Origin of the sequence: Vibrio profundum (assembly GCF_050337555.1) — a bacterium.
GTDB lineage: Bacteria > Pseudomonadota > Gammaproteobacteria > Enterobacterales > Vibrionaceae > Vibrio > Vibrio profundum.
On record NZ_JAKJTA010000015.1, the window covers coordinates 1 to 92,902 of the forward strand.

General features: G+C 44.3%; 75 protein-coding genes, 5 tRNA genes and 3 pseudogenes. 39 read left to right on the forward strand and 44 right to left on the reverse strand.

Annotation, left to right across the window (positions count from 1 at the left end; all coding sequences use genetic code 11):
* Window positions 1–295: pseudogene (locus L4C34_RS14710) on the forward strand (transposase); the annotation flags it as partial.
* A 205-nt stretch (window positions 296–500) separates the two neighbouring features.
* On the opposite strand, the gene L4C34_RS14715 reads toward L4C34_RS14710, so the two are convergent.
* Complete coding sequence (locus L4C34_RS14715; RefSeq protein ID WP_428790108.1) at window positions 501–971, reverse strand: MarR family winged helix-turn-helix transcriptional regulator; 471 nt, start codon at window positions 969–971, stop codon at window positions 501–503.
* Window positions 972–1,121: 150 nt separating this feature from the next.
* Here L4C34_RS14715 and L4C34_RS14720 point away from each other — a divergent pair, with 150 nt between their 5' ends.
* Both L4C34_RS14720 and L4C34_RS14725 read left to right on the forward strand, forming a co-directional pair.
* Window positions 1,122–1,574: a hypothetical protein gene (locus L4C34_RS14720; RefSeq protein WP_428790109.1), complete on the forward strand. Its 453-nt coding sequence runs from the start codon at window positions 1,122–1,124 to the stop codon at window positions 1,572–1,574.
* Between the two features lie 179 nt (window positions 1,575–1,753).
* Window positions 1,754–2,170 carry a Tim44 domain-containing protein gene (locus tag L4C34_RS14725; protein ID WP_428790110.1) on the forward strand — a complete coding sequence of 139 codons (417 nt, stop codon included), beginning with the start codon at window positions 1,754–1,756 and terminating at the stop codon, window positions 2,168–2,170.
* A 115-nt stretch (window positions 2,171–2,285) separates the two neighbouring features.
* Here L4C34_RS14725 and L4C34_RS14730 read toward each other — a convergent pair.
* Window positions 2,286–2,980 (reverse strand): IS1 family transposase gene (locus tag L4C34_RS14730; protein WP_428790111.1). Its coding sequence is split into 2 segments (ribosomal slippage): window positions 2,286–2,731 and window positions 2,731–2,980, totalling 696 coding nucleotides; the frame shifts between segments, so codons are not numbered across the junction.
* Between the two features lie 201 nt (window positions 2,981–3,181).
* Window positions 3,182–4,225 carry a GMP reductase gene (locus L4C34_RS14735; RefSeq protein ID WP_428790112.1) on the reverse strand — a complete coding sequence of 348 codons (1,044 nt, stop codon included), beginning with the start codon at window positions 4,223–4,225 and terminating at the stop codon, window positions 3,182–3,184.
* A gap of 331 nt (window positions 4,226–4,556) precedes the next feature.
* Between L4C34_RS14735 and L4C34_RS14740 the strand changes: the two genes are divergently transcribed.
* Window positions 4,557–5,552, forward strand: a complete 996-nt coding sequence (locus L4C34_RS14740; protein WP_428790113.1) for a 2-hydroxyacid dehydrogenase — start codon at window positions 4,557–4,559, stop codon at window positions 5,550–5,552.
* On the opposite strand, the gene L4C34_RS14745 is transcribed toward L4C34_RS14740, so the two are convergent.
* The 4 genes from L4C34_RS14745 to L4C34_RS14760 all read right to left on the reverse strand — a co-directional run bounded on the left by L4C34_RS14745 (window position 5,549) and on the right by L4C34_RS14760 (window position 9,234).
* Window positions 5,549–7,102 (reverse strand): NAD(P)H-hydrate dehydratase, encoded by a 1,554-nt coding sequence (locus L4C34_RS14745; RefSeq protein ID WP_428790114.1) that lies wholly within the window; start codon window positions 7,100–7,102, stop codon window positions 5,549–5,551. The two genes, L4C34_RS14740 and L4C34_RS14745, sit on opposite strands and share 4 nt — an antisense overlap.
* A 49-nt stretch (window positions 7,103–7,151) precedes the next feature.
* Complete coding sequence (locus tag L4C34_RS14750; RefSeq protein ID WP_428790115.1) at window positions 7,152–7,592, reverse strand: PAS domain-containing protein; 441 nt, start codon at window positions 7,590–7,592, stop codon at window positions 7,152–7,154.
* Window positions 7,592–8,596 carry a response regulator gene (locus L4C34_RS14755; RefSeq protein WP_428790116.1) on the reverse strand — a complete coding sequence of 335 codons (1,005 nt, stop codon included), beginning with the start codon at window positions 8,594–8,596 and terminating at the stop codon, window positions 7,592–7,594. Before L4C34_RS14755 ends, L4C34_RS14750 begins: the two co-directional genes overlap by 1 nt.
* A gap of 170 nt (window positions 8,597–8,766) precedes the next feature.
* Window positions 8,767–9,234: a TetR/AcrR family transcriptional regulator gene (locus L4C34_RS14760; RefSeq protein WP_428790117.1), complete on the reverse strand. Its 468-nt coding sequence runs from the start codon at window positions 9,232–9,234 to the stop codon at window positions 8,767–8,769.
* A 240-nt stretch (window positions 9,235–9,474) separates the two neighbouring features.
* Here L4C34_RS14760 and L4C34_RS14765 point away from each other — a divergent pair, with 240 nt between their 5' ends.
* A complete protein-coding gene (locus L4C34_RS14765) occupies window positions 9,475–10,083 on the forward strand; it encodes a hypothetical protein (protein ID WP_428790118.1) in 609 nt (202 codons plus the stop codon).
* Between the two features lie 138 nt (window positions 10,084–10,221).
* Here L4C34_RS14765 and L4C34_RS14770 read toward each other — a convergent pair whose 3' ends face one another.
* Window positions 10,222–11,325, reverse strand: a complete 1,104-nt coding sequence (locus L4C34_RS14770; protein WP_428790119.1) for a 1-acyl-sn-glycerol-3-phosphate acyltransferase — start codon at window positions 11,323–11,325, stop codon at window positions 10,222–10,224.
* Between the two features lie 199 nt (window positions 11,326–11,524).
* On the opposite strand from L4C34_RS14770, the gene L4C34_RS14775 reads away from it, so the two are divergent.
* Window positions 11,525–12,127 (forward strand): AraC family transcriptional regulator, encoded by a 603-nt coding sequence (locus L4C34_RS14775; RefSeq protein WP_428790120.1) that lies wholly within the window; start codon window positions 11,525–11,527, stop codon window positions 12,125–12,127.
* A gap of 276 nt (window positions 12,128–12,403) precedes the next feature.
* Entirely contained in the window at window positions 12,404–12,823 is a 420-nt protein-coding gene (locus tag L4C34_RS14780) for a hypothetical protein (RefSeq protein WP_428790121.1), read from the forward strand.
* Between the two features lie 135 nt (window positions 12,824–12,958).
* Here the strand turns inward: L4C34_RS14780 and L4C34_RS14785 are convergent.
* The 7 genes from L4C34_RS14785 to L4C34_RS14815 form a co-directional block, all read right to left on the reverse strand.
* Window positions 12,959–13,045: transfer RNA gene (locus L4C34_RS14785), tRNA-Leu, on the reverse strand.
* Window positions 13,046–13,150: 105 nt separating this feature from the next.
* A tRNA-Cys gene (locus tag L4C34_RS14790) sits at window positions 13,151–13,224 on the reverse strand.
* Between the two features lie 14 nt (window positions 13,225–13,238).
* Window positions 13,239–13,325 (reverse strand) — tRNA-Leu (locus L4C34_RS14795).
* Between the two features lie 208 nt (window positions 13,326–13,533).
* Window positions 13,534–13,609 (reverse strand) — tRNA-Gly (locus L4C34_RS14800).
* A gap of 18 nt (window positions 13,610–13,627) precedes the next feature.
* Window positions 13,628–13,701 (reverse strand) — tRNA-Cys (locus L4C34_RS14805).
* Window positions 13,702–13,850: 149 nt separating this feature from the next.
* Window positions 13,851–15,296 (reverse strand): ATPase RavA stimulator ViaA, encoded by a 1,446-nt coding sequence (viaA, locus tag L4C34_RS14810; protein ID WP_428790122.1) that lies wholly within the window; start codon window positions 15,294–15,296, stop codon window positions 13,851–13,853.
* An 8-nt stretch (window positions 15,297–15,304) separates the two neighbouring features.
* The gene (locus tag L4C34_RS14815) at window positions 15,305–16,957 is read right to left on the reverse strand and encodes an ATPase RavA domain-containing protein (RefSeq protein ID WP_428790123.1); all 1,653 of its coding nucleotides are present in this window, start codon (window positions 16,955–16,957) and stop codon (window positions 15,305–15,307) included.
* Window positions 16,958–17,196: 239 nt separating this feature from the next.
* Here L4C34_RS14815 and L4C34_RS14820 point away from each other — a divergent pair, with 239 nt between their 5' ends.
* Complete coding sequence (locus L4C34_RS14820; RefSeq protein WP_428790124.1) at window positions 17,197–17,712, forward strand: NUDIX hydrolase; 516 nt, start codon at window positions 17,197–17,199, stop codon at window positions 17,710–17,712.
* Window positions 17,713–17,722: 10 nt separating this feature from the next.
* Window positions 17,723–18,727 carry a low-specificity L-threonine aldolase gene (gene ltaE / locus L4C34_RS14825; protein ID WP_428790125.1) on the forward strand — a complete coding sequence of 335 codons (1,005 nt, stop codon included), beginning with the start codon at window positions 17,723–17,725 and terminating at the stop codon, window positions 18,725–18,727.
* 143 nt (window positions 18,728–18,870) lie between these two features.
* On the opposite strand, the gene fdhD is transcribed toward ltaE, so the two are convergent.
* A complete protein-coding gene (fdhD, locus tag L4C34_RS14830) occupies window positions 18,871–19,734 on the reverse strand; it encodes a formate dehydrogenase accessory sulfurtransferase FdhD (protein ID WP_428790126.1) in 864 nt (287 codons plus the stop codon).
* A gap of 435 nt (window positions 19,735–20,169) precedes the next feature.
* Here fdhD and L4C34_RS14835 point away from each other — a divergent pair, with 435 nt between their 5' ends.
* Window positions 20,170–20,943 carry a BUD32 family EKC/KEOPS complex subunit gene (locus L4C34_RS14835; protein ID WP_428790127.1) on the forward strand — a complete coding sequence of 258 codons (774 nt, stop codon included), beginning with the start codon at window positions 20,170–20,172 and terminating at the stop codon, window positions 20,941–20,943.
* 80 nt (window positions 20,944–21,023) lie between these two features.
* On the opposite strand, the gene L4C34_RS14840 is transcribed toward L4C34_RS14835, so the two are convergent.
* The gene (locus L4C34_RS14840) at window positions 21,024–21,167 is read right to left on the reverse strand and encodes a hypothetical protein (protein ID WP_428790128.1); all 144 of its coding nucleotides are present in this window, start codon (window positions 21,165–21,167) and stop codon (window positions 21,024–21,026) included.
* A gap of 226 nt (window positions 21,168–21,393) precedes the next feature.
* On the opposite strand from L4C34_RS14840, the gene L4C34_RS14845 reads away from it, so the two are divergent.
* A complete protein-coding gene (locus L4C34_RS14845; protein ID WP_428790129.1) occupies window positions 21,394–22,125 on the forward strand; it encodes a dienelactone hydrolase family protein in 732 nt (243 codons plus the stop codon).
* 346 nt (window positions 22,126–22,471) lie between these two features.
* Here the strand turns inward: L4C34_RS14845 and L4C34_RS14850 are convergent, their stop codons facing one another.
* Window positions 22,472–23,350 (reverse strand): LysR substrate-binding domain-containing protein, encoded by an 879-nt coding sequence (locus tag L4C34_RS14850; RefSeq protein WP_428790130.1) that lies wholly within the window; start codon window positions 23,348–23,350, stop codon window positions 22,472–22,474.
* A 134-nt stretch (window positions 23,351–23,484) separates the two neighbouring features.
* Here L4C34_RS14850 and L4C34_RS14855 point away from each other — a divergent pair, with 134 nt between their 5' ends.
* Window positions 23,485–24,474, forward strand: a complete 990-nt coding sequence (locus tag L4C34_RS14855; protein ID WP_428790131.1) for a TDT family transporter — start codon at window positions 23,485–23,487, stop codon at window positions 24,472–24,474.
* A gap of 158 nt (window positions 24,475–24,632) precedes the next feature.
* Here the strand turns inward: L4C34_RS14855 and secF are convergent, their stop codons facing one another.
* The 4 genes from secF to L4C34_RS14875 all read right to left on the reverse strand — a co-directional run bounded on the left by secF (window position 24,633) and on the right by L4C34_RS14875 (window position 28,814).
* A complete protein-coding gene (secF, locus tag L4C34_RS14860) occupies window positions 24,633–25,535 on the reverse strand; it encodes a protein translocase subunit SecF (protein ID WP_428790132.1) in 903 nt (300 codons plus the stop codon).
* A 3-nt stretch (window positions 25,536–25,538) separates the two neighbouring features.
* On the reverse strand, window positions 25,539–27,359 hold the full coding sequence (secD, locus tag L4C34_RS14865) for a protein translocase subunit SecD (RefSeq protein ID WP_428790133.1): 1,821 nt from the start codon (window positions 27,357–27,359) through the stop codon (window positions 25,539–25,541).
* Window positions 27,360–27,547: 188 nt separating this feature from the next.
* Window positions 27,548–27,997, reverse strand: coding sequence for a hypothetical protein (locus L4C34_RS14870; protein ID WP_428790134.1), 450 nt, complete (start codon window positions 27,995–27,997; stop codon window positions 27,548–27,550).
* 148 nt (window positions 27,998–28,145) lie between these two features.
* Window positions 28,146–28,814, reverse strand: coding sequence for an SH3 domain-containing protein (locus L4C34_RS14875; RefSeq protein WP_428790135.1), 669 nt, complete (start codon window positions 28,812–28,814; stop codon window positions 28,146–28,148).
* A gap of 86 nt (window positions 28,815–28,900) precedes the next feature.
* On the opposite strand from L4C34_RS14875, the gene L4C34_RS14880 reads away from it, so the two are divergent.
* Window positions 28,901–29,467, forward strand: a complete 567-nt coding sequence (locus L4C34_RS14880; protein ID WP_428790136.1) for a hypothetical protein — start codon at window positions 28,901–28,903, stop codon at window positions 29,465–29,467.
* Window positions 29,468–29,626: 159 nt separating this feature from the next.
* Here the strand turns inward: L4C34_RS14880 and L4C34_RS14885 are convergent, their stop codons facing one another.
* Window positions 29,627–29,956 carry a 4a-hydroxytetrahydrobiopterin dehydratase gene (locus tag L4C34_RS14885; RefSeq protein WP_428790137.1) on the reverse strand — a complete coding sequence of 110 codons (330 nt, stop codon included), beginning with the start codon at window positions 29,954–29,956 and terminating at the stop codon, window positions 29,627–29,629.
* Window positions 29,946–30,740 (reverse strand): phenylalanine 4-monooxygenase, encoded by a 795-nt coding sequence (gene phhA / locus L4C34_RS14890; protein ID WP_428790138.1) that lies wholly within the window; start codon window positions 30,738–30,740, stop codon window positions 29,946–29,948. The genes L4C34_RS14885 and phhA overlap by 11 nt, the downstream gene beginning before the upstream one ends.
* 219 nt (window positions 30,741–30,959) lie before the next feature.
* Here phhA and L4C34_RS14895 point away from each other — a divergent pair, with 219 nt between their 5' ends.
* The 4 genes from L4C34_RS14895 to L4C34_RS14910 all read left to right on the forward strand — a co-directional run bounded on the left by L4C34_RS14895 (window position 30,960) and on the right by L4C34_RS14910 (window position 34,406).
* Complete coding sequence (locus L4C34_RS14895) at window positions 30,960–32,939, forward strand: acetoacetate--CoA ligase (protein ID WP_428790139.1); 1,980 nt, start codon at window positions 30,960–30,962, stop codon at window positions 32,937–32,939.
* Window positions 32,940–33,211: 272 nt separating this feature from the next.
* Window positions 33,212–33,655: a serine hydrolase gene (locus L4C34_RS14900; protein ID WP_428790140.1), complete on the forward strand. Its 444-nt coding sequence runs from the start codon at window positions 33,212–33,214 to the stop codon at window positions 33,653–33,655.
* A 14-nt stretch (window positions 33,656–33,669) separates the two neighbouring features.
* On the forward strand, window positions 33,670–34,140 hold the full coding sequence (locus L4C34_RS14905) for a serine hydrolase (protein WP_428790141.1): 471 nt from the start codon (window positions 33,670–33,672) through the stop codon (window positions 34,138–34,140).
* A 77-nt stretch (window positions 34,141–34,217) separates the two neighbouring features.
* The gene (locus L4C34_RS14910; RefSeq protein ID WP_428790142.1) at window positions 34,218–34,406 is read left to right on the forward strand and encodes a hypothetical protein; all 189 of its coding nucleotides are present in this window, start codon (window positions 34,218–34,220) and stop codon (window positions 34,404–34,406) included.
* Window positions 34,407–34,537: 131 nt separating this feature from the next.
* Here the strand turns inward: L4C34_RS14910 and L4C34_RS14915 are convergent, their stop codons facing one another.
* On the reverse strand, window positions 34,538–35,131 hold the full coding sequence (locus L4C34_RS14915; protein ID WP_428790180.1) for a class I SAM-dependent DNA methyltransferase: 594 nt from the start codon (window positions 35,129–35,131) through the stop codon (window positions 34,538–34,540).
* A 239-nt stretch (window positions 35,132–35,370) separates the two neighbouring features.
* Between L4C34_RS14915 and L4C34_RS14920 the strand changes: the two genes are divergently transcribed.
* The gene (locus L4C34_RS14920) at window positions 35,371–36,249 is read left to right on the forward strand and encodes a LysR family transcriptional regulator (RefSeq protein ID WP_428790143.1); all 879 of its coding nucleotides are present in this window, start codon (window positions 35,371–35,373) and stop codon (window positions 36,247–36,249) included.
* A 273-nt stretch (window positions 36,250–36,522) separates the two neighbouring features.
* Entirely contained in the window at window positions 36,523–37,416 is an 894-nt protein-coding gene (locus L4C34_RS14925; protein WP_428790144.1) for a cation diffusion facilitator family transporter, read from the forward strand.
* Window positions 37,417–37,542: 126 nt separating this feature from the next.
* Here L4C34_RS14925 and L4C34_RS14930 read toward each other — a convergent pair whose 3' ends face one another.
* Complete coding sequence (locus L4C34_RS14930; protein WP_428790145.1) at window positions 37,543–37,818, reverse strand: hypothetical protein; 276 nt, start codon at window positions 37,816–37,818, stop codon at window positions 37,543–37,545.
* 296 nt (window positions 37,819–38,114) lie between these two features.
* Window positions 38,115–40,475, reverse strand: coding sequence for a Lon protease family protein (locus L4C34_RS14935; RefSeq protein WP_428790146.1), 2,361 nt, complete (start codon window positions 40,473–40,475; stop codon window positions 38,115–38,117).
* Between the two features lie 198 nt (window positions 40,476–40,673).
* Here L4C34_RS14935 and lhgO point away from each other — a divergent pair, with 198 nt between their 5' ends.
* Window positions 40,674–41,879, forward strand: a complete 1,206-nt coding sequence (gene lhgO / locus L4C34_RS14940) for an L-2-hydroxyglutarate oxidase (protein ID WP_428790181.1) — start codon at window positions 40,674–40,676, stop codon at window positions 41,877–41,879.
* A gap of 14 nt (window positions 41,880–41,893) precedes the next feature.
* Here lhgO and L4C34_RS14945 read toward each other — a convergent pair whose 3' ends face one another.
* Window positions 41,894–42,256: a VOC family protein gene (locus tag L4C34_RS14945; protein WP_428790147.1), complete on the reverse strand. Its 363-nt coding sequence runs from the start codon at window positions 42,254–42,256 to the stop codon at window positions 41,894–41,896.
* A 166-nt stretch (window positions 42,257–42,422) separates the two neighbouring features.
* Here L4C34_RS14945 and L4C34_RS14950 point away from each other — a divergent pair, with 166 nt between their 5' ends.
* The 6 genes from L4C34_RS14950 to clcA all read left to right on the forward strand — a co-directional run bounded on the left by L4C34_RS14950 (window position 42,423) and on the right by clcA (window position 54,733).
* Window positions 42,423–45,254 (forward strand): FAD-binding and (Fe-S)-binding domain-containing protein, encoded by a 2,832-nt coding sequence (locus L4C34_RS14950; protein ID WP_428790148.1) that lies wholly within the window; start codon window positions 42,423–42,425, stop codon window positions 45,252–45,254.
* Between the two features lie 212 nt (window positions 45,255–45,466).
* On the forward strand, window positions 45,467–48,361 hold the full coding sequence (locus L4C34_RS14955) for an HD domain-containing phosphohydrolase (RefSeq protein ID WP_428790149.1): 2,895 nt from the start codon (window positions 45,467–45,469) through the stop codon (window positions 48,359–48,361).
* A 715-nt stretch (window positions 48,362–49,076) separates the two neighbouring features.
* Complete coding sequence (gene zwf / locus L4C34_RS14960; protein WP_428790150.1) at window positions 49,077–50,579, forward strand: glucose-6-phosphate dehydrogenase; 1,503 nt, start codon at window positions 49,077–49,079, stop codon at window positions 50,577–50,579.
* Window positions 50,576–51,292 (forward strand): 6-phosphogluconolactonase, encoded by a 717-nt coding sequence (pgl, locus tag L4C34_RS14965; protein WP_428790151.1) that lies wholly within the window; start codon window positions 50,576–50,578, stop codon window positions 51,290–51,292. The genes zwf and pgl overlap by 4 nt, the downstream gene beginning before the upstream one ends.
* Window positions 51,293–51,311: 19 nt before the next feature.
* Window positions 51,312–52,760, forward strand: coding sequence for a decarboxylating NADP(+)-dependent phosphogluconate dehydrogenase (gnd, locus tag L4C34_RS14970; RefSeq protein ID WP_428790152.1), 1,449 nt, complete (start codon window positions 51,312–51,314; stop codon window positions 52,758–52,760).
* 584 nt (window positions 52,761–53,344) lie between these two features.
* Complete coding sequence (clcA, locus tag L4C34_RS14975) at window positions 53,345–54,733, forward strand: H(+)/Cl(-) exchange transporter ClcA (RefSeq protein ID WP_428790153.1); 1,389 nt, start codon at window positions 53,345–53,347, stop codon at window positions 54,731–54,733.
* Between the two features lie 166 nt (window positions 54,734–54,899).
* Here the strand turns inward: clcA and L4C34_RS14980 are convergent, their stop codons facing one another.
* Window positions 54,900–55,991, reverse strand: a complete 1,092-nt coding sequence (locus L4C34_RS14980) for a ketoacyl-ACP synthase III (RefSeq protein WP_428790154.1) — start codon at window positions 55,989–55,991, stop codon at window positions 54,900–54,902.
* Window positions 55,992–56,785: 794 nt separating this feature from the next.
* Here L4C34_RS14980 and adiA point away from each other — a divergent pair.
* From adiA to L4C34_RS14995, 3 genes are all read left to right on the forward strand, one after another.
* Complete coding sequence (gene adiA / locus L4C34_RS14985; RefSeq protein WP_428790155.1) at window positions 56,786–59,077, forward strand: arginine decarboxylase; 2,292 nt, start codon at window positions 56,786–56,788, stop codon at window positions 59,075–59,077.
* A 106-nt stretch (window positions 59,078–59,183) separates the two neighbouring features.
* Entirely contained in the window at window positions 59,184–60,599 is a 1,416-nt protein-coding gene (locus L4C34_RS14990) for an amino acid permease (protein ID WP_428790156.1), read from the forward strand.
* A gap of 113 nt (window positions 60,600–60,712) precedes the next feature.
* A complete protein-coding gene (locus tag L4C34_RS14995) occupies window positions 60,713–62,146 on the forward strand; it encodes an APC family permease (protein ID WP_428790157.1) in 1,434 nt (477 codons plus the stop codon).
* A gap of 116 nt (window positions 62,147–62,262) precedes the next feature.
* On the opposite strand, the gene L4C34_RS15000 is transcribed toward L4C34_RS14995, so the two are convergent.
* Window positions 62,263–62,784, reverse strand: coding sequence for an Hcp family type VI secretion system effector (locus L4C34_RS15000; protein WP_428790158.1), 522 nt, complete (start codon window positions 62,782–62,784; stop codon window positions 62,263–62,265).
* 768 nt (window positions 62,785–63,552) lie between these two features.
* On the opposite strand from L4C34_RS15000, the gene L4C34_RS15005 reads away from it, so the two are divergent.
* A complete protein-coding gene (locus tag L4C34_RS15005; RefSeq protein ID WP_428790159.1) occupies window positions 63,553–64,953 on the forward strand; it encodes an APC family permease in 1,401 nt (466 codons plus the stop codon).
* Between the two features lie 108 nt (window positions 64,954–65,061).
* On the opposite strand, the gene L4C34_RS15010 is transcribed toward L4C34_RS15005, so the two are convergent.
* From L4C34_RS15010 to L4C34_RS15020, 3 genes are all read right to left on the reverse strand, one after another.
* Window positions 65,062–66,432, reverse strand: coding sequence for an MFS transporter (locus L4C34_RS15010; RefSeq protein WP_428790160.1), 1,371 nt, complete (start codon window positions 66,430–66,432; stop codon window positions 65,062–65,064).
* A 163-nt stretch (window positions 66,433–66,595) separates the two neighbouring features.
* Window positions 66,596–68,050, reverse strand: coding sequence for a peptide MFS transporter (locus tag L4C34_RS15015; RefSeq protein ID WP_428790161.1), 1,455 nt, complete (start codon window positions 68,048–68,050; stop codon window positions 66,596–66,598).
* Window positions 68,051–68,494: 444 nt separating this feature from the next.
* A complete protein-coding gene (locus L4C34_RS15020; RefSeq protein WP_428790162.1) occupies window positions 68,495–68,980 on the reverse strand; it encodes a LabA-like NYN domain-containing protein in 486 nt (161 codons plus the stop codon).
* Between the two features lie 314 nt (window positions 68,981–69,294).
* Between L4C34_RS15020 and L4C34_RS15025 the strand changes: the two genes are divergently transcribed.
* On the forward strand, window positions 69,295–71,031 hold the full coding sequence (locus L4C34_RS15025) for a methyl-accepting chemotaxis protein (RefSeq protein ID WP_428790163.1): 1,737 nt from the start codon (window positions 69,295–69,297) through the stop codon (window positions 71,029–71,031).
* Between the two features lie 50 nt (window positions 71,032–71,081).
* Here the strand turns inward: L4C34_RS15025 and L4C34_RS15030 are convergent, their stop codons facing one another.
* From L4C34_RS15030 to L4C34_RS15050, 5 genes and pseudogenes are all read right to left on the reverse strand, one after another.
* A complete protein-coding gene (locus L4C34_RS15030; protein WP_428790164.1) occupies window positions 71,082–71,606 on the reverse strand; it encodes a response regulator in 525 nt (174 codons plus the stop codon).
* A gap of 97 nt (window positions 71,607–71,703) precedes the next feature.
* Window positions 71,704–73,458 (reverse strand): sensor histidine kinase, encoded by a 1,755-nt coding sequence (locus tag L4C34_RS15035; RefSeq protein WP_428790165.1) that lies wholly within the window; start codon window positions 73,456–73,458, stop codon window positions 71,704–71,706.
* A 94-nt stretch (window positions 73,459–73,552) separates the two neighbouring features.
* The gene (locus L4C34_RS15040; RefSeq protein WP_428790166.1) at window positions 73,553–74,794 is read right to left on the reverse strand and encodes an ABC transporter substrate-binding protein; all 1,242 of its coding nucleotides are present in this window, start codon (window positions 74,792–74,794) and stop codon (window positions 73,553–73,555) included.
* Window positions 74,795–75,212: 418 nt separating this feature from the next.
* A complete protein-coding gene (locus L4C34_RS15045; protein ID WP_428790167.1) occupies window positions 75,213–75,404 on the reverse strand; it encodes a hypothetical protein in 192 nt (63 codons plus the stop codon).
* Between the two features lie 37 nt (window positions 75,405–75,441).
* A pseudogene (locus tag L4C34_RS15050) lies at window positions 75,442–75,558 on the reverse strand (IS1 family transposase); the annotation flags it as partial.
* Between the two features lie 627 nt (window positions 75,559–76,185).
* Between L4C34_RS15050 and L4C34_RS15055 the strand changes: the two are divergent.
* Both L4C34_RS15055 and L4C34_RS15060 read left to right on the forward strand, forming a co-directional pair.
* Window positions 76,186–77,097 carry a DUF2231 domain-containing protein gene (locus L4C34_RS15055; protein ID WP_428790168.1) on the forward strand — a complete coding sequence of 304 codons (912 nt, stop codon included), beginning with the start codon at window positions 76,186–76,188 and terminating at the stop codon, window positions 77,095–77,097.
* Window positions 77,098–77,289: 192 nt separating this feature from the next.
* Window positions 77,290–77,697, forward strand: a complete 408-nt coding sequence (locus L4C34_RS15060; RefSeq protein WP_428790169.1) for a hypothetical protein — start codon at window positions 77,290–77,292, stop codon at window positions 77,695–77,697.
* Between the two features lie 112 nt (window positions 77,698–77,809).
* Here the strand turns inward: L4C34_RS15060 and L4C34_RS15065 are convergent, their stop codons facing one another.
* From L4C34_RS15065 to L4C34_RS15080, 4 genes are read right to left on the reverse strand one after another with little or no spacing between them, the layout of a single operon-like run.
* Window positions 77,810–79,318, reverse strand: coding sequence for a CoA-acylating methylmalonate-semialdehyde dehydrogenase (locus tag L4C34_RS15065; protein ID WP_428790170.1), 1,509 nt, complete (start codon window positions 79,316–79,318; stop codon window positions 77,810–77,812).
* A gap of 20 nt (window positions 79,319–79,338) precedes the next feature.
* Window positions 79,339–80,235: a myo-inosose-2 dehydratase gene (gene iolE, locus L4C34_RS15070; protein ID WP_428790171.1), complete on the reverse strand. Its 897-nt coding sequence runs from the start codon at window positions 80,233–80,235 to the stop codon at window positions 79,339–79,341.
* An 11-nt stretch (window positions 80,236–80,246) separates the two neighbouring features.
* The gene (iolD, locus tag L4C34_RS15075) at window positions 80,247–82,097 is read right to left on the reverse strand and encodes a 3D-(3,5/4)-trihydroxycyclohexane-1,2-dione acylhydrolase (decyclizing) (protein ID WP_428790172.1); all 1,851 of its coding nucleotides are present in this window, start codon (window positions 82,095–82,097) and stop codon (window positions 80,247–80,249) included.
* 12 nt (window positions 82,098–82,109) lie between these two features.
* Entirely contained in the window at window positions 82,110–84,017 is a 1,908-nt protein-coding gene (locus L4C34_RS15080) for a bifunctional 5-dehydro-2-deoxygluconokinase/5-dehydro-2-deoxyphosphogluconate aldolase (protein WP_428790173.1), read from the reverse strand.
* Between the two features lie 370 nt (window positions 84,018–84,387).
* Between L4C34_RS15080 and L4C34_RS15085 the strand changes: the two genes are divergently transcribed.
* The 3 genes from L4C34_RS15085 (at window position 84,388) to L4C34_RS15095 (ending at window position 86,421) form a co-directional block, all read left to right on the forward strand.
* On the forward strand, window positions 84,388–85,218 hold the full coding sequence (locus L4C34_RS15085) for a MurR/RpiR family transcriptional regulator (RefSeq protein WP_428790182.1): 831 nt from the start codon (window positions 84,388–84,390) through the stop codon (window positions 85,216–85,218).
* 77 nt (window positions 85,219–85,295) lie between these two features.
* Window positions 85,296–85,730 (forward strand): GNAT family N-acetyltransferase, encoded by a 435-nt coding sequence (locus L4C34_RS15090; RefSeq protein ID WP_428790174.1) that lies wholly within the window; start codon window positions 85,296–85,298, stop codon window positions 85,728–85,730.
* Between the two features lie 76 nt (window positions 85,731–85,806).
* Window positions 85,807–86,421: an FMN-binding negative transcriptional regulator gene (locus tag L4C34_RS15095; protein ID WP_428790175.1), complete on the forward strand. Its 615-nt coding sequence runs from the start codon at window positions 85,807–85,809 to the stop codon at window positions 86,419–86,421.
* Between the two features lie 234 nt (window positions 86,422–86,655).
* Here the strand turns inward: L4C34_RS15095 and L4C34_RS15100 are convergent, their stop codons facing one another.
* Window positions 86,656–88,044, reverse strand: a complete 1,389-nt coding sequence (locus tag L4C34_RS15100) for a class II fumarate hydratase (RefSeq protein ID WP_428790176.1) — start codon at window positions 88,042–88,044, stop codon at window positions 86,656–86,658.
* 679 nt (window positions 88,045–88,723) lie between these two features.
* Between L4C34_RS15100 and L4C34_RS15105 the strand changes: the two genes are divergently transcribed.
* Window positions 88,724–90,025: a GGDEF domain-containing protein gene (locus L4C34_RS15105; protein WP_428790177.1), complete on the forward strand. Its 1,302-nt coding sequence runs from the start codon at window positions 88,724–88,726 to the stop codon at window positions 90,023–90,025.
* A 132-nt stretch (window positions 90,026–90,157) separates the two neighbouring features.
* Here L4C34_RS15105 and L4C34_RS15110 read toward each other — a convergent pair whose 3' ends face one another.
* Entirely contained in the window at window positions 90,158–91,378 is a 1,221-nt protein-coding gene (locus L4C34_RS15110; protein WP_428790178.1) for an MFS transporter, read from the reverse strand.
* Window positions 91,379–91,501: 123 nt separating this feature from the next.
* On the opposite strand from L4C34_RS15110, the gene L4C34_RS15115 reads away from it, so the two are divergent.
* Together L4C34_RS15115 and L4C34_RS15120 are read left to right on the forward strand one after the other, a co-directional pair.
* Entirely contained in the window at window positions 91,502–92,395 is an 894-nt protein-coding gene (locus L4C34_RS15115) for a LysR family transcriptional regulator (RefSeq protein ID WP_428790179.1), read from the forward strand.
* 308 nt (window positions 92,396–92,703) lie between these two features.
* A pseudogene (locus tag L4C34_RS15120) lies at window positions 92,704–92,902 on the forward strand (ISL3 family transposase); the annotation flags it as partial.

Sequence of the window (92,902 nt, forward strand, 5' to 3'; positions counted from 1 at the left end):
ACGTATGCTAAATCGTTCTCCTTCAACGATTTCTAGGGAAGTCGCTCGTAATCGAGGGCGTCGTTATTACAAAGCGGTTGATGCTGACAATCGCGCCAAGCGCATGGCTAAACGCCCAAAGCTTGGGGTCTTAGAACTCAATCGAGAACTTAGAAAAATCATCATATCAAAACTTGAGCTTAAGTGGTCTCCAGAGCAGATATCTGGGTGGCTAAGAGTTGAGTATTCGCGTAGAAAACATATGCGGGTGTCGCACGAAACGATATATAAATCAATTTATGTTCGAGCAAAAAGTATCAAAAATTTGTCCACATTGTGTTCAAAAGTGAGTATATGTAGAGAAAAGAGCGTCTAATTCGACTAGGCCTTGTAGGCTAGATCGTAAAATTGGCACAGGTTATGCTATTACCTAAAAATCCTCACGCAAACACGCCCCGTGAGGTTATGGGGCGCCTGAGAAATCAATACCAGAATATAGGAAATAGCACCATTTATTACCCTTATTCTATTCTTGGTATTATACTACCATTTCTTCCAGATATTATCTTAACCAGCAATTCATTAATCTGCTTTTTTTCAGTCTCGGACAGGACACTTAGGAACTCATCGTTGCATGTTATTGCTGCAGTTGTGGCTTCTTCTTCCAGTGCGTGACCTTTATCTGTCAGGAAGACTTGGTAAGCTCTTCTACTAGTTGGATGTTTTTTTCTTTCAACCAATTCCAATTTTTCAAGAGAATCTATCACCCTTGTAGTAGTGTAATTTTCTGTCTGGCAACGGACTGCCAGATCAGCTTGTGTGAGTCCTTCTTCTTCCCATAGTGCGAATAAGGTAGGCCATAGCCCTAAATTCAGGTTCATCTCCTTAAGTTTTTTGTCAAGAGCACTTGCCATCTGACTCCCTAACACCGCAACCAACCAACCGAAGCTTTCTGGCCGTGATAATTTAACATCTCTTTTTTTTTCAATCATATACATTAACTCGAAAAATAATATCTAAGCTGTTACCAAGCCACATTTTTAACACCAAACCAACGCATTTGCAATAGTTGCATTTGCAACTTTATTGCAAGGGTGATATGTTGACTTCGAGCGTTCATCTACAAAAATTGGAGATATATCATGAGCAAGAAAACTTTCCATATTCATAGAAGCGCCGGAGTAATTTCTTTTCTTATTATTCTGTCGTTTTTTATTAGCACTGTACTTGTTGAGTTACTTGGAGATAGTGAATCGATAGTACTTGTAAAAACATATATAGCTTACGCTGTCTGGATTCTAATTCCTATGATGATAATTACTGGTAAAAGTGGGATTTCCATGTCCCCTAAGAAACCTAAGGGGTTTATTGCTAAAAAGAAAAAACGCCTACCTTTTATTGCATTCAATGGTTTATTTATATTAGTCCCTGCGGCCACCTATTTGAGATATTTAGCGATTGAAGGGAGTTTTGATTTTCTCTTCTACTCTGTTCAGGCAATAGAGCTTATTGCTGGTTTCATTAACTTAACCTTGATGTCATTGAATATCAGAGATGGCATCCTCTCAGTAAGATCCAGACAAAACAATAAATAATTTAACCCATTATTATCCGGATCCATAATAATGTAATGCTCGTGCTTCCTAGTCATGGTCCCAACACGTTAATGTATGGCATGATTTCACAAATAAACGTGTTGGGTTAAGACCGAAGAGAGAAAATTATTTAAGAAGTCTATAATCAATATGGAACTGTAGAAATTAGGGTATATTTCATGCCAATAAACTATAATCCCCACGGGGAATATGAGATCGACACGAGTCTGTTATCATCACAAATTCTTATTATTAGGGCTAAGGGGTCTTGGAACACTCAAACAGCCCAAGAGTGCGTTGATAAGGTTTTACATTATGCCGATGTTTTAAAACCGCATCCATGGGCATTCGTCGAGGATATTCGTGAGTGGGATTTATGTACACCTGAAGTTATGGAAGTGTTTACTCTTGCTATAAAGGTTATGCTTAAAAAAAATTTTAGAGTACGAGCGGTTTTACCTAGGATCAATCTTCACAAAGATGTAATAAAGTTGACCATGGAGAAGAAACAACCTGTAGCGACCGAATTTTTTATTCAACCGGAAGAAGCTATCGTTTGGTGCCGTTCTCAATTAGGAAATATTATTGAGAGTTAAGGTCTTGAAAACAATATAATGGTAAACTTTTTCATAAAGTGTGAGAGTTCTCCACCCATAGGAATACTGGCTCTGAGCACTTGGAAGTGGGTCATGACTCCAATTGGTTGAACCACTAGTAATACTCTCGCTCGATGAAAGTACCAATCACCTTGTCGTGCATGGTTTCTGACTTAGAGAAGCCAATCGTTTTTCTCACTAACCTCTTTAGTCGAGTGCGCAAAGTGAGATTGGTCCGCTCGATTCTCTGTGTGTAGCGTTTGCCCACAATGTGTTTTTCGCGTGGTAAGTTTGCTGAGTAAACACTGAAGTCATCCGTACAAAAGAAATTGACGGTAAAGGGAACAAGCAAGCTCTGGAGGCGCTTGAATGCTTGGCTGTTCCGCTTTCCGAATGCATGGGCGACAATGCGTTTGAACCTTGGCTCCCATGCGTACCACAACCAACGTTGATTCTTTTTATTTCCGAAAAACGACCATTGCTCGTCGACTTCGCAAATCAGTTCAATATTCGCGGCATCAAACGGGATCGTGGTCACTTGCCTTGGTTGGAGTTTTTTAAAGTGCGCAAAACAGTGTTGTAGCCGACTTTCAGCACTCGTCCTGTGTCTCGAAGGCCCGCGCTATTCATGGCCATATCGACAATCTTTTCCTTAACTCCCGGCTTACAGGCTTCATAAGCATAATCGAGGAGGAAGCACCGTTTGCATTCTAAACAACGGTATCGCTGGATACCTCTCGGGTTCCGCCCGTGCTTTTTGACAGGGTCAGTTTGAGAACAAAAACGACATGTCACTTCAACAGTAGCCATCCTTCAATCCATGTAAAAGAGAAGGATTATACACTAACTCAACCACTTGGCGTCATGACCAAAAAAACCATACCTGTAGTAAACCTAACTAAGTATTGTACACTTTGCAATCCATTTCAAGGTATGGTTGTTTCTATTTCAACGTATGATTTTGTAAAATCAACGTATAGTTGTTTTTACAATTTACGATTAATTTTCAGCTTACTCTTTACCGTAAACGTTGTTCTCTTGCTCTTGAACGCGGATAAATGTTGTGCGCTTGGTTAGCTCGCGAAGCTCCGCCGCGCCTACGTATGTGCAGGTTGAGCGCACCCCACCAAGGATGTCAGAAATGGTGTTGTCGACATCACCACGGAACGGCAACATCACGGTTTTTCCTTCCGCCGCACGATAGCCCGCAACCCCGCCAGAATGCTTGCTCATCGCAGACTGGGAAGACATGCCATAGAACTTCATGAATGTTTTACCGTCGCTTTCCACCAGGTCACCGCCAGATTCTGTGTGTGCGGCGAGCATGCCACCTAACATGACAAAATCAGCGCCGCCGCCAAAGGCTTTGGCTACATCGCCTGCGCAAGAGCAGCCGCCATCGCCAATAATGCGGCCACCTAGGCCGTGCGCGGCGTCAGCACATTCAATAATGGCAGAAAGTTGCGGGTAGCCCACGCCTGTTTTTACTCGTGTAGTGCACACAGAGCCCGGCCCGATGCCCACTTTCACGATGTCGGCGCCCGCGAGGATCAGCTCCTCGACCATGTCCCCTGTTACTACGTTACCAGCAGAAATTACTTTGTCAGGAAATTCCGCACGGACTTTTTCAACGTACTCCACTAAGTGTTCGGAGTAACCGTTGGCGATATCAACACAAATGAAAATCAGCTTATCACTCAATGCCATGATGTCTTGAGTCTTCTTAAAATCGGCTTCCGATGTACCTGTAGAAACCATAGATTTATTCAGCGTGTTCTCATCGGCGTTTTCGACGAATTCAGCCCAATCTTCGACGGTGTAATGCTTATGAATCGCCGTCATAACGCCGTGTTTCGCGAGCGCTTGCGCCATTGAAAAGCTACCGACTGAGTCCATATTTGCTGCAATAACAGGCGTTCCTGACCATTGACGGCCACTGTGCTTAAATGTAAACTCGCGCGTTAAATTTACTTGAGATCTACTTTTCAGTGTTGAACGCTTCGGGCGAAATAAAACATCTTTAAAGCCTAACTTAAGTTCTTGTTCGATACGCATTGTGTAATTCCTTGATTATCTAGTGGCTATGTCACTCACAATTCGTTGTTAAAGCGTTGGCAGACGCAATGACTAACTGTCGGACACAAAAAAACCGGAGCGTTGACAGACGCTCCGGTTTTCAACATTATAGGCAGTGATTTAATTCCTGCAAGACTGAAATTTCTCATTATTTTGTGCTACCCTGACGAAGATTTCATATCCAAAATAAGCTTTTCTCATATTTCAAGCCGCGACTCCTGTCCTAGATACTCCTTTATTTGTTCGCTTTCAGCTACACTACATCATCATCGAACCGCCGCACTCACGATAAATCAGTAAGGATCAACTCATGACGAATATCGCCATGTTCAGCGCGAAATCATACGATCAAACATCATTCTCAACTGCGAACCAAAACTATCAATATTCTTTTACTTTTCATGAATTTCAGTTAACGATCAAGACGGCTGGACTCGCCAAAAATCATGATGTTGTGTGCGCCTTTGTTAACGACGATCTCAGTCAACCTGTGCTCGAAGTTCTCAAAGAAGGCGGCACAAAAATAATAGCAATGCGTTGTGCGGGATTTGACCGAGTGGATCTCAAGGTTGCAAAAAAACTGGGCTTACAAGTGGTGCGAGTGCCAGCTTACTCCCCTGAATCTGTCGCAGAGCACGCTGTTGGTCTAATGATGTGTTTAAATCGCAAGATTCACAAAGCCTATCAACGCACTCGCGATGCCAATTTTGAATTAGAAGGCTTAGTTGGATTCAACTTTCACAACAAGACCGTTGGTGTCATTGGTAGCGGTAAAATTGGCGTGGCCGCAATGCGTATTTTAAACGGTTTGGGCATGAACATTCTCTGCTACGACCCGTATGAAAATCCGTTAGCCGTTGAATTGGGAGCTCAATATTGTTCACTCGATGAAGTGTTTGAGCGTAGCGATATTATTACGCTGCATTGCCCTATGACCAAAGAAAATCACCACCTACTCAATGCCGACGCTTTTTCGAAAATGAAAGATGGCGTGATGATTGTCAATACTAGCCGCGGCGAGCTATTAGACTCACTTGCCGCGATTGAAGCATTAAAACAAGGGCGAATTGGTGCGCTTGGGCTTGATGTTTACGATCACGAGAAAGAACTGTTTTTCCAAGATAAATCAAACGATATCATTACCGATGATGTGTTTCGTCGTCTCTCTGCATGCCATAACGTTATCTTCACAGGGCATCAGGCGTTTCTGACTAAAGAAGCGCTGCATAACATTGCCGATACGACACTTGATAGTGTGAAAGCGTTTGTGAATGGGCAAACGTCAGGCAACGAGCTTATCGACTAGCCATTGATCAGCGTTCTCAGAATTGGCAATAAGTCACTCGCCAGCATACCCTTTTGACCGCCCTGCGCCGCGATATCTGCCGCGGCGCTGTGTAAATACACGCCAGCTGCGGCGGCAGTAAGCAAAGGCACGCCTTGGGCAAGTAAACTGGCAATCACACCGGCTAACACATCCCCCATTCCTCCAGACGCCATCCCGGCATTTCCTTGCTGACAAACGTAGATAACTTTTCCATCACACACGAGTGTCCCTGGGCCTTTGAGGATGGCAACACCACCATAACGTTCTTGCAGCTCTTGCACCGCCCGAAATCTATCCGATTCCACTTGAGTAACCTCGACACCGAGTAATCGCGCTGCTTCTCCAGAATGCGGGGTGATAATACGCCTCTCATCGTAGTTAGGCTGAATAGATAAAAGCGTCAACGCATCGGCATCTAACACTTTGTTTTTTTCGAGATCCACTAACGCGTGAAATGCACTCCACGACCAATCGCCGCGCCCCAGTCCCGGTCCAAGCAATAATACATTAGCCCATATTGAACGCTTAACGAGCATATTGGCATCACCTCGCCACTTAGCACACATCACTTCAGGGCAATAAACCTGCAAGGCAACCACTGAATCGGGATGTGTTAACGCACAGATAAGCCCCGCGCCAATACGTGCGGCGGCGGTTGCAGCCAAAGTAATGGCACCAGACATCCCTTCATTTCCACCGATGCACAATAACTTACCATGATGGCCTTTGTGTGCCGTTGGTGAACGAGGCGCCACTTGTTGTAAAAACTTGAGGCCATCAAGGGTCTGGGCGCTAGCGGAATTGTTGTTCTTGAAATGTTTATCTACTCCGAGACCAGCAAAATGTACCTGGCCAGTAAAAGCTCGAGCCTGACCGGTATAGAGCCCTTGCTTACGGCCAATGAAGGTCACGGTATGTTCGGCTTCAATACTTGCGCCGAATGCATTGCCAGTGTCGGCGCATAATCCCGAAGGCAGATCCACAGACACAACAGCTGGCGACGAAGCGTTGATTATTTCGATAAGTTGCTTTTCTGGCTCTCGCACTGAGCCATGCAGGCCAGTCCCCAATATCGCATCAACAATCACATCACAATGCGATAAGCTTTGGCTCGCTTGTCCTTTGTCTACCTTGCTTCCTATCAGGGCGTCATTCGCACTGAGTATTGCTCCGCCCACGGATTGCCATTGTTGCATCGCTTTTTTTGCATCACCGCTTAATCGATTTGGGCTACCTAATTGGTATAAGGTGACTGGGATTCCGAGTTGCTTGGCAAGCCCTGCGACGACATAGCCATCGCCTGCGTTGTTGCCTCCGCCACAACATACGGCAAGCGACGTTAGGTTTGGGTACTCATGACGTATGAGGTCAAAAACAGCCTTGCCCGCGCGCTCCATCAGCTCAAACAACGAAAGTTTGGCCAACGTGGCAGCTTGTTTTTCACCTTGTTTCACTTGTTCTGCGCGATATAAATAGTGGCCAGTTAAGCTATCAACCAACAGCGCACTTTGGTTATCCGATTTAGCCATAAGCTGTGCTACTTAGCTTTCATCTATTGATAACTAATCAATAACTCAGCTATTGAGAATCCAGTAAAACCAATGCTTCTGCCGTCGCATCTTGGATGGAAAGAAACAGGGATTTTATCTGGCCTGTTGGCGTACGCATCGGATTTAAGGTGATATTCTGGTACATGAATTCTGATTGCTGAGTCACAGGGCGAACGTTCCGGCACTTAAATAAATACGGGCGTTGCTGCCAGGTTATAAAGCTTCGGCAGCCGAGATCATACACAGGCTTGGTTTTCAATTTAAACCACTCCGCTGGGATTTCAGGAAAGAGTTCAAAAAGCGTTTTATCCAAGGCATCGTGTGATTGAACCCCACTGTGGTGGGTCATAAAGCCATTCCATACTTGCACTTCGTGGTTTTTATTCAGCACTACTAACCCCATGTCGACATTTTGCACCATATCGACCATCCAGTGAAATTGCTCAAATTCAGCAGGAAGATCTAACATCAGAAGTCCTCCATCAAGTATTCTAACTTGTGATCTAATAGTGGAAGTGATTCATCAACAAACATGAACAACAAATCGCAGCGAATCGTCGTGTCATCGATATTGTAGCTCACCTCATAGGTCATGGTTTTTTGAAACGATCCACTGGTTGAATTAATTATTGAGTCTATCGAAATATGCTGACCAAGCAGCACGGGGGAGCTTTGGAAAAAACGCACTTCGGCTTGCTCGCCAAGACCATTGAGAAAGGCCCCAACTAAAATGTTCGACACATCCATTAATAGCTCTAACTCTTCGAGTTCCTCACTCTCAGCTGGAACTTTCATCAAGCGTTTTAGGTCGCAAACACTTGAATCACTGAGCAGAACCAAGGCTTCACCTGCGATCCCTTCGCCACTGAAACCTTGGCAAACCCCTGAGACTTGATCGCTCTCGGCCAATTCGCGCAGCGCCATATGCAGCTCGCTCACTTCGAAAATATTCACATGTGGGAGTGGCAGGTGGACAAACACATCAAAGTGCCTAGCTAACGCATCCGCGGCACGACCAATCGCCACATTCGCGACTTCCATATAGATGTCACGTCGGCGTAGCACAGGGAGGGTAACAGGCGTCGCCATCATTTGCTGTGGGGCAGCCGAAGGCTCGACCAACTCTTTGAGTACTGCTTTCAGCGCATCTTTATCAATCGGTTTCTGGAGAAACGCCTTAGCCCCGAGCGCCATCACTCTTTCTTTTGCTTTCGGCTGAATATCGCCCGACACGACCACGACTGGTGTTTGCTCGCCTTTGTCTCGCATCGCTTCGAGCGTACCAAAGCCATCAAGCTCCGGCATCGTCAAATCCAAGAACATTAGGTTAAACGAGTGTTGCTCAAGCTGTTCAAGTGCGTCTACCCCATGAACAGCAAAAGTAATTTCGGCATTAAGTGAAGCGGGTAAAGAACGTGCCATCTGCTTTCTGGCTAACGCAGAGTCATCACAGATGAGAACGGGGTAGCTCATGTCATCACCTACAGGTATTGTCCATTCATTCTAATAGAGTGTAACAGATAGGTGAAATCGCGCTGTTTGAATGGCCAAATTAGACGATTTTTTATATAAGCCGTGATAAAAGCCGAATCAAATAAGCTATAAAGGCTGCTCATTAATGCTATCACGGCTTGTAGGGTAGCTTAGTTTTGGCGACTCATTTGGACAATAGACTGGCCAAGCAGCCCGTCTAACTCTTTCGTGCTGCTTTGACCAAAGGTTGCCTTCACTGAATGGTAAAGTCGCGCCACGCCTTTTTCTGCGAAGTCTTTTGCTTGCTGAGCAGAAACAATATGGTGGAATAGCAGCTTCAATATCGCGACGAACTCCATATTGTTGAGCCCTTGAATCCAGCTCGACACAAAATCTTGCAAGCTGTTATCAAAATCGAGGTGTTTGACGAACATTTGATAAATTCGAGCATCCAATGACGATGTGAAATCTGTTTTCTTCGGAAAGTGATGACTTATGCCGGTTCTAGACACGCCGGTCTGTTTACTCAGCGTGGTGTACGACATATTGTCATAACCCAATCGAATCAACTGATCGACTACCGCGTCGGTAATTTTTTGAATAGTAAGCTCGGTTTCTTCCTTCGTACGTTTTGGCATATTTTTCTTCTTTTATTATTCGCTCTTGTTTGGCGTTTCACAACAAACCGCACAATGTGACATTCTGTAACAATGTACACCCAGAAAAGACGAAGCATTAGAGAGTAAATCTCTGCTTTCATTTTTATCGATAAGAAGGAAAAAGAAACGCTAGTGGCCGTAACAGTCTGATAAATAGGGTTGCATATTCACCAGCCGAGATTAATACTCTATGCAGATATCGCGAAGACACTCACTTCTATGTTGAAATTCCTGCCCTTTAGCTTTGTAGCCTTAATTTTCTTCAATATTTTTAGCGTAAACGCTCAAGAATTAGACCAATACCACATCCTGAATTACCTCGATAACTACGGCAACTTAGACTTACGGAACAAGCCCTATACAGCGCTTCCTGAGGGATTAGTGGTGAAAGGCAACCTCTCTATTGCTCGAACCCCCATCAAGGCACTCCCCCACGGTTTAGATATATCTGGCAACCTTGATGCAGAAAATAGTGCCCTGAAGACCGTACCGGCTGGGATAAAGATCAAAGGATATGCCAACCTGTTAGGGAGTCAGATAAAACGCTGGCCAAGAGGAATCAAGGTTGGAGGCTTCCTAAACTTCACTGACACACCGTTAGAAAAACTGCCGGCGAGACTTAAAGTCAACGGCGATCTCAGTGTGATTCGCACACCATTGAGCGATCTACCAGATGGCTTGATTGTGAAAGGAGATTTATATATCGGAGGATCTGCGATTGTGGCATTTCCAAACACACTGACGGTAAACGGCAATATTTATCTAGGCGGGAATAATGTGAAGAAATGGCCAAGTAAGTTAGAACTCGGTGGCGCGGTAGCACGCTAGCTTTCTTTCTCTCTCATTCACTAACTCTCTCACTTACTTTCTCACTCGCTAACTCACTCCTGAGCCCCAAGTGGCATGTAGCATGAGGCTAGCTATATAAATAAAAAGGGAAGCCTAAGCTTCCCTCTCACAGAACGATTATTGCTGATTACGCACAGGGTTGGCGTAACTATCTAATAAATACTTCTGAGCACCTTCTGGTAACGCTGCCAATTTTTCAGCCAACTTTCCTTTTACACCCTCATCAACCTTCTCTTCTGATTCAGCCGCTAAGTGGTTTATTGGGAACAACTTATAATTGTCGTGCACTTGGCGATCAATTTCTTCCGCTAGCGCTTCTGGGGTATCAAAACCTTGCTCAATCACATCACCAAAGGCAACATGGACACGGCCTTTGTAACCGACGATACCTTGAATAATACTTTCAATATCTTCGAACTCGCCTTTCTCGTAGCTGCCGCTCGTCGCTTTCTCGTATAACTCTAACGCTTTAGCGTTATCACAAGGATCGTTTTCATAAGAAATCGCCACAGGGACAAGCTTCAGAGATTTGATATAATCTGGGAAAGCGATTTTTTGCTTACGTCCTTCCACATGAAACATTTTCAAAATCGCTGGATCGGTAAAATCGTTACCGTCTTTTGCGCGACCTTCTTTTTGTGCAATCCAGATAGAGTTGCCTGTTTCCAAAGAATGCTTGATATAAGAAGACAGTACTCCGAGCATTTTCATCATTTCGCGAGGTCCGCGTGCTGAACGCTTAACAATGAAACTCTTGTTCAGGCGCATCAACTCGGTTGCACATGGCTTTTTCAACAGATTATCGCCAATGGCAATGCGTACTGTTTTCATATCAGACACATGCAGACCATAGTTAACCAAAGCTGGATCCATCGCAATATCACGGTGGTTAGAAACGAACAAATAAGCCGTCTCTTTATCCAATTTGTCTAACCCACTATATGTGACACCGTCCGTTGTGGAATTTAACGTCGCCTCAAGGTATTTTTTAATTTCCAGCTGAATGGTTTCGACTGATTGCAGCTTTGCCCACTTAAATTTCAAGTACATTTTTACAAACGGACCCATCAAGCCTTTAAACCACGCAGCGCGATCTGAAAAGCGATGCTGTACAATCGCATCAATAAATTCTTCATCATTGATAAGTCGGCTGATTGCCGCTGGAATTTCGGCGTCATTGTATGGACGTATATCAATATATGGATCAGTATTAGAAGTCATCTTTCTCTACATTAAATAAAAAGCTGGCCCATTCTACGCGGATAGCCAATTGACCTCAAGGAGCGCGCGTCGTAGCAGAGACAAAGCGGCAGTAGGGAGAAGACACGATGGTCAGACCACTACTCTATATATTTTGTGAGAGGCTTGCTCCGTTTTGGGCTCAGCAGCCGTCCTTGTTAACTTCTCTATGAGAGCATTCATGCATTACGCTATTCAACACCAATCTGTTTTTCACCCTCATCTTGCCATGACAGCCCGAAAAAAAATGCTTAAAAGCATTCTGCTGCGTGTTGAACAGGGCTTAGTATTGCTGCGTTTAGGCAAAAAAGAATACGCGCTAGAACCCGGACAGTGCGCTTGGTTGCCATTTGATTGCCTATGCGCCATCACCTACTTACCCAATACCCGCCTGCAATCTATCGAGCTATCGTCTCGTGTGCGTCGACCTATGCCTGAGAGCTCTGGGTATGTGCATCAGTCTGAGTTATGCCAAACCATCATCGACCGCTTAGCAAAAACAGAGACTCAAGATACATTAAAAGACGATTTGCTACAGGTACTTAAGCATGAGATTTCCGATCTAAAACCGACACTGGCCAGCAGTTCTCTATCGCAGAAAATTAGCCAGTGGCAGCCAGGCGAAAACTCAAAGCTAAGCAAAGAGATGCAACTGACTTTGCTGGTGCGCGAAGCGAAAAAACGCCAACTCTCGGGTATACGCAAAGACGCAGTGATCCAAGACTTATTTGCAGGAGATGAAGCGGCCTACACGCAAGCTTTTAGGGCGGTATTCGGCGAATAGTTGCTCTCGATTACCGTCTTCGGGGACTGTTTTCGGTTAATAAGACACTCAGTAAGCGGCTGTTCTAGTCGCTTTTCACACCAGAAAACTATTCCATTAATCCCTTTCTGCTTTCTGCTTTCTGCTTTCTGCTTTCTGCTTAGACATGGAAAGTGACCCTAGTTACAAAATCAACGACTCCTGCCAGAAGATAAATGCTGTGAATTTAGTCAGTTAATCATTTTCGAAAGTTTGATATGGTTTTCCACACATGCCACCTATTCAGCAGGAAAAACGATGAGAGAAACCGTGATCAGCAATATTAAGCTTCGATTTGATTCTATTTCGGATATTGCCACGTCTATTGACCCTAATGTCGCCGATACACATTTGAAAGTGCCGAAAAGTAAATCTGTTTCCGATCATATGTGGTGTATTGTCGGGGCGCGAGAAAGCTATGCCAGAGCATTACATGCGGGGTACTGGGTTGGGTTTGCTTGCTCATTAGACTCTCAAAGCCTAACAGATATAAAGAATAAGCTCATGTCATCAAAGAGAGAAGCTGAGCAGGCATTTGGTCAGATAACAGACTGGTCTGCACAAAGAGACGAACTATTACTGGGGTTGTTAGAGCATGAAACGACTCACGAAGGACAACTGATCCGTCATTTGCTCGCGCTTGAACAAACAATTCCAAAATCAGTAAAATGGGCTTAAAAAATTGAAGTCTTGTTTAGAAAGATTGAAAGGTTGCTTAAAGGGATTAAAGTATGGCTTAGAGGGATTATAGCTAAAGAAGGTTTCAGCTAAGAGAGATATAGTTGTAGCTAAGAGAAATACAGATAGGATAGATGGTGCCCCGGGCCGGACTTGAACCGGCACAGCGCGAACGCCGAGGGATTTTAAATCCCTTGTGTCTACCAATTCCACCACCAGGGCACGCAATTCTTTATTGCGATGCTGTAACGATTAGTTAGACACCATCTTAATGTCGCATTAAGCCACATTACAAAATTTTAAGTAACACATTTCATTCTTAAAGAATGGAGGCGCGTCCCGGAGTTGAACCGAGGTCCACGGATTTGCAATCCGCTGCATAGCCACTCTGCCAACGCGCCTCTGAAAAACAAGATGGTGCCCCGGGCCGGACTTGAACCGGCACAGCGCGAACGCCGAGGGATTTTAAATCCCTTGTGTCTACCAATTCCACCACCAGGGCACGCAATTCTTTATTGCGATGCTGTAACGATTAGGTTAGACACCATCTTAGAACACTGCTTTCGCAATATTCTTAACGTTGAAAACTCAACGCCAAAAACTTGGAGCGATATACGAGGTTCCTGTAATTTCAATATCAGGCGTGACCTCAACCTTAGTTAAGTCACAACTCGCATTCCACCACTGCGCTGATAACTCAACGCTGAATTTGGAGCGACACACGAGGTTCGAACTCGTGACCTCAACCTTGGCAAGGTTGCGCTCTACCAACTGAGCTAGTGTCGCATTCAATTTGAAAGAAAATGGAGGCGCCTCCCGGAGTCGAACCGAGGTCCACGGATTTGCAATCCGCTGCATAGCCACTCTGCCAAGGCGCCTTTTCTTTCAACACGTTAGCCTCTCAGCCCCCGTGTTCGATGCATACTTTAATGATTGACGGCAGAGAGTCAAACAAAAAAATGAAAATTCTGATCGTTTGATGAGAAATAGAACAATATGGCGAATGATTGCGCCATATTCTCTGTGTTTACCAAGTTTTCGCTAGGCGTCCTACCAAATTTGGATGATACGCCCAAAGGTGATCGAACATAGAAATAAGCTCAGGGTTACCATATTTGGACAAAGAAATGGCATGAAAGCGATTACTGTTTTTCTTCAGCGCCAGAACTTGCTCAATAATTTCGTCGGGTTGTTGCGGAGCAATAAAGTCAGACACAACAATAAGGTCAGCATTCTTGTAGGCGCTGCTGTGCATCAGCTCCACTGATTTCACCATCACTGGCTCAAGATCGGTACCACCGTGAAAACTATACGTTAAGAAATCTCCAGCTTCTCGCAGGCCATCTTGACGGGTCAACTGATAAGTGATCATTTCAGTGGAAAACAGCATCACATAGCAATCTCTATCCTCCGCTAACGCTATCTGCATCAGCGCATACGCAATCGCCTTAGCACATTGCTCGGGAAATCCACTCATCGAGCCAGAGGCATCCACACAAACAATAAATGGGCCTTTGTCGACTTCCGCTTTCTTATTGGCTGGCTGCGATGATTTAACTTTGCGAAGGGTACGGTTTTTACCTTGCACTCGGTAATTCAATAAGCGCTTATCCACTAAATGCTTATAGAAGATCACTTCTAGTTCAGGGTATGCCAAAAACATGGTTTCATTTGGCAATAAGCGATTGAGATCATCGCTTGGGTGGATTCCTACGATGTCATCAGTTGCCTGATCGGATTTTTCCTCCACCATCGCCACATCTTCAATCGGCGCGCGACTCAAGTCTGGGTCGTTAGTCTCGTGAGCCATCCTCCCCAACTTCTCAGCAATGTCCTGCAAACCATTATGCTTTTTCAAGAAGTCGGCGAGGCGTTTCATCGTTTTAAGATCGGTTTTGCTCAGCTTGGCTGCGGCCATATCCCATAACCGACCCAAACTAGCTTCGTTACCAGACGTTGTCACCTTATCCATGTTTTTCATGGTTTCCATACGCTGATACAAATCTTTCAGCACTTGCTCTTTGCTTATCTCAAGCTCAGCGACCTGTGCTTGTCGTACTGCGTCCGACAAGGTTTGATACCATTCATCACAAAAGTAATGAGGAAACATAGGATTATGTATATTGTTATTACGCTCTAACAAACGCTTCGCCGGCTTGTAAAACGCTGAGTGCCACTCAAGTTTCTCTACAACGTCATCAATATTTTCAAAAAATGTCTCTTCGTCCCAATGAATGACTTCTTGGTATAAAGCCAACTCTTGTTGATAACGTTCGGTCTCGCAGACTTGAGTTATGCGTGATTTCATACTGCCTCGCCAACGGCGAATGTGGTTTTTCACCGAGGATTTCACGCCTCGGTTTTCCGCCATCATCATCACTTGCGAGCGGCCCATTAAATCGTTGACCGCCGATTCAATGATGCCCGAATCAGCAATCGTAAAAATAAGGTTGATGCCATCTGCCCCTAACATGACGGCCCCTACGCGAAAAACTGTTCGAGGTTTCTAAAGCGCTGGACAATCCGCTCAGAGTCTTCTTGTGTCGACTCCATGGATTGTTGTAACTTTTGTAAGCTACCTTCAATCATGCGCGGGTATTGAGGGTCGATAAAGCTGTGTGGCAGCGCGTCGTTGAAGTCTAAACGTGCTTTTCTTAATTGATATTCCGCTTGCTTGAGTTGCTCCATCGCCTCATCGGCCTGAGTTAGCCATTCGCTAATGTCTTCTTGCGCGATGCCTTGCTGTGTGACCAAAGACACCAGTACAGAACGATTGGCAATATCTTTAATGACTAAACAATTTTCAGCATTTTTTTCCAGTTTCAAACGACAAAGGTGGCTATTCTTATTAACGTAACCATAGACTTCACCGTTGCCTTCTTTAATAACACGCTCCAAATCATGTTTGGCGATGTACACCCAACGGCTATCCCCTTTCTCGCCTTCTGAGACTGACATGTTACTTTGCAGCATCACCAGCTTGAGTAAGTTAACGGCATTACCGACTTGATACGTTTTAGCGCGCGTTAAATCAAAATGGTAACTGATCTTTTTACGCAATCCAGCCGATGATTCGACTGACAGAGCCATGGCGTAATCTTGTTCGAGTATCTGCTGGATACGAGTGAGAGAGTCCTGACAGCGGCGAATGGTCGTTTCAACTTCTTGCTGATTAAACGCTTGCTGACGGCAAAAGTCACTCAATACTGACCCGACACGAGAACGCGATTCGGGTGTATTCCACAGACAATCTTGTAGCAACAGCAGATCCAATGGGTTGATCGAGTCTCTGCCACTGAAAAACGCACTGGCCTTCAACAGTTTGGTGGCTTTTTTCCAGCGTCTATCGGAAATGTAGGTTTCCGCATCCCCTTTGTGAGCATCAGTTTCTTGCTCAAGCATGGTCTTCAACTGATAAAGTTTCTCAAAAATATCGTCGCTAAGCGTGAGATATTCAAGCTCCCTCAGCCACTGGTGATATTCTTCGTCGGTGATCGCAAGCCCTTCAGGAATCACGGCCTCCTGCGTTGTGCCTACCGTGAGCATCGACTTAAAGTTTTGCTTATCTTGAATCCGATTAACAAACACTCGCACCAACATACGGTCGTATAACGCTTCTAACCCGCTATCTTCATCTGGCAATTCGTTCGACGCCGAAACGAGCAGACGCATCGGCACTTTTTCAACCATGCTGCCATTTTTGAAGGTTTTCTCGTTCACTACCGTCAGCAAGGTATTCAGAATTGCGGGACCCGCTTTCCAGATTTCATCTAAGAAGACCACCTGAGACGTTGGCAAATAACCTTCGGTTAAACGTACGTAGCGACCATGATCTTTTAGATCTTGAATGCTTAATGGGCCAAAGACCTCTTCTGGCGTCGAAAATCGAGTCATGAGATATTCAAAATAACTTGCGTTATCAAAAGCTTGAATTAAGCGCTTGGCGATCAAACTTTTTGCAATGCCGGGAGGGCCAAGCAAAAACACGCTTTCTCCAGAAAGCGCCGCCAACAAGCAAAGGCGAATAGTGCTTTCTCTTTCGTATACCCCGTCGGATAGTGCGGTAGTCAGTTTATTGATGCGTTCTGAGAGCAGCGCCTTTTGAGAATGAGAGGCACGGGAATTGGTGATCATCGCTGCGTTCCTAGCTGTGAAATCGAGATTGTAATTTGAGTTAACTTATACATTTGTTACTACCATGTGACAAGAAGGTTTCTTCATGCGTACGGTATAAAGTGTAGCTCCACTATAAAATGGGCGACACTGAAAGGAAAAGGGAGCTATGCCCTAATGCTGCGTCATTTTACATCTTTCTTTCAAAACTAATAGCCGTTAAGGTATGGCTAACCTCACGATTTGAAAATAGCCTTTGCATGAGCAAAATTATCCATACATGGAAACGTATAAAACTTGTCGAAGAAACAGTGACGCTTCCCAACGCCCAATCTTGCCAACATACCAGCATTGTTCATCCCGGCGCTTCTGTTATTTTACCTATTGATCCAAAAGGTAATATTGTATTGATCAATCAATATCGTCCCTCTGTACGAAAGTGGCTGCTTGAGCTGCCCGCTGGGACAATTGAACCACAAGAAAGCCCCCAACAGTGCGCTCAGCGAGAACTTGAAGAAGAAGCGGGCTATCGTGCCAATGAACTGATCTCACTGGGACAAGTTACCCCAATGGCAGGGTTTTGTGACGAAATTCAACATTTGTTCATTGCTAAAGACTTACAAGAAAGCCACAGATACACATGTGATGACGATGAGATCATCGAAGTCGTAACACTATCACTTACTCAAATTGAACAGGCGATTGTCGACAACACCCTCACTGACGCCAAGACAATTGCCTGCATTAGCAAAGCAAAACTGTCAGGATATATTTAAGGAGTACTCAATGGATTTTCGGTCAGATACCGTAACTAAACCAACCCAAGCAATGAGAACGGCAATGGCCAACGCCGAAGTCGGCGATGATGTGTTCGGCGATGACCCGACAATCAATGAACTGGAACAATGGGCGGCAGAGCGCCATGGCTTTGAAGCTGCGCTCTTTACCAGTTCAGGTACGCAAGCAAACCTGCTCGGGTTAATGTCTCACTGTGAACGTGGCGATGAGTATCTATGTGGCCAACAAGCCCATAACTACAAATATGAAGCTGGCGGCGCTGCGGTACTGGGTAGCATCCAACCACAACCTATCGAAAACGAACCCGATGGCACTCTGAGCTTCGCTAAACTAAAAGCAGCAATTAAGCCAGATGATTGCCATTTTGCTCGCACTAAACTGCTTAGCTTAGAAAACACCATCAATGGCAAAATACTGCCAATGGAATATCTTGCTAGCGCACGTCAGTTTGTCGATGAACATAGTCTCGCCCTGCACCTTGACGGCGCAAGAGTGTATAACGCCGCCGTTGCGCTCAATGTCGATATCAAAGAGATCGCGCAATACTTCGACTCAATGACTATTTGTCTATCTAAAGGCCTCGCTGCGCCAGTGGGTTCTTTACTACTTGGCTCAAAAGAGTACATCGCCAAGGCTCGTCGTCTACGTAAAATGGTCGGGGGTGGTATGCGCCAAGCTGGCATTCTCGCGGCTGCTGGGAAACTGGCGTTAACAGAACAAGTACAGCAACTCAGTACCGACCACCAAAACGCTCAGCGTCTTGCGCAAGGTCTTGCAAAGCTTGCTGGGTTTAGCGTTAACCCAACACACGTACACACCAATGTCGTGTTCGCAAAACTTGACGACAGTGTGGATATTCAAGCAATCTCCACACAACTTGCGCAAGAGAACATTGCTATTTTAGCGATGAATCCTGTACGTTTTGTCACCCATAAAGACGTAAGTGCAGAAGATGTCGATCATCTTCTGCAACGCATAGAAAGTCTGCTTTAAATGTAAACATACGGTGCTGCCCGTTCATGGTTAGCACCGGTTTTCATTGGTTAGCACTGATTTCTAATTACTTGTCACAACACCTATTCAGCCGTTGCTAGTCGGTAATTCTTAGTCGATAGTCTCAAATCAGCAGTCAGTATTCACTGGCCACTTGTCAGCTCACCGACCACTCTCTCGGGGTGTGTATAGACGTTCGCTCGGTTTTGCCGACAATAGCCTAGCAATGTCAGATTAAATCGCTCAGCAAGCTCGACAGCCATTTGTGTGGTTGAAGAAACCGCCAGTAATACCTCCACACCAGCAGCCACCGCTTTTTGCACCATTTCAAAGCTCGCACGGCTAGTCACTAAAATCGCCCCCCCAGACAATCGACGGCGGTGAATTCCGCCCACCAATTTGTCGAGTGCAATATGGCGGCCTACATCTTCATATATCGCTTGTATTTGACCGTTTTGATCAACATACGCAGCCGCATGTGCCGATCCCGTGACTTGATTCAAGGTTTGCCTACGAGTTAAACCCTGTAAAGCGCCATGAAGAGTTCCGAGGTCGAAACGAACCTTGGTCGGTAAGCGCGTTAAAGGTTTACGTACTGTCTCTAACTGCTCTTCGCCACATAACCCACAACCTGACACTCCGGCCAATTTTCGACTTTTATTTCTTAGGTTCTCTAGGCAGCGATTCGCAATTTTGAGATCGATCGTGACGCCAACAGGCACTCTCGATATCTCGACATCATGTACGTCTCGATAGTGATTGATAATACCTTCGGACAACGCGAAACCAATGGCGAAGTCTTCAAGATCCGTTGGCGTGCACATCATTACTGCATAAGACACACCGTTGAACGTTAGCGCCGCCGCGACTTCTTCAATAATAAAGTCCTGCTCTGCCTGAGCATCTCTACCCTGTAGATATCGGACAATACCATGGTGCTTATACCCATCGCCATCTCTGTAATCATCTAGCTGGGTGACGACATCTTTGTTCAGAGCTTTTTTCATCTTTTTGCTCTCATTGTTACTTTAATGTTTCATGACTGGGGAAACCCCATCCACGACAATACGATAGCTGAACAATATCTAACTTCGATCGCAACGCCATCATTTAACTGGGATTTATCTATATTTCACCATATAGATGGATGACATTTTCTTGACGAGCATCACTAATTTAGGATAATATTCAGCCACTTTTGAGCTTGCAAGTGAATACATATTGCGAGCGGGCACTCATAGGTGGCCTACTACGGACTGTAGACCGATTTATTGACCCGTTAATGACAGGGGCTTTCAGCCGCATTAACTTTCCCTATCTATGAATTTGATACCTTAGTACGAATAATCTCAAGCTCTTATATAAGCGCTGGCAGCTTGTCGCGCATGACGAATTGATACCGCTTGAGCGTACTCTTTCACAGTGGCATAAAAACAACCATCATGTCTGATACCAATACATTAAAAGAATCAGCGGACGAAATTGCGCTTAACAACACTGCGGGTGTTTACAAGCTAATCAAGGATAATACAACTTACTGGGTAAAAGTGTGTGGCGAAAACAAATCTAACTTTGTTCGTCATATCTCGTCTTTCATTGCAAAGTCGGAAGCGCTGTCTTTCTTAAAGACTAACGCACTACTCAGCCCAGAAGATCGCTTTGAGCACGAGAAATTGATCATTTCTCATCTTAAAGATAAAGGTTTACCTGTACCACAAATCATTGACGAGAACAGCGATTACTTTATCACCCTAGATGCTGGCACCCCCTTTGAACAAGCTGATCCACAGGTGGTTAATGACCTTTTGGTTGAGAAACTGCTCACTATTTTCTCTGTACTGCACGAAAATAATATTGCCCATGGTCGCCCTGCCCTGCGTGATATTTTGGTGAATCAGAACCACGATATCCAGCTGATCGATTTTGAAGAGTCGATACTTGATGCAAACTCTCGCCTGAAAGCGCGCGATATATTTCTACTGCTGATGGACTTACATCGTATTGATTCCATCTCGCAAGATGTACTCATTCACGGCTTACTGCTTTGGAAATCGAAAGTAACCAACCAAGATTGGAAAGCACTTCTCAGCATGGGGAAAAAGCTTCGGAAAATCGCCTTTATTGGCAAGTTGGTGTTGAAATTCAAACCACGTAATAGAACTAGCCAGCAGATCCTTAAGGTGCTTGAGCTACTGAAGGTTGCTGAAAAATATTAAGGTAACGCCTTACCTCAATATTATGAACTGGAGCCCATTTAGATAAGTGGGCTCTTTCAATTTCAGACCGGTCATCTTAGTTACAAGTTTTGACTGTAGCTAGAACCACTGTCTAGATCATGCATCGCTTGATGCTCACCATGTTCCGCTGACGGAACCCGGCATCCCACCAAAGCCACCATTAATGCTGATACCAAAATAATCAGTTTTACATTGTCATTCATACTCAACGCCCTCCCGTGCCCTTGCCGCCACACTCGCCAACTGCTACCAATCGCAAAGAGAAAGTATCATTTTTTTAACAATACTTGTCGAGAACTTGATGATTTTTTTATCTTTATTGCGTTGGTGGTTACCGTTATGCCTACGTAACCTCACGGTCGTGGGAGCAATCATCCGACAGGACAAGTTTTCTGTCCTACACTTTCGGCAAACAAAGGAGAGAAAACGATGAAACGTACCCTTATTTTGCTCACGGCGGTACTCATATCTTATGCCACCAGTGCCGAAACCATAGTATATAGCGTTGATGGCAAATCTTATGAAGGGCATTGGTCGAAAGCGAAAGACGGCGCTCCGCTAGTCATTTTGGTGCACGACTGGGATGGTCTAACAGACTACGAAATAAAACGCGCCGCTATGCTCAATGAGCTAGGATACAACGTGTTTGCCACAGATTTATTTGGCCAAGGGGTACGACCAACCAAACTGGAAGACAAACGTCAGCATACTGGGCAACTGTACAAAGATAGAGAGAAATTACGCCGTTTGATGAATGCGAGCCGAGTCAAAGCCGTGGAATTAGCTGGGCACGATGAAAACATCGTGGTGATGGGTTATTGCTTTGGCGGCGCGGCAGTTTTAGAGTCCGCTCGTGCGGGAATGGCCGCAAATGGTTTTGTGACTTTCCACGGTGGCTTACAAACGCCGCAAGGGCAATCATACACTCAAACCAATGCCCCAATATTGATTTTGCATGGCACCGCAGACAGCGCCATTACCATGGATCAGTTCGCCACACTAGCGACCGAACTAGAACAGGCCAAAGTCCCACACCAAATGGTCACATATAGCGGCGCCCCTCACGCTTTCACCGTGTTTGGCAGTGATCGTTATAGAAAAGATGCTGACACTAAATCTTGGAGTACGTTCCAGAAGTTCCTAGAAGAACATACGCAATAGTTGTTCTACGCAACTCAATTGTGCTCTATCGATTCGGTGTTTTTCAAGCTAGTTGCCATCGTTGTTTCTGACCTTACGCACGGAACAGGGTTAAAGCCGACTAGGCTCTCTGTGAACACGATTTCTCCGATGCTACCCCTGAATTCAACTCCGAACTACAACTTAGAGCCTAGATCTCAACAACAACCTACACACTCGGCCTATTGAAAATAGTTCATTGCAGATAGACTTTTAGCTCAAAAAAACACTCCCTAAGGTGGAGTTTCAATGTTGAGAGTTTCAATGTTGAGAGTTTCAATGTTGAGAGTTTCAATGTTGAGAGTTTCAATGTTGAGAGTTTCAATAGTTAACTTTCTTTACAATAAGACAAGAACTGTTTTAGTAATGGTGTTTGATATTTTTCTTTATGAAGTAATAACCAATAACTGCGGGTTAAGGATTTGGTATAAGGAAGTTTAACAAGGCGACCATCATTAATCGCGCTTTTTACTGCCAGTTGTGAGACACAAGCGAGCCCCATATTCTCTGAACAACAGTTTATGATCGCTTCAGTAGTGTTGAGCTGTAGTGATTCAACCCAATCACTTAAATTTGTTGCAATGTGGTTGAGAAAGTACTCACGGCTGCCAGAACCTTCTTCCCGTAATAACCAAGTCGAGTGCTCTAAATCTTCTAATTTGATGATTTCATTTTTTGCCAACGGGTGCTTAGGAGAGCAAACTATATACATATCATCATATCTCCATTCAATCGTATGCAGTTTAGGGTGTTGGGCTCTACCTTCAATCAATCCTATATCGAGTTGAAAATCTAATAGTCTATTAATAATTTGGCCAGTATTAGAAATAAAGAGTTGCTGAATATCACAGCTGTATTTATGTTTGAACTTGCTTAACAAAGCAGGAGCAATATGGTTTCCGATAGTGTCACTGGCTCCAACATGTAATGAGCCTGATAGTAGCCCGTTTGTTTCAAATTGATGTTCGATCATCTCTGCTCTTTCTAACATTTCATCAGCTAAAGGAAGTAGTTGACGACCTTCACTGTTTAGCACTAATCGCGAGCTAACGCGGTCAAAGAGTTTATAACCAAGGTGTTTTTCTAATTCAGAAAGAGACAAGCTGACCGCTGGCTTTGTTATATATAGCCGTTCAGCTGCTTTTGCCATAGTTTTTTCGTGTGCTATTACTGTAAAAACATAAAGTTGTTTGAGTGAAATTCTCATGCTGCAGCGTCCAGTTCGTTAAAAGCCCTACCGTTAAGTTTAACCTAACGATACGTTAAATTTTTACAAGTTTTATCAAACGGCCATTAAAACTAAAGTAGCTCTATCGTTAACATCGTAAAGAGATGATGGTCATGCTTAATTATACAAAACAAAAACTAGCAGCTGCCCCAACTGCAATGGCAGGTTTGGCTCTTGGTATAGCAAGCTTAGGGTGGTGTTGGGAAAATGAATTGCCATGTCATGGTTATGCACAATGGTTCTCTGCAGGCATTGCATCGATATTGCTTCTATTACTAGCCATAAAGTTTTTATGGAACCCTACAGTGCTTTGGGATGAATTAGCTCACCCTGTCGTCGGCAGCGTAGCTCCAACGTTTGCGATGGGAACCATGGTGATATCTAACACGATTGGTCATTTTCATCGTGTGGCAGGGGATGCGTTATGGGTTGCGGCGATCACTCTTCATATTATTTTCTTAGTTTCTTTTATTTACCATCGTTTAAAAAGTTTTGAACTGCATCATATGGTACCAAGTTGGTTTGTCCCTCCAGTCGGTCTAGTGGTAGCAAGTGTTTCTTTTTCTGGAACGGCGTTATTAGCACCCGTGGCATATTGGATTATTATGTTTGGTTTAGTGAGCTATGCCATCATGTTGCCTATTATGATCTACCGTTTGATCTTCTGCAATGAAGTGCCGGATGCAGCAAAGCCAACAATTGCTATTATGGCTGCTCCTGCAAGTTTATCATTAGCAGGCTATTTAACAGTTGTTGCCTCACCGTCAGCAGTTATTATTTCTATTTTATTTGGCATCGCAATATTGATGACAGGTGTGATTTACTTAGCTTTATTTAAGCTAATGAGATTGCCGTTTAGTCCTAGCTACGCTGCGTTCACTTTCCCACTGGTTATTGGTTCAACATCACTATTTAAAACTGCTAATTGGATGCTAAGTCAAGGTGTGGCAGAAAATTATATTTATCAGATAAGAACACTTGCAGTAACGGAGTTGATTGTAGCTTCTGGTGTAGTGAGTTATGTAGCTATTCGTTATCTAGGCCATTACTATCCAATTATGTCTATGAAAAAAACTTCATTACAAATTATAGCGGACGCTTGATTTCCACAAACTTTGTAACAGTGCCATTGCTCCCTAGATATCAACAACAGTCGATACAATCATGAGCACATCAAATAAAAAAGCCCCTTAGTTTATCACTAAGAGGCTTTTCTGCTAACTAGATAAATCTAATGCCAGTGAATAACGACATCATTAATTTATGGCGCAGTATCCACTTCTACAGGTAGGTAGTGTTTCGGCTCTAACTTAAACCATTCAGGGACCACAGTACCGATAGAAATCGATGACCAAGTACCAGATAGAACGCCGATAAACATTGCCGTTGAGAAGCCTGCTAGTGCTTGACCGCCCATAATCCACAGCGCTGCAATCGTCATTAGGGTAGTTCCTGATGTCACCATAGTTCGAGAGAAAGTCGCAATAACGGCGTCATCATTGATTTTTTTAACGCAATCTTTTTGGCGTGCAACTAATAGCTCACGGATCCGGTCGGAAACGATGATCGAGTCGTTCAGCGAGTAACCCAACATTGCTAATACTGCGGCGAAGGAAGTGAGGTCAAATTCCATTTGAGTGATAGAAAAGAAACCTAGGATCAACACAATATCATGCAGTAGTGCCAGCAAAGACCCTGTTGCCAAACGCCATTCAAAACGGAAACACAAGTAACCCATAATACATAGCAGAGAAGTCAGTAGCGCAAGACCACCTTGGTTCACCATGTCTTTGCCGACCTGCGAACCCACCATACTCGTGCTCACTACGTCAACGTGATGAGATACTTTGCCTAAGATCTGTGGAATGCTAGGAGCTTTGTCTTTATCGCTAGGAATCGCATAACGAATCATCCAGCGACCTTCTTCGCCAGATTTAGTTACGCTAGCCGACTGTCCTAGTGCTGGCTTAATGACTTTCAATAAATCATTGTTGGTCAGGTTTTGATCCACTGACACTTCAGTCAACATACCGCCAGTAAAATCCAGTCCCATGTTCAGTCCACGAATTGCGAATGCCGCAATCGAAATGACAACCAAAGTAACCGATACAATACCCGTGATATGACGTACTTTACGGATGTTTTTCTTTAAGAATTCAATCATGACTTAAACCTTCAGATCACGACGTCCGTCGCGTCCCCAAACCAAATTGATAATTGCTCGAGACGCAAATACCCCAGTAAACATACTTGTTAGTAGACCTAGACCTAGTGTTAGTGCAAAACCTGCCACAGGGCCATTACCGATTGAGAACAAGATGACAGCCGTGATCATAGTTGTCACGTTAGCATCAAGGATAGTGCTAAATGCTGAACCAAAACCTTGGTCAATCGATTGGGCCATAGTCCGGCCTTCGCGCAGCTTGTCGCGAATACGCTCAAAGATTAGTACGTTTGTATCAACCGCCATACCTACGGTAAGAACAAGACCTGCGATACCCGGTAAGGTCAATACAGCACCCGGTAGCAACGCAATCAAACCAATTAGACATACCATGTTGATGAGTAGTGCAAAGTCTGCAACCCAACCCAGACGGCGATACCAAAGTGCCATAAAGGTCAGAGTGAGTCCCATACCTAGTGCTAACGCAGCAAAACCATTATGGATGTTTTCTGCACCAAGTGATGCACCGATAGTTTGTTCAGCAACGATAGTTACTGGAGCGGTTAGAGAGCCGGCACGAAGAAGCAAGGCTAATTGCTGCGCTTGTTCAATCGACCCAGCACCTGTGATGCGGAATTGGCTACCTAGCTTAGATTGAATCGTCGCAATGCTGATGACTCGCTCTTTACGCTCCGTTTTCCCTTTGGCATTGGTTTGGTACTCACGGTATACCGTCGCCATTGGTTTGCCAATATGAGAACCTGAGAACACGCTCATCAGCTTACCGCCAGCATGGTCGAGTGAAATATCCACTTCTGCCATGCCCATTTTGTCGACGTTAGCACGCGCGTTGATGATATGCTCACCCGTCAATACTGGGCGGCGAACTAAGGACACGTTACGGCCGTTATTGTCTTTCAATACAATATCGTCACCAGTCATCGAATCAGAAGCGGAAAGCACTTCGTGAAAAGCTAGACTCGCCGTGGCACCAATGATCTTTTTCGCTTTCGTTGGATCTTGTACGCCCGGTAGGTCAATCAAGATGCCATGTGCACCTTGGCGTTGAACAAGTGCCTCTGTGATACCCAACTGCTCGATACGATCACGCATGATCTTCAAGTTTTGTTGTACGGTTTCTGTCTGGAACTGCTCTCTATTGCGCTGTGTAGGTTGCACCGTCAACTCACCAGAGTGATGCTTAACCTGCCAACCAGAGTAGTTTTTGCTAATGTAGTCTTGAACCGTATTTAATGACTCGTCAGAGTGGCTAGTGATATCCATGCCGCTGTCTGAAGTCTTTTTAAAGCGGACACCGTACACGCTAGACTTGCTTAGCATGTCGCGAATATCGTCAACCATAGTGTCACGTTGCTCTGAGAATGCTTTGTCGACATCAACATTAAGCAAGAACTGAACACCACCGCGTAAATCAAGACCCAGTTTAATTGGTGCAAAGCCTAATTTCGTGAACCACTCAGGTGCGACAGAAACAAAAGAGTAAGTAATAGTGTCTTTCTTGCCTACGAATGGGTCGAGTACTTCACGAGCTAGTGTCTGATCATTTTCATTGCCGAAAATCAATGTGGTCGTTTTCCCTTTATGGGTAATTTTGTCCACATTAATGTGTTTATTCTTCAAAAAGCTGTTCAACTTCACCACTGAATCAATGGTTTCATTTGGGTGAGATAAAGTTAATTGAATCGAAGGCTGTTCACCATACCAAGTTGGTATAGCGCTAAGCCCCAAGATGACCACTGTCACAAGCAAAACCACATACTTCCATGCAGAGTAGCGGTTTATAATGCGTTTATTGTTCTTCATATACGTCCTAATTCCTCAAACGCAAAAGCGCTGAGTGGTTGTAGAATGTTCTAAATTGAAAAGGAATAATGCAGACTGATACACAGGATTATCTGCGTACTAGTCACATGAGGTAGAACCACCCGAACCTGCGGTTCAATACACTTGAATCGCAACTATGGATAGATCAAACATCAACTGAGGTTGGCTCAGGAATATTGGCTATTGAGAGCCACATAATGAGCGTTGGTTTCTTTCCAGCCTGAAAGGCGATGTGCAGAGTTAAACTCTTGATTGATGTTCGCTGAAGATAGATGGTTTTTGTGCTGTGCAGGAACAGCTGGTGTCACTATATCTGGATTGATTGGCGGAGTATGATCAGTTTGAGTTCTCGCAGAAGAACTCCAACGACCGATCCCCACACCTTCGAGAGCCGATGAGTTGTCTTGTACTCGCGTTTTCGTATCGTCGGGCGAGCACTGCGTGGATTCTTTTTGACCACACTGGCCAAACGCTTCATTGGTATTGACCGATGTGCTAGTTTGGATAGTTTGACGAGACGATGAGGTTTCTGTTTGCAGCAAAGACGCCATAGCCTGCGACGGTAAGATAGTCGCAAGAATTGATATAACAATATATCTAAGCAGTCTAATGGGCATGAACAAAGCTAACCTATAAAATTCTACGGTGCATAATAGGGTATTCGTTGGTCAAGCTTCAACTAAAATCTTCTAAAATGGCAGGCATTTTTGCCTAACTAACCGTAAATCATCATGAAATAGTTCGTTTTTCACCCACTCAAAATGTTCATTCAAACGTTTTACCTGTTTTAACGTCTAGGTAAATTTTATTGCTCTGGTCAATTCCGCCGCAATAAACAAAGTACACTTCTCTGTCACGATAACGGATTGAACGCACCCAGCCTCTGAGTTCTTGAAAATCATGTGGTCGGCATTGGCCACTTTTTAATAATTTGTCCGTCTGTTTAAGAAACATCGATTCATGCAGTTTAAAGTCATCGGATTGGCCAATAAATGACATTAGGGCCTTTTGTCGCTCTTCCTTAGAGACGACCGGCGGCGAAACAATCAAAGCGGCCATCGGCACCCAATCTGCTTCTTCATTCCCACCATGTTGATATACGTAGTAACGAGAGATCCGACCCCAGCCATCTTTTTTCTCAAGTATTTTAAGTTTTTCGCCACGGTACATACGGTCATTGATAAACGCATCGTAACTCGGGCCATTGCGAACTCCGACACTTTGTGGACTAACGTAAAACTCCGTTATCTCGGGAGCGGGGGGAACCTTTTCTGGCTCGGCTTTCACCGTTTTCTCTTCTACTTCTGGAGATTTTTTCTTGTTTTTCTTAGCTAGCTCCGCATCTTGCTGAGGTTTGATGAAAAACATGTAGTAGCCTCCACCCGCCAACCCTAATCCCGCCAGAAGCATGACAACCATTATTAGTTTTTTCATTTTTATATTCTCTACTCATTCTAGCGGTAAGAGCGACATTCATTTCCTATACTTACACCTATTCGTAATGTGCTCTGGATCTCACAATGGAATGGCGACACCTTAGTCTTACTATAGTGACAATCACCCTGATTGCTTTGCCCAGTTGGGCAAAGGGTGACCATTGCGTACAAACCAGCTGGAACCAAGTTCTCATTCAACAAGATCAGCTAGACGATTGGTACAATAAACATGCGAGTTCTTTCAACAACTTGTTGTACTTCCACCGCAAAAAGATCTTTCTACACCAACAATTTTCAGAAACTGAGCTAAAGCAGATTTGGTTGGCGGAAGGCACATCAATGCAAGCCAAACTCGAACAACAAATTTACAACTCTACAATGGTTGTCTCGCAGTTAATGGAAGAAGAGAGTGATTTGAAAGCGCAGCGACCAGAAGTGGAGGAGATGCAAGATATTTGGAAAAGCATCTCAACCCACTGCCGTCAAAAAGAACAGATGTCCAACGCCATTGCTAGCGCTGAATACGCCATCAGCAACCAAGAGTTAGAAAAAGAATTAAATCTACTGATCAGGAAGATCAGCTACCTTCGTTCGCTATATCAACAAGAAGTGGAAATGCTGGAAGAAATAAAAGAGTCAGAGACCAACTGAGTGAAATTGTGAGTAACTTATCGTAGGCGAAATAACTAAGCACAGGTGGAAAACCAGAATATAGAAAAGAAAAAGCAGCCTGGCACCCAGGTTGAATTGGGGATTCTGTGCCAGACTGCTTAAATCAAGCTATATAAAATCAGGTTATCTGAAATCAGCTCAACCTAATTGGTCGCATTTGGCGGCACAAATGAAGTCATTTTTGTGTAAGCCTTTAATAGAGTGGCTCCACCATGTCACCGTCACCTTGCCCCATTCCAATACTATAGACGGGTGATGGAACTCTTGCTCTGCTAATTCAGCGACATGATTTGAAAAGGCCCAAGCCAGTTTGAAGTTTTTAAAGGTATACACCTTTTCTAACTGTGGTATCCCTTCCCTTTCAACCATCATCCAGTTGTCTAATTCTAACAACATTGACTGCACTTCCCGACTACTTAATGCTACTGACTCTTTAGTGCAAGCTTCACAGCGTAACTCATCCAACATGGCTTATTTCCTTCGCTTCAAATAATGGGGGGAGTAATTCACTTGTCATGGCGTGTTCAACTTCCGCCATCAAATCTATTTTGCTCATGCTGTATAAATCCCGAAAACCGTCAATAACGTAGTAAATGGGTTGCATGATATCGATCCGGTAAGGCGTTCTTAACACCTTGTTCAAATTAAACACTTCTCTTCGGGGTTGCGGGCTCGACAGGGAGTATTCGGTTTCTCCCGGAGACGACAAAATACCACCACCATAGATCTTAGTGGTTCCGTTTTCCTTCACCAGACCAAACTCTACCGTAAACCAATACAATCTGGCCAAATACACCCGTTGTTTAGGTGTCGCCTTCAGGCCTAACTGGCCATAGGTATGAGTAAACTCAGCGAAATCATGGTTGGTCAGCATGGCACAGTGGCCAAAGACTTCGTGGAAGAAATCCGGCTCCTGCAAATAATCAAACTCATCGCGGTTACGTAAAAAAGTGGCGACCGGAAACTTTCTTTGCGCAAGCAATGCAAAAAATTTATCAAAGCTAATTAGCGCAGGGACAGGCTCGAGACGCCACCCTGTGGTTTTGCTTAAAATTGTATTTATTTCAACTAGCTGAGGAACTCGATCTAGAGGTAAATTTAGCATTTCTAAACCATCTAGATACGCTTGGCAGGCTCGTTGCCTTATCTTCAGTTGCTGGCGTGAAGCCAAATCATGCCATACACGATTCTCTTCTTCACTCCAATTAATAAAGCCTTTTTGGTTCAACGGTTTGGATTGATACTTCGTCATCAACACAGTCCTTTTCCAACGTGACACTATAAGCCTATCGTTCGAGCATCTGCGTGCCAATTTTTCCCCAGACATCAACCACTAACCAAATGTAACAAATCATTTACAATTAACGTATTTTTTCAAAAAAATCAGCAGCATGTAATTTCATCACAAGTTTGACTTTCCTTTTAAATGCATCGACACTTAACTGCAGATCAAAAAGGAATTGAGGATAGCATGTCAAGTTCATCGCCTATTTGGGCCCCTAGCCAAGAGCGAATTGAAAACTCCAACCTTACGCAGTTTATCAAACACATTAATATGCAAGGTTCAGATCTCAACGACTACTCGTCGTTGCATCAGTGGTCTGTCCAAGATAAAAAACGTTTTTGGCTGGAAGTATGGCAATTCTGTGATGTGATTGGTTTCATGGGGGACTGTATACACGGCGAAGGAATCGCAAAATGGCAATCATTTTACCCAAGCCGTGATACCATCTGGTTTCCTCAAGCTCAGCTCAACTACGCAGAAAATTTGCTGTCCTATGCTTTTCAGCAGCCCGAAGAAACGGCTATCTTTTTCAAAAATGAACGCGGACAACGCCGCACACTCACTTGGCAACAACTCAGCGATCAAGTGTCTGTTATGCAACAATGGCTTAAACAGAACGGCGTAGAAAAAGGCGATGTCGTTGCGGGTTATTTGCCTTACATACCAGAAACCGTGGTCGCCATGTTGGCCACAACAAGCCTAGGTGCAATCTGGACTTCAACTTCTCCTGATTTCGGCATAGAGAGTGTTATCGAACGCTTTGGCCAAGTAAAACCTAAAATCCTCTTCTGCAGCAATGGCTATACCTTCAATGGCAAGGTATATGAGATGCATGAGAAAAATACCAAGATAGTTGCAGAGATCCCGAGTATTCAAAACACCTGTCAAATCGAATATTTAGTTGAAGACCATCCGAATCAGCAATCCAACAGTCAATTCTCCGATTGGGAAGCCATTCTCGCCAGTTATATTCCTCGTGGTGTGCGCTATAAACGCGTGGCGTTTAACGACCCTCTATTTGTGCTTTATTCATCGGGAACGACAGGTAAACCCAAGTGCATTGTGCACAGCGTAGGGGGAACCGTTCTCAATCACCTAAAAGAGCACCAACTGCACTGCGATATTCAACCAAGAGATCGAGTGTTTTATTACACCACCTGTGGCTGGATGATGTGGAACTGGCACGTATCGTCACTGGCGAGTGGCGCAACATTAGTGATCTTTGATGGAGCCCCGCTCCATCCTATGCCGAATGTCTTATGGGAATTAGCCGAGGAAGCCAACGTTAGCTTGTTTGGTACCTCAGCCAAATATATTGAAGCACTGCAAAAGCACCATATTAGCCCTAGCCTTCACAACAATTTAAGCAACTTGAAAACGCTATGCTCAACAGGTTCAGTCTTGTATGCCGAGCAATTTGATTTTGTGTACTCCAATATCAAAGCCGATCTGCATCTCGCGTCTATTTCAGGAGGCACAGATATTTGCGGCTGCTTTGTACTCGGCAACCCAATTAGCCCAGTATATAAAGGTGAATGCCAGTCTCCAGCTCTCGGTTTAGACATCGCTGCCTTTGATGAAAATGGCAAGTCCGTCACCGAAGAACGTGGCGAACTAGTCTGTTTAAACAGTTTCCCTAATCAACCGCTCGGATTTTGGCAAGATGATGGAGAAAGGTACCATCAAGCGTATTGGAATAAATACGTCAATACCTGGCACCATGGCGACGATGTTCAACTCACCTCGCACTCTGGCGTTATCTTTTACGGGCGTAGCGACACCACCTTAAATCCTGGTGGGGTTCGCATCGGCACTGGCGAAATATACCGTCAAGTCAACCAAATAAAAGAAGTCGCCGACTCCATCGCTGTTGGGCAAAAATACAATGGAGATGAACGAATTGTCTTGTTTATCAAAACTATGAGCGAACACAATTTGGATGACCATCTAGTTGAAGAGATCAAGTCTAGGTTACGCAATCAATGTTCCCCTCGTCACGTGCCCTCACTGGTGCTAGCAATCAGCGATATACCGAAAACAAAATCAGGAAAAATAGTTGAGCTCGCTGTTAAGCAAGTGGTCAATGGCGAATTGGTAAAAAACATCGCGGCTATTGATAACCCTCAAGTCCTTGATGAAATTAAGCATTCGATAGCGTCTATCTGAATAGACTTATTCATAAATAAGCTCTATTCATAAGTAAGCACCAATATCGCGCTGCGATATTGGTGCTTCTCGTTTACAAATACACATTCATTTAACATAAAAATATACGCAGTAAAAGCGGTGCGACTACAAGATACTCTGACCATGAATCGCTGCCTGATTTGATTTTCCCCTACCCCTCTGACAATCAAAGCAATTTTACAACTTGTAAAAATCACCAATATAAACCCATAAAAGAATTCTACACGCATGCATAAGAACAGGAGTTCAGCGTGAATCACCTAAAGAGACTCGCACTAGCACTAGCCATCGCTAGTATCATCCCCAGCTGGTCATATATGGCATCCGCTCACCTTTGTAAAAAAGAGCAAAGTGTGCTTCACGACATCTCCATCAACGCTAACGGAGAGATTAAACGTACCACATTAGCCAAAGCGATGGACTTCTATAAAGTCCCAGCAATCAGTTTTGCGGTGATAGATAGAAATCAAATTACTTGGGCTGACTCTATTGGTTATATCGATGCCGACCACCGCCACAAAGTAGACAACGACACTTTGTTTCAAGCAGGTTCGATGTCCAAATCTGTTGCTGCAATCACAGCGTTAAGCTTGGTCGAACACGGCTTTTTAACATTAGATGAGAATGCTCTTCCTCTGCTCAAAGGCTGGAACCTTCCTAAACCACTCAATTTAAGAATGAACAAGTTACATTAAGAGAGTTACTAAGCATGTCTTCAGGTTTGAATGTAGGCGGATATTACGGTTACGAACCAACCCAAAGAATCCCAAGCCTCATTCAAACACTAAACGGAGCAAAGCCTTCGAATAACCAACCGGTTCAAATGGTATACAAACCGGGGAGCCAGTACTCATATTCAGGTGGTGGCTATGAGGTTGTTCAACTCCTCTCCGCCTCTCGAATTGGCCTTTCTGCTCAGCAAAGTGGCAATAAATTCGTCTTTAAACCACTAGGTATGCAGCACACTTTTTACGAACAGCCATTAAATAAAACACACGCAAAAAATGCAGCTTATGCAACAAATGAACAAGGAAAAAACTTCCCATTCCGATGGCGCATTTCTCCGGAACGAGCAGCAGCAGGATTATGGAGCACGCCAAGCGATCTCGTTAAATTTGTTCTATCCGTCATGCATACCAAGGAAAAACCGGTCAAGTCATCAGTCATAAACTGGCATTAGAGGCGTTAACCAAACAAGCACATACACCCTACGGGCTGGGGTTTGTTATTGAAGGCAAAGGCAATACATTACATTTCATGAAACTGGGGCAAAATTCAGGCTATCAAGGGTGGTTGGTTGGGCTTCCAAACACAGGACAAGGCATGGTGGTGATGACCAATTCCGACAATGGTCGTGAGCTCGCTCAAGACTTGATTGAAGCTGTCGCTAAAGTGTACCAATGGCCAATTACCGGAAAGCTAAAAGACGCATGGATGGTCAGTTGAACAGCGAAAGTAGCGGCATGTTAGCTAAATCCGAACATGCTCTAAAATATAAGATACCGTGATATCGGTGCCTGTTGAGACAACCAGTGTCGAGTAAAACTATTGCTCGACGCTGGATTTATTAAGCATCATTACATTGAATTAGATTTACGAGCTAATCCCATAATCACTTTTTTTCTACCGCCTTCAATGGCGATCGAGAAAGGTTCACTCACAGAGACAGTCTCAAAACCAACGCTGGTCAAAACTTGTTTAATCTTATTCTCTGCTAGACCGTTTTCTTCATCACCATGTTCGTTTAACCAATCAAAGTGAATAAAGGTGCCGCCGTTATCTAAGATGGCGTAAACGATATCGACCGCTTCGGAAAAACTTTTAAGGAAGCCGCAAACTGAAGATGCGACAACGACATCAAACTGTTTACGAAAAGCAGGGTGCTGAGCGACAAGCCCACGAGTTAGGCTATCAACGACAGGTTCGACATTGGGCAGTTCTTTTTCATCGAGTTGCTCAATCATCGCTTCAGAGCTGTCGAGCGCGACAATATTTTTGGCCAAAGGCGACATTTTCTGACTGAGCAAGCCTGTACCGCAGCCAAAATCGAGAACTTCTTTATTGTTTAAATCCACTAACCCCATCAGCTGCTGGAACGCATTTTCCGCATACAAGCCCGTCGATTCATTCGATTCCCAGCTTTCTGCACAATCATCCCATTCATTCGCCATCATACTCTCCCATGTTATCACTAACTCATTGACGCTTAACCACAAGGTCTGAGCCTATGTTATATCACCTTCAAAGACATTTTAAAGCAAATGTTTGCTATGCTTTCGCCTCCTCGCTTATATTGACGGCTCTATGTACATTGATTTTCTTTTAAAAACAGTGAACTACGATTATGCACCTCATACCTGCTATCATGCTACACTGCTCTTCATTGATGATATTACGTTCAGGAGGCAAGGTGAACTTATCGCAAATTGAGGCCTTTTGTACGATTGCGGAAGTCGGCTCAGTGTCTGAAGCGGCCCGGCAGCTGGGTTGTAATCGAACCAAGCTAAGCATGGCAATTAAAGCCTTGGAAAAAGAGCTATCCATCGAGCTTTTTAGTCGAAGCGGCAATAAACTCACTTTATCGGAAGCTGGGAAAGCGATTCACAAAGATTGCGAAAGCTTATTGATCACGACTAGCCGAATCCATCAAACGTGTTTACAAGTCTCAGGGGAATTTAACGCTGAACTATGGATAGGCCGCGACGACTCGTTGCCCGATGAACTATGGCAAGACTTGGCTCACCGACTCAACGATAAATTTCCTGCAACTTCATTCAACATTATCTTGGCTTCCACGGGTGACCTCGCCAACCTTGTGGCGACTCAGCAAGTCGACTTCGCATTTGGCGTTGACTATGAGCGAAGCGACGACCCAAAAGTGCACTATCAACCACTTGGTAAGATCCGTATGATGTCAGTATGCCAATCGGATCACTCACTCTGCCAACTTCGTCGCGTCTCTGATGATGTACTACGTGACGAAATGCAAGCCGTGATGGTTTACTTAAACGAGAAAGACAATCCAGATCTTCAGCCGTTTTCTCACCGCTATATCGGCTTTTCTAGCTTTGACTATATGCTCAATACTATTCTCACAGAAAACGCTTGGGGCGTGTTACCCGAGCCACTCATTCGTCATTACCTAAGACAGCAAACCCTGGCTGTTATCAAGCATACCTATGGTCTTACCCAAGAAGATTACTGCATGTTTACTGGATCAGGCTTGCCAGAGCACCCTGGGATGACGTGGCTTGCAGATAAACTTAACGAATACCTTTTCGACTTTTAACACTTAAACCAATTCCCGGCGCAATTCAGCATTCCCCATAAATAACAAGATCTTGCGATCATGATCGCGTCTAGTTTGACGCTCCCAAACATCAGGCTCGGTCAAAAATCACTCACAGTCAAAATTTTTGACACCTGCATGTGTTGTAACTACCTGTTTTTTATAAATTATATAATTAATACAATTTCCATTAACCAATTTTCAACAAAACACGTTTGTAAATAAGGTCAATCCAGCGAACAATAATACTGTGTTCCCGACTAGGTATACCCTATGTGTGCAAAAACAAGCTTAAACGAAAAACGAATCCTGACCTTCTCAGCCATTGCTGCTGCGGGCTTTGCCTTAGGGGGACTCATTTTAGGTTTGCTTGTTAGTTCACTAGTTATCGTTTTCGACGGTGCATATTCTCTCATCAGCTTGCTGTTAACTTTATTGTCACTAGCCGCGTCTCGCTACATCCAGTCCCCTTCGAAAAACCATTTCCCACTTGGTAAAGCTGTATTAGAACCTGTTGTGATTGCCATAAAAGGCGCGGCAATTTTAATTGTCGTATTTATATCACTTCACTCTGCAATCAACGCTCTTTTCAGCGGCGGTCGTCAAATTGACACATCCATCGCTTCTATATTTGGTTTAGTCAGCACAATTGCCTGTGGTTACGTGTGGTGGGAAATCAAACAAAAAAGTAAACAGTTTTCTTCTGGGCTTATAGAAGCGGAAGCAAAACAATGGAAAATGGATACATTACTAAGCTTGATGGTAATGCTAGGGTTTATTTTCGCTTGGGCACTATCTAAGACATCTTGGTATCAATATGCCGCTTATGCTGACCCTATCATGATGCTGCTCATGGGGTTCTACTTCATTAAAGTACCGTTTGAAATGCTGCGTGATGCTACGCGCGAGCTACTAATGATGTCACCGAGCAAAGATATCTGCCACACCGTACATCAAGGAATTGCAGCGGTAGATAAAGAAGCCGAGACAAATCTGACGCTGGCGGGGGTTACTAAAGTGGGTCGAGAACTTAGAGTAAACGTCGATATTCATGCCACCGGCAAAAACTTAGCCATTGAAGACGTGAAAAGAACCCGTAATGCGATTAAACGCAAGTTGTCTAAATTACCTCTCGATCTTCAGCTCACTATGAACATTGCGAGTTAATTGATATACCGAGGCAACACGCTGTCGATCTAAGTGAGTTGGTATTTGCTATGAGGCTCAACTAGATGCTGAACTCTAGGCTTTACAGGGCTTGATGATTGTATTCATCGGACGTTATTTGTTCTGTTAACTTTGCGCTTCTGCCAGCTTATTCAGACATTCCTGATACGCTTCATCGTAGTCAAAACTAAAGTTTAAGATACTTTGGTCATTGAGTTTCTTTTCCGCTCCAAACTCTTGCAACTGATTAGAAAATACTATCGCGAAGGAAATGCAATTATGCTCTTGCATCCAGTCAACAATATTATTCATCTCTCCTTCTGAATCAGGAGTAGACAAATCCCATTGTCTATTATCTGATATCGCGACCCAAGGAGTGGAGTCCGCATCGAGTGATTGCATTACATGAACTTTAACTGCATTTAACCAAGCCTTCGCTCCCTCAGCGTTAAACGCCAATCTGTGGGCAAAGCTTTAAGTGAGTATAGGACAGCGATTTGTGATCGTCTTTTGATAACAATGCTGGCGATTGATCTCGTCGAAGCATCCTATTCCTGATTTCAGATAATAGCTGCGACATTGTCTAAATGAATCCGAAGATGAACGGGCAATAGTTCTTTACCTGACTCTTTAAAACACCAAAAGCCCCAGAGTTGGGGCTTTATTTTGTATAGAAGATGAGCTTGCTCTAGACCAGCTTATTTCCGTAGCGCATTTAACTTAGCTTGCGCCATACCAAAGATGGTATCGGTTGGATAACTTCCTTCTAGGCTAGCTTCGCCGGCGGTAATGCCAGTGAAGATTTCTATCGCTTCCGTAACATGGTCAATCGCCCAAATGTGGAACTCTCCTTTCTCCACGGCTTTCACAACATCGGCCCGCAGCATCAGATTGTGAGTGTTAGAGCGTGGGATCACCACCCCTTGTTCTGGGCTACGCCCTTTAATTTTACATACATCGTAAAAACCTTCGATCTTCTCGTTCACACCACCAATAGGCTGAGACTCACCAAACTGATTCATTGAGCCTGTGATCGCAATATCTTGTCGGTTGGGGTGCTTTGCAAATGCCGATACGACAGCACAGAACTCCGCCATACTAGCACTATCACCGTCAACGCCGCCGTAAGACTGCTCGAAAGTAATATGAGTCGTCAGAGGTACTCGGGCCGTTTTCCCAAAGACAGACGAGAGGTACGCACTTAAAATCATGACACCTTTGGAGTGAATGCTGCCACCCAAGTCGACGCTACGCTCAATATCAATTACTTCACCATCACCGTATGATGTGGTCGCCGTGATTCGATTTGGCGCACCAAACATATGCTCACTGGTGCTTAATACAGACAGCGCATTGACTTGACCAATAGCATGCCCATCGGTGTGAATCAAAGTGGTACCATTGATGAAGGACTCCATCACTCCATCTTGTAACCGATTAACACGTAATTCTTGGTTTTCCAATGCTTCTTGAACATGGTTAACCCGAATCATATTCGATTTCGCTTGCCGCGCAACATAGTTGGACTCACGCAATAGATTCGCGATATTTGCAGAATGAAGTGATAACTTGCCTCGATCTCCGGCTATCCTTGAACTGTACTCGATGATACGAGCGAGTGCTTTTTTATCGCAATGCAACATATTGTTGTCATTCACGATACTCGAAATAAAACGCGCATATTGAAGCTCAGAATCCGACGTGCGCTTCATTTCATCTTCAAAGTCCGCCGTGACTTTAAAGAGATCACTAAACTCCGGATCATAATGTTGTAGAAGCTGATAAGTTCTATAATCACCAAATAAGATAATCTTCACGTCCAGTGGGATAGCTTCAGGATCGAGAGACACCGCTCCTGTTAACGTCAGTTCCTTTTCTAAGGACGTAAAACTGAGTTGACGAGAGCGTAGCGCTCGTTTCAAACCGTCCCAAACGTAAGGCTGCTCAAGTACTTTCACCGCGTCCATCAAAAGCACGCCACCGTTGGCTTTGTGCAGACTTCCCGGACGAATAAGTGAGAAGTCGGTAAACACCGTACCCTTGAACGTGGCAGTTTCAATATAACCAAACAAGCTGTGGTAATTTGGGTTCTCTTCAATAACGACCGGAAATTCGCTTTTTTCTCGGCTAACCAGCACGTTTACTTTGTATCGGCGAGGCAGTTTTTTATCCAAAGAAGCCGTCGCAATTTCACCTTGCTCTCCCCCTTCCTCAAGGAAAATATCGGCGTTTTCCACGATATCCGTCTGCAATTCACTCAGATGAGATTTGATGTCTGGATACGATGAGTAATCCGTTTTCAAACGTTTAATAAAGTGCGTAATGACATCCAGTGTGACTTCATTGTTGAGCTTAGTAATCTTTTCGCTATACGCTTCTTCCCACTCAGTCAGCTGACGCACCATGCTACGCAAGGTAATTTCCAACTCATCAATGGTCGTGCCGAAATAATCTTGCTCTTTATCTGATAAAGCGTCGAAGCTTTCTTCGGTATGCTGCTCTTCACCATTCATAGCGATAAACTGATAATCGCCTTGAGAAGTCAGCGTTAAGTTGATGCCTTTTTCCTTAGCATCTTTGCTAATAAGATCCAGCTCTGCTTGCTGCTTACCTGCCAACTCATTTTTAAGCTTATCGGCGCGAGTGAAGTACATTTCGTTGTCAAATGCCAACGGGATAGCGCTCACAAGCTTAGTCATCATTTTTTCGATGTCTTGCTTGAGTTTGGTCCCAACCCCAATCGGCAGTTTCAATACTTTCGGGGTACGTGTGTCGTCAAAGTTCGCCACGTAACACCAATCATATAGCGCCTTGTCATCATGCTGATGGCGGTTCAGATAACGCAAAATCATGGTGCGCTTGCCTAGACCATTCTGGCCAACGGCATAGATGTTATAGCCCTTTTCCTTGATGGACATTGCGAATTCAACCGCTTTCTGCGCCCGCTCTTGACCGACAATCTCATCAATTGGAGCCAGTTCTTTGGTCGATTTACACGGCAGCTTTTCTAGTCCTGCTGCATGATAAAGTTGCTCAAAACTTAGTCTTTGTATCGCCATTTCCCACCTCCACTGCTATCTATAGATGTTCCTTCTCATCCAGTGTATCCATTAACTCGTATTATTTAAGTGACTTACGACGAAATCACGGCCAAGCGAGCAAATAAACAACGATCTTGCTGCATCCGTTTTGAATAACGACTAAATTTGACTCATTCACTAGCAATAAACTGTTCCGGAAAGGGAAAAATCATGGTAATAAGCTGCGATTACCTCATCATTGGCGGCGGGATCGTCGGTATATCCACAGCTTGGCAACTGAAACAGCGCTGTCCCGATGCCCACGTCGTTCTTGTTGAAAAAGAATCGCAAATAGGTTGGCACCAAACTGGGCACAATAGTGGTGTCATTCACGCTGGGGTTTATTACACACCTGGCAGTTTAAAAGCTCAGTTATGTAAACGCGGCAGCCAACAAATGCATAAGTTTTGCCAGCAACACGCCGTTCCCATCAACAACTGCGGAAAACTTATCGTTGCGACCAATCCCCATGAACTGAAACGAATGCAGGCGCTGTATCAGCGCTGCCTAGATAATGGTATTGAAGTTGCGTTGTTAGATGAGAAAGAACTTAAAACACTAGAGCCTAATATCACGGGGCTCGGCGCTATTCATGTGTTTGGAACGAGTATTGTTAACTTCACTCAGGTTGCGCAAGTGATGGCGAAAGAATTTGCCAGACTCGGCGGAATCCTTCATCTAAATACCAAAGTCATTTCCCTTGAAGAAACTGAACTGCACATACAAGTGCAGTGTCAAGGTGAGCAAGAAGAACAATCCTACCATGCTAGGAAATTAATAAGCTGCGCCGGACTGATGGCAGATAGAGTGGCTAAAATGCTATCGCTAAACATCAATTGCCAAATCATTCCTTATAGGGGTGAGTATTATAAGCTAGCCGATGAGAAACGTGATCTAGTGAAACACCTTATTTATCCCGTTCCCGATCCCACGCTACCGTTTTTAGGCGTTCACCTGACTAAGATGATTGATGGTTCTACGACTGTCGGACCGAATGCTGTTCAAGGATGGAAAAGAGAAGGCTATCAAAAAGTGAACATTGATTTGAATGATTGTAGAGAAATGTTCTCTTTTCCCGGATTTTGGAAAGCCAACGCACAATACCTAATCGCTGGTCTCACAGAACTTAAAAACTCACTATGGAAACCTAGCTACTTGGCTCAAGTGCGAAAATATTGTCCATCGATCAAGCTTGAGGATCTACAAGCCTATCCTGCTGGGATTCGAGCGCAGGCAGTGCTTTACGATGGTACCCTAGTCAGCGATTTTTTGTTTGCCGAAAGCCAACGCAGTTTGCATGTCATCAATGCGCCTTCACCAGCCGCCACGTCGTCTATCGCCATTGGAGAGTATATTTGCCAACAAATTTCCGCGACAAAATAACGTCCGCACTACATTTAACTGTGGTCTGATTCAGACCACACAGCAAACTCATTACCACTGGGCTCAGTGAAATGAAATCGGCATCCACCCGGAAACTCAAATATAGGTCGAACAATAACACCACCCGCATTAACCACCTTGGCTAAGGTTGCCTGAATGTCCATGCTATAGAAAACCAACAATGCTGCACCGTTTGAAGTTTGGCTGCACAAGTCGGATTGAAAAAAGCCACCATCGAGACCTTGATTTGAGAAGGCGCTATATTCCGGTCCATAGTCAACGAACTGCCAGTCGAACGCTGAACAAAAAAACGACTTCGTTGCCTCTAGGTTGCGAGCCGGAAACTCAACATAGTTTAGTTTTTCTTCACGCCGCATTCACGCCTCCACTAATCTTCATATAAACAATTGGTTACGGTAAGTTTCACCATATTTCTTTTACCGATCACATCTTCGTCTACCTTATCATGATACTACTAGTCTAGAGCTGATTTGCACTCACTTCCTATCCTATATCCTAATATCAATCCCCTCCGGAGAATAAATGACCAGCCAAGCACTACCAGCCGAGTATCACGCATTACAGCAAGAGCTACTCACTCACATCGACGCAACACGCATTTTCACAGCCCCCGAGCAACGATTAGCTTATGGTACTGATGCGAGTTTCTATCGATTGATCCCGGTACTCGTGTTGCGCTTGAATACTCTTGAGGAAGTCATATTCACTATCCGTTGCTGTAAGAAACACCAACTGCCGTTTACGTTCCGAGCGGCAGGAACCAGCTTATCTGGGCAAGCATTGTCTGATTCCGTTCTCATCACGCTTTCCGATGACTGGCGCCAACATAAGATTATCGACCATGGAGAGAAAATAGCACTTCAACCTGGAGTGATCGGCGCGCATGCTAATCAATACTTAGCACCATATCGACGCAAGATTGGCCCAGACCCTGCTTCCATTGACAGCTGTAAAATAGGCGGGATTACCGCAAACAATTCCAGTGGTATGTGCTGTGGTACAGCGCAAAACAGCTACCACACGGTTGAGAGTATGAAAGTTGTTCTCAACGATGGAACACAGCTAGATACAAACAGCGAAGCCAGCATCGCTAGTTTTCAGTTAGCCAGACCTGATTTAGTTGAAGGAATCTGGCAGCTTCACCAGCAAACCATCGGTAATACTGCGCTCACTCAAAAAATCCAACACAAGTATCGGCTGAAAAACACGACGGGATATGCGCTCAATGCTCTAATCGATTATCAAGACCCGATTAAAATTATTGAGCATTTAATGATTGGCTCGGAGGGCACGCTCGGATTTATCGCCGAAGTGACCTACAATACCGTACCGGATTACACCCATAAAGCATCAGCATTGCTAGTGTTTGCCAATATAGAGCAAGCAAGCTTAGCAGTGACGGCGCTCGCACAAACTAGGGTTACCGCTGTCGAGTTAATGGACGGGCGGTCGCTACAATCGGTTTCGGAAAAAACCGGCATGCCATCATTTATTCGCAACCTTGATATGGAAGCCTGCGCTTTACTGCTAGAAGTACACGCCGAAGACTCAGCGCAACTCGAAGATAAATGCCATAAAATCCTCAACACAATTACACCATTTTCACTCGTGGAATCCGTACCGTTTACCTCTGAACTCTCTGCCAGCGCAAAACTTTGGGGTATCCGAAAAGGCCTATTTCCAGCGGTGGGGGCAATACGTGACGTGGGAACCACTGTCATTATCGAAGACATTGCCTTCCCTGTTGAACACCTTGCTGAAGGCGTTCGTGATTTACAGGCCTTATTTACTCAATTCAATTATCACGAAGCGATTATTTTTGGCCACGCCCTAGAAGGTAATTTGCACTTCGTTTTCACGCAAAGCTTTGAACAAACGAGCGAGGTTGAGCGATATCAACAATTAATGGAAAAGGTCTGTGAGTTAGTCGCGGTTAAATATCAAGGCTCTCTAAAGGCTGAACATGGCACCGGACGAAATATGGCGCCATTCGTTGAGCTTGAATGGGGAAAGGACGCCTACCTATTGATGCAGAAAATCAAAAAATTGTTCGATCCCGATGCCCTGATAAATCCGGGGGTCATCATCAATAGCGATGCCAAAGCCTACATTAAGAATTTGAAGCCTATGCCGGCGGCCGATCCACTCGTTGATCCCTGTATAGAATGTGGCTTCTGTGAACCAGTCTGCCCTTCCCGCACTCTGTCATTAACGCCAAGACAGCGCATTGTCTTATATCGAGAGTTGGAAAGCCTCCGTCGTCAGGGGGCAAGTGAAGAATTACAAGCACTACAAAAAGCCTATGAATATCAAGGTATCAATACCTGCGCAGCGACCGGACTCTGCGCCGATAGATGCCCAGTTGGGATTAATACGGGAAATTTGGTGAAAAAGCTTAGGCAAACCAAATATCAAAAGATGATCCCGATTGCCCAATGGAGTGCAGACCATTTTTCTACCTGTGAAAAAGTAATGAAAGCGGGCTTGAAGATTAATCGAGTTCTCAACCGTTTAATTGGCGACAAAACGATGAGCTGCCTCTCCAAAGGGGCACGCGCTATCACTAAAGGCAGAAGCCCACACTGGTTAGCTGAGCTCCCACAATCAAACTGCCACTCGGCCGCAGCTCCCGTTCGGCATTCAAACTCAAAAAATAAAAAAGTCGTCTACCTGCCATCTTGCGCCAGCAGGGCTATGGGTGCATCTTCCCAAGACACTGATCAACGCTCACTTACCGAGGTGACATTGTCACTACTTGGTAAGGCGGGATTCGAGCCTATCATTCCAGCGACTGTGAGTGAGCTCTGCTGTGGCATGCCGTACGATAGCAAAGGAATGACAAACATAGCAGATAGTAAACTACTGCAACTAGAAACGGCGCTGTGGGAAGCGTCAAAGCAAGGAACCTACCCTGTGTTATTCGACACCAGCCCATGCACTCATCGAGCCCGAAATCAAATAGCCAGTTCAATGCAGGTGTTTGAGCCAAGTGAATTTGTCGACAAGTTTTTGCTCGAACACTTATCCATTACACCCAAACGAGAGACCATCATGTTGCATGTTACTTGCAGCGCAAGAAAAATGGGACTAGAGCAAAGCATGGTGTCACTGGCTAAACGCTGCGCGGAGAAAGTCGTTGTCCCCGAGCATATCCAATGTTGTGGCTGGGCAGGCGACAAAGGCTTTACTACGCCGGAATTAAATCAATCGGCACTTCAATGCCTCAAACAACAAGTCCCTGCAGGTTGTACTAAAGGATTTAGTAATAGCCGCACCTGCGAAATCGGTCTGTCTCACCATAGCGGAATAACTTATCAGTCCATCTTGTATTTGGTCGATCAAACTTGCGAATAAACGACGTTATTCTCAAATGTTTGAACCCAGAATGAGGCTAAATAGCTGGTAAATTATCATTCGAGTTTATCTTCTCCTAACTAATCAGTTTACGCAGGGCTAAGCTCACTGAGTAAACTGATTAGCTTCAATTTTTCCTTTCCTGCAGCAAATTTTGCATCATCGTCAGATTGAACAATACTTAACAGACTTTATTCTCTTGCGGAGAAAGCATGAAAAAAGGTCGATATTCGTTAAGTATCCACATCACTAGCCTTTTTTTAGTGTTGACCACTTTGATCGGTGTGATACTTATCGCCATAAGCTATCGATACTCCCAAGATTTACTTGCCAATAGTGTCAATGAGTTAAGTCACGAAAACAGTCAAAAATTAGAATCAGCATTCCGCCAGAAAGCCGCCGCATTATTCACCACCTTAGATTTCATTGCGCTGAGCCCAGTCATCGAGAACAAGCAACTACCGGCCAAAAACAAACGTTGGTTGGCGACAATCGATCTAGTTTTCAAACGAAACCCGAGTTTATCCGCACTGTTCTATGCCAAACCCAGTGGTGAGATGGTTTTAATGCGACCACTACGCAGCGATGCCGAAAGAAAACACTTTTCCGCTCCCAACAATGCTTCTTTACTACTCACTCGCAGTAAAGTTCCAAAAGGAAAAAAACTTGGGTTAGGCGAACAGTTTTTTTTTGATTCTAACTTCAAGAGAATCGGATACAAAAAATCAAATGATAGCCAATATGACCCTAGAACTCGTCCTTGGTATGCCAATAGTAAACAAGATGGTGAGATTCATTTAACAGAACCCTACCCCTTCTATTACCTCAATACCAACGGCATAACTCTGTCTAAACGTTCCACAAATGGAAAAATTGTCGTCGGCGCTGATTTTACTCTATCGGCACTATCAAAACAGATAGCCATCATCGGCTATTCGCCACGTTCAAAAGTTGCCTTGTTTGATAAATCTTTTCAATTGTTGGCGCACCACCAACTCGCCGTCGATCTGTCACATTCGCCAAGTCAAATTGAGTCATCATTAGAACGGAGTATCTTTAAATCCGTACTAAATAGAAATAGCAGGCAGTCTTTGTATGAACATGTGCGTCGAAATGGAATCGAATGGTCTGTCTCTCTGACACCAGTCAAACTAGGTAACAATGTTCGACTGTTGCTAGCGGAAGCTACGCCGCAAGAGGATCTGCTTACCAACCTGCTGATGATGAGAAACAATCAAGTCACGGTGGCTCTCTCAATTCTGGCGCTCTATTGCATTGTCGTTTGGGTTGTCGCTAATCGTATTGCGGCTCCCCTACAAACTTTGGTGAAATTTACCGACAACATCGCCCGCTTTGATTTTCAAAAGACTCGCTATCCGAGAAGCCGTATCAAAGAAGTCGCGGATCTCACAAGTTCTATTGAATTGATGGAGCACACGCTGCACGATCTCCTTCGCCTGCTCAGAGAAACCGCCAGCAATCAAGATTTCTCGTTATTGGCGAAGACCATCGCTCGTCAGAGCTATTTAGTGACTAAAGCAGAAACCATTATGCTTTACAGCTACGATACCCAAGAGAAACTCTTCTCCGTAGCCGCGAATCATTCTGTAATCCCGTTTAAGATAGACATCAATGAATTGCTTTCTAGCACCGCGTGGAGCACCGCAGAACTTAGCCAAGGTGAAGTCATACACTTTCACAAAACCGATAATGCTCTGTCTCCCTATAGCGACATCTTATACAACTCAGATTTGTACCTGTTCCCATTACTCAACAAACAAGGGCAGCTCGTTGGCGTACTTACACTCGGATATGAGCGCGCGATATCTGATGTTCAGCAAGATAAACACGCCTTTTTAAAAGAACTATTGAGTTTTGCTGAAATCGCCAAAGAAAACATCGATCAGATGCAGCAACAAAAACAAATGCTCAAAGCGTTCATTGAGCTGATTGCTTCGGCCATTGATACAAAATCGCCCTACACGGGCAGCCACTGCCAGCGTATTCCTGAGCTAACCAAGATGCTCACCCAAGCAACGCAAGATGATGACTTGCACTTCCCTCAGTTTGGTATGTCGAGCCAGCAATGGGAAACACTACACCTTGCATCTTGGTTACATGATTGCGGCAAAGTCACTACCCCCGAATACGTGATTGATAAAGCGACCAAACTCGAAACGATTTATGACCGGATTCACGAGATTAGAATGCGTTTTGAGCTGATAAAAATGCAAGAACAGCGCAACTATTGGAAAGCCATTGCGGAAGGAGCAGATAAGGACCAATTAGATGACGAATTAGTTTGCAAATTGCAGCAACTCGATGATGAATTCGTCTTTATCGCCGAATGCAACATGGGCGATAGACCTATGACGGACGAGGACATCAGCAAGCTGGAACAAATAAGCGAACGCACATGGACACGCACTCTCGATGACCAAATAGGTATTTCGTGGATTGAAAAAGCTCGGGCCGGAGAAACAAGCTCACTTCCAAGCCAAGAACGCCTGCTGGATGATAAAACGACACATCAAGTACCGTGGCCTCAAGACATGGCGCCACAAGATATCTGGAACGAGGAGTTTACTCTTAAGCCGGGTGAAGTGAAGTACGACCGCGGCGAACTATATAACCTGTCAATAAGAAGGGGAACACTCAATGCGGAAGAGCGCTTTATCATCAATGATCACATCATCCAAACCATTACGATGCTCAAACTCTTACCCTACCCAGAGCATCTTAAGAATGTCCCAGAAATTGCAGGAAGTCATCACGAGCGAATGGATGGTAAAGGCTACCCACGAGCGTTAACGGGGGAGCAATTATCCATTCCTGCACGAATAATGGCAATCGCTGACGTGTTTGAGGCGCTGACTTCCAATGATCGACCGTATAAAAAAGCCAAATCACTTACTGAATCAATAGAGATCATGACCCATATGGCGACATCTGGCCATATTGACCCCAAACTCTACCTCATCTTCTTAGAACAAGAAGTCGATCAAGACTACGCAGAAATGTTTCTAGATCCAGAGCAAATGTCTGAGATAGACAGAGAAGGTCATATCCATAAAGTTAAGGAATACATTAAGAAAAAATGGAGTTAAGGGGCTAGCTGACGGGCTAATAGCCAAGAATCACATGATAAGTCATATAAAAAGACCCGCTAATAACCATTAGTACGAACATACCCAGCAGGCTGGCCATAATCTTATTTTTCACGATATCATCTCTCATATCAAGGACATACATAAAGACAACAAGTGAATCATTCACCTCAACTGCTGTCTCACAACTTCAAGTGCGCCAAGGATAACGAACAAAGAGAACGCTGTATAGTTTTCTGTCGTCACGGTTTATCCAAAAGCGGTCCTCGTCTATTGCTGGTGTTCTCTGCCAGACGCTGCCTCTTCGTTACTTCCCTGCAGCGTTATATCAAGCTGCCAACCGTTCACTTTTTCTTCTTCACATTGTAAATGACACATCAAACATTTACATTGAGAAAACACCCCAAAATAAGCCTCCAAAATATCAAAATAACTAGAATAAAATCAATGATATTACTTCGACATCAGTATAAAAAATCACAGTCGAAAACAGACATTATTTAATCGATTGCTTCGTTAGCTATTGATGTATGTCAAATTGTCGTAGACAATAACCATTATGTTGGAAGTGATCCGTATCACGATAGTAAACTTTAGTACTAATCGGTTTAAACTCATAGTTTAAACCGATTAGTTTAATAGGCGATTTCCAATACCGAAATTTTTTCGCGCTGATACAGTTAGCGCACCAGTAATCGCACTCAAAGGAAAGATGATGGTAATACCCGAAAACAGCAGCGTCGTAATATTCGGTGCCTCTGGCGATTTGACTTACCGCAAGTTGATCCCTGCCTTGTACCACCTTTACGCCAGTAATCAGCTGCCAAAATCTTTTGCTATTTTAGGCGTAAGCCGCACAGAATATAGTGACGGCTCATACCGAGAGAAGCTCAAACACTCTTTGCAAGAAATGGAAGATACCGAGCCTGCGACGTTAGATGCATTTGTCGAACATCTGCATTATCAAGCTATTAACACTTCTGACGTCGATGACTACAAACGATTAGCGGATCGCCTCGATGAAATCTCTGCTCAATATCAGTTTGAATCACGTAATACCCTCTTCTATCTTGCGACTCCTCCTAGCCTCTATAGCGTTATTCCACAAAGCCTTGCAGCACACGGCCTCAATGATGAGTCTAACGGTTGGAAACGCCTGATCGTTGAAAAACCATTTGGCTACGATCTCGAGTCAGCGCGCTCACTGGATAAATCCATCCATGAGCACTTTGAAGAGCATCAAATTTACCGCATCGACCATTATTTAGGTAAAGAGACGGTACAAAACCTATTGGTATTCCGCTTTTCCAACGCCATGTTCGAACCACTGTGGAATCGCAACTACATCGAATATATCGAGATCACGGGTGCAGAGCACTTAGGTGTTGAAGGACGCGGTGGCTATTACGATGGTTCGGGCGCGGTGCGCGACATGTTCCAAAACCACCTACTACAAGTGTTAGCGATGGTCGGTATGGAGCCACCAGCGCAAATTAACGCTGATTCCATGCGAGATGAAGTAGTAAAAGTTCTTCAATGTCTAAAACCACTAGAAGAAGGTGACCTACGTAATAACCTAGTATTAGGTCAATACACTGGTTCAGATGTACGAGGCAATTTTCTTCCGGGCTATCGTGAAGAGTCAGGGGTTGCTGATGACTCACGTACCGAGACCTATGTTGGTGTAAAAGCCTACATTAATAACTGGCGCTGGAATGGTGTACCATTTTATGTGCGCACTGGTAAACGCTTGCCAACTCGTGTCACAGAGATCGTGATTCACTTCAAGCGAACACCTCATCCAGTGTTTGGTATTGATGCACCTGAAAACAAATTGATCATCCGTATTCAGCCAGACGAAGGCATCCAGATGAGCTTTGGTTTAAAAGAACCAGGTGCTGGCTTCAACGCCAAAGAAGTGAAAATGAACTTCCACTACGATTCACTTAAAGAAACTCAAATGCTTACCGCGTACGAACGTTTATTGCATGATGCGCTAAATGGCGACGCAACCCTATTTGCACGTAGCGATGCCGTTGAAGCTTGTTGGAAATACGTTCAGCCTATCCTTGATTTCAAACAAGACCCACAATCACTGTTTGGCTACGCGTGTGGTACTTGGGGGCCAAAAGAGTCTGACCAACTACTACAACGAGATGGCCGTGAGTGGCGCTTCCCTTGTAAAAACCTAACTGACACGGATTACTGCGAACTATGATCAATCATAAGATTTTTGATACGCCTCAACAGGTCGTCGACACGTTAGCTAATAACTTAAAAGCCCTGAGTGAACTTGGCCAAGCTGTCCACATTTCTTTATCAGGTGGCAGCACGCCAAAAATGTTGTTTAAGCGCCTAGCAGAGCAAGATTTCGCAAACTCTATCCAATGGCAGAATCTTCACTTTTGGTGGGGCGATGAGCGTTGTGTAGCTCCCGATGACAGTGAAAGCAACTATGGTGAAGCCAACACTCTGTTGTTTAGCAAAGTCGCTATCCCTGCAGACAATATTCACCGTATACTAGGTGAAAAAGAGCCAAACGGCGAAGCCGAGCGCTTTGCAAAAGAAATGGCAGACGTTATTCCGTGCGAGCATGGTGTTCCTGTGTTCGATTGGATCTTACTTGGCGTCGGTGCTGACGGCCACACGGCCTCTCTATTCCCAAGTCACACAAACTACGATGATGAACGTTTAGCGATTGTAGCTTCTCATCCAGAGTCAGGACAAGTTCGCGTTTCAAAATCGGCGAAAACTCTGGCGGCAGCAAAACGTATTAGCTACCTCGTTCTCGGTGCTGGTAAAGCGGACATCGTACAAGAAATTCATACTACTCCCGCCGCTGATCTTCCTTACCCAGCAGCAAAAGTTCACTCGACAAACGGTGAAACTGAGTGGTACCTAGATTTACACGCAGCAAGTAAAATTGCCTAGAAATTTAATGGAGAAAACAATGAAAGGTGATATCGGTGTTATTGGCCTAGCGGTAATGGGTCAAAACCTTATCCTAAATATGAATGACCACGGCTTTAAAGTGGTTGCCCATAACCGTACTGCTGCTAAAGTAGACGAGTTTCTAGAGGGACCAGCAAAAGACACCAACATTGTTGGCGCATACTCTCTAGAAGAGCTAGTTGAAAAACTAGAAACACCTCGTAAAGTGATGCTAATGGTTCGCGCTGGCTCTGTTGTTGATGCATTCATCGACAACTTAGTTCCTCTTCTCGACAAAGGCGACATCATCATCGATGGTGGTAACACTAACTACCCAGACACTAACCGTCGTGTTGCTGAACTTAAAGAAAAAGGCATCCACTTCATCGGTACTGGCGTATCTGGTGGTGAAGAAGGCGCACGTTTCGGACCATCAATCATGCCAGGCGGTTCTCCTGAAGCATGGCCTGCTGTAAAGCCAATTTTCCAAGCGATCTCTGCAAAAACTGACGCTGGCGAGCCTTGTTGTGACTGGGTTGGTAACGATGGCGCTGGCCACTTCGTGAAAATGGTTCACAACGGTATTGAATACGGCGACATGCAGCTTATCACTGAAGCTTACCAATTCATGAAAGATGGCTTGGGCATGACAGCAGACGAGATGCAAAAAGTCTTCACTGATTGGAACGAGACTGAGCTAAACAGCTACCTTGTTGAAATTACTGCTGATATTTTGGGCTACAAAGACGAAGATGGCGAACCACTTGTTGAAAAAATCCTAGATACCGCTGGCCAAAAAGGCACAGGTAAATGGACTGGCATCAACGCACTAGATTTGGGTATCCCGCTAACGCTTATCTCTGAATCTGTATTCTCTCGCTGCCTATCTGCACTTAAAGATCAACGTGTTGCGGCTGAGAAACTGTTCGGTAAAACCATCACTCCAGTTGAAGGCGACAAGCAAGAGTGGGTTGATGCACTGCGTCAGGCTCTATTAGCTTCTAAGATCATTTCTTACGCACAAGGCTTTATGCTGATGCGTGAAGCGTCAAACGAAAACGGCTGGGATCTGAACTACGGTAACGTTGCGCTAATGTGGCGTGGTGGCTGTATCATCCGTTCTGCATTCCTAAGCAACATCCGTGATGCATACGAAACAGATCCAGAGCTAGCATTCCTTTGTTCAGATGTGTACTTCAAAGGTATCTTAGACAACTGTCTTGCTGCATGGCGTAAAGTGGCTGCGAAGTCACTTGAGACAGGCATCCCAATGCCATGTACTACATCAGCGCTAACCTTCCTAGATGGTTACACTACTGCTCGTCTACCAGCTAACTTGCTGCAAGCTCAACGCGACTACTTCGGTGCACATACTTACGAACGTATCGACCGTGAGCGTGGTGAGTTCTTCCACACTAACTGGACTGGTACCGGCGGCGATACCGCTTCTACGACTTACGACGTGTAACAATATGCCTCAATAAGTCACGAACGTAAAAAGGGCCAGAGATTACTCTGGCCCTTTTTTTATCCATTTTATTTGACCTATTTTACTTGCGTTCAGAATGACAAAAGGCGTATCAAACGATACGCCTTTTACCTCGTTACTCAATCGTGAGTTCGCGAATCAGCTTATTGTAAAAACAGCTGAACAAAAAACGAGGAACTAAATTTTTATCCGTATGAATCCATCCATGTTATATGCAAGGCGATAGATTCCCTCCCTGCAAGTCGGCTAAATTGCCTTACCCCTTAACTATGGCTCAATTGATAGAAAACTCAAGGTAAGCACCGAATATATACATGAAATTGACACGAGTGGGCTGCCCACCCTGCCCACCATGCGACATCTCTATTCTTCAATTCCGCCTTGAGGAGTTAAGCCTATGATGAATCGAGCGCGAGCCATACTGTGCCTATGTTTTTCCATTAACGAAATAACGACTTACCATAAGTGAAAATCAAATTTCCAACTTTGCCTCTGTCGCAGAAAAAAATCGGCAGTATAATCGTCATCTCCATTTTTATATCTGCTATAAGGCCCCTGCTACAATGACCAAAAGAGAGAAGTTAATGCAATCCCTGCTCGCCCGCGTACCTAAAGACACGGTGAACCAGTTTCTCTCTAAGGAAAAAACGCCGCTGTCCGTCATGTTAATGGCGCTCATAGTGGGTATTATGGCAGGTTTGATCGGCACAGCCTTTGAGTTAGCCGTTCATTTTATCGCAGATACGCGTACCGACTGGTTACGTACCAAACTGCACCACGTTGTCCCTCTATGGCTAGCGGCCTTTGTCATTAGTGCCTTATTAGCACTGGTTGGCTATTATCTTGTCCATAAATTCGCGCCGGAAGCGGCAGGCTCTGGGATCCCTGAAATTGAAGGTGCAATGGACGGCATTCGCCCAATGCGCTGGTGGCGTGTTATTCCCGTTAAATTTTTGGGTGGTTTAGGTACTCTAGGCGCTGGTATGGTACTTGGCCGAGAGGGCCCGACGGTGCAGATGGGTGGCGCAATTGGCAGAATGGTCACCGACCTTTTCAACATTAAGTGTGAAGACACGCGTCACTCATTACTCGCAGCAGGCGCTGCGGGTGGTCTAGCCGCAGCATTTAACGCGCCGTTAGCCGGTATCATGTTTGTGGTTGAAGAGATGCGACCTCAGTTTCGCTATTCTTTAATTTCTATCCGTACCGTCATTATCTCCTCGATGGCAGCAACTATTGTTTATCGAGCGATCAATGGTCAACATGCTGTTATTGATTTACCCCAATACCATGCGCCGGGTCTCAGCTCGTTGTGGTTGTTCCTACTTCTTGGTGCTTTCTTCGGTGCATTTGGTGTCATCTTCAACCGCCTAGTCACCCTGTTTCAAGACATGTTTGCCCGCATCCATAAGAATGGTCGACCACGCTTCCTGTTCGTAGGCGCAATGCTAGGTGGATTTTTTGGCATAACTCTAATGTATGCTCCGCAACTTGCAGGCGACGGTACTGAGCTCATCCGACAGATTACCAGTGGTAGCTTCGCGTCATCGGCTTTATTGCTTATCTTCATTGGTCGCATCGTGACCACTATGTTGTGTTTTGGCTCTGGTGCACCGGGCGGTATCTTTGCTCCTATGCTGGCACTGGGTACCTTGTTTGGCTACGCATTTGGCTTAACCGCGCAGCACATGTTGCCAGGGTTAGATATCTCTCCGGGTATGTTTGCTATTGCGGGCATGGGTGCGTTATTCGCAGCTACTGTTCGAGCACCAATTACCGGTATTTTGCTCGTGATTGAAATGACCAATAACTACTACTTAATTTTGCCACTAGTGACCACTTGTTTAGGCGCGGTCATTTTTGCACAGTGGCTAGGCGGAAAACCTATCTACAGCCAATTGTTGCACCGCACACTAAAGGCGGAAAAGCTACATAAGGAAGAATATTCCTAATTCCGTATCTGCTACCCAGTTTAACTGGGTAGCAAAAGGGCAGGCGACCTCCTGCCCTTTTTCGTTTCTGTAAATACTCGCCTCTTCATTGCCGAAACAACGTCGCCTTCAAGCACCCAATGTTAAATTATGCTGAATTACCTAACGCAAAGAAGAACGATCCAACCTAATCACTCGATTGACGACTTTGACACATTTCCATTGAATGCTTCATCAACTCAAGGGCTGTTTGAGTACATTCTGGCAACTTCGCATCACTTTGGGCTAACGGCGCAACTCTTTCACCCCACTTAATCACCCCAGCCCCCCAAGTTAGACCTGCGCCAAAAGCCGCAGTTAACATGGTGCTATTCGGTTGTACTTTACCCTGCTCTACTGCTTCACACAATGCAATCGGTACCGTTGCCGCTGAGGTATTACCGTAATTCTGAATATTGACGAATGCTTTATCACGATCTATCCCTGCAGTATCACAAAGAGTTTGGATGATGCGAATATTTGCCTGATGTGGAATCACAATATCGATATCGTCCGTTGAAAGCTGAGCATTTGATAACACGTGATGAGCTGCCGCCCCCATGCCTTTCACTGCACGCTTAAAGATTTCTTTGCCGACAAAATCGAATTCCCAAAAACCATTATCGGGAGAGAATCGATCCATCGCTGTGCCTAGATTACTAACGGCCAATATATCTCGCCCTTCGGCATCACACCCAATCTTACACTGCTGCAAACCAACTTGTTGATCCGTTTCAGACAGCACCACTGCCCCCGCTCCATCACCAAAAAGAACGGCGGTATCACGCTTACTCCAATCGATATAGAAAGAGAGGCGCTCAGCACCAATCACCAAAATGTGACGATAACTCCCTGCTTGTATCAAACGAGTCGCGGTTTCTAAGCCGTAAAGAAAACCTGTACAAGCCGCATTGAGATCAAAGGCCGCCGCACTATGAATCGACAAATTCTGGGCAACTTTTGACGCCACATTAGGTAATTGCGAGTCCGCAGAACACGTCGCAACAATAATCATCTCGATATCTTCGGCATTGAGACCCGCACATGCAATTGCATTTTGGGCTGCGACCGTGGCTAGCTCAGAAGTATTAACATGGCTTATCCGCCTTTTCTCAATTCCTGTTCGAGAATGAATCCACTCATGAGTCGTATCGATAACGGAGCTGAGCTCTTGATTTGAAAGTACCGCCGGTGGAAGACACTTACCCCAGCCAGTAATTTCTGCATAACGATTAAACATTAGATTCCTTTCACCCCAATGATTTTCAATAAGTTTAGTATACGACCCTTCGAAGACAGACCACCAAGTTGATGTCATTTTTGAGATTTCAAACGCCGCAACCGAATACGTAAACGATTAAATGAATATAGATCTAACTCTCACAAAGAAATATAAGTACAAAAATCGAACAGCAATAATGATTGAATATTTTTACTTGGAAAAATAACAAATATTTATTTACTCATAATAATTAAATATACAAAAACATTGTCATCTCCTTATTTAAGTAACGAAGTCGTAACTAACAACCCAGATAATAAATAATTCTATTAATTACAACAGCTTACTCATAGAAACTGTGATATCAAACCAAGATTGATCTATATCAAACTTTAGCCACCAATATAGGCGCAAACTATAAGCATGAGTTAAGGAATTGACACAGACACATAAATGGAGGTTATGCGGAATAAGTGAATAAATGCTCACAAGAGTTGAGCAAGATATAAGTAGTGAGATCTATTTTGAAAAGCACATACAAAGCACTTCATCATATAGCACAGCCATTCCCTAGGCCTATCCTACTGAGAAACTTTCACTTTGTTGGTTACTCATTATCTATGACACTAATCGACTACGGCTACCATAAGAGCTCAAAGCTCTTATTCACCAAAGGTGGCCTCCCTTAAGTCTGCATTACCTTCTGTCAGAAATATTGATTTAAATATTTATCAAACAGCAATAAAAACATACAACATCATTCAATGGCTTTATTGCTTTTATACAAGCTTTATAAATTACGAGGCAACACCATGACCAATACTGGTAATAAACATCTAGCCCTAATACTTCATGAATCTACTGAAGAAGGCGTGGTAAAAAACTCACTAAATAGATTAATCAACGAGTTAAAAGAAGAAGGCACAGAAATAATTGTTGCGACTTCCTTCGATGACTGTTATTCAATTTTAAACGCAAATACCGCCGTTGATAGCCTATTACTAACCTCTTCTATGAGCGGCTCTCAAAAAGAAGAAAACCAACGATTTTATACACTAATTAAAAAACTTAAACACCGCCAAGAAAATGTGCCGGTATTCTTGCTCGCTGAAAGAAAGAAAATCACACTCAGCGTCAATAAAGAGCTGATGGAAAATATCGACGAGTTTGCTTGGCTGCTTGAAGATACATCAGACTTTATCGCTGGCCGTATCGTTGCAGCTATGCATCGTTACCGTGAACAGCTTTTGCCTCCATTAGTTAAAGCCATGATGCGCTATGACGATGTGCACGAACACTCATGGGCAGCACCTGGGCACCAAGGCGGTGTTGGCTTCACTAAAACTCCAGCAGGTCGTCGTTTTTACAATCACTACGGTGAAGGTCTACTGCGCAGCGATATGGGTATCGAACGCGGCGCGTTAGGTTCACTGCTTGATCACACTGGCGCGTTTGGCGAAAGTGAGAAATATGCTTCTCGAGTATTTGGTTCTAACTTCTCTTACTCATTAGTAACCGGGACTTCTGGTGCAAACCGCACCATCATGCAAGCGGCGATGAAAGAAGACGACCTCGTAATCTGTGACCGTAACTGCCACAAATCTATCGAACAAGGTTTGATGCTAACGGGTGCTCGTCCAGTGTATATGGTCCCAACGCGCAACCGCTACGGTATTATCGGCCCAATTTACCCAGAACAGATGCAACAAGCGACGTTGCAAAAGACCGCAGCAGAAAGCCCACTGACTAGCTCATATGCAGACCAGCGTCCAGTATATAGTGTGCTGACCAACTGTACTTACGACGGTCTATGTTACAACTCAAAACGCGCTGAAACGATTCTACAAGATAGCTGTGACCGCTTGCACTTTGATGAAGCTTGGTACGGTTACGCGCGCTTTAACCCTATCTATGAAAACCACTATGCTATGCGTGGTGAACCTCAAGATAACTACGATGGCCCAACTGTTTTTGCAACTCACTCAACTCACAAGTTGCTGAATGCATTATCACAAGCATCATGGATGCACGTAAGAAACGGTAAAGGCGCAATTGATCAGCAACGTTTTAGTCAGGCGTACATGATGCATGCCACTACTTCGCCGCTTTACGCTATCAGCGCATCAAACGACATCGCAACTTCTATGATGGACGGCCGAAGTGGTTTGTCACTCACTAATGAAGTTATCCGAGAGGCCGTTGACTTTAGACAGGCAATGGGACGCTTATATAAAGAATGTGATTGGTTCTTCAAACCTTGGAACGCTGAAACCATTACCGATCCTGAAACAGGCGAAGTATACCAATTTGAAGAAGCGCCATCTGAACTACTCGTGAAAAACCAAGACTTCTGGAAAATGCACCCAGAGGACACTTGGCACGGATTTAAAGATATGCCCGCAGACTGGTGTATGCTCGACCCAATCAAGGTAAGCCTTCTTTCTCCAGGTATGGGCGATGACGGCAATATTTTGGACTCAGGTGTACCAGCCTCACTTGTCACTGCATACCTAGGACGCTTTGGTATCGTCCCTACCCGTACCACTGACTTCCAAGTGATGTTCCTGTTCTCTATGGGCATCACTAAAGGTAAGTGGGCGACATTGGTTAACACTTTGCTTAAGTTCAAACAGCATTATGACGCCAACACCCCACTTAGCGATGTGCTACCTAACCTTGTGGAATCGCATCCAGAAGTCTATGCAGAGTTGGGTCTTAAAGACCTTGGCGACAAGATGTTTGCTTATTTGAAAGAACGCGATCCATCTAAACACCTAAACGAAGCATACGAAATGCTGCCAGAAGCGGTAATAACTCCTCGTAAGGCATTCCAAACAATCGTAGATAACAATGTAGAAATGGTGGCATCGACCGAGCTTGTCGGCCGCGTTGCAGCTAACGCTGTCATCCCATATCCACCAGGTATCCCAATGTTAATGTCAGGTGAGAGTTTCGGTGATGAAAACAGCCCGCACATCAAATATCTACAAAGCCTTGAAATTTGGGATAAAGAATTCCCAGGCTTCGAACACGAAACCGAAGGCACCGAAGAAGAAAATGGGGTTTATCACGTGTTGTGTATCAAAGACGTCAACAAAGGTTAATCACTACTTCTGAGTGGAAGACAATGCTTCCACTCTCTCCCACTCAGGTAGAGAGCCCGCATTGCCTTCCACAGAACCAAATTCTTTATTTTTCCGAGGTCAATTTATGACAATTTCCAAAACAGCCAAACAAATCGGCGTGATTGGGGCAACAGGTGTTGTCGCAGGCAATATGATGGGTACGGGCATCGCTCTTCTCCCGTCAAGCCTAGCGAGCATCGGTTCTATTACCATTATCTCATGGATAGTAACGACAATTGGCGCTCTCGCACTGGCTTACGGCTTCTCTGTACTTGGCAGAAAAGATCCGCAAGAAGGTGGTCCAGTTGCCTATTCCAGCGAACTTTCGCCAGCATTAGGTTATCAGTCAGGCCTGCTTTACTTTCATGCTGGTTGGGTCGGTAACCTAGCGATGGCACTCGCTGGTGTTGACTACCTATCCGTTTTTTTCCCAGCATTAACTCAGCCAATTTACGGCGGCATCGCAACAATTGTCGTGATTTGGCTACTATCTATGATGAATTTACTTGGCTCTGCTTGGATGAGTCGCTTAATCACCATCGCCATCGTTGGTATTCTTACCCCAGTGATTCTAACGGGTACTGTCGGCTGGCTAACCTTTAGTCCAGAACTGTTCGTAGCGAACTGGCATACTCAAACTGACGTTTCATCAAGCTCTGCGGTATTATCGGGTGTAATCCTTTGTATATGGGCTTTCTTAGGCGTAGAGAGTGCCTCAGTAAACGCTGGACTAGTTAAAAACCCACGCCGCACGATCCCGCTTGCAACTATGCTAGGTACTGCGATCGCGGCAGTCGTTTACATCGCTTCATCTACTGCTATTTCAGGCATGTTCCCTGCCTCCGTAGTAGCAGCCAGTGGCGCTCCATTCTCATTGGCCCTGTCGCACATTTTTGAAACACTCGCGCCAGCTAGCATCGATGCCGCAACACAACAAACAGCATCTTTATGGATCACTTATATTGTATCCGCGCTAACCGCATTTGCCTGCCTCATATCGTTAGGCACTTGGATCATGATGATTGCGCAAGCAGCATCTCGCTCAGCGAAAGATGGTGTGTTACCTAAAGTATTCAGTGAGGTCAATGAGAAAGACATCCCAGTGAAAGGGATCTTTATTCAGGCTGTCCTTTCCACTGTGCTGATGGCAATAGTTTGTATCGTTGGCGTTATTTCAAACAAAAGCAGCCAAGATATGTTCGGCATGATAGCTTCAGTCACTGTTTTGTTCTCTGTCTTCCCATATTTCTATTCAATGATTCAGTGGATAAAAATAGAACGCATGACAGCCAAAACTCTGAAACAAGCTATTTTCCCTATCGCGATGGCCGTGATTGCAATAGCTTGGTGTTTTACCGCTTTAACTGGCGCAAGCTTTGCCATACTGATTACCTCAGTGCTGCTCGTCAACGCTATGTTCATCTTGTATGTGGGCAAAGACCGTACTGAACTAGAAGAAAAAGTAGCAGAACTTCGCAGCCACCTTGATACAAGCGCGTAAAAAATACCCGCCCAGCCCGCGAGGCTGGGCAACGATACCCAAGGAAGGACCTCAGCGGCGGACGATATGTATCGTCGCTTATTCCCGACAGCTCCACCATTTGAAGGTTCATTATGGGTTATTTGTCTCTACCCGTGCTTATCGGTCTGATCGTTGTCTCAGTTGATAGTGTTAGAAATATTCCGTCCTTAGCCATTTTTGGCAATCAACTGCCTATTTTTTTCTTAATTGCGATATTCCTATTCCTTTTGCCGGTTGCCTTTGTTTCTGCAGAGCTCAGCGCAGCATTCTCCCAACATCGCGACAATGGTGTCTACCATTGGGTTAAGCAAGCCTACGGCAACGATACAGGTATGTTCGCGATTTGGAGCCAATGGATAAACAGTCTTATCTGGTTCCCCGCTAACCTGCTTTTCATTACCAGCACTTTTTTTACTCTATTCTTCCCTAACATGAACGCCCACAAACCTTTAGTGATCACATTAATGATTGCTATCTTTTGGCTCATCACATGGGTAAACCTAAAAGGAATCAAAGAGTCAGCACGTATCGCATTTATTTGCATGTTCTTAGGCGTGCTACTCCCTCTTATTACTCTTGTCATTTCAGCCGTTCTTTGGCTCACTCACGGCTTTCCGAGCCATTTTACATTAAACAATCACCTAACATTTTCTTCTGCCTCACATAGCCTGTCTGCCCTAACCGTCATCATCACTTCATTCTTGGGGGTAGAAATATCTTCGGTCCATATCAATAGAGTTGCAAATCCGAAACGAACCTTCACTATTGCGATGCTCATTGCCGCTGTCATTATCGTCGCCATCATGTTTATTGGTTCAATTTCGATGGCAATGATGATTCCAGCAAATAAACTCAGCTTATATGACGGTTTGGCAGAAACCTTTCGTGAAATTTTCAACCAGTTCAATATTGCCTACCTCACTCCCGCCATCTTAGGCATGGTGGTGCTAGGGTCTATCGGTGCCTTGATCAGCTGGACAATTAGCCCAGCGATCGGGATGAGCCAAGCAGCTCGAAATGGTTATATGCCAAAAGCTTTAGGTAAACTCAACCGAAAAGACGTACCTGCAAACATTCTTTACATTCAAGCTGGGGTCATTTCAATACTGTGCCTTTGTATCGGCTTATTCGACAATATGAATGACTTCTACTGGTATCTTATTTCACTCAGCACAGCGATTTATCTACTAATGTATATGGTGATGTTTCTTTCAGGAATTAAGTTACGCAGAAAAAATAGGATTCCAGCTACCTTAGTGAAAAGTAACTGTCTATTTTATGCAATTTCATTGATAGGCTTATTCGGAGTTATCGGTACTTTTGTCGTTGGGTTCATCCCATCGAGCCAAGTTCTTTCCAGCATCAGTCTTACCGACTACATAGTAAGATTTACTAGCGGGATAATCATTATTTCCCTTTGCTATTTTGGGTTTGTCATCTATAGAAATAGGAATAAGCAGGCTGGTTGTGACAAAAAGCCTAGATGCGGTCAAAAAACTAAAACAGGAAAGTCCATAGCACTTTGAATCAACGCTATTTTACGGACACTTTATCTAGGAACATACTCGCCAAAAGCAATTAAGGCATAGAAAAAATGGCGCTGCCAGCCAAAAGGGTGTTGACAGCGCCAATCGGAGAGTCGCTATGAGGCGACTGAAGTGACTTTCGCTGTGGTCGCATCGAAACCGACTTCAGGGCCTTTCTCAATCTTACCGCCATCACCTTCATAGTAGTAAGCTTTTGAAATCACGGTATATACAATACTAAACGATTCACTAGGTAAGGACCCATCGCTGCAGCCCATATTGTAACTAGACATTCTTGATGCTAACAAAGTCACGATTAGATATGGATCTGCGCCGCCCCCTTCACGATTTGGTTTAGTCATTACAATTTCAACTGTCTTACCTTCACTACCCGGAGAATATAAGAAAGTCGTCAAGTAAGGGCTCGCACCGTCACACGTTCGGGTCACATTGACCTCCCCAAGCGCTACCATGCCTTGATCGGCGTTATTCGCATTACCGACATCAATGCCGACACCACGCACTGCCGACCACGATACGCTCTCAATTGCAAAGAAATCTTTTTTACCACCGATATCTTCAACAGTTGCTGCACCTTTTGGGCTATATCCATCAATTCTCATATATATAGAAGCCATGATACTCTCCTCGAGTTATTCTCGTTTCAAATTATAACAATGCTTATAATAAACTTTGTTTATATTAAACCGTTTCTATATCAAGAATTAATATCTCTAGCCAACATGTTTAATTCATCGATATAGTAAAATCTGGTCATCTCTTTATCGTTAAGTGAATTACTTATCTATTACCTTTAACAGTGTTAATCTCTCAGGTACGGTCAATCGTTAAGTAACTTGTACACTCTACAGCGATGGGGTGTATTCAATCCATTTTACTAAGTTAATACTCATTTCCACCCTCAAATTTTCCCTACACCAATAACACTAGTACAGATTGTTATTACATATTTGGAAACTAAGATTTTGGTTGATATAAATACCCCTCACAATAAGCATTGAAACATTTTGTTAACATCAATAGCCTGCGCGGTTCCGCACTAACTGAAGGGGAGATAACTCTTTGATTAATTTTTAATCGTTCAGGCTTTAAAAAAGTGCATAGCATAAATATTCTTTGTGCTTATGAATGGTAAGCATATGTACAGACACGGTTAGAACAAAATAAATAAACCATAATATTCAGCCAGTTATGATAACTTTGCGAGGTAATTCATAGATAAACACCCCACAGAATCAGTATTCATTTTTTAAGTATTTTTATTCAAAAATACCTTTATTTACTAAAATAATGTTGTTAAAGTAGCGCCTTCGTCGAGTTAGAAGAGAAGGAGTTTCTCTAACTGTTATTAGTACCACCAGTTATTACAATAAAAAGGTATAAACATGGGTTTTCTGTCTTTACCCGTTTTGATCGGCTTAATCGTTGTTTCCGTCGATAGTGTAAGAAACATTCCTTCGTTAGCTATATTTGGTAACCACTTACCTATTTTCTTTTTGATCGGTATTTTACTTTTCTTACTACCGGTTTCTTTCATCTCAGCAGAATTGAGTGCCACCTTCTCTAAAGATGAAGAGAATGGAATTTACCACTGGGTGAAACGCGCCTATGGTAAAGACATGGGTATGTTTGCGATTTGGAATCTGTGGATTAACAGCTTAATCTGGTTCCCAGCGAATTTACTTTTCATCACAAGTACCTTCCTGACGATTTTCTTTCCGAAAGTAGCGGAACACCAATCCCTTTTGATCATCCTCATGGTTGCTATTTTCTGGTTTATCACTCTACTAAACTTGAAAGGAATTAAAGAATCAGCTCGTGTCGCGTACGCTTGTCTGATCTTAGGGGTAATCTTACCGATTGTTGCTTTGCTTGTATCTGCTGGCGTGTGGGTTTTCAACGGCCTACCAACGCACTTTACGCTGCAACACGGTTTAGAACTTCACTCTGCTACTCATAATCTGTCTGCACTAATGGTGATCATCACATCATTCTTAGGTGTAGAAATCACATCCGTACACGTTAATCGTGTCGCTAACCCTAAGCGTACCTTTACTATCGCGATCATCGTTGCTTCAATCTTAATTGTTGCTCTAATGTTCGTAGGTTCAATCGCTATGGCAATGATGATCCCTGCAGCTCACCTCAGCCTTTACAATGGATTAGCACAGACTTTCCAAGTTATCTTGAACCAATTTGGTCTTGGATACATGGCCCCTGCACTGCTTTGCATGGTGGTATTAGGCTCTGTGGGTGCTCTAATCAGCTGGACCATTAGCCCAGCAATCGGTATGGGGCAAGCGGCGAAAAATGGCTACATGCCAAAAGCGTTAGGCAAGTTCAATAAGAACGGCGTTCCGTACAACATCCTAATCATCCAAGCAGTAGTGATCACCGTTTTTTGTCTCGCTATTACGCTATTTAAAAACATGAATGATTTCTACATCTACTTGATTTCTCTGAGCACGGCGATTTACTTGCTAATGTATATGGCGATGTTCATGGCAGGTATGAAACTACGTAGACAAAGTAAGGCGGGTGGTACGCTCATCAAAAGCAACGCACTTTTCTACACCATCTCGCTTGCGGGGTTGGTTGGCGTAATTGGTACTTTCATCGTGGGCTTCATTCCGTCACAAGAGATTTTATCTAGCATGAGCATGTCTGAATACCTCACTCGTTTCATCGCAGGGGTTCTCATAGTATCGCTATGTTATTTCGGATTTGTTCTATACAGAAAGCGTCACTTAAAAGCTGAACAACAAGCTCTGGCCGCTGAAAGCTAAACCTCCATAATAGACCTACATAAACGTTAAAAAGTAGCCCTAAATAGGGCTACTTTTTTATTTGTCAGAAGATAAAAACAATATTATTTTAGCTAATTAATCAAATAGTTATGATTTCTTAGATAGCAAATACACACCAATAGCTGCAGAGAAACCTGCCAAACTGCTAAACACAATAAAGCTGTGAGACATGGCAGTTAAAAAGCCTGGCTTATGCTGCGACAGTTCGCCATCACCGATAATCAAAGCTAGAAAAATCGTCGTAACTAGCATACTAACCACCATGCCGAGACTGCGGGTTTTTGCTGCTAATGCCGAGGCTACGCTCGTTCTACTTTTGTCGACGCTACCCATAATCACGCTCATATTTGGCGAGGAGAAGAGCGCAAAGCCCAAACCTTGTAGCAATAAGATCGTAATGAGATAAGTAAGGCTGGTTTCGGCACTAATATAAATAGATAACAACGTACTTGTGAACACACTAAGCGAACCGATAGTGGTAAGAATACGAGGTGAGCAACGATCTGATAAGCGTCCTGCGATTGGCGCAACACAAGCCATCAATATTGATCCAATCACCAGAATCCTTCCCGCTATTTCTGGATCATAGCCGCGTATCACTTGTAAGTAGAGGCTGAAAAGGAACGTCGTACCGAAGGCGCTGGCATATAGCAGCATTTGAATCACTAAAGACTCAGACAACTTTACATTGTAAATTAGCTCTCTCACATCCACTAACGGATACCGAGAACGCAATTGCGAAAACACGAAAATAACCGCAAAAACCAAGCCAGAGAGTAGCAACGCATAACCCCACTGACTTTTACTAAGCCAAGCGCCACCAAAAATCAGTGACATAAGGCTGATAATCACAATTGAAGAACCAACAAAATCAAAAGGTTGCTCAATTTTTTTCCATTGACTAGGTAATGCAGAAAAACTCAACGCACAGGCGATCGAGAGCGGGATAAAGCTTATCCAGTACACCCAATGCCAGCTCAAATAATGAGTGATCACCCCAGAGATCAGTGGGCCTGTTGCAATCCCTGCATAAATCGCCCCAATCGAAAAGCCAAACGCCTTGCCCCGAAACTGCGCAGGCACCACATCCGTGATGATCGCCATCCCCGTCGCGGCCAGCATTGCAGATGCTACCCCTTGCACAAATCGAACGGCAATCACTGCTTCGATGGTCGGCATAAAGCCCAAGGCGAGCGTTGTTAGCGCAAAAATAAGCTGCCCATATTTAAAAATGGTTTTCTTATCTCCAGAATCGCCCAACTTTCCCATCGGTAACAAGAATGCCGCACTGGCCCCTAAATAAATCGTTTCAATAAGACCTAAAGAAACCCCACTGGCAGAAAAATCATGACCGATAGAGGGCAGCGTCACCCCGACGCCAGAAAACATAAATGGAACAACAAACTGAGATAATACAATGATATAGATAAAGAGCGGGCTGGTGTTTTTTTCGTTCATAGCGCCTTCAGTTAGAGGTGGAGTACGGTACTATTTTATATCTTTGAACGACAGAACCCCAACCTTTCAGTGTAAATGAATGAAAAGATGAGTGAGAAAGGTTAGACAACAAAAAGGGGCGTACAATACGCCCCTTCAAAGATAATCAGTTATAAGCGTATCATTATGGAAGTAATTTTTTGGTGAACATCTTCAACATAATTGAGCAAACAAAGCCTGATAGTGCGATCATGAAAATCATCTGGAAAACGTGATGATAGCCGCTTGCCGCTTCAGTAAGACTAAGAACTTTACCGTTTTCAGTCGTTACCGCTGTTGCTGTCGCAATCCAAGCTGCAACAAAGTTAGCGATAGAGCCTGACACCAACATGTAGATACCAGCTAAAGTACCTGTTGAGTTTGCAGGATTTAAACGAGTAATCGCAGCGAGTGCAACTGGGTCGATAAATAGCTCAGCCAAACCAATCAAACCTAAGCCAATCGTAACCCAAAGCATAGACGTGTGGCCTGTGTGCATGGCAAGTTTGGCTGCGATATTGATCAGTAAGAAGCCAGCAGTGAGGAACAAGAAACCAATGCCTAACTTAGATAACGTTTTTGGTTGAATATTAAAGCGAGCAAGGATTTTCCATGCCCAAGCCACCATGACACCACCAACGATAACGGCAAATGGGTTAATTGACTGGTAGAAACTGGTCGGGATATCAAAACCAAATAAGTCTTTGTTCACGTTACGCTCAATAAAGAGGTTAATCGAACTACCGCCTTGTTGATCGAATGCCCAAAATAATGCACCAAACACCATAAATAGCACAATTGCCCACAGATTCTTTCTGCCTTGACTGTCACAGCGAGCGTAGATACGACCCATTAGGTAAAGAGAGACAATACCGACTACCGTCAATACATAACCTGCCCATAGATGTGCCAAGATCACTGCGAAAAACGCAACGCTTAATACAACACCGGCGAGAAGCAAGGTACCATTAGATATTCCAACTGTCTTCGCAGACAAAGCTTGCTTGTTGATCCCCGCTACATCCTTAAACGCACTGCGGCCAGAAAGGAAAATAAGCAAACCTGCAAACATGCCGACACCAGCGATTCCGAAGCCTACATGCCAGCCATATGTTTGTGCGAAATAGCCAGTGGCAAGTGGAGCAAGAAACGCACCTACGTTACCGCCCACATAAGAAAGCGAGAAACCAGAGTCGCGAATTGATTCACGATCATGATACAACTCACCCAAAAGGCAGCTAGAGTTGGTCTTAAAAAAGCCGTAGCCAACAATGATGAGTGCGAGTGCTGTATATAAAGTGGTATGCCCAGAAGTAGGAAAAGACAGCACTGTATGCCCTGCTACCATCAGCAAGGAGCCAATAGCAACTGACCAGAAATTACCTAAGTATCGGTCAGCAATGAAACCACCAATAATAGGGGTCACGTAGACTAAAGATGTGTATGCGCCGTAAAGTGCATAAGCATGCGCGTCTGAAAAAAGCAGCTGCTTTGTTAAATAAAGAATCAGCAGGGCACGCATGCCATAGTAGCTGAAGTACTCCCAAGTCTGTACGCTAATGACGTACAGTACACCTTTGGGGTGAGAAACATTGCTCATATATATACTTTCCCGTATTAATTAGATTTTTATAGGATATTGAAACTAGGCTAGACAACAGAGAAAGAAACCTTTCTCAATGTTGTTCATCTAACTCTCAGAACACAAAGGACAGCAACGGCTGCTGTTAACTTTGCACCCTCTGCGATATTTCCCAACAAATAGTGAATAAAAATTCACTTGCAGCATACCGGATTTACTACAGATTCCAAGCCAAATCTAACAAAGTTTATTCTTAGCCCAGACCATAATGAAGTGTTATATACTGGAAATATGGAAAATATCGAAATATTTCAATATGTTAAAAACATTAACAAATGAGAAAGATTTATTAAAAGTTTAAAAATGAATTCTAATATTTTGTTTTTGATGGAATAAAAAACAAAATCCACTAATTATTCAGTCAGACCTTTTCTACAGACAGCAATAGATAGCGTTGATTGCTTATAAAAGGAGGAACTCATCGGTGATCGGAATAAACCTATCCGCCGCATCCGCTAGATTTTGAGCGGTTAATCCTGGTACACCAAATACCTCTACTTGCTTGGCATATTTGGAGTGAATTCGATTGATCAAAACCTCAAAATCACCGTCGCCAGAAACTAGCACCACCACATCGACCTCTTCGGCAAGCTCTATCGCATCTAACGCGATACCGACGTCCCAGTCTCCTTTTCGGCTACCGTCGCGGCGCTGAATAAATGGTTTCAAATGTACTTGAAACCCCACTCCTCGCAAAATATGGTGGAATTGCCTTTGTTTCGAGTCTTGGCTAGCGATCGCATATGCGTTTGCTTGTATTACTTCCCTGTCTTGGGTAACGAGCTCCCAAAAACGGTTATAGTCGAAATTATGTTGATACTTATCTCGGGTCGTGTAGTAGACGTTTTGCACATCCACTAAAATTGCAATCTTTTGTCTTATTTTCATAACTTAACGGTGGAAAGAAGCGCAAGCACACAAAACATAATACTTAGCCTCCCTAGTCATTTAGGAGCAATCACATTACCTGACCGCAACAACCTTGTAAACTCAGCATCGCCACTCTAGCTACCAAATAGTGAACTTCAGCTACACTTTATTGAACATTAACACAGTGAGGCTGACGTCAGCGTCCGCCACAATGTGTCAGCAACACAGAGATGTTGCTAGGGCAATGCGAATTCAAGTTTTGAAAATCCTTAGCGACCAAGAGCAAAAATCAACATACAGACGCTCTCTGCCCAGCACGAAGGACACGTAGCATGAATATTAATAACTCGATGAAGGTAGGTTTTGCCGCTATCAGTATTGGCATCATCATTAGCATCGCAGCGTTATTACAACTTAGTAGCCTAGTAGACAAAGTGGATCAAATGTCTCAAATTCGCTACCAGTCTTACCAAGCAGCAGATGAATTACGACAAAGTTCTGACGACCTTACGCGCCTCGGCCGAACCTATGTGCTGACGGGCGACGATAAATACGAAAAAATGTACATGGATATACTGGCCATACGTAACGGTGATAAGCCACGGCCTAAAAGCTACCACACCATATACTGGGACCTTGTACTGAACTACGGGCAAAAACCCAAACCAGATGGAGAAACCATCGCGCTACAAGACACCATGAAATCGCTTGGTTTCACTCAAGCTGAATTTGGCTTACTCAAACAAGCACAAAATAACTCCGACGCTTTAGTTGCGATGGAAGTTAAAGCAATGAACGCGGTAAAAGGCTTGTACCCTGACAGCGCAGGGAATTACACCAAAAAAGGGTCACCAGATAGTAAAATGGCCGCTCAGTTACTGCACAGCAATAAATACCACCAAGAAAAAGCCAAAATCATGGCGCCTATCGATAAATTCTTCATTGAACTTGAACAAAGAACTGGAGCGCAACTTCACTCTGCGGCCAATGAAGTGCAAGCCATGGTGTCGGTCGGTACGATCGCGCTGCTGTTAGTATTCGTGATTGCCGTAGCCAGTTATTTTGTCATCAACCGCCAAGTTGTACGGCCAATTGATGAAATGGCAAGCTTATTAGATCAAGTGGATAAAGATTCAGATCTGACCCTTCGAGTCGACAATACTCGAAACAATGAACTAGGTGTTATTGGCTCCGCTATAAACCACGTGTTGATTAGCTATGGGAAAACAGTCAATAAAATCAACAGCCTGAATTCAGAAATCCTAAAAATATCCGACGTCATTCAAAATATCACTCATGAGAATATCTCATTGGCCAGCCAACAGAGCCAAGAAATGGATATGGCGGCGACAGCGATGGAACAAATGACCGCCGCGCTCTCCAACGTCTCCGAAAGCACGACGATGGCCAAGCAATATGCCGGTAGTGCGGAGAAAGAAGCCTCTACGAGTAAAACTGTTTTTGACAAAACCACTTCTGAGTTTTCGCTATTAGAAGAAGAGTTCACCAACACTTCCGATATTATTCAACAACTCGCGGAAGAATCCAAAAATGTAGGAAATGTGCTTGATGTGATTAAAGCCATCGCCGAACAAACCAACTTATTAGCACTCAATGCCGCTATCGAGGCTGCGCGGGCTGGTGAACAAGGCCGAGGCTTCGCTGTAGTTGCGGATGAAGTCCGCTCTCTCGCTCAAAGAACTCAGGATTCTACCGGAGAAATTGAAAGCATCATTTTAACACTGCAGGACAAAGCGACGCAGTCATCTACGACAATCCAAGGCAGTTCAGACAAAATGCAATCAACTCGAGAGAATATGGGGGTTGCCAACGATGCACTGGGCACCATTCAAGGGTCAGCAGAAGAGATCCATCGCCTAAATACCGCCATCGCTTCAGCAACAGACGAGCAACTTACCGTGAGCAACGAAATTTCAAGTAACCTGACTAACGTGAAAGATTTATCTGCTTCTATGAATGAAGCGGTCAACCAACTTGAGCCAACGGTCATCGACTTAAAACACAGTGTAGAGGATCTGCGCAGCGCGATTCAGCATATTCACATCTAGTGAGCCCCCCACAGGCCCAGCCGCCTCCAGCACTTGGCATCAATGAAAGGCTAAGGCGCGTTGTGCCCCTTAGCCTTTTCCAACGCCGCGACCTGATCACGTAGTTCGGCGATGGTACCCAGTAAATCCACATGAATATCAGATGCATGTATATCCGACACACGGCTATCGGACGATTGGCATGGGGTGCTTTCTCGTATTCTCGCAACGTCAAGATACTCAGCTATCAGCTGCTTAAGCTGTTCTGTATCCCAAGGTTTCGGGACAAAATGGTGAATGTGCGCATCATTGATGCACTCCACCACAGAAGATATATCGGCGTAGCCAGACATTATCATGCGTATCACATTCGGATACGTTACTCGCACTTGAGTCAGTAACTCCGAGCCGGACATCTGCGGCATTCGTTGGTCGGAGATCACGAGTTGTACGGAGTGAACATCTAATAGCTTTAGCGCTTCCTCACCACTGTTGGCGGTCAAAATTTGCATGTTTTCACTGTGAAATAGTCGACTGACCATCTTCAATATTGGCTCTTCATCATCGACAAATAAAACTACATCTTGCTTCTCCATTTCACCGTGCTCCGATATATTCTTTGACTGCAGACCGGTTCAATTCTCGCTAATGGGCATCAGCCTCTTCAGAATTGTCGGCACGCTTCAGAGGAACTCACCTCTGTATTGGTAACCTTACCGTAAACTCACTCCCCTTACCTAACTGACTCTTCACTTTGATATCACCGTGATGATTTTGCACAATCGCCTGACAAATAGATAGACCGAGCCCAGTTCCTAAGCCCACTTTCTTGGTTGTATAAAAAGGGTCAAACAGCTTTAACAATTGCTGCTCTGAAATACCGCTCCCAGTATCAATCACCGACATAAACACACTATCGCCTCGGATAAAACTAGAAATAGTAATGGTTCCCTGTTCCTCAATAGAATCTCGAGCGTTCATCAGTAGATTCATCACCACCTGACTGATTTCTCCAGAACGGCACTCGACCAGAGGTAGATCCGCCAAATTCTCGATAATTTCGCACTTGTAGCGAATCTCACTGCTAACTAAACGAATGGCCGCGCCAATCACGTCTTCATTTAAGTTCACTCTCTTCATCGTATCGTCATCGACACGAGAAAAACTTTTGAGGTCTTTAACAATGCTTTGAATTCGGGTCACACCATCCAGTGACTCTTGAGTTAAATCGCCGATATCCCCCAAAATGTAATCTAGGTCGTGCTGCTTCTTCAAATTTTCTAATTCTTGCAGATGGGTATCAGCTCCTCCTTGTTGCTTCAACGCGTCTTCAATTTTTTGGTAAATAGGGAGCATTGTTGAAATCGCACGAGCATATTGCTGTAGCAGTTCCAAGTTCCCTTTAACATAGCTGGTCGGGTTATTGATTTCATGCGCCACACCCGCAGCCAATTGACCGACCGAGGCTAGCTTTTCGGAATGTACCAGCATTTGTTGCTGTTGGATGGTTTTCTCATTGAGATCTTGCAGTGAATCGTTTGCCGATTTTAGCGCGAGCTCCCTACGGGCAACCTTTTCAGCCATGGTACGAAAGTTATCTTCCAAATCACGGATTTCATTGATGCGCACTTTTTTCCAGTCACTCTGAGGGATATTTTCGTTGTCGGCTAACTTCTTGGTCAGCTCTCTAAGCTCTTCCAGTGGCCGCACAAAATACGCGTTGCCGAACTGCCGCGACAAGAAAATAATAATGAACATGAGGAAAGATAAAAACAAAGTAAAGTTGATCACCACAGATTCGCGAGCATTCGCAATCGCCGTTGCATCACTGCGATAATGCAGTTCGATACCTAACTCCGGAATACTGACAATATCGTCACTTTTCCCAGCAATATTGCCCAATGCCAGTAACACTTCATCACCATGCATTAGGCTAAGGTGATACTCTTCAGCATATTGATTGAGAGCCAAATCATTAACCAATTTCCCCGTCGAAATTTCAGCAGCTAGATACCCTTCGATATAAAGGTTGTAAGCAACAGGGGTAATTAACATCCAGCTGTCCGTGCCGCCATTTTTCGAACGACAAAACTTCAAATGGATACGTTCAGCGTTAACATTGCTATCAAACGCTTCGATATTTCTTGCTTGTTGTAAGCAATGAGATTCCGGATCAGTGGAATAAACCAGCTCCCCGTCTAAATCAAACAAGTGAACCGGCACCCTATCCCCAAGCAACGACAAGCCGTGCATAAAATCACTGGCGTTAGCAAGCCCAGATGTCGGCTGCATCACGCCCTGAGTGACTACGGGAAAGTCTGCATAATCACGTAGCACAATGTCTCTTAGTCGAAGATAACTAAACACATCGTGCGCAACCGACTCCATTTGCTGATTGATGAGCTTTTCACGACTTTGCCGAATCAGTTCATCGACTTTCAGTACCATTACTGTTCCTAAGCTGGCACCGAGTAATAAAATACTCAATAAAACAAAACACATGAAGGCAACTGAAATGCCAAACCGAGTCGTGCTTTTTTTGTTATTCTTGCTGCTCTTCAACGAGGATAATCCTGTTCTCGGTGTCGTAGTACCCCATCACAAAATCTTCGCTACCCAGTGCTTCATGGGCGTCCGGTTGATCTGTACTGAATGTTGTAAAAGGTCGCTGATAAGTTTTAATCAGCCCAGATATTGGTTGATCAAGATTCTCCATCGCAACACGAACTGCCTCTCTGTCTTTGACTATATCGCCAGTTAATTGAGCTTTCTCTACTGCAGCAATGAAAAGTTTCGTCAAGTCATAAGCATGAATGAACCCCGTTGGTGCCGTAATATCAGCGGCACTTCGGATCTGTCTCGGATACACCCTTTTTGCTCTTTCTAAAACGGCAGATGACTCCTGTGTCGGCGGGGACGAAACAAATGAAAACCGTGTCTGTAAGAACTTTAAGTCGAGTTTTGAGCGCATCTCTAAGCGAATCTCACGTGGAAAATCTCCTCCTGTTATTCCCCAATGGCTGCGAATGGGTAACGGCTTCATATTTGGGTCTTCTTTCTCCAGCGCCAACATAGCACGTGCAAACGTTTTTCCTTCGGGGGCATTCGCCACCATCAAAACTACATCCGCTTCTGCCGCATGCATATTACGCAGCATCATTTTGGCTCCTGTCTCACCTAAGTTCCAGTTAAACCATTGAACACCGACTGGAAATAAGTTTCTCTTCGCCAACGCTTTAGTCATCGTTTTATAGTTGGATTTCCCCCATCCCGTTTCTTCTAGCAACAAGTAGGGCTTACTAAAACCTTCCCCAATGGCGTGAGACACAATCACCTCTCCCGCCTTGGTGTCATCAACGGACAAACGGTACACCCAGTTTATTTCAGATGGATAACGTGTGATGGGCCCTGCTGCTGCCCACGGATCAAGTATCAGAATCCCCTTGTCGTGGATATAAGCAAGATTTTCTAGCAGTGGAGGCGAGTGCAAACCACTAAATACGGCCAGCGCGTTGTCGTCAGCAAGATACTCTCGTAAATGACGCTTGCTGCGCACCGCACTACCATGGTGGTCACGAACTAATAACGTTACTGAGTGGCCTGCGATTTTATAATCCACTTCATCTAGTGCGACCATAATTCCGCGCTCTATAGCAACGCCCGAGTCTCGTGTTCCAGTGCGATCGGCATCAAGATAAATATGAATTGGCTGTTCGGCCCATACGGAAGTGCGCCCGACAAAAAATACCAACATTCCTATCAGTACAGACCAATACATTTTCATTTTTATCACTCTCCCAGATTCGCTAGCGTCCCTAGTTATCACTCATTTCTATCAACCTCGGCTAGCTATCATTGATAAAGATACGACCTGAGACTCAAATACAATATTGAGATCAACGATATCGCGCTCATACAAGTGCACAGAATCAAGAATAGACTAAAAATACACAATCCATTGGATTCTCAAGGGAAGTCATACAATTACGCGATCTCTGAAGCAGAAATAAGCGTAAAAATGGCACTCACTAGACGTTTCCCATCTTAGTTGTTTCGGATGAATTGTTAGTGGGGAAGTCTTGCTTCAGGGAGTAGGAAACGAACCGATAAAAGACAGGCTGAACAACGCTGATCCAGCCTGAATTCGTCGTCTAGGTGAAGTCAGATTTCAAATAATTACAGGAGACTTCAATACGAACAACTCAACTACAAACGAACTTATTACCCTTAAAGGTTTTCACGGGGTTGCCGTGCTCAAGTTCCCAATGTTGTTGCCAACGCTGCTGTTCATGATGAGAGAGTTGCTTGGCGTTTTCGGCTTCTAGCTTATGCATTAACAACGCATAAGCCAAACGTTTATTGGCGTGCTGACTGCGTTCACCGGCTACTTTCACACTGATACCCGGGTAATGACTCCAATTAGTTGAGCCACTAGTAATACTCTCGCTCGATGAAAGTACCAATCACCTTGTCGTGCATGGTTTCTAACTTAGAGAAGCCTATGGTTTTTCTCACTAATCTCTTTAGTCGAGTGCGCAAAACAGTGTTGTAGCCGACCTTCAGAACTCGTCCTGTGTCTCATCGTCCTGCGCTATTCATAGCTATGTCGACTATCCTTTCCTTTACTCCGGGTTTAGAGGCTTCATAACAGGGTCAGTCTGAGAACAAAAACGACATTTCACTTCCACAGTAGCCATCATTCAATCCATGTAAAAGAGAAATATTATAAACCAATTCAAAAACTTGGCGTCATAACCAGAAATCGAAACAATAGACTCAAGTAAAATGAGTAGGCCGTGGCTCATGCCAAAAGGCATTGGATAGACATCATTAGCAGCCCTGTCGCATTTGAGATACACGAGATGCGCCGGGAGTATATACTAAGTCATAGGAAACTAACCGTACTGGTCAAGGAAGATGGTTTGGCAGACTAAAAAGCACCACGTACTTTGGGGGAGGGTTTTATATAACCTCGCTATAAAGCCTTTTATTATCATCACAGGCTTACTGATTATTCTCGCTATCTATGGCTCATTTTTCTGGCAGAACGTCGCTCTGAACAAACTACTTTATCTCATGTTGTTTTTTGTGGCCTGCTACTTTCTACTGTTCATAACTACAGTCCCAAGATCTCTGTTAACCAGACATTTCTCAGTTACCATTGATCAAAATAGAATGATTGGTAGAAGCAAGTATTTCAAAAGAGTCACCGTTGATTTAGACCAGATATCAGATTATACGAGGACGGATTGGGCGGGCGTAAAAGGAATCGACATCATTACTCAAGGCAAGAAGACAATTTTCGTCCCTTGGGATATCGAAGATTATTTTCAGTTAGTCGAAACTTTATATTCATTAAAAATAAAAAACAACAAACACAATAAGTTAGCCCATACTCAGGATAGTACGGATGCTTATAATAGATTAAAACGAAGAAGAACAATAGAAAATAGAAATGAACATAGAAATAAAAAAGTAAAACCTTTGTTTAAAAACAAGTTTCTAAACTTAGTTGCAGGTTTAGTGACAGTATCAATGTTTTTATTCATTATTATCACTCCTGTTTATAGCTTTATCCATGCGTTCGATGGACATTACATACCTAGCGAAAATCACGGCTTAGGATTCTACATTGTACATAGTGTGTTCATCGTTTTCGCCGCCCTCGTGGTACGTGCCGCTTGGAGAACAACCAATCACGTTCATACTATCTTAAGAGTGCCGTGGACTATCGCCATATCAATACTAATTTCTTGGCTAACCTATATTACGATTTATTATGGCCTTCCGTCCACATACACCAAAAACTTTGGAAAAAGCCATATTGAAAAGCAGGAAGTCACCTACTCTGAGCACGAAAGATCCAAGTGTAAGTATCAAATTCAAAGCGACCTGATAGAGAAGACATTCACTGAAAAGTTTTGCGTTTATGAAAAAGTATATTTATCAAAAGATAACGTTTTATATCTTCACGGTAGGCAAAGTACGTTTGGATTTTATATTCGAAGAGCATACACAAGAGCCGAACTGGAAAAGATCATCGAAAAAAACAAACAGAAGCGGAAACATCAAGCGCGAGATAAATAAATCGCACTACAGCTCAGAAAGATAGTGAGACATAGCATAAGCGTCGTAAAAATACCGCGAGAGCGAAAAACTACCCAATATGATTGGCGAACGTCTTGCGAAGGCTATACTTGCAATACGTGGAAGAGCAGCCTTGTAATCATGAGACTCGAATTTTCACGAGTAGGATGAAACGTTAACGGGAGAAGAGCCGTGTCAACAAAGAGCAATCGCCATGGGAACTACGCGCTGGAAGTAAAAAATCAAGTTGTAGTCACTGTGTGTACGGGCGCTTGGAACCGTGAAACGGTTCTCGATTTCGGGGGAGACATTTTGGAGCATGCTAAACAAATGCCTGAAAATACTTGGGGTTTGATTTGCTTGGCAAATGAATGGGAACTCGGTACCCCTGACGCGTTAACTACGTGGAATGAATATTCTATTAACATGCAAAACCGCGGTATGGTTTCGTTAGCGTTAGTCATGAACGCAAATGCCATCAAAAAAGCGGTAATTGTGAAAAATAATGTGAGCCCAGACCACCCGGAGTTCAAAATCGAGTTCTTCCTAGACTCATCAGATGCACTCAATTGGTCAAACTCCCAAGTCGCACCGAAATAGACGCCCCATAAGCCGTATTCCGTCTAGTTTAGGTAATCATATTATTCACTCTACAATAAAAGCGCCCCATTGTGCTGAAGCGCTTTATCGTGTTTAGCCTTATCTAATTTTGTTACATAGTCGGCATGACGAATGTGCTTTCATGTTGCTCTAAGCGCACGCTGGTTGGCCATCGGCTAGTCACCGTTTTCATACGTGTATAGAAACGCACACCATCATGACCATGAACGTTAAGCGGGCCAAACACCGAACGTTTCCATCCACCAAAACTATGAAAAGCCATCGGTACTGGGATTGGCACGTTCACCCCAACCATACCCGCCAGCACATCTTCACTGAATTGACGTGCCGTTTCACCATCACGAGTAAAAATAGCGGTTCCATTGCCATATTGATGACGATTGATTAGCTCCAGTGCGGTATCGTAATCTTTCACGCGAACAACCGCCAATACAGGGCCAAAGATCTCTTCTTGATAAACGGTCATATCTGGCGATACGTCATCAATGAGTGTCGCGCCGACAAAGTAGCCTTGCTCATGCCCTTCGACCAAGCAATCTCGACCATCGACCACTAACTTAGCGCCTTGCTGTTCACCTGAGGCAATATAGTCACAAATCTTCGCTTTGTGCGCGGCCGATATCACCGGCCCCATATCATTTTCTGGCCCGTCAACTAAGCCCGGGCCGACACGCATGTTTGCAATTTGCTTCTCTAGTCGAGCAATGAGTGCGTCACCCGTTTCATCACCGACCACAACGGCTACCGATAACGCCATGCAACGCTCTCCAGCGGCGCCAAAGGCTGCGCCCATAATTGCGTTTGCGGCCATATCCAGATCGGCGTCTGGCATCAAAATACAATGATTTTTAGCCCCACCAAGTGCTTGGCAACGTTTACCATGTGCAGAAGCAGTCGAATAGATGTATTCAGCAATAGGAGTAGAACCCACAAAGCTGACCGCTTGAATACGCGAGTCGGTAAGTAACACATCCACCGCTTCTTTATCGCCTTGCACAACATTGAACACACCATCAGGTAGGCCAGCCTGTTGCAGTAAATTAGCCAAAATCAGGCTCACACTGGGATCTTTTTCTGAAGGTTTAAGGACAAAAGTGTTACCCGTCGCCAGTGCAATCGGGAACATCCACATTGGCACCATAGCAGGAAAATTAAACGGCGTGATCCCCGTACAAACCCCTAAAGGTTGCATCAATGAGTGACTGTCCACGCCACTGCCAACATTGGCGGAATGCTCGCCTTTTTGCAGGTGGGGGATCCCACAAGCAAACTCGACCACTTCCAGCCCGCGTGTCACCTCTCCCACAGCATCGGAGTAAACCTTGCCATGCTCTTGAGAAATAGTGCGCGCAATGCAATCCATGTTTTGCTCTAAAAGGCTTTTGAACTTAAACAACACACGAGCGCGTTTTAATGGCGACGTTTTCGCCCAAGCAGGAAAGGCACGCTCTGCCAAGTCGATTGCCTCCGCGGTTTCAGCAGCCGAGCTAAGCACCACCTGACGAATTTGTTCCCCCGTTGACGGGTCATAAACGGCGCTAAAGCGTTCACTATGACTTTCGCTATCGCGGCCATTAATAAAGTTTTGTACTGTTTCCATGATGGTTTCCTTCAAAGCCATTATTTGTTCAACAAACCTGCGTCAGATGCCAGTTTATGTAAGTTCTTAAAGCCTAATTTTGCATAAGTTAATGGATGAGCGATGGCAGGATCTTGCTCGGCTTCCACAACCAACCAGCCTTGGTACTTCGCCTCCGCTAAACGTTTTAGGACAGGAAGATAATCAATGCCACCATCTCCCGGCACGGTAAATACGCCATCGAGCACAGCATCTAAAAAGCTAATTTTGCGATTTTTCACATCTGCGAGCACGTCTAGACGAATGTCCTTGGTGTGCACGTGATTCACGCGATGGGCCCATTTTTGAGCCACAGACAAGGGATCTGCACCGGCGTACGTCAAGTGGCCCGTATCGAGCAGCAAACCCACCTCGTCACCGGTATGCTGCATCAATTGGTCGATATCCTGTTCTGATTCGATCACTGTGCCCATGTGATGATGGTAAGCCACTTGAACTCCTTGGCTCTTCGTATATTTGGCAAACTCAGTCAGCTTTTGCCCATATTCTTGCCATCGGCTTTTCGGAAATGCAGGACGCAAATGAACCGGAGTGCTTTGATCGCAGTGGATACAGTCTGTTACTTCCGCAAACACCATCACCTTGGCACCCATTTCGCGCAACAGGGTTAAGTGTGGCTGAACCGCTTCAATCTCTTCTTCAACGCTGCGAGTCAAAAGCTCGCCTGAATACCAACCTGACACTAAATTTAATTGGTGCGATTCTAAGATTGGGCCGAGAACGCTAGCATCACGTGGGAATTTATTGCCAAGCTCGAAGCCCGAGAATCCAGCTTCTTTACCTTCCATCAAACAAGTCGCTAACGAGGTTTCAGCGCCAAGGCTAGGAAGATCATCGTTGGTCCAAGTGAGGGGGTTAATACCGAGTTGTACTGTCATTGTTATTGTCCTTAAATTACTTGATTCTTCTTAGCTTCTTCATAGCGCATGCGGGCTTCACGTACTGGTTCACTCATTGAGACTTCTGGCACCGCGACTTCCCACCACGAACCGCCTGCTTCGGTGGTGCTCAGTGGATCGGTATCTAAGGTAACGACGTAGGTAATAGGTGACGCTTTAGCGCGTTGTAGCGCCTGCTCTAGCTCCGCAATATTCGCCACTTTTTCTGATTGAGCGCCAAGGGCGCGAGCATGGGCGGCAAAATCCGTCTTCGGAGCGCCTTCCTCCACCGTATTACAGTCTTCAAGAAGGTTGTTAAACCCATTCACACCACAAGAATGCTGTAATCGGTTAATACAGCCATATCCCCGATTATCTAACACTACAACAATCATCTTTTGACCAAGCATGACCGAAGTAGAAATTTCAGAGTTGAGCATCAAATAAGAACCATCTCCGACCATGACAAACACGTCTGAATCAGGCTTCGCCATTTTCACGCCTAATCCACCAGCAATTTCGTAGCCCATACAGGAGAAGCCATATTCTAAGTGATAGCCTTTGGTGTAATTGGTGCGCCAAAGCTTGTGCAATTCACCGGGTAAACCACCTGCCGCGCACACCACGATATCTTTGTCGTTTGCGCCGCGGTTAACCGCTCCCACCACTTCCGCATCCGTTGGTAAATCAGTTTGACGATCGGTTGTGGCAATATCCACGGAGTGATTCCATTCCACTCTCAATAATTCAGCTTTGTTTTGCCACTCTGAGCTTACGCGCCAACCATTTAACGCCTGACTAAGCTGAGGAATTACTTGCTTAGCATCGGCAACAAGCGGTGCACTGTAATGCTTGATCGCATCAAAACTATTGACGTTCAACGAGACAATTTTGGCATCAGAGCGAAACAATGCCCGAGAGCTAGAAGTAAAATCTTGCAAGCGAGTCCCTACCGCAAAAATCACATCGGCTTCACCAGCTAACGTGTTCACCGCTCTCGAACCTGTTACTCCGATTGAACCAAGATTGCTTGGGTGGTCCCATGCTAGCGCCCCCTTGCCCGCTTGAGTTTCACCAACAGGCAAGCCAAACTGCTCGACAAACTGTTGGAATTCCTCCGTGGCTTCTGAATAGTGAACCCCACCTCCAGCTATCACTAAAGGTTTTTCCGCTTGCTGAATCAAGTCAACCGCTTGCTCAAGCTCAAATTCATCAGCACTCGGTCTGCGGATACGATGTAATTTCTCAGCAAAGAAATGCTCCGGATAATCAAATGCCATGGTTTGCACATCTTGTGGCAGTGAAATCGTCACGGGCCCACATTCCACGGGGTCGGTCAGAACGCGCATTGCCTGAGGCAGACTGTTGAGCAATTGTTCAGGGCGAGTAATCCTATCGAAGAAACGGCTGACCGGTTTAAAGCAATCATTCGGCGTAATTGTCGCATCGCTCCAATCTTCAACTTGTTGAAGCACTGGATCAGGTTCACGAGTCGCAAATGTGTCGCCCGGAAGTAGCAATACTGGCAATCGGTTTACGTGAGCGAGCGCCGCCGCGGTCACCATATTAAGCGCCCCTGGGCCGACAGAAGTCGTCGCAGCCATCATACGGCGGCGGTTATTCGCTTTGGCAAACGCAATCGCACTGTGCGCCATCGCTTGCTCGTTATGCGCACGGTAAGTCGGCAAAGTATCGTTAACTTGATAGAGCGCTTCCCCTAGCCCAGCCACGTTACCATGGCCGAAAATAGCAAACACGCCTTCAAAAATTGGTAGAACTTGGCCGTCTACCTCCACTTTTTGCGCTTGAAGGTATTTAACGAGCGCTTGAGCCATCGTTAGGCGAATTGTTTTTATCGTCATTTTATTTTGCCTCTAGCCACGCGCTCGCCATAAGCGAATTAAGTTATGGTAGTTGTGCTTGATTTGCGCGATGAGTTCACCATCATTTAACTCTCCTGCCAACCAACCTTTAGATGGCTGACCAAAAATAGTGCGGCCAACCGCAAACCCTTTGACTAAGTTACTCTGAGCCGCTTGATTAAACCCACAGCTCAACTCTTCTTCAGGCGCATCCAAACCTAACAACACGACACCATGACAATGCGCATCTCGTTCAATAATTAAGGCTTCGACTTGCTGCCACGTTTGAGAAGCAAGCGGTGGCAATTTCCACCAATCAGGTTTCACGCCTAGGTTATAAAATCGCTGAATGGCACGTACATACATGTCATCTTCTTGCGGCATGTTGGCTGGCAGTACCACTTCAAGCAACATCTCATGGCCAGATTGGCAACATGCACTATAGACTTCCCGTACTTGCTTTTCTTGCTCTAAACGCAGTGCATGTTGATCTTCCGGATGAAAGAACACTAAACACTTCACCACATGCTCTTTTGGCCACGTCACCAGCTGCGAGCCAATATTGCCATGTTCTAGCTCCAACGGGCGAGATCCTGGCATCTCAACTGGGCGGCCAATCCACCACCCCGAACCCGAAGCTTCATTCAACACATCTTGGCCAAAATGGCCATCACATAAAATACCTGCTCTACCCTCTAAGTTGGCTTCTTGCGCAACTTGCTGGCTAGCAGACAAGATGAGCTTTTTAAGTTCTGGGATTCGATTGAGATCAGCCCCAACTTCACGAGCCATATCGGTAAATTGGATACGGTGATCAAACGCTAGAATACATAGCTCTTGCCACGACTTGTCGCGCGTTGTGACTCGGTGCAAGTGTGTTAACTGCGGGTCTTTGTCTGGACGAGGCACGTCTTCAACACGTAATAAATAGTTATCTAGCTCTTCTTTGCTCGGCATCGCAGGCGCGCAGCCATGACGTGACACCACTAGGGCGCCGCACGCATTCGCGTATGCACAAGTTTGCTGCCAGCTTTCATTGTTTAAGTATCCGCGCAGCAGGCCAGACATAAACGCGTCGCCCGCACCAAGTACATTCAGTACGTCAACACGAACGCCTTGAACATTAATTCCGCCATCAAGATCCGTCGGAATCGCTTCACTAAACACGGAGCACCCTAATGGACCACGTTTGCAAACAAGTTCAGCCTGAGAAACTTCTCGAACGCCGTGAAGAGCTGCCAATGTCTCGGTTGAACCACCCGCGATATGGAACTCTTCCTCGGTTCCGACAATCAAATCGAACAGGCCCAGCACTTCTTTCAATTGAGCGGTCACAGGCGCCGATTCGATATAACGAGTTTCTCCATCTCCCAAAGAGGTCAGTCCCCAAAGCACCGGACGATAATCAATATCCAGTACCGTTTTCACATTATGTTTACGCGCATAATTCAGTGCAGTGATCACCGCATCACGCGTTTTAGGGTGAGATAAATGAGTGCCAGTGATCGCTAAGCAGCGCGCTGATGCGATGTAATCTTCATTCACATCTTCAGCCGTGATCGCCATGTCAGCGCAGTTGTCACGATAGAATACCAAGGGAAAAGTCTCGTGATCCTTAATGCCGAGAATAACCAACGCTGTTAAGTGATCTTTATCGGTAATAAGGTGACTGGTATCAACGCCAACACGTTGCAACTCTTCCCTTAGAAATCGTCCCATGTGCTCGTCACCCACTCGCGCCAACATAGACGACTTAATACCTTGTCGCGCGGTTCCGTAAGCGACATTACCCGACGATCCACCCAAATATTTGGCAAATGACCCCATGTCTTCTAGGCGAGCACCTTGCTGCTCTCCATATAAATCGACGGCAACACGCCCCATGCATATAAGGTCAAGCTTCTTATCGATGGCCTTCATTTCATTTCTCCTTCCCTTAGAATGGGTATTCTTAATAGCGGCTTGCTAGAAGCACCTGCCTCGCTCGTGATGATACTCAACTTGAACTCAACGAGCTTGCTTTGATGACAATGTTATACGAAATGTTTATTTCATTTTCAAACAAAAACAAAACACAAGGTTCATTGTGTGACCATCAGCAAGATTTTGCACCTAGGCCAATAAACAAAATGAATGGCAGGCAGTAAGAGAGGGTAATTTCGCGATCTCGACATTTCATATCGAAGACAAAAATGAAATAAAAGTTTCATTTATAGCGATAATTTATGTATCGTGAGTAACGTTATGTTTCGATTAAGATGAATAGGAGAGCGTCGCTGTGAGCGAGAACATTAAGGTTGCCCACTCATTGACTGAGCTGCAAGATCAAATCCGCCGTCATTACCCAAATCTCAGTAAGCGTTTACAACAAGTGGCCCAATACGTGACGGATAACTCTAACAGCGTTGCTTTTGATACCGTAGCAAGCATTGCCCAGCAAGCCAATGTTCCGCCTTCAACCTTAATTCGTTTTGCCAACGCTTTTGGATTTAGTGGTTTCAACGAAATGAAACAGCTATTTCGCCAAAACTTAGTTGAGGAAACCGCAAGCTACACAGACAGAGCTCGCTTGTACACCCAATTAGAAGACGAGCAGCGCCCACCCGAAACACCCAAAGAAATACTGCAAGAATTTGCCCGCGCCAATTCTCAAGCGCTCACCCATCTTGCCGCGCAAACCTCAGACGAACAGCTTTCTCAAGCTGTCGAAATGCTACGCAAAGCTGAAAATATTTATCTGATTGGGCTTCGTCGCTCGTTCAGCGTGGCCTCTTATCTCACTTACGCTCTACGCCATTTAGACAAACGTGCCTTTCTCATTGATGGCCTCGGCGGCATGTTCCAAGAGCAGCTAAGTTTGATTGGCCCCAAAGACGTGGTGGTATCGATAAGTTTTAGTCCGTATGCACAAGAGGCTGTCGCGCTCAGCGAAACCGCGGCTAAGGCAGGCGCACAACAAATTGTCATCACCGATAGTCAAATCAGTCCATTGGCAATTTTCAGTGACCTGTGCTTTGTCGTGAAAGAAGCCAAAGTTGATGCCTTCCGCTCTCAATCCGCCACCATGTGCCTAGCTCAAACTCTAACGGTTGCCATGGCGTTCCATGATGTAAAGGGGTAGATTTAACGGCTCTGGCTCTAGCCCATCATCAACATCAACATCAACATCAACATCAACATCATTTTAAAGGACTAAGAATGCTTGGCTATCACATCAGTACCGATCCCAACAATCTCGATTTCGATCTCATCCATTCATTTGTATCTCAAAGCTATTGGGCCCAAGGGATCCCAAAGCAAGTGCTGAGAAACGCGATAACCAACTCTTTCTGTTTTGGTGTGTATAAAAACACTGGTGAGCAAGTGGGCTTCGCCCGGTTAATCACTGACAAGGCAACCTTCGCATATTTGGCCGATGTGTTCATCGTTGAGGCACAACGAAACAAGGGTTTAAGCAAATGGCTGCTTTCTACCATCGTCAGTCATGAAGATTTGCAAGGTCTACGCCGCATCGTTTTAGCCACCCGCGACGCGCATAGCCTATACGCACAATTCGGTTTCACACCGATTGAGCATCCAAACAAACTTATGCAAATTTGGCAACCAAATGTGTATAGCGAAACCGTTGATTGACAAAGCGTTCCTCTCATTGAAACCTAAATTCAAGCTGTTAAAGTGTTCTGGATAAATATTACTGATAAGGACATTCATGTATATCCCCAACAAGCTTGAAATGAAAGATGATAACGCCATCATTGATTTTATCGCCGAGTTTAGCTTTGGCCTCCTGATCTCACCAGATCTTGAAGCCACTCATATGCCATTGCTATATGTGCCAGAAGAAGGTGCTAAAGGCCAATTATATGGGCACTTTGCCAAAGCCAACCCTCAGTGGAAGCAACTAGAAGGCGAGCGTGTATTGGTGATTTTTAACGGTCCGCATGCGTATATCTCTCCTACATGGTATACCAATAAACCCGCCGTCCCAACGTGGAACTATGCTGCCATCCACTGCTATGGCACCGTGGAATTATTGAGTGAAAACGACGCTGCCAACACCATGGATACACTCATCAATAAATATGAGCCTGAATTACTCAGCAACAAAGACATCATGCCGGACGATTATCAGCATAAACTACGCCAAGCCATCGTCCCCTTCCGAATCGTAGTTGATAAAATACAAGCGAAAGAAAAACTCGGTCAACATCGTAAAACTGGGGATCAGCAAGGCGTCTACTTCGCGTTACAAGAAAGCCAACACCCCGATGCCAATGTTTTAGCGGAGTATATGAACAAGCGCGAATTGGGCACAGGGAAGTAACCCATATTTATGCGACGTCTATTCATGAGACGGGCACTTTCCTTTCGTGTAAAAAATATAAAATGGAAACAGTCTGTGACAAAACAATAACTATAACTATAACTATAACTATAACTATAACAAGGTAATAGAACTCATGCTTGTTCCCAAAGCCTGTAGAAATACAGGCTATGGAGATTGGATTCATTCGCTTAATTGCTATCAGAGTTAAAAGCGAGCCCGTACACTTAATCACTATTGTTTTTGTATTCCACCATGAGTGAGCTTTTCTGGGGACAACAGCTCTAACAGCTCTTCCCGGCTTAAATCGGTATGTTCAGCGGCAACATCAACTATAGGGCGGCCTTCTTTGTATGCAAGTTTTGCTATCTCTGCGGCTTTCATATAACCAATAATCGGATTGAGTGCAGTCACTAGTATTGGGTTACGTGCTAACGCCTCATTGAGGTTATCTGCTTTCACCGTAAATCCAGCAATAGCATTGTCCGCTAGTAATACGCAAACCTTGCTTAGTAACTCAATACTTTCTAATAAATTCTTAGCAATAAGTGGAAGCATAACATTGAGTTCAAAGTTTCCAGATTGCCCAGCTACGGTGATGGTCGCATCATTTCCGATGACCTGCGCCGCAACCATCGCTGCTGCCTCTGGCATAACTGGATTGACTTTGCCTGGCATGATCGATGAACCAGGTTGTAACGCGGGTAATTCAATTTCTCCAAGCCCGGCTAAAGGGCCAGAATTCATCCAGCGTAAATCGTTCGATATTTTCATCAGCGATACGGCTGAAGCTTTTAGTCGTCCAGATAAACTCACAGCCGTATCCATAGTACCAATATGCGTGAAGAAATTTTCGGCGGTAGCAAACGGGATGCTCGTTTTCTCAGCCAGTGCTTTATTAAACATATTTGCAAACTCAGGGTGTGCGTTGATCCCTGTACCTACCGCTGTTCCACCTTGAGCTAATCTTTGGATAGTTGGTTGAAAGTCCACCAAGTGTTGGATGTTAAGTCTTATCTGATCAGCCCAAGTCTCGAGTGATTGACTTAAACGAATCGGCATGGCGTCCATTAGGTGAGTGCGCCCTGTTTTTACATAGCCTTCTAGTGTGGATGCTTTGCTTCGTATGGTTTTCTCTAAATACTTCAGCGACGGAATTAACCTTTCATCTAATTCGATAGCAGCGCTGATATGAATGGCCGATGGAATGGTGTCATTACTACTTTGCCCACAGTTGATATGGTCATTGGCACCGACATTTTGTTTGTAGTGTTTTGTAGCTAATGTAGCTAAAACTTCATTAGCATTCATATTTGAACTTGTCCCTGAACCGGTTTGATAAATATCGACAGGAAAATGTTCCATGAAGTTGGGTTCAGCAAGTAGCTCATCTACGGACGTACAAACCGCCTTTGCCATTGACGGCGGTATTAACCCTAGTTTTGCATTGGCTTGTGCAGCCGCATATTTAGCCAATAGTAGCGCTTTGATAAAGGCCGGCGGCATACTTTGACCACTGATTGGGAAATTGTTAATAGCACGTTGCGTCTGGGCGGCATACAGAGCATTGATTGGCACTTCTAGCTCACCCATACTGTCTTTTTCTATCCGAACTTTACTCATGGTAATCCCCTTAAGCTTAACTCAGTTGAATGTTTGGCTCTGCTCAACATAATGACTGGTAATTACAAACTCTTTCATTAAGCATCCGACTATTTCGAAAGATGCTTTGAAGTTACTTAGTTTTTTCAAGCAATTTAACTTTAGATCACTGGCATTCTTGGGGATGGGAAGTACAAAGGAGAAGAGTTCCTTCTGTTCACTCTAACACGCACATCACAAGCCACTATGGCTTCAAAATGCACTATGTCTTAAAAATGTACTATGTCTAAACTTTAAAAGACAACTTCGTAGCATTCACCCTAAGGGAATTCCTCCCAAACCAAGTTAGATTGAATGCTCTCACCTCTCAATGAAATAGCCTTTCCTCCCGAATTTCCTTAATTTACAAGTCATATACACTGCCTAAGTGCCAACATTAGGTTGATTGGTTCTGTTCTACTGGAGTAAAACGTTTCAGCCAAAGCCATTGATAAAAAGAAACTCATCCACAAACTCGATTTTTTTTATACATTAGCTATCGTTTTATTTGGGGTTACTTATTTATAGAGCTTGATGGCGATAAGAATAGACCAATAACGGGTTAGATACGTGACAGTAGAATGACCAGTGTGCTGTAAAGCTTATCTTTCTTAAAAGAACAAGGCCGACTTGCTATTAAGCATGATGAAAAAGCTCAAAGATGAAAAAAAAATTAGTCAAAAAGTTCCAACATTTTTCTTTCGGTGCTCAATTTATAGTCATTGCCTATTTAGTAGCACTGCTGGCGATATCCTATAAGATCAATGCATTACATTATGAAGTCAAGGAAGCATTGGCAAATACTCAGTATGCGCAACAGCTAGCGAATGATCTTTTACAATCTTCCGAAGATCTCACGCGTATGTCCCGTACATATGTTTCAACAGGCGATCCAATGTACAAACAAGCTTTTCTGACTGTTCTCAAAATACGAAACGGAGTCGCTCCCCGCCCAACAAACTACTCGCCCGTCTATTGGCACTTACATCTAGAAAATGGGGTTCACTTAGATCCAAGTGAACCGTTACAACGCGGTTCACTTAGATCTTTAATGCTGGATGCTCATTTTACAGGTACAGAAATTTCATTACTTGATGAATCCCAGAATGCTTCAGACAAACTTGCAGGCATAGAACAAAAAGCTTTTTCTCTTATTGAACAGCCCGTATCGTCAAAAGATTCTGATATATCCTCTCTTCGATCCAAAGAAGCATTAGCACTGCTCTACGACACCGACTACGTACAAGCTAAAAAAAGTATTATGGTGCCTATCAGCCAAGTGATCTCGAGTGTTAATAATCGTACTTCAAAAAAAATTGCTCGTATCCAGTCAAATATAGATTTCTATATGGGCCTACTATGGGGATCGATACTCGCGGGTGCGGCAGGGTTCATGGTGGTGTTCTTATATACTTACAATCGCTTTGTCACCCCATTATCACAGCTAAGCGATTATGATGTTTTAACGGGCGTTTTAAATCGAAGAGGGTTTATGCTGATTGCTAATCATGAATTTCAATGCAGCCAAAAAGATGATTCAGCTATGTGCTTGTTAATGATAGATATCGATAATTTTAAGGTGATTAATGATACCTATGGGCATATGGCTGGAGACAAGGTTTTGAAAAAGCTCACAAAAAACCTTCATCGGAGCTTGAGAGCTAGCGATTCTTTAGGTCGATGGGGAGGTGAAGAATTTATCGTTATCCTCCCTAAGCAAAGTTCTGATCGGGCTTTGATTGTCGCTGAGAGGCTAAGGGAATCTATTGAAAAAAATACAATCCGCATCAATAAACATACGATTATCAAAGTGACTATTTCAATTGGGATGAGTATCTATGACAAGAACACCGATAACTTGGAGAATTTAATTTCTTTAGCTGATGAGCAACTCTACAAAGCTAAACAAAGCGGACGGAATAAGGTTTGCTTTTGGACAGCGACGACCACTACTAGCACCTAAACGCCTCTACCAAGTCTCAACATATTGAAAAATAAACAAGCCCTTGGCTGCAGGGTATATGGACGACCTGCTCAAGAGCTTAGCCTCTTAAACAGGTTGTTTATTCATTCAAGGGTGACGCGTGGCAGTATTTTATGCAGCCTTTTGTATGCGAGGTGACTTTACTTGCCCGTACTGCTCTGACGCAGTTTCTCGGTCTGGTTTTACAAGTTCAAAAAGCGTACAAATAATGACGATAAACCAAAGGATGATGCTAATCAGCGTTAAGGCATTCATGTTTAATACCGCATGAAGGTAAGACCAAATCGCAGAGAATATTGAGAAAAAAGCGGTAAACATCGCAGCTGCGGTGCCAAAATGTTTATCTAGCACTTTCATTCCGCCATGAGTTCCCATAGGGCCAAGCATACCCGCACCGATACCAATGGCGATAAAAGTACTGATTGTATAATTCAACGTCATATGGGTATTAAGGATAAGCGTTGCAATGGCAACCAAAGCAAACGCAACAAACTTCAAGTGGCGTTTCACCATCCGTGAACCGATATATTTTGAGATCATATTTCCGACGAAATACGACACGCAGATAAACAAAGCAATGTTGGAATAATCACTCGTTGAGACATGGAAACGTTTAATAAAGACCTCAGGACCAAACCCGAGAAACAAGCCAAGTATGACTGAAAAAAACAGCCCCACTAAGATGGCATTTTTCATGAAAAGAGGATTTTTGGCGCAATACAAGAACTGCTCACTAATACCTTTAACATTGACTCGACTAGGGACGAAAGATTTGTCCGGCTCGTGAGCGTTTAGGTACGTGCTTAACAGCAAACAGGCTACAAGTATCGCTAGCACCCCATAGATAAGATGCCAGTTCATATGCTCAGCCATGTCAATTGACAGCTTTGTTGCGACGATAGGCCCAGCGATCACCAGGACTGAAAACGTAGTGTAAGCCTTAAATAACAAATGGGGATTTTTTATGGCATGGTTGACGATTGAACGCGACACCACAGAAAACGCGCCAGTGCCTAAACCTATGATAACAAGACCAAAAGCAAAGGTATAAAACGAGTCACTGAACAAGCACACAAGCAAGCCCATCAAGCTAACACTTTGAGCAATTAATAACACGCGTCTTCTACCCAAAAAGTCTGAGACTGGCCCAAGTACAATCGATGACACTGAGAAGAAGAAAAACAACAAAGAAACACCTAACTGCAACTCTGTCATCGACATTTGGCTTTTCTGACTAATCATCAGCAGAATCGGCGCGGTTGAACTCAGTGTTAGATAAGCAATAAAGAATATTGCGTAAATGGTATACATAAATCGTTTATCAGCCTTCATGGCGTTCCCCAATCACAAACATTTAATCTCTTGTATACGCCATAGATTAACCACCTCTGTTGATAATTAAAAATAGAGTATTATCATCATAGTGATAACATTTTTTTATCAATCAGGTGCACGATGAATTTCACTTTAAAACAACTGAAAACCTTTCAAATGGTTGCCGAGTTTCTTAACTATCATCGAGCGGCAGAGGCCTTGTTTATCACACAACCTGCGGTTACAAGACACATTCAAATGTTGGAAGAGACCGTCGGATTTGCACTATTTGAAAAGCTCGGCAAGAAAGTTCAACTGACTGATCAGGGCAGAAGTATGTTGAGTGAAGTAGAGGCCGTCTTGGCTCAGCTTGACGTAATGAAGGCCAACATCAAGCAAAACATTTCACGTGATAAACAGTTCTCTTTGGCGGTCATTCCGGGGCTGGAAGACTTAACGATGGAGGCAGTGATTGACTTTTTCAAAGTAGAGCCAGAGGTCAAAGTCAATATTGAAGTTATTTCCAATAGCAAAATGGCTCAAGTCATTACATCGAATCAGTTTGATGTGTGTATATCCGCGAACTCACACGTTGAAAGTGATTACGTGAGAGAGGTATTGTTCGAAACAGAGCTCTGCTTGACAGCTTGTTACGACCACAAGTTGAGAGGAAAAAGGAAGGTCACACGCTCAGACATTAAAAAAGAGTGCTTCATAGAAATTGAGACTTCAGAATCGTTTAAAGAGAACATGGAAAAGTTTAAGTCACAATACATCTCTGATGACAACACGCGCATAAAAATCCGCGGAAGAAACGCATTGATAAAGGCCGTTTATGCGGGCATTGGGATTGCTTTGTTACCAAGCTACACCATCAAAGAAGGGCTTAAATTAAAGACGTTATGTGTGCTAAATACCAGCAAGTTGAACTTACACGCAAGCTATGGTTATTTCTATCATAAAAACAAAGTGTTGAGCGAAGAAACCCATCGATTTTTAGCCATACTGAAAGAGAAAATCAGTAAGAAAATTTAACACACTGTAAATTATGCATTTCATAGAACCGATGTGAGAAAGTGGCTTCAACGGTCACCTCACATTAAAGGTTAGAACCGAACAATAAATGTGGAACTCTGCCAATAAAGATCGAAAGTTTTCTAGCCGAGGCTAGCACTGATTTGCCCCATTATAATCTAGAACAATAGGCTGGAAGGAAGAAGGTGGGACAGACTTGCCCTACCTGAGGGGCTCTTCTCCGGTTTCCTGAGCTTGATTACTTCATAACAGCATGATTATTACGTTAACTTAGAATGCTCATTTATCTTATAAATCATGTGGATAATATGCCTTCCTTATCTTCTACTTTGTTTCGCTTTAAAGGACAGTGTGTAGAGTCACTTTCAATAGGCGATGATTCCCAGTCAGTCATCGTTCGTTGTCGTAGAGACAAGCGTTTTAAGGTCAAAGAGCCTGGAACGCAAACACCCTGTACCGTCGATCACTATATTCGAAGGCGTCTTCATGACCTTCCAGTAAGTGGGC

What these genes read in the sequence shown, in the direction of transcription:
- L4C34_RS14715 (WP_428790108.1), bottom strand. Translation starts at nt 971, where the DNA reads ATGATTGAAAAAAAAAGAGATGTTAAATTATCACGGCCAGAAAGCTTC.
- L4C34_RS14720 (WP_428790109.1), top strand. Translation starts at nt 1,122, where the DNA reads ATGAGCAAGAAAACTTTCCATATTCATAGAAGCGCCGGAGTAATTTCT.
- L4C34_RS14725 (WP_428790110.1), top strand. Translation starts at nt 1,754, where the DNA reads ATGCCAATAAACTATAATCCCCACGGGGAATATGAGATCGACACGAGT.
- L4C34_RS14735 (WP_428790112.1), bottom strand. Translation starts at nt 4,225, where the DNA reads ATGCGTATCGAACAAGAACTTAAGTTAGGCTTTAAAGATGTTTTATTT.
- L4C34_RS14740 (WP_428790113.1), top strand. Translation starts at nt 4,557, where the DNA reads ATGACGAATATCGCCATGTTCAGCGCGAAATCATACGATCAAACATCA.
- L4C34_RS14745 (WP_428790114.1), bottom strand. Translation starts at nt 7,102, where the DNA reads ATGGCTAAATCGGATAACCAAAGTGCGCTGTTGGTTGATAGCTTAACT.
- L4C34_RS14750 (WP_428790115.1), bottom strand. Translation starts at nt 7,592, where the DNA reads ATGTTAGATCTTCCTGCTGAATTTGAGCAATTTCACTGGATGGTCGAT.
- L4C34_RS14755 (WP_428790116.1), bottom strand. Translation starts at nt 8,596, where the DNA reads ATGAGCTACCCCGTTCTCATCTGTGATGACTCTGCGTTAGCCAGAAAG.
- L4C34_RS14760 (WP_428790117.1), bottom strand. Translation starts at nt 9,234, where the DNA reads ATGCCAAAACGTACGAAGGAAGAAACCGAGCTTACTATTCAAAAAATT.
- L4C34_RS14765 (WP_428790118.1), top strand. Translation starts at nt 9,475, where the DNA reads ATGTTGAAATTCCTGCCCTTTAGCTTTGTAGCCTTAATTTTCTTCAAT.
- L4C34_RS14770 (WP_428790119.1), bottom strand. Translation starts at nt 11,325, where the DNA reads ATGACTTCTAATACTGATCCATATATTGATATACGTCCATACAATGAC.
- L4C34_RS14775 (WP_428790120.1), top strand. Translation starts at nt 11,525, where the DNA reads ATGCATTACGCTATTCAACACCAATCTGTTTTTCACCCTCATCTTGCC.
- L4C34_RS14780 (WP_428790121.1), top strand. Translation starts at nt 12,404, where the DNA reads ATGAGAGAAACCGTGATCAGCAATATTAAGCTTCGATTTGATTCTATT.
- viaA (WP_428790122.1), bottom strand. Translation starts at nt 15,296, where the DNA reads ATGTTAGGGGCAGATGGCATCAACCTTATTTTTACGATTGCTGATTCG.
- L4C34_RS14815 (WP_428790123.1), bottom strand. Translation starts at nt 16,957, where the DNA reads ATGATCACCAATTCCCGTGCCTCTCATTCTCAAAAGGCGCTGCTCTCA.
- L4C34_RS14820 (WP_428790124.1), top strand. Translation starts at nt 17,197, where the DNA reads ATGAGCAAAATTATCCATACATGGAAACGTATAAAACTTGTCGAAGAA.
- ltaE (WP_428790125.1), top strand. Translation starts at nt 17,723, where the DNA reads ATGGATTTTCGGTCAGATACCGTAACTAAACCAACCCAAGCAATGAGA.
- fdhD (WP_428790126.1), bottom strand. Translation starts at nt 19,734, where the DNA reads ATGAAAAAAGCTCTGAACAAAGATGTCGTCACCCAGCTAGATGATTAC.
- L4C34_RS14835 (WP_428790127.1), top strand. Translation starts at nt 20,170, where the DNA reads ATGTCTGATACCAATACATTAAAAGAATCAGCGGACGAAATTGCGCTT.
- L4C34_RS14840 (WP_428790128.1), bottom strand. Translation starts at nt 21,167, where the DNA reads ATGAATGACAATGTAAAACTGATTATTTTGGTATCAGCATTAATGGTG.
- L4C34_RS14845 (WP_428790129.1), top strand. Translation starts at nt 21,394, where the DNA reads ATGAAACGTACCCTTATTTTGCTCACGGCGGTACTCATATCTTATGCC.
- L4C34_RS14850 (WP_428790130.1), bottom strand. Translation starts at nt 23,350, where the DNA reads ATGAGAATTTCACTCAAACAACTTTATGTTTTTACAGTAATAGCACAC.
- L4C34_RS14855 (WP_428790131.1), top strand. Translation starts at nt 23,485, where the DNA reads ATGCTTAATTATACAAAACAAAAACTAGCAGCTGCCCCAACTGCAATG.
- secF (WP_428790132.1), bottom strand. Translation starts at nt 25,535, where the DNA reads ATGATTGAATTCTTAAAGAAAAACATCCGTAAAGTACGTCATATCACG.
- secD (WP_428790133.1), bottom strand. Translation starts at nt 27,359, where the DNA reads ATGAAGAACAATAAACGCATTATAAACCGCTACTCTGCATGGAAGTAT.
- L4C34_RS14870 (WP_428790134.1), bottom strand. Translation starts at nt 27,997, where the DNA reads ATGCCCATTAGACTGCTTAGATATATTGTTATATCAATTCTTGCGACT.
- L4C34_RS14875 (WP_428790135.1), bottom strand. Translation starts at nt 28,814, where the DNA reads ATGAAAAAACTAATAATGGTTGTCATGCTTCTGGCGGGATTAGGGTTG.
- L4C34_RS14880 (WP_428790136.1), top strand. Translation starts at nt 28,901, where the DNA reads ATGGAATGGCGACACCTTAGTCTTACTATAGTGACAATCACCCTGATT.
- L4C34_RS14885 (WP_428790137.1), bottom strand. Translation starts at nt 29,956, where the DNA reads ATGTTGGATGAGTTACGCTGTGAAGCTTGCACTAAAGAGTCAGTAGCA.
- phhA (WP_428790138.1), bottom strand. Translation starts at nt 30,740, where the DNA reads ATGACGAAGTATCAATCCAAACCGTTGAACCAAAAAGGCTTTATTAAT.
- L4C34_RS14895 (WP_428790139.1), top strand. Translation starts at nt 30,960, where the DNA reads ATGTCAAGTTCATCGCCTATTTGGGCCCCTAGCCAAGAGCGAATTGAA.
- L4C34_RS14905 (WP_428790141.1), top strand. Translation starts at nt 33,670, where the DNA reads ATGTCTTCAGGTTTGAATGTAGGCGGATATTACGGTTACGAACCAACC.
- L4C34_RS14910 (WP_428790142.1), top strand. Translation starts at nt 34,218, where the DNA reads ATGAAACTGGGGCAAAATTCAGGCTATCAAGGGTGGTTGGTTGGGCTT.
- L4C34_RS14915 (WP_428790180.1), bottom strand. Translation starts at nt 35,131, where the DNA reads ATGGCGAATGAATGGGATGATTGTGCAGAAAGCTGGGAATCGAATGAA.
- L4C34_RS14925 (WP_428790144.1), top strand. Translation starts at nt 36,523, where the DNA reads ATGTGTGCAAAAACAAGCTTAAACGAAAAACGAATCCTGACCTTCTCA.
- L4C34_RS14930 (WP_428790145.1), bottom strand. Translation starts at nt 37,818, where the DNA reads ATGCAATCACTCGATGCGGACTCCACTCCTTGGGTCGCGATATCAGAT.
- L4C34_RS14935 (WP_428790146.1), bottom strand. Translation starts at nt 40,475, where the DNA reads ATGGCGATACAAAGACTAAGTTTTGAGCAACTTTATCATGCAGCAGGA.
- L4C34_RS14945 (WP_428790147.1), bottom strand. Translation starts at nt 42,256, where the DNA reads ATGCGGCGTGAAGAAAAACTAAACTATGTTGAGTTTCCGGCTCGCAAC.
- L4C34_RS14950 (WP_428790148.1), top strand. Translation starts at nt 42,423, where the DNA reads ATGACCAGCCAAGCACTACCAGCCGAGTATCACGCATTACAGCAAGAG.
- L4C34_RS14955 (WP_428790149.1), top strand. Translation starts at nt 45,467, where the DNA reads ATGAAAAAAGGTCGATATTCGTTAAGTATCCACATCACTAGCCTTTTT.
- zwf (WP_428790150.1), top strand. Translation starts at nt 49,077, where the DNA reads ATGGTAATACCCGAAAACAGCAGCGTCGTAATATTCGGTGCCTCTGGC.
- pgl (WP_428790151.1), top strand. Translation starts at nt 50,576, where the DNA reads ATGATCAATCATAAGATTTTTGATACGCCTCAACAGGTCGTCGACACG.
- gnd (WP_428790152.1), top strand. Translation starts at nt 51,312, where the DNA reads ATGAAAGGTGATATCGGTGTTATTGGCCTAGCGGTAATGGGTCAAAAC.
- clcA (WP_428790153.1), top strand. Translation starts at nt 53,345, where the DNA reads ATGACCAAAAGAGAGAAGTTAATGCAATCCCTGCTCGCCCGCGTACCT.
- L4C34_RS14980 (WP_428790154.1), bottom strand. Translation starts at nt 55,991, where the DNA reads ATGTTTAATCGTTATGCAGAAATTACTGGCTGGGGTAAGTGTCTTCCA.
- adiA (WP_428790155.1), top strand. Translation starts at nt 56,786, where the DNA reads ATGACCAATACTGGTAATAAACATCTAGCCCTAATACTTCATGAATCT.
- L4C34_RS14990 (WP_428790156.1), top strand. Translation starts at nt 59,184, where the DNA reads ATGACAATTTCCAAAACAGCCAAACAAATCGGCGTGATTGGGGCAACA.
- L4C34_RS14995 (WP_428790157.1), top strand. Translation starts at nt 60,713, where the DNA reads ATGGGTTATTTGTCTCTACCCGTGCTTATCGGTCTGATCGTTGTCTCA.
- L4C34_RS15000 (WP_428790158.1), bottom strand. Translation starts at nt 62,784, where the DNA reads ATGGCTTCTATATATATGAGAATTGATGGATATAGCCCAAAAGGTGCA.
- L4C34_RS15005 (WP_428790159.1), top strand. Translation starts at nt 63,553, where the DNA reads ATGGGTTTTCTGTCTTTACCCGTTTTGATCGGCTTAATCGTTGTTTCC.
- L4C34_RS15010 (WP_428790160.1), bottom strand. Translation starts at nt 66,432, where the DNA reads ATGAACGAAAAAAACACCAGCCCGCTCTTTATCTATATCATTGTATTA.
- L4C34_RS15015 (WP_428790161.1), bottom strand. Translation starts at nt 68,050, where the DNA reads ATGAGCAATGTTTCTCACCCCAAAGGTGTACTGTACGTCATTAGCGTA.
- L4C34_RS15020 (WP_428790162.1), bottom strand. Translation starts at nt 68,980, where the DNA reads ATGAAAATAAGACAAAAGATTGCAATTTTAGTGGATGTGCAAAACGTC.
- L4C34_RS15025 (WP_428790163.1), top strand. Translation starts at nt 69,295, where the DNA reads ATGAATATTAATAACTCGATGAAGGTAGGTTTTGCCGCTATCAGTATT.
- L4C34_RS15030 (WP_428790164.1), bottom strand. Translation starts at nt 71,606, where the DNA reads ATGGAGAAGCAAGATGTAGTTTTATTTGTCGATGATGAAGAGCCAATA.
- L4C34_RS15035 (WP_428790165.1), bottom strand. Translation starts at nt 73,458, where the DNA reads ATGGTACTGAAAGTCGATGAACTGATTCGGCAAAGTCGTGAAAAGCTC.
- L4C34_RS15040 (WP_428790166.1), bottom strand. Translation starts at nt 74,794, where the DNA reads ATGAAAATGTATTGGTCTGTACTGATAGGAATGTTGGTATTTTTTGTC.
- L4C34_RS15055 (WP_428790168.1), top strand. Translation starts at nt 76,186, where the DNA reads ATGATTGGTAGAAGCAAGTATTTCAAAAGAGTCACCGTTGATTTAGAC.
- L4C34_RS15065 (WP_428790170.1), bottom strand. Translation starts at nt 79,318, where the DNA reads ATGGAAACAGTACAAAACTTTATTAATGGCCGCGATAGCGAAAGTCAT.
- iolE (WP_428790171.1), bottom strand. Translation starts at nt 80,235, where the DNA reads ATGACAGTACAACTCGGTATTAACCCCCTCACTTGGACCAACGATGAT.
- iolD (WP_428790172.1), bottom strand. Translation starts at nt 82,097, where the DNA reads ATGACGATAAAAACAATTCGCCTAACGATGGCTCAAGCGCTCGTTAAA.
- L4C34_RS15080 (WP_428790173.1), bottom strand. Translation starts at nt 84,017, where the DNA reads ATGAAGGCCATCGATAAGAAGCTTGACCTTATATGCATGGGGCGTGTT.
- L4C34_RS15090 (WP_428790174.1), top strand. Translation starts at nt 85,296, where the DNA reads ATGCTTGGCTATCACATCAGTACCGATCCCAACAATCTCGATTTCGAT.
- L4C34_RS15095 (WP_428790175.1), top strand. Translation starts at nt 85,807, where the DNA reads ATGTATATCCCCAACAAGCTTGAAATGAAAGATGATAACGCCATCATT.
- L4C34_RS15100 (WP_428790176.1), bottom strand. Translation starts at nt 88,044, where the DNA reads ATGAGTAAAGTTCGGATAGAAAAAGACAGTATGGGTGAGCTAGAAGTG.
- L4C34_RS15105 (WP_428790177.1), top strand. Translation starts at nt 88,724, where the DNA reads ATGAAAAAAAAATTAGTCAAAAAGTTCCAACATTTTTCTTTCGGTGCT.
- L4C34_RS15110 (WP_428790178.1), bottom strand. Translation starts at nt 91,378, where the DNA reads ATGAAGGCTGATAAACGATTTATGTATACCATTTACGCAATATTCTTT.
- L4C34_RS15115 (WP_428790179.1), top strand. Translation starts at nt 91,502, where the DNA reads ATGAATTTCACTTTAAAACAACTGAAAACCTTTCAAATGGTTGCCGAG.